88 protein-coding genes and 5 pseudogenes (1 of these 93 running past the window's edge) are annotated in these 115,343 nt (G+C 62.8%); 46 read left to right on the forward strand and 47 right to left on the reverse strand.

Annotated features, from left to right (window positions below; translation table 11 throughout):
• The first annotated feature begins 1,053 nt into the window (after positions 1-1,053).
• Positions 1,054-2,406, forward strand: coding sequence for a glycosyl hydrolase (locus AB3X89_RS16180; protein ID WP_368584188.1), 1,353 nt, complete (start codon positions 1,054-1,056; stop codon positions 2,404-2,406).
• A 338-nt stretch (positions 2,407-2,744) separates the two neighbouring features.
• Here the strand turns inward: AB3X89_RS16180 and AB3X89_RS16185 are convergent, their stop codons facing one another.
• Both AB3X89_RS16185 and AB3X89_RS16190 read right to left on the reverse strand, forming a co-directional pair.
• Positions 2,745-3,530, reverse strand: a complete 786-nt coding sequence (locus tag AB3X89_RS16185; RefSeq protein WP_368584189.1) for a hypothetical protein — start codon at positions 3,528-3,530, stop codon at positions 2,745-2,747.
• Positions 3,531-3,620: 90 nt separating this feature from the next.
• Positions 3,621-4,493, reverse strand: a complete 873-nt coding sequence (locus tag AB3X89_RS16190; RefSeq protein ID WP_368584190.1) for an endonuclease/exonuclease/phosphatase family protein — start codon at positions 4,491-4,493, stop codon at positions 3,621-3,623.
• A 194-nt stretch (positions 4,494-4,687) separates the two neighbouring features.
• Between AB3X89_RS16190 and AB3X89_RS16195 the strand changes: the two genes are divergently transcribed.
• Positions 4,688-5,380 carry a phosphatase PAP2 family protein gene (locus AB3X89_RS16195; protein WP_368584191.1) on the forward strand — a complete coding sequence of 231 codons (693 nt, stop codon included), beginning with the start codon at positions 4,688-4,690 and terminating at the stop codon, positions 5,378-5,380.
• On the opposite strand, the gene AB3X89_RS16200 is transcribed toward AB3X89_RS16195, so the two are convergent.
• A complete protein-coding gene (locus AB3X89_RS16200) occupies positions 5,375-6,268 on the reverse strand; it encodes an SDR family oxidoreductase (protein ID WP_368584192.1) in 894 nt (297 codons plus the stop codon). The two genes, AB3X89_RS16195 and AB3X89_RS16200, sit on opposite strands and share 6 nt — an antisense overlap.
• A gap of 103 nt (positions 6,269-6,371) precedes the next feature.
• Between AB3X89_RS16200 and AB3X89_RS16205 the strand changes: the two genes are divergently transcribed.
• Complete coding sequence (locus tag AB3X89_RS16205) at positions 6,372-7,229, forward strand: helix-turn-helix transcriptional regulator (RefSeq protein WP_368584193.1); 858 nt, start codon at positions 6,372-6,374, stop codon at positions 7,227-7,229.
• 87 nt (positions 7,230-7,316) lie between these two features.
• Entirely contained in the window at positions 7,317-9,233 is a 1,917-nt protein-coding gene (locus AB3X89_RS16210; RefSeq protein WP_368584194.1) for a potassium transporter Kup, read from the forward strand.
• A 20-nt stretch (positions 9,234-9,253) separates the two neighbouring features.
• Here the strand turns inward: AB3X89_RS16210 and AB3X89_RS16215 are convergent, their stop codons facing one another.
• Positions 9,254-10,840, reverse strand: coding sequence for an alpha-amylase family glycosyl hydrolase (locus AB3X89_RS16215; RefSeq protein WP_368584195.1), 1,587 nt, complete (start codon positions 10,838-10,840; stop codon positions 9,254-9,256).
• Between the two features lie 48 nt (positions 10,841-10,888).
• Between AB3X89_RS16215 and AB3X89_RS16220 the strand changes: the two genes are divergently transcribed.
• Together AB3X89_RS16220 and AB3X89_RS16225 are read left to right on the forward strand one after the other, a co-directional pair.
• Complete coding sequence (locus AB3X89_RS16220; protein WP_368584196.1) at positions 10,889-12,553, forward strand: alpha-amylase family protein; 1,665 nt, start codon at positions 10,889-10,891, stop codon at positions 12,551-12,553.
• A gap of 131 nt (positions 12,554-12,684) precedes the next feature.
• Positions 12,685-13,698: a Gfo/Idh/MocA family protein gene (locus tag AB3X89_RS16225; RefSeq protein ID WP_368584197.1), complete on the forward strand. Its 1,014-nt coding sequence runs from the start codon at positions 12,685-12,687 to the stop codon at positions 13,696-13,698.
• A gap of 63 nt (positions 13,699-13,761) precedes the next feature.
• Here the strand turns inward: AB3X89_RS16225 and AB3X89_RS16230 are convergent, their stop codons facing one another.
• The 3 genes from AB3X89_RS16230 to AB3X89_RS16240 form a co-directional block, all read right to left on the reverse strand.
• Positions 13,762-14,151: a hypothetical protein gene (locus tag AB3X89_RS16230; RefSeq protein WP_368584198.1), complete on the reverse strand. Its 390-nt coding sequence runs from the start codon at positions 14,149-14,151 to the stop codon at positions 13,762-13,764.
• Between the two features lie 91 nt (positions 14,152-14,242).
• Entirely contained in the window at positions 14,243-14,500 is a 258-nt protein-coding gene (locus tag AB3X89_RS16235; RefSeq protein WP_176366812.1) for a hypothetical protein, read from the reverse strand.
• Positions 14,501-14,625: 125 nt separating this feature from the next.
• Positions 14,626-15,399, reverse strand: a complete 774-nt coding sequence (locus AB3X89_RS16240; RefSeq protein WP_368584199.1) for a helix-turn-helix transcriptional regulator — start codon at positions 15,397-15,399, stop codon at positions 14,626-14,628.
• Between the two features lie 111 nt (positions 15,400-15,510).
• Here AB3X89_RS16240 and AB3X89_RS16245 point away from each other — a divergent pair, with 111 nt between their 5' ends.
• Entirely contained in the window at positions 15,511-16,590 is a 1,080-nt protein-coding gene (locus AB3X89_RS16245) for an alcohol dehydrogenase catalytic domain-containing protein (protein ID WP_368584200.1), read from the forward strand.
• Between the two features lie 19 nt (positions 16,591-16,609).
• On the opposite strand, the gene AB3X89_RS16250 is transcribed toward AB3X89_RS16245, so the two are convergent.
• Complete coding sequence (locus AB3X89_RS16250; RefSeq protein WP_368584201.1) at positions 16,610-17,314, reverse strand: GntR family transcriptional regulator; 705 nt, start codon at positions 17,312-17,314, stop codon at positions 16,610-16,612.
• Positions 17,315-17,516: 202 nt separating this feature from the next.
• Between AB3X89_RS16250 and AB3X89_RS16255 the strand changes: the two genes are divergently transcribed.
• From AB3X89_RS16255 to AB3X89_RS16265, 3 genes are all read left to right on the forward strand, one after another.
• Positions 17,517-18,791 (forward strand): glucarate dehydratase family protein, encoded by a 1,275-nt coding sequence (locus tag AB3X89_RS16255; RefSeq protein WP_368584202.1) that lies wholly within the window; start codon positions 17,517-17,519, stop codon positions 18,789-18,791.
• A gap of 71 nt (positions 18,792-18,862) precedes the next feature.
• On the forward strand, positions 18,863-20,191 hold the full coding sequence (locus tag AB3X89_RS16260) for an MFS transporter (protein ID WP_368584203.1): 1,329 nt from the start codon (positions 18,863-18,865) through the stop codon (positions 20,189-20,191).
• A 52-nt stretch (positions 20,192-20,243) separates the two neighbouring features.
• A complete protein-coding gene (locus AB3X89_RS16265) occupies positions 20,244-21,533 on the forward strand; it encodes an MFS transporter (RefSeq protein WP_368584204.1) in 1,290 nt (429 codons plus the stop codon).
• Between the two features lie 119 nt (positions 21,534-21,652).
• On the opposite strand, the gene AB3X89_RS16270 is transcribed toward AB3X89_RS16265, so the two are convergent.
• The 10 genes from AB3X89_RS16270 to AB3X89_RS16315 form a co-directional block, all read right to left on the reverse strand.
• Positions 21,653-21,958 (reverse strand): lysozyme inhibitor LprI family protein, encoded by a 306-nt coding sequence (locus AB3X89_RS16270; RefSeq protein ID WP_368584205.1) that lies wholly within the window; start codon positions 21,956-21,958, stop codon positions 21,653-21,655.
• Between the two features lie 296 nt (positions 21,959-22,254).
• Positions 22,255-23,235: a glycosyltransferase family 2 protein gene (locus AB3X89_RS16275; protein ID WP_368584206.1), complete on the reverse strand. Its 981-nt coding sequence runs from the start codon at positions 23,233-23,235 to the stop codon at positions 22,255-22,257.
• 462 nt (positions 23,236-23,697) lie between these two features.
• Complete coding sequence (locus AB3X89_RS16280) at positions 23,698-24,543, reverse strand: hypothetical protein (RefSeq protein WP_368584207.1); 846 nt, start codon at positions 24,541-24,543, stop codon at positions 23,698-23,700.
• Between the two features lie 369 nt (positions 24,544-24,912).
• A complete protein-coding gene (locus AB3X89_RS16285) occupies positions 24,913-25,809 on the reverse strand; it encodes a DUF707 domain-containing protein (protein WP_368584208.1) in 897 nt (298 codons plus the stop codon).
• Between the two features lie 135 nt (positions 25,810-25,944).
• Positions 25,945-27,039: a hypothetical protein gene (locus AB3X89_RS16290; protein WP_368584209.1), complete on the reverse strand. Its 1,095-nt coding sequence runs from the start codon at positions 27,037-27,039 to the stop codon at positions 25,945-25,947.
• Positions 27,040-27,409: 370 nt separating this feature from the next.
• Positions 27,410-28,498 carry a UDP-galactopyranose mutase gene (gene glf / locus AB3X89_RS16295; RefSeq protein WP_368584210.1) on the reverse strand — a complete coding sequence of 363 codons (1,089 nt, stop codon included), beginning with the start codon at positions 28,496-28,498 and terminating at the stop codon, positions 27,410-27,412.
• Complete coding sequence (locus AB3X89_RS16300; protein WP_368584211.1) at positions 28,488-29,753, reverse strand: flippase; 1,266 nt, start codon at positions 29,751-29,753, stop codon at positions 28,488-28,490. Before AB3X89_RS16300 ends, glf begins: the two co-directional genes overlap by 11 nt.
• Positions 29,754-30,662: 909 nt before the next feature.
• Positions 30,663-31,829, reverse strand: a complete 1,167-nt coding sequence (locus AB3X89_RS16305; RefSeq protein WP_368584295.1) for a hypothetical protein — start codon at positions 31,827-31,829, stop codon at positions 30,663-30,665.
• Between the two features lie 710 nt (positions 31,830-32,539).
• Positions 32,540-34,333, reverse strand: coding sequence for a PQQ-binding-like beta-propeller repeat protein (locus AB3X89_RS16310; protein WP_368584212.1), 1,794 nt, complete (start codon positions 34,331-34,333; stop codon positions 32,540-32,542).
• Between the two features lie 215 nt (positions 34,334-34,548).
• Positions 34,549-34,704: a hypothetical protein gene (locus AB3X89_RS16315; RefSeq protein ID WP_368584299.1), complete on the reverse strand. Its 156-nt coding sequence runs from the start codon at positions 34,702-34,704 to the stop codon at positions 34,549-34,551.
• Here AB3X89_RS16315 and AB3X89_RS16320 point away from each other — a divergent pair.
• A pseudogene (locus AB3X89_RS16320) lies at positions 34,674-35,516 on the forward strand (GntR family transcriptional regulator); the annotation flags it as partial. The gene AB3X89_RS16315 and the pseudogene AB3X89_RS16320 overlap by 31 nt on opposite strands.
• Before the next feature lie 41 nt (positions 35,517-35,557).
• A complete protein-coding gene (locus AB3X89_RS16325) occupies positions 35,558-36,292 on the forward strand; it encodes an ABC transporter substrate-binding protein (RefSeq protein ID WP_368584213.1) in 735 nt (244 codons plus the stop codon).
• Positions 36,293-36,366: 74 nt separating this feature from the next.
• Here AB3X89_RS16325 and AB3X89_RS16330 read toward each other — a convergent pair whose 3' ends face one another.
• The 4 genes from AB3X89_RS16330 to AB3X89_RS16345 form a co-directional block, all read right to left on the reverse strand.
• Entirely contained in the window at positions 36,367-36,783 is a 417-nt protein-coding gene (locus AB3X89_RS16330; protein ID WP_368584214.1) for an organic hydroperoxide resistance protein, read from the reverse strand.
• Positions 36,784-36,993: 210 nt separating this feature from the next.
• Positions 36,994-38,298, reverse strand: coding sequence for a cation:proton antiporter (locus AB3X89_RS16335; protein ID WP_368584215.1), 1,305 nt, complete (start codon positions 38,296-38,298; stop codon positions 36,994-36,996).
• A 51-nt stretch (positions 38,299-38,349) separates the two neighbouring features.
• Positions 38,350-38,670, reverse strand: a complete 321-nt coding sequence (locus AB3X89_RS16340) for a hypothetical protein (RefSeq protein WP_368584216.1) — start codon at positions 38,668-38,670, stop codon at positions 38,350-38,352.
• 68 nt (positions 38,671-38,738) lie between these two features.
• A complete protein-coding gene (locus tag AB3X89_RS16345) occupies positions 38,739-40,808 on the reverse strand; it encodes a protein-L-isoaspartate(D-aspartate) O-methyltransferase (protein ID WP_368584217.1) in 2,070 nt (689 codons plus the stop codon).
• Positions 40,809-41,026: 218 nt separating this feature from the next.
• Here AB3X89_RS16345 and AB3X89_RS16350 point away from each other — a divergent pair, with 218 nt between their 5' ends.
• Entirely contained in the window at positions 41,027-41,551 is a 525-nt protein-coding gene (locus AB3X89_RS16350) for a CinA family protein (RefSeq protein WP_368584218.1), read from the forward strand.
• 14 nt (positions 41,552-41,565) lie between these two features.
• A complete protein-coding gene (nadE, locus tag AB3X89_RS16355; protein ID WP_368584219.1) occupies positions 41,566-42,426 on the forward strand; it encodes an ammonia-dependent NAD(+) synthetase in 861 nt (286 codons plus the stop codon).
• 14 nt (positions 42,427-42,440) lie between these two features.
• Here the strand turns inward: nadE and AB3X89_RS16360 are convergent, their stop codons facing one another.
• The 3 genes from AB3X89_RS16360 to AB3X89_RS16370 all read right to left on the reverse strand — a co-directional run bounded on the left by AB3X89_RS16360 (position 42,441) and on the right by AB3X89_RS16370 (position 43,920).
• Entirely contained in the window at positions 42,441-42,707 is a 267-nt protein-coding gene (locus AB3X89_RS16360) for a DUF2934 domain-containing protein (protein WP_368584220.1), read from the reverse strand.
• A gap of 241 nt (positions 42,708-42,948) precedes the next feature.
• The gene (locus AB3X89_RS16365) at positions 42,949-43,221 is read right to left on the reverse strand and encodes a DUF6723 family protein (RefSeq protein ID WP_368584221.1); all 273 of its coding nucleotides are present in this window, start codon (positions 43,219-43,221) and stop codon (positions 42,949-42,951) included.
• Between the two features lie 135 nt (positions 43,222-43,356).
• A complete protein-coding gene (locus tag AB3X89_RS16370) occupies positions 43,357-43,920 on the reverse strand; it encodes a hemerythrin domain-containing protein (protein ID WP_368584222.1) in 564 nt (187 codons plus the stop codon).
• A 142-nt stretch (positions 43,921-44,062) separates the two neighbouring features.
• Here AB3X89_RS16370 and AB3X89_RS16375 point away from each other — a divergent pair, with 142 nt between their 5' ends.
• A complete protein-coding gene (locus tag AB3X89_RS16375; protein WP_368584223.1) occupies positions 44,063-45,142 on the forward strand; it encodes a glycosyltransferase family 4 protein in 1,080 nt (359 codons plus the stop codon).
• Between the two features lie 7 nt (positions 45,143-45,149).
• Here AB3X89_RS16375 and AB3X89_RS16380 read toward each other — a convergent pair whose 3' ends face one another.
• A complete protein-coding gene (locus tag AB3X89_RS16380; protein WP_368584224.1) occupies positions 45,150-48,272 on the reverse strand; it encodes a CheR family methyltransferase in 3,123 nt (1,040 codons plus the stop codon).
• A gap of 269 nt (positions 48,273-48,541) precedes the next feature.
• On the opposite strand from AB3X89_RS16380, the gene AB3X89_RS16385 reads away from it, so the two are divergent.
• Together AB3X89_RS16385 and AB3X89_RS16390 are read left to right on the forward strand one after the other, a co-directional pair.
• Complete coding sequence (locus AB3X89_RS16385) at positions 48,542-49,531, forward strand: chemotaxis protein CheB (RefSeq protein WP_368584225.1); 990 nt, start codon at positions 48,542-48,544, stop codon at positions 49,529-49,531.
• Between the two features lie 106 nt (positions 49,532-49,637).
• The gene (locus tag AB3X89_RS16390) at positions 49,638-53,720 is read left to right on the forward strand and encodes a CheR family methyltransferase (RefSeq protein WP_368584226.1); all 4,083 of its coding nucleotides are present in this window, start codon (positions 49,638-49,640) and stop codon (positions 53,718-53,720) included.
• Positions 53,721-53,749: 29 nt separating this feature from the next.
• Here the strand turns inward: AB3X89_RS16390 and AB3X89_RS16395 are convergent, their stop codons facing one another.
• A complete protein-coding gene (locus AB3X89_RS16395) occupies positions 53,750-55,036 on the reverse strand; it encodes a phosphatidylserine decarboxylase family protein (protein WP_368584227.1) in 1,287 nt (428 codons plus the stop codon).
• Between the two features lie 28 nt (positions 55,037-55,064).
• On the reverse strand, positions 55,065-56,096 hold the full coding sequence (locus AB3X89_RS16400; protein WP_368584296.1) for a flavodoxin family protein: 1,032 nt from the start codon (positions 56,094-56,096) through the stop codon (positions 55,065-55,067).
• Positions 56,097-56,272: 176 nt separating this feature from the next.
• On the opposite strand from AB3X89_RS16400, the gene AB3X89_RS16405 reads away from it, so the two are divergent.
• Complete coding sequence (locus tag AB3X89_RS16405; RefSeq protein ID WP_368584297.1) at positions 56,273-56,980, forward strand: PIG-L deacetylase family protein; 708 nt, start codon at positions 56,273-56,275, stop codon at positions 56,978-56,980.
• A 58-nt stretch (positions 56,981-57,038) separates the two neighbouring features.
• Positions 57,039-57,977, forward strand: coding sequence for a glycosyltransferase family 2 protein (locus AB3X89_RS16410; RefSeq protein WP_368584228.1), 939 nt, complete (start codon positions 57,039-57,041; stop codon positions 57,975-57,977).
• Between the two features lie 14 nt (positions 57,978-57,991).
• Here the strand turns inward: AB3X89_RS16410 and AB3X89_RS16415 are convergent, their stop codons facing one another.
• Positions 57,992-60,691: an ATP-binding cassette domain-containing protein gene (locus tag AB3X89_RS16415; protein ID WP_368584229.1), complete on the reverse strand. Its 2,700-nt coding sequence runs from the start codon at positions 60,689-60,691 to the stop codon at positions 57,992-57,994.
• A gap of 390 nt (positions 60,692-61,081) precedes the next feature.
• Here AB3X89_RS16415 and AB3X89_RS16420 point away from each other — a divergent pair, with 390 nt between their 5' ends.
• From AB3X89_RS16420 to AB3X89_RS16455, 8 genes are all read left to right on the forward strand, one after another.
• The gene (locus AB3X89_RS16420; protein WP_368584230.1) at positions 61,082-62,389 is read left to right on the forward strand and encodes a glycosyltransferase family 4 protein; all 1,308 of its coding nucleotides are present in this window, start codon (positions 61,082-61,084) and stop codon (positions 62,387-62,389) included.
• A 123-nt stretch (positions 62,390-62,512) separates the two neighbouring features.
• Positions 62,513-63,115 (forward strand): D-glycero-alpha-D-manno-heptose-1,7-bisphosphate 7-phosphatase, encoded by a 603-nt coding sequence (locus tag AB3X89_RS16425; RefSeq protein WP_368584231.1) that lies wholly within the window; start codon positions 62,513-62,515, stop codon positions 63,113-63,115.
• Positions 63,112-64,353 carry a lipopolysaccharide heptosyltransferase II gene (waaF, locus tag AB3X89_RS16430; protein ID WP_368584232.1) on the forward strand — a complete coding sequence of 414 codons (1,242 nt, stop codon included), beginning with the start codon at positions 63,112-63,114 and terminating at the stop codon, positions 64,351-64,353. The genes AB3X89_RS16425 and waaF overlap by 4 nt, the downstream gene beginning before the upstream one ends.
• A gap of 22 nt (positions 64,354-64,375) precedes the next feature.
• On the forward strand, positions 64,376-66,121 hold the full coding sequence (locus AB3X89_RS16435) for a carbamoyltransferase (RefSeq protein WP_368584233.1): 1,746 nt from the start codon (positions 64,376-64,378) through the stop codon (positions 66,119-66,121).
• The gene (locus AB3X89_RS16440; protein ID WP_368584234.1) at positions 66,118-67,206 is read left to right on the forward strand and encodes a glycosyltransferase family 2 protein; all 1,089 of its coding nucleotides are present in this window, start codon (positions 66,118-66,120) and stop codon (positions 67,204-67,206) included. The genes AB3X89_RS16435 and AB3X89_RS16440 overlap by 4 nt, the downstream gene beginning before the upstream one ends.
• On the forward strand, positions 67,203-68,342 hold the full coding sequence (locus AB3X89_RS16445) for a glycosyltransferase family 9 protein (protein WP_368584235.1): 1,140 nt from the start codon (positions 67,203-67,205) through the stop codon (positions 68,340-68,342). The genes AB3X89_RS16440 and AB3X89_RS16445 overlap by 4 nt, the downstream gene beginning before the upstream one ends.
• The gene (locus tag AB3X89_RS16450; RefSeq protein ID WP_368584236.1) at positions 68,332-69,288 is read left to right on the forward strand and encodes a glycosyltransferase family 4 protein; all 957 of its coding nucleotides are present in this window, start codon (positions 68,332-68,334) and stop codon (positions 69,286-69,288) included. Before AB3X89_RS16445 ends, AB3X89_RS16450 begins: the two co-directional genes overlap by 11 nt.
• 51 nt (positions 69,289-69,339) lie before the next feature.
• The gene (locus AB3X89_RS16455; protein WP_368584237.1) at positions 69,340-70,335 is read left to right on the forward strand and encodes a UDP-glucuronic acid decarboxylase family protein; all 996 of its coding nucleotides are present in this window, start codon (positions 69,340-69,342) and stop codon (positions 70,333-70,335) included.
• 103 nt (positions 70,336-70,438) lie between these two features.
• On the opposite strand, the gene AB3X89_RS16460 is transcribed toward AB3X89_RS16455, so the two are convergent.
• From AB3X89_RS16460 to AB3X89_RS16485, 6 genes are all read right to left on the reverse strand, one after another.
• Positions 70,439-70,705 (reverse strand): hypothetical protein, encoded by a 267-nt coding sequence (locus AB3X89_RS16460; protein WP_368584238.1) that lies wholly within the window; start codon positions 70,703-70,705, stop codon positions 70,439-70,441.
• 252 nt (positions 70,706-70,957) lie between these two features.
• Complete coding sequence (locus AB3X89_RS16465; protein ID WP_368584239.1) at positions 70,958-71,542, reverse strand: recombinase family protein; 585 nt, start codon at positions 71,540-71,542, stop codon at positions 70,958-70,960.
• Positions 71,543-72,150: 608 nt separating this feature from the next.
• The gene (gene metE, locus AB3X89_RS16470) at positions 72,151-74,445 is read right to left on the reverse strand and encodes a 5-methyltetrahydropteroyltriglutamate--homocysteine S-methyltransferase (protein ID WP_368584240.1); all 2,295 of its coding nucleotides are present in this window, start codon (positions 74,443-74,445) and stop codon (positions 72,151-72,153) included.
• Positions 74,446-74,621: 176 nt separating this feature from the next.
• Positions 74,622-74,975, reverse strand: a complete 354-nt coding sequence (locus AB3X89_RS16475; RefSeq protein WP_008920469.1) for a DUF1428 domain-containing protein — start codon at positions 74,973-74,975, stop codon at positions 74,622-74,624.
• 298 nt (positions 74,976-75,273) lie between these two features.
• Positions 75,274-77,688: a filamentous hemagglutinin N-terminal domain-containing protein gene (locus AB3X89_RS16480; RefSeq protein WP_368584241.1), complete on the reverse strand. Its 2,415-nt coding sequence runs from the start codon at positions 77,686-77,688 to the stop codon at positions 75,274-75,276.
• A 213-nt stretch (positions 77,689-77,901) separates the two neighbouring features.
• Positions 77,902-78,519 (reverse strand): LysE family translocator, encoded by a 618-nt coding sequence (locus AB3X89_RS16485; protein ID WP_368584298.1) that lies wholly within the window; start codon positions 78,517-78,519, stop codon positions 77,902-77,904.
• A 442-nt stretch (positions 78,520-78,961) separates the two neighbouring features.
• On the opposite strand from AB3X89_RS16485, the gene AB3X89_RS16490 reads away from it, so the two are divergent.
• Positions 78,962-80,017 carry a hypothetical protein gene (locus AB3X89_RS16490; protein ID WP_368584242.1) on the forward strand — a complete coding sequence of 352 codons (1,056 nt, stop codon included), beginning with the start codon at positions 78,962-78,964 and terminating at the stop codon, positions 80,015-80,017.
• A gap of 38 nt (positions 80,018-80,055) precedes the next feature.
• Here AB3X89_RS16490 and AB3X89_RS16495 read toward each other — a convergent pair.
• The 3 genes and pseudogenes from AB3X89_RS16495 to AB3X89_RS16505 form a co-directional block, all read right to left on the reverse strand.
• A pseudogene (locus AB3X89_RS16495) lies at positions 80,056-80,273 on the reverse strand (IS66 family transposase); the annotation flags it as partial.
• A 29-nt stretch (positions 80,274-80,302) separates the two neighbouring features.
• Positions 80,303-80,554: an IS66 family insertion sequence element accessory protein TnpB gene (gene tnpB, locus AB3X89_RS16500; protein ID WP_368584243.1), complete on the reverse strand. Its 252-nt coding sequence runs from the start codon at positions 80,552-80,554 to the stop codon at positions 80,303-80,305.
• 583 nt (positions 80,555-81,137) lie between these two features.
• Positions 81,138-81,635 carry a hypothetical protein gene (locus tag AB3X89_RS16505; protein ID WP_368584244.1) on the reverse strand — a complete coding sequence of 166 codons (498 nt, stop codon included), beginning with the start codon at positions 81,633-81,635 and terminating at the stop codon, positions 81,138-81,140.
• A gap of 1,043 nt (positions 81,636-82,678) precedes the next feature.
• Here AB3X89_RS16505 and AB3X89_RS16510 point away from each other — a divergent pair.
• The 18 genes and pseudogenes from AB3X89_RS16510 to AB3X89_RS16595 all read left to right on the forward strand — a co-directional run bounded on the left by AB3X89_RS16510 (position 82,679) and on the right by AB3X89_RS16595 (position 103,085).
• Positions 82,679-83,851 carry a tetratricopeptide repeat protein gene (locus tag AB3X89_RS16510; RefSeq protein WP_368584245.1) on the forward strand — a complete coding sequence of 391 codons (1,173 nt, stop codon included), beginning with the start codon at positions 82,679-82,681 and terminating at the stop codon, positions 83,849-83,851.
• Positions 83,788-84,987 carry a HupE/UreJ family protein gene (locus AB3X89_RS16515; RefSeq protein WP_368584246.1) on the forward strand — a complete coding sequence of 400 codons (1,200 nt, stop codon included), beginning with the start codon at positions 83,788-83,790 and terminating at the stop codon, positions 84,985-84,987. The genes AB3X89_RS16510 and AB3X89_RS16515 overlap by 64 nt, the downstream gene beginning before the upstream one ends.
• A 17-nt stretch (positions 84,988-85,004) precedes the next feature.
• Positions 85,005-86,471, forward strand: coding sequence for a DUF4331 domain-containing protein (locus AB3X89_RS16520; RefSeq protein ID WP_368584247.1), 1,467 nt, complete (start codon positions 85,005-85,007; stop codon positions 86,469-86,471).
• A gap of 539 nt (positions 86,472-87,010) precedes the next feature.
• Complete coding sequence (locus AB3X89_RS16525; protein ID WP_368584248.1) at positions 87,011-88,282, forward strand: sugar ABC transporter substrate-binding protein; 1,272 nt, start codon at positions 87,011-87,013, stop codon at positions 88,280-88,282.
• Positions 88,283-88,377: 95 nt separating this feature from the next.
• Positions 88,378-89,255 (forward strand): annotated as a pseudogene (locus AB3X89_RS16530) (carbohydrate ABC transporter permease).
• On the forward strand, positions 89,243-90,055 hold the full coding sequence (locus tag AB3X89_RS16535; RefSeq protein WP_368584249.1) for a carbohydrate ABC transporter permease: 813 nt from the start codon (positions 89,243-89,245) through the stop codon (positions 90,053-90,055). Before AB3X89_RS16530 ends, AB3X89_RS16535 begins: the two are co-directional and overlap by 13 nt.
• Before the next feature lie 10 nt (positions 90,056-90,065).
• Positions 90,066-91,100 (forward strand): NAD(P)-dependent alcohol dehydrogenase, encoded by a 1,035-nt coding sequence (locus AB3X89_RS16540; protein WP_368584250.1) that lies wholly within the window; start codon positions 90,066-90,068, stop codon positions 91,098-91,100.
• 3 nt (positions 91,101-91,103) lie between these two features.
• Positions 91,104-92,273 carry an ABC transporter ATP-binding protein gene (locus AB3X89_RS16545; protein WP_368584251.1) on the forward strand — a complete coding sequence of 390 codons (1,170 nt, stop codon included), beginning with the start codon at positions 91,104-91,106 and terminating at the stop codon, positions 92,271-92,273.
• 54 nt (positions 92,274-92,327) lie between these two features.
• Positions 92,328-93,221 carry an AraC family transcriptional regulator gene (locus tag AB3X89_RS16550; protein WP_018432674.1) on the forward strand — a complete coding sequence of 298 codons (894 nt, stop codon included), beginning with the start codon at positions 92,328-92,330 and terminating at the stop codon, positions 93,219-93,221.
• 47 nt (positions 93,222-93,268) lie between these two features.
• A complete protein-coding gene (xylB, locus tag AB3X89_RS16555) occupies positions 93,269-94,729 on the forward strand; it encodes a xylulokinase (protein WP_368584252.1) in 1,461 nt (486 codons plus the stop codon).
• Between the two features lie 459 nt (positions 94,730-95,188).
• On the forward strand, positions 95,189-96,223 hold the full coding sequence (locus AB3X89_RS16560) for an ABC transporter substrate-binding protein (protein WP_368584253.1): 1,035 nt from the start codon (positions 95,189-95,191) through the stop codon (positions 96,221-96,223).
• Positions 96,224-96,293: 70 nt separating this feature from the next.
• Positions 96,294-97,775 carry a sugar ABC transporter ATP-binding protein gene (locus AB3X89_RS16565; protein ID WP_368584254.1) on the forward strand — a complete coding sequence of 494 codons (1,482 nt, stop codon included), beginning with the start codon at positions 96,294-96,296 and terminating at the stop codon, positions 97,773-97,775.
• Positions 97,772-98,737: an ABC transporter permease gene (locus tag AB3X89_RS16570; RefSeq protein ID WP_152853071.1), complete on the forward strand. Its 966-nt coding sequence runs from the start codon at positions 97,772-97,774 to the stop codon at positions 98,735-98,737. The genes AB3X89_RS16565 and AB3X89_RS16570 overlap by 4 nt, the downstream gene beginning before the upstream one ends.
• Entirely contained in the window at positions 98,734-99,720 is a 987-nt protein-coding gene (locus AB3X89_RS16575; protein ID WP_368584255.1) for an ABC transporter permease, read from the forward strand. The genes AB3X89_RS16570 and AB3X89_RS16575 overlap by 4 nt, the downstream gene beginning before the upstream one ends.
• Positions 99,721-99,777: 57 nt before the next feature.
• Positions 99,778-100,686, forward strand: coding sequence for an SMP-30/gluconolactonase/LRE family protein (locus tag AB3X89_RS16580; RefSeq protein ID WP_368584256.1), 909 nt, complete (start codon positions 99,778-99,780; stop codon positions 100,684-100,686).
• A 34-nt stretch (positions 100,687-100,720) separates the two neighbouring features.
• Entirely contained in the window at positions 100,721-101,740 is a 1,020-nt protein-coding gene (locus AB3X89_RS16585; RefSeq protein WP_013093293.1) for an ABC transporter substrate-binding protein, read from the forward strand.
• Positions 101,741-101,889: 149 nt separating this feature from the next.
• Positions 101,890-101,976 (forward strand): annotated as a pseudogene (locus AB3X89_RS16590) (IS5/IS1182 family transposase); the annotation flags it as partial.
• A gap of 116 nt (positions 101,977-102,092) precedes the next feature.
• Positions 102,093-103,085, forward strand: a complete 993-nt coding sequence (locus AB3X89_RS16595; RefSeq protein ID WP_368584257.1) for a TRAP transporter substrate-binding protein — start codon at positions 102,093-102,095, stop codon at positions 103,083-103,085.
• A gap of 605 nt (positions 103,086-103,690) precedes the next feature.
• Here AB3X89_RS16595 and AB3X89_RS16600 read toward each other — a convergent pair.
• From AB3X89_RS16600 to AB3X89_RS16640, 9 genes and pseudogenes are all read right to left on the reverse strand, one after another.
• Positions 103,691-104,260, reverse strand: a complete 570-nt coding sequence (locus tag AB3X89_RS16600; RefSeq protein WP_368584258.1) for a hypothetical protein — start codon at positions 104,258-104,260, stop codon at positions 103,691-103,693.
• 91 nt (positions 104,261-104,351) lie between these two features.
• Positions 104,352-105,248 carry a hypothetical protein gene (locus AB3X89_RS16605; protein ID WP_368584259.1) on the reverse strand — a complete coding sequence of 299 codons (897 nt, stop codon included), beginning with the start codon at positions 105,246-105,248 and terminating at the stop codon, positions 104,352-104,354.
• Positions 105,249-105,314: 66 nt separating this feature from the next.
• Complete coding sequence (gene tssA / locus AB3X89_RS16610) at positions 105,315-106,457, reverse strand: type VI secretion system protein TssA (RefSeq protein ID WP_368584260.1); 1,143 nt, start codon at positions 106,455-106,457, stop codon at positions 105,315-105,317.
• A pseudogene (locus tag AB3X89_RS16615) lies at positions 106,454-110,639 on the reverse strand (type VI secretion protein IcmF/TssM N-terminal domain-containing protein). Before AB3X89_RS16615 ends, tssA begins: the two are co-directional and overlap by 4 nt.
• A 67-nt stretch (positions 110,640-110,706) precedes the next feature.
• Positions 110,707-111,459 (reverse strand): DotU family type IV/VI secretion system protein, encoded by a 753-nt coding sequence (locus tag AB3X89_RS16620; protein ID WP_368584261.1) that lies wholly within the window; start codon positions 111,457-111,459, stop codon positions 110,707-110,709.
• 52 nt (positions 111,460-111,511) lie between these two features.
• Positions 111,512-112,846: a type VI secretion system baseplate subunit TssK gene (gene tssK / locus AB3X89_RS16625; protein ID WP_368584262.1), complete on the reverse strand. Its 1,335-nt coding sequence runs from the start codon at positions 112,844-112,846 to the stop codon at positions 111,512-111,514.
• Positions 112,843-113,343 (reverse strand): hypothetical protein, encoded by a 501-nt coding sequence (locus tag AB3X89_RS16630; protein WP_368584263.1) that lies wholly within the window; start codon positions 113,341-113,343, stop codon positions 112,843-112,845. The genes tssK and AB3X89_RS16630 overlap by 4 nt, the downstream gene beginning before the upstream one ends.
• Entirely contained in the window at positions 113,340-114,764 is a 1,425-nt protein-coding gene (locus tag AB3X89_RS16635; RefSeq protein ID WP_368584264.1) for a dicarboxylate/amino acid:cation symporter, read from the reverse strand. The genes AB3X89_RS16630 and AB3X89_RS16635 overlap by 4 nt, the downstream gene beginning before the upstream one ends.
• Positions 114,761-115,343: the 3' portion of an aspartate/glutamate racemase family protein gene (locus AB3X89_RS16640; protein WP_368584265.1), read on the reverse strand. Its footprint extends 119 nt past the window's final position; only the last 583 of its 702 coding nucleotides appear in the window; the start codon falls outside the window, past its right edge — the gene reads right to left on this strand; it ends in the stop codon at positions 114,761-114,763. The genes AB3X89_RS16635 and AB3X89_RS16640 overlap by 4 nt, the downstream gene beginning before the upstream one ends.

Here is a 115,343-nt window from a genome sequence, read left to right on the forward strand (position 1 = left end):
AAAACAGACTCTCGGTGAATGTGTCGGCGCCGCGCATAATCTCCATCGGGTTGTTGGGCTCCTTCTATCAACGCTTCACGAACGCAGCGCGATGACGCGTTTCAGCGGTACTTCCGCAGGCTGCTAGATAAGCATGGGAGGGGACGCGGGGCGCTTAGCGATCCGCTTCCATATCACACATCGCGTTGTTACGTTTGGTTACGACCGTCAGGGCAATTTCCGTTCCATTTCTGTATCATTCGTTTCGTCGGATCAGTCAGGGAAAACCTAGGTCGATTCTATCAGTAGAACTTCGCAATTTGCGACGAATCGCCAAATCGTCGATTTAAATGATGAAAGTGGTTTTCGGCGCATCGTATTAAATCCGAGGATTAAATTCGATTAATGCACCACGCGAGTCCGGCAACGGGCGCCCTTGACAAAAGCGGATCATTAATTAGTTGTACTCGTGTTGTTGCGTAATTATTCGTGGCGACGTCCTTATCACGCGAACGCTGTTCGTTTTAGCGGCCAAGGTTTATCGGCCTTGATAGACAGATGTCATCTTTCAGCAGACTCTCTCCAAGACTAAAACCATCATTTCGTCAAGTTCCTGAGATCGCAAAAACTGTTTCAGTGCTTGCACTTACCGCAGGAATCCTGAGCCTTGCAGGTTGCGGCGGTGAAACAAGCGATGATGGCAGCACCCAGTCCGTGACTGCCAACTCCTCCCTCTCTGCTAACGCAGTCGCGAACGCGACTACGAATGCGTACAGCAACGGCGTAGTGCCCACCGACAACGGTTCACCGCCGGTTCAGGCGAACGGTCAGCCTTATAACCGCGCCCAGGTGCAACGGGCGGGACAAGGCGATTGAGCCGTTTCGCGACGATCCATACGAAAGCCTCATATCCCGCGCAAGACCATTTGCAATCGTGACGTCAGCGACAGCTGACTCACGTATCGACGTGTTTGCGTTACGTGTGCCATCGCTTCAGGAGCTGATGGTCATCGGCAAACGTAACGCCAATGTTCTCGGTCCATTCTCCGTCAGTAGCAATCTATAGCCAATCCAATGAAATTAAGACTCTGTTCCTTATTCACCGTTTTAGCCCTGTTGTGCGGGCAATCGATGCCGGCATTCTCGAAGTCATTCTCCAGGGCACATTGGGGCAACACCAACACCACAGCGACAACCTCAACAGCCACCACATCCACGGCAGCCACCACGTCCACCACATCCACGGCAGCCACCACCGCAGCCACCACCGCAGCCACCACCGCAAACGCCACTGCCACGCTGCAACCGCCGCCCACCGGCAGCGGAAACGACCGCTTTGCAATGGACGTGAATTGCAATCTCTGGAGCGGAGATCAGACCGCGCTCAACGAATGCTCAAAAGACCTGGATCTGATTGCCGGATTGGGCGTCGGTACGGTTCGCCTCGGTGTTTCGTGGGACTTCATGACGCTGGCCGACGGCAGCACGCTGGACCCCAATAAGGTGGCCTTTCTGAAGGGGCTTCTGAACGCCGCACGGACGCGCGGCATGAAGATTCTTTTCGAGGTGGGCATGTACGCGCCGTCTAGCGCATACCAGTGCTCGGCCACCCAGAATCCGCCGAGCGGATCGTCGCCGCGACTCGACTTCTGCGACGCAGCGTTCACGAAGTATCTCGGCTCGCTGATGGACGTCGTTCTGCCCTTCACGGCTGACATCGAACTGTTCAATGAGACCAACTGGTCGTTCTCCGCTTCGGACCCGTCTTACGGCGATGCGAATGGTATTTCCGGCTACATTCTGAATCGCAGCAAGACGCTCTATTCGGAAGCCAAGCAGGTCCTGAACACGAAGAGCCAGTCGGGCTACAAAACGGTTCTGCACACTCAGGGCATCTCGTACTTCTACAACTCGGCGTATCCGAATAACGGCTGGCAACCGCCCGCAGGTAGCCAGCTGATCCAGGCGACCGACTACATCAATGCCATGGGCAACAACACCAAGAGTGCTTCCAGCCCGTTGAACACCACGATCGACGTCGTCGACGTTCACCCGTACTTCGGCAGCGCCGAGTACAACATGCTGGTGCAGGCATTCATGACCACCGTGTCGAACCTCGTCAGCAGCGGCGCGAAGCCGATCTGGCTGACCGAGACCAACAATGGCACCAACGGTACGGATGCTGGACAAACGGCCGCGTTTAATCAGTTGAAGACTCTGATGAACAACGGTTCGGTGGCGAAGGCGTTCTGGTATGTCGTGCGTAACGGCGATCCAAGCAATGGCGAAGGTGACGGCTATTCGATCTACGACTACAACCGCAACCTGATTCGCCCGCAGCTTGCAGCCGCGATTCAGGCCTACACGGCGACGATTCCGAGTTCGGAACGCTTCCTGTCGGGTTCTTATCTGACGCCGATCCAGTAAGCCTGCATGCTGTAACCCATGAATGAAGGGAGCGCCGACTATGGCGCTCCCTTCTTTTTTGCCGGTTGGGTACACCCTGTGTGCGATCCCTCACGCCAGGCAGCAAACTCGTCCGACCGCGGACGAGTCAACTCAGCGCCGTGCCTTTCTTCTTTTCTTCGGCTTCGGTGGCGTGAGTGCGGCGCTCCAAAACGCGGAGGCCGCGCGTTTGGCCGCCGCCGTCGTTCTTACCCGCGCCGAGTTCGCGACGGTATTGGCGCCGCTTAGCCACATGCTCAGGAACGGGTTCTTCCTGGTCCAGGGATTTTTCATGTCGGCCTCAATTGAAAGGATGCCTACTACCGCGTCGCTCGCCCAGCAGGACGCTGCGGTAACAAAACCACACACAGGGCCATGAACGAAACCAGAATCACCGAAGCATAGAGTCGGCTGATCTCGAGCCCACCTTGAGAAACGGGTTTGTCGAGCAGATCCCCCAAGGTCGCGCCGAGCGGACGCGTCAGGATGAACGCTGCCCAGAAGATGGCGGTCCGCGACAGCCGCGACCAGTAATACAGCGCGCCGACGATCAGCAGACCCGCACCGAAGATCAAAGCGCCGTTCTCATAGCCGAGCCCCAATCCGCCTTCGTCCGATCCCGCCACCCAATCGCCCAACGCCGTACCCAATGTCTGCGAAAAGAGGATCGTCACCCAATAGAACCACTCGGCTCTGGACGTGGTTACGCTCTGCACTGACACCGTACCTTCCGATTTGTACCAGACGCCCAGGCTCGCAAGCAGAAGCGCGAAGACGATCATGACACCGCCAGGATAGCCGACTCCCACGGATCGATCGAAGAAGTCGGCCAGCGTGGTACCGAGCGTGGTCGTTGCGACGATAGTCGCCCAATAAAGCGTGGCATTGAACCGCTCTGCCCTGATCTGCCCTGCGACCAGCGCAATAAAAATAACTGCAAAAATTGCGGTGCCGATCAGATAACCCAATTTGAGTGACATAGTCACCCAATCGCCGCCCGTTTCACCAAGTGTCGTGGCGGCGATTTTGATGATCCAGAAGCCCAGCGTGACCTGAGGGACTTTGCTGACTGCATGCGCGCGAATTTCCGATTGGCTGCTATTCATGTGAGGTGCTCACTATTTTCGTGGCTTGAACATAGGCTCAACCTTCGCAGAACAACGCTTAACAGACCCTTAAGCATTCCCGCAGAACTTTCAACGCAGTTCCAGCCACATCGGCTGATGATCGGACGAGCGGCTGTGCGGATCGACATCGCACGACGCAATGCGTGTGCCCAGGTCTTGCGTGACGAAAACGAAATCGCACGCGAAAGGTCCGTCGGGCCATTGCTCGCGATCGTACAGGCCGACCGTCGCGGCACGCGGCTCGCCAGGGTGCGCGCGGGCCCACGCATCGACGAAGCTCGGCGCGTCGGCGATCAGTTCGAGCATCCGGCAAAAGGCGCTGTCTTCGAATGCGCTGTTGAAGTCACCGCAGACAACCGCGCTGACCGGGCGCGCCGTATCGGCAAATGGGCTGTCCGGCTTTTCACCCCGCGCGGGAAAGTGCGCGTGATTGCACGCTTCCTGATGCAACTCGCGCAGTCTTGCGACTTGCGCGAGCCGCTGTTTCTCCGAATAGAACTCGAGGTGCGTGCTGATGACACGAAGCGGACCGACGTCGGCTTCGAGCACCGCTTCGAGCGCGACGCGCAGCATCGACGGCTTGGCGGGATCGGCAGGCCACGGCAGCGAATGGCGCAGCACTTGACGAACCGGTAAGCGGGTCACGATGGCATTACCGAACTGCCGCCGATGACGGCTCGCGCCCAGCGACGGAAGATCGGAGCCGATCGCATCGAGCACGGTCATCTCCGGCAGAAGAGCGGCAAGTTCGGCAAACTGATCGGACGATGGCGCGCCTTTCAGTCCACCTGCCGCCGGTGCTTCGTTGAAGCCGCGCGTGACTTCCTGCAGACACAGCACGTCGAAGTCGCATAATGCGCGTGCTTCCCGCACGATCCGGCCGAGGTCGACGCGGCCGTCGACGCCGCAACCCCACTGAATGTTCCAGTCGACCAGCTTCATGATGGCCTCCTTGAAAGCTCCGACTATAGGTCATCGCTGCGCTTGGCGCTGGCACGGGTCGCCGGGTCACTGAAAGTTAGCGATGAAATCGTGCAGTAAAAATTGTCAGTGAAAGTAAGCGCCAAAAAATGCCGTGCGCGCGATGAATTATGCTGACCTTCATCCCGCGACCGGCTCAATTTCCTTAGAAAATAATGAATAGCTTCGATTTATCCATCGAAACATATCTATCCAACATACATTTCAGTCATTTCGCGACGCTATCCATCCAAGCCATCGACAACCTGTACACCTTCAAAGGTCTCGTACTCGTTCCCGTACTGTGGTGGATGTGGTTTCAGCAAGACGAATGCCGCGAATGGCGGCGAGAAATGGTTCTCGCGACGGTTGTCAGCGGCCTCGCGGCGCTCTTCGTCGGAAGAGTGCTGACTCACTGGTTGCCGTTCAGGGTGCGCCCCGTCTATAACCCCGAACTGCATCTGAGCTTTGCCAGCGGCGATATCAAGGACGCCGTGCTGACCAACTGGAGTTCCTTCCCGAGCGATCACGCGATGCTATGGATGGCGGTCGCTACCGGCATTTTCCTCGTGTGGCGGGGCATCGGCGTGCTGGCGCTTCTCTATACCGCGCTGTTCATTTGCCTTCCGCGCGCCTATCTCGGCTTTCACTACCCCACCGATTTGCTGGTGGGCGCCGCGGTGGGGATCACGATCACCTTGATCATGACGCGCGATGCGATACGCCCGCGCTACGCGACGCCGGTGCTGCGATGGATCGACCTCCACCCGGGGCCCGCGGCAGCGCTGGCCTTTGTGCTCTGCCTCCAACTCGTCACGCAGTTCGACGAACTGCGCAGGCTCGCAAGCGGCATATTGAAGCACCTATGATGGAACGTAGCGCGCTTCGTTCAGATCCGACAGTAGCGTGGGACCGGTCGGTCGCCAGCCGAAACGCGCCTGCGTCTGCGCGCTCGATGCCGGCATATCGAGCGCGGCGAACATCGCCATCCATCCGAAGTAAGCCTGCGCTTCGCCGCGTGCGATCGAGACGACCGGCAACTTCAGGCCGCGCCCCAGCGCCTCGGCGATCTCTCGTGCACTAACACCCTCTTCGCCGACCGCGTGATAGCGCGCACCGCGTTCGCCCTTCTCGATCGCAAGCCGGTACAGCCGCACGACATCCGACAGATGCCCCGCCGGCCAGCGATTACGTCCTTCCTCCACATATGCGCACACGCCTTTGTCCCGAGCGATCTGGATGAGCGGCGTGATGAGGCCCTGCCTGTATGGGTTGTGCACTTGCGGCAAGCGCATCACCGACACGTTGACGCCGTCCTCCAGCAGCGCATTGCCGGCGAGCTCGGAGCCGATGCGCGGGTTCGGGTGGCTGGTGTTGAACACGTCCTCGGCGGCCGGCTGCCCGTTATCCCGGCTGCCGACGCCCGTGCCTGATGTGATCAGAAGCGGCCGATCCGAGCCCGCCAGCGCCGCGCCAAGCGCTGCGATCGCACGCTTGTCCTTCTCGCAGTTCTCCACGAAGTGCGAGAAGTCGTGATCGAAAGCAAGGTGTATGACGGCGTCGGACTTCGCGGCGCCGCTGCGCAGGCTGTCGGTGTCTTCGAGCGTGCCGCGGTGCACCTCCGCGCCCGCTGCGACGAGCGCCTGCGCGCCCTGATCGGAGCGGGTCATGCCGATCACCTGATGCCCGGCTTCGATAAGTTCGGGCACCAAAGCCGAGCCGATAAACCCGGTTGCGCCTGTCAGAAAGATTCGCATGGTCAAGTCTCCAGAATAGCCACGGACGCACTATGCGATCATTCGCTATGCTATTGAAGTAGTGAGCTTATCCCGGTAAAGCGACTAACAGGTTAATCGTCAAGTGAACACCGCCCAATCCCTCGGAGACTTTCTGCGCAGCCGCCGCACGCGGCTCGATCCGGCCAGCTTCGGCTTCTCGGGCCGCCGGCGTACGCCCGGATTACGCCGGGAAGAAGTGGCGCAGCGCGCGAATATCAGTTCGACCTGGTACACCTGGCTCGAGCAGGGCCGCGGCGGCGCGCCGTCCGCCGCGGTGCTGGAGCGCATCTGCGCGGCGCTGATGCTGACCAACACGGAGCGCGAACATCTGTTCATGCTGGGTCTCGGGCGCCCCCCGGAAGTGCGCTACCGCTCCACCGACGCAGTGGATCCGCGCTTGCAGCGCGTGCTCGATTCGCTCGAAGCCAGCCCGTCGATCATCAAGACGGCGACGTGGGACGTGGTCGCGTGGAATCGAGCGGCGGCGGTCGTGCTGACCGACTACAGCGCGCTACCGCCGGGCCAGCGCAACATCCTGCGCTTCCTGTTCGGCGACCCCGACGCCCGCGCAAAACAGCATGACTGGGAGAGCGTCGCCCGCTCCGTCGTGGGGACGTTCCGCGCGGACGTGGCACGCGCGGGGCTCGCCTCCGAGGTCGGCGATCTGGTCGACGATCTGTGTCGCGAGAGCCCCGACTTCGAGCGCATGTGGCGCGAAAACCAGGTATTCGGCCACAGCGAAGGCCAGCACGTTAAGCGCCTGCTGCATCCTGCGTTCGGGACCATCGAAATGGAATATTCACTGTTCGCCGTCGATGGCCGGCCAGATCTGAGCATGCTCGTCTACACCCCGCTCGACGCGCGAATCGCCAGGCGCATCCGTAGCGCCGTTTCATCGATGGACGAGACTGACAGCGCCGCGCCTCTGACCACCGCGTGATCGGCTTCGACGGTCTGGCGCGACCGACGGATCGCACTTCGGCCCACAAATTGCTTGTACGGCATCGCACAACCTTCGCGTAAAAAAATGCCTGAGCAAAACAGGGAGCAAAGCGACGATTCGTCGTCTCGCCGCCAGCGCAGCGGCGGCACGCTCGTGCTTGGCGCATTGGGTGTCGTATTCGGCGACATCGGCACGAGTCCCATCTATGCACTGCGTCAAGCCGCCATCGAAACCGGTTCGATCGACGTGCAGGTCATCATGGGTACGCTTTCGATGATCGTGTGGGCCGTCGTCATCGTCGTCATGCTCAAGTACGCGTGGTACGTGATGCGCGCCGACAATGAAGGCGAGGGCGGCATCATCGCATTGACGGCGCTGGTCCGATCGGGCTATGAGGACGAAGGGCGGCGGGTGCCGCGTGCGCTTCTGCTGGCGGGACTCCTTGGCGCCGCGATGTTCTATGGCGATTCGATGGTAACGCCGGCCGTATCCGTGCTGTCGGCCGTCGAGGGACTGAGCGAGATCAGTCCCTCGTTCGATCCATGGGTCGTGCCGATCGCAGCAGCCATCCTGATCGCGCTCTTTTCGTTTCAGCGACGCGGCAGCTCGGTGGTCGGGCGCGCATTCGGTCCCGTGATGGCCGTGTGGTTTCTGTCTCTTGCCGCTGTGGGGTTGTATCGGATCGCGCAACATCCCGTCGTGTTGCATGCGCTATCGCCGCGATGGGCCATATCGCTGATGATCGGCCATCCCCGCATGGCGTTCGCGATTCTCGCCGCCGTGATTCTCGCGCTGACCGGAGCGGAAGCCTTGTATGCCGACATCGGTCACTTCGGACGCCGCGCGATCCGCATTGCGCTCTTCGCCATCGTGTTTCCGTCGATCATCATCGGCTACTTCGGGCAGGCAGCGACCTTGCTGTTCGTGCCCGGCTCTTTTCAGCAGCCGTTCTTCCACGCCGCGCCGTCGTGGGCGCTCGTGCCAAGCGTCATCATCGCGATGCTCGCGACGATCATCGCTTCGCAAGCGGTGATTTCAGGCGCATTTTCAATGACGAGTCAGGCGATCGAATTGGGCTTTCTGCCGCGCCTGCGGGTCGTCGAAACATCGACAGAGCAGCGCGGACAGGTCTATGCGCCCGCCGTCAACCTGATCCTGTTCGTGGCGGTGCTGTTTCTCGTGCTGGCGTTTCGAAGCTCGTCGAACCTGACTTCGGCGTACGGCATCGCGGTCGCACTGACGATGCTGATCACCACGATCCAGATGATCAGCGTGTCGCGCAACGTCTGGCATTGGCCCGTCTACGGCGTGGCGCTCGTGAGCGCGCCGTTGCTCGTCGTCGACGTGACGCTGGTGTCCGCGAACGTGCCGAAAATCGCTTCCGGCGGCTGGTTTCCTGTCGCCGTCGGGCTGATTCTTTTCGTGCTGATGTCGACATGGAATCGCGGACGCGAGATTGCCGCAACCCATGCGAACGAAGCCGATGCGCTCGACGCATTCCTGCGCGACGCGCTAGCCGGTCCCGAACCTCCGGCGCGCGTGCCAGGCACGGCGGTTTATCCGGGCAACGCATCGGGCAAGACACCGGCGACATTCAGGAGCAACATCCGCCACAATCGCGTGCTGCACGAGACGACGATTTTCTTCGCCAACATATCGGAGTCAGCGCCGCGTATCGATGACGAAACGCGCGTCGACGTGCGAGACCTCGGCCACGGATGCTTCGAGATCATTGCGCATCATGGATTCGTCGAGCGCCCTAACCTGCCGCGGCTGCTCGAATCGCTGGCGGGCCGGTTCGATGGCTGGCACTACGATCCCAGGCACACCACGTTTTTCCTGCCGCGCGATGAAGTCATCAAGGGACGTTCGCACGGCAGCATGACGCGCTGGCGCGAGGCGCTGTTCGGACAGATGGCGTTTCATTCCACGCCCAGCGCGGAATACTATGGGCTTCGAGCGGAAGACGTCGTTGAACTGGGCATTCAGGTGGCGCTTTGAACCGGTGAGTCAGCTACCGTTCACGATGGAGAGTCGACGATCACGATGACCGCCTCGCTGGCGGCAAGCAAATTGGCGCCCTGGACGAAGGCATCACCGATGCGCGTGGTCACCGTCGATAGCAGCACCATGCCCGCGCGCGATTGCACGGTGGAAGCTTCGGCGCCCATGTTCAGCGCGATGAACAGACATTGATTGCCGTAGCGCCGCTCGTAGGTCAGCACGTCGCCGTCGGCAACGACATTCTCTATCGCGCCCCGCACGAGCGCGGCGCTGCTGCGGCGCAGGCTCAGCAAACGCCGATACAGCGACAACATGCTCGACATGTCGCCGTCCTGTTCGCGCACGCTCGTCGCGGTCGCAATCGGCAACCACGGTCTGCCGTCCGTGAAGCCCGCATTCGGCAGCGAGCCATCCCATTGCATAGGCGTGCGCTCGGGATCGCGTCCCTGGCAAATGCCCGGTTGCCGCAACTCCGCCGGGTCCTGAATCTCATCGGACGCGATATAGCCGTCCATCATGCCGATTTCATCGCCGTAGTAGAGCGTCGGCGTGCCTCGTAGCGTCAACAACAGCACAGCTGCTACCCGTGCCTGTGCCGCGCCGACGCGCGACGCAATGCGCGGATTGTCGTGGTTTCCCAGCACCCAGTTCGGCCACGCGTATTCGGGCAACGCAACGTCGTAATCGCGGATCATGCGGGCGATGTTTTCCGCATTCCATCTCGCGCTGAGCAACTGAAAATTGAACGGCATATGCGCTCCTTCGCCGTTCACGCCGTAATACTTCACCAGTTGCGGGACAGTCAGATAGATTTCGCCGATCAGCACGCGCTCGCCGTACTCGTCCAGCGTGGCTCGCATAGAGCGCACGAGTTCATGTACTTCCGGCTGATCCTCGGTGTAAGTTTGCAACAGTCGATGATGGTCCGGCTCGCCGGGCAGATAGCCTGGATTGGGGGGATTGTCGCGAAACTGCGCGTCCTTGATCAACAGCCACAGCACGTCCACGCGGAAGCCGTCCACGCCGAGATCGAGCCAGAAACGCAGCACCTGATCCATCGCGCGGCGCACTTCGGGGTTGCGCCAGTTCAGGTCAGGCTGCTCGCGCAGAAACGCGTGATAGTAGTACTGCCCCGTCAGCTCGTCCCACTCCCATGCCGAGCCGCCCATGCGGCTCAACCAGTTGTTCGGCGGCCCGCCATCGGGCGACGGATCGCGCCACAGATACCAGTCCCGTTTCGGATTGTCTCGCGACGAGCGGCTTTCCTCGAACCACGGGTGCCGGTTCGACGAATGATTCGGCACGAAATCGAGCAGCACCTTGAGCCCGAGCCGATGCGCGTGGCCCATCAATTGCTTGAACCCGTCCAGAGTGCCGAACATCGGATCGATGTTGCAGTAGTCCGCGACGTCATAGCCAAAGTCGGCCATCGGCGACGGGTAGATCGGGGAGATCCACACCGCATCGACGCCTAGCGCCGCGACATATTCAAGGCGCGCGCTGAGGCCGGACAGATCGCCGATGCCATCGCCGTTGCTGTCCTGAAACGAGCGCGGATAGATCTGATAGATGACACCGCGTTGCCACCACGCCAGCTCCGACATTGCAATTCCTCTCCACGATCGATCGTTTAGGCGCCACGCGCGGAACGTATGCTAAATGACCTCTGGTACAAGAACACGATCATTTATTGCCTCTCGGTAGGCACCTTCATGGACGCGAATGGCGACGGCGTCGGCGACTTCCAGGGCCTGATGCGCAGACTCGATTACCTGCAAGGGCTCGGCATGACGACGATCTGGCTGATGCCCTTCCACCCATCGCCAGGACGCGATAACGGTTACGACATTTGCGACTATTACAACGTCGATCCGAAGTACGGCACGCTCGGCGATTTCGCCGAGTTCACGCATGCGTGCGCCCAGCGGGGCTTGCGGGTGATCATCGATCTCGTCGTCAATCACACGTCCGACCAGCATCCATGGTTCCTGGAAGCACGCAGCGATCCTGCCTCGAAATATCGCGACTGGTATGTCTGGTCGGACGACAAACCGCCCGATGCGCAACGCGGCGTGGCGTTTCCGGGCGTGCAGAAGTCGACCTGGAGTTTCGACAAGCGGGCAAGACGCTGGTACTTCCATCGCTTTTACGATTTTCAGCCGGACCTGAATACCTCGAATCCGCATGTGCAGGCGGAGTTGCTGAAGATCATGGGCTTCTGGATTCAGCTTGGCGTGTCCGGATTCCGCATGGACGCGGTACCCTTCGTGATCGCGACGAAGGGTCCGAAGGTGCGCCGCCCTGCAGAGCAATACGATATGTTGCGGACGTTTCGCGAGTTTCTGCAGTGGCGCGAAGGCGACGCGATCATTCTGGCCGAAGCCAACGTGCTGCCCAAATCGGATCTCCAGTACTTCGGCGACGAGGGCGAGCGCTTGCCGATGATGTTCAACTTCCGCGTCAATCAAAACACCTTCTACACGCTCGCGACGGGCAACACGAAGCCGTTGAAGGACGCGCTGCTTGCGACGAAGCCACGGCCGCCGACTGCGCAATGGGGGGTGTTTCTGCGCAATCACGACGAACTCGATCTGGGCCGGCTCACGCCCGCTCAGCGCGAGGCAGTGTTCGCCGCGTTCGCCCCGGACCCCGACATGCAGCTGTATGGGCGCGGCATCCGCCGCAGACTTGCGCCGATGCTGTCGGGCGACAGACGCCGCCTTGAACTCGCCTACAGCCTGATGCTGAGTTTGCCGGGCACGCCCGTGTTCCGGTACGGCGATGAAATCGGCATGGGCGACGATCTGCGCCGGCCCGAACGCCAATGCGCGCGCACGCCGATGCAATGGTCGGGCGAGCCGCAAGGCGGCTTCACCAACCATTCGAACCCGCCTGTGCCGGCGATCTCCGGCGGGGCTTATGGCTTCGAGCGGGTCAACGTGGCGCAGCAGCGGCGCGATCCCGATTCGTTTCTCAACTGGACCGAGCGGATGATCCGCATGCGCCGCGAAGTGCCGGAAGTCAGCTGGGGGGACTTCGAAGTGCTGCCCACCTCGCGAAACGACGTGCTCGCGCTCGGTTATCAGTGGCGCAACAACTCCGTGCTGTTTCTGCATAACTTCCGCGCCGAAGCGTGTACCGTCGAATTCCGCCTGAGCTCCAACGAACCTGGCCGCGATTCGCTGATCAATCTTCTGTCCGACGACCACAGCCGCGCTGACGATGACGGCTGTCACACGGTGCTGCTCGAGCCGTTCGGATATCGATGGTATCGGGTGGGCGGCCTCGACTATCTGCTCAAGCGAAGCGAGGTCTAACAACGACGAGCCACGGCTAAACTGATAGGATCGCATGCTCCTGGTCGTTCGCGGACTCACGCGACTTGCCGACTCACGCGAATGCTCAGCCTGCTCGACTCATCGGATACGCAATCGGAAAAAGGGATGTCATGGCAAAGGATCAAATAGTCTGGGGAATTTTGGGCGCCGCAAAGATCAACGACAAGGTGGTCGTGCCCATGCACAACGCGCCGAAGTGCCGGGTGAAAGGCATCGCGTCGCGCTCTCTGGAGAAGGCGCGGGAAGCCGCGGCCAAATATGGTCTGGCTGTCGCATACGACGGTTACGAGGCGCTGCTCGCGGACCCGGAAATCGACGCGGTCTATATTCCATTGCCCAATCATCTCCACGTGGAATGGACGATCAAAGCGGTCGAGGCGGGCAAGCACGTGCTGTGTGAGAAGCCGATCAGCCTGGACGCGCAACAGGTCGAACGACTGATCGCAGCGCGCGACAAGAGCGGCCGATACATCCAGGAAGCCTTCATGGTTCGCACGCATCCGCAATGGTTGAAGGTGCGGACCTTGATTAACGACGGCGCGATCGGCGGATTGCGGGCAGTGACCGGCGGCTTCACCTATTACAACACCAACGAAGAGAATATCCGCAACAAGAGCGAGCTAGGCGGCGGCGGGCTGCTCGATATTGGTTGCTATCCGATCACGACGTCGCGCTTCACGATCGGGCGTGAGCCACGGCGCGTAGTAGCGCTGGTCGAGCAGGATCCTGCCTTCAAGATAGACCGGCTCGGCTCCGTGCTGATGGACTTCGATGGCGTGCAGGCGAGTTTCTTTTACTCGACTCAAACCTATCCGTACCAGCGGATGCAATTTCACGGTACCAAGGGGCGAATCGAAGTCGAAATTCCATTCAATGCACCAAACGATCGACCGACGCGGCTGCTAATCAGTGAGCACAATAGCGACGGTGTCGCGACTGATCGCTGGCTGGAACTTCCGGTGTGCGATCAGTACGGCGTAGCCGCCACCACGTTCGCGGAAGCGATCCTGAGCGGAGGCCCGCAAGCTATTGCGCTGGAAGATGCGCGCGCGAATATGCGGGTGATCGATGCCGTGTTCCGCTCGGCTCAGTCAGGCGCGTGGGAAAAAATCGCACAAGGTTGAAGTGCAATGCTCGGGGGCACTTGCGCGGGTCAACGCGCGGGAAGTGCCCCTGCTGTCTGATCTCTACTTGGCTGGCGCAGTCACATCGCAATCGCCGCCATGGGTGCCGCTGCCAGTGTTTTTCAGCGTCAGCACGAGTCTGCTGCCCCGGTTTGCCGTCATGATCTGACCGTAGCTAACGGTCGGAATGAACTGGATATCCGGCGCGACCGCCACTGGCGGATTTCTCGCCCCGTCGACGGTCAGGTCGAGCTCCACGGTGATCGAGTCGATTGCGGCGCCCAGGTCCTGCTTGCGGCCGGCCTGATCTTTGCGGAAATTGCACAGGCCCTGGAGAACCTGCTCGAGGGCAGTCGGGATATCGACCGGCTTGCCCGGTGCGATCGGAGGCGTGTTGCAGCCAACGATCATGAACGGCAAAGTGGAAAGCGCTACATATCGCCAGGCTCGCATCGGCTCCCCCGCTCGATCTGGTGGACGTGGTGTCTGCCTTCCCATGCTGTTGCCGGTTCAGTGCCCAGCCGGCGCACGCGAACGCAAACGCTCAATACTTGATATTCCTGGCCGCCTGACGGCCGCCCTGCTTGGTCTGCCGCTTGTCCTGCCGGCACTGCGAATTGCTCTTCTGATCCGCGGCTCTGCACTCCTGCTTCGTATGACGGGCACCCTGGCGTGTCTCCTGGCGCACGTCGCGTCCAGCACGACGTTGCTGAGCCTGTTCGGTTGCCCAGGCGCTTCCCGCGCAAGCCATCGCGGACACGGCCATGACCGCGAGCGCGAACTGCCGGCTCCATGAAAACATGGCAGCCTCCCTGTCAGGTTGACGATGATTATTCCGGCTTTGTACAAGGGTGCCACGCGTGGATGCCGCGTCAATCGGACCAAGGTCCTAGGGCCGTCGCGATGGCTTTGCCAGCTGGGCGGAGCTCAAACGGGGGTGTAGATCGAGAGTTTCAGCGACGGGTCATCGTTCGCCTGAAACGTAGCGTATTGGTAACGTTGGTTTCCACGCTGAGGATGCGCGAGTACCTTCTCGCCAGATGCGCCGCCACGGACGTCATGCGCGATCCACCAGCTGGCGAACTCCGCACTCGACGAACGCAGGCGCTCCACTAGCTGGACGAACGATGGATCGGTGGCAAACAGATCGTGCGTTGCGCGAAAGAGCGCGATCATGCGGCGCGCTTCGTCTTCCCACGCGGGTCCGAATAGCCGCCGAGCTTCCGGTTCGATGAACATGAAAACGAGGATATTGCGGTCCGCCTCGTTCAGGCGATCGAAGCCGAGTAGATCGGCGGCCGCCCGGTTCCACGCCAGGATGTCCCACCGCCTGCCGGTCACGTATGCCGGCAGACCCAGGTCTGAAACGATGCGCGCGATTGCCGGCGGCACTTTCTCGGCAGGAAGCGTCCGCCGATCGTTGCTGCGCGCGAGCGCCCGCAGATGCGCGGCTTCCGCTTTGCCAAGCCGCAGCGCGCGAGCAAGCGCGTCGAGAGTGGCATCGGACGGGCTGACCGTTCGCCCCTGCTCCAGCCGCACATACCAGTCCACACCGATGCCCGCCAGTTCGGCAACTTCTTCGCGCCGCAACCCCGGCGTACGACGGCGCCGGCCGCTGCCGAGCCGCGCCGATGCCGGGCTCAGCTTCTCGCGGCGCGAACGCAGAAAATCGCCAAATTCACTCCGTCTCGATGCCGGCATGTTCGTCCTTGCAAGGAGGTATCGATGAATCCTGGGATAGTACCAAGCCTTGTTGCCTATTCTAGGTTCGCCAGAATGGGCTCGTCAGACCATCCTTGACGGAGAACGACGATGAAAGCTGCAATCCTGAATTCACTTGACCGGCCCCTCGCGATTACGCAGATGCCAGATCCGGAAATCGGCACGGGCGAGGTGATCGTGGATGTCGCCGCCGCGCCGGTGTTGTCGTACGCGAATGAAGTGTTCAATGGTCAGCGCCGCTATCCGCTCGAGTTGCCCATCGTGCCCGGCTGCGGCGCGATCGGTCGTGTAAGAGCGAGCGGTCCCGATGCGACTCATCTGAAGGTGGGCGACTGGGTGTTCTGCGATCCCACCGTGCGCTCGCGCGACGACGCGTTGATGCCCGATATAACGCTGCAGGGCTGGAGTTCTCGCGGAGACGGCGGCTTGCAACTGCAGCGGTACTTTCACGACGGCCCGTTCGCCGAACAGGTGCGCGTGCCGACCGAGAACGCGGTTCGTATCGGCGACATCGAGCGCGGCGAGGCGGCGCGATGGTGTGCGCTCAACGTGATGCTCGTGCCTTATGGCGGCCTGCTTGCGGCCGCGCTGCGGGCTGGCGAAACACTGCTCGTGAGCGGTGCTACGGGCAACTTCGGCAGCGCATGTGTAGCTGTCGCCCTTGCGATGGGAGCGCGCTGTGTGGTCGCGCCGGGACGCAATGCGCAAGCACTCGACGATCTGACACAGCGCTTCGGCGAGCGCGTGCGCCCAGTCAGACTTTCAGGCGATGAACAGGCGGATCGCGAACGGATGCAGCAGGCGGCTTCTTGTCCGATCGATTGTGTCATCGATCTGCTGCCGCCCTCGGCGCCGGTCACGGCCGTGCGCGCCGCGATGATGGCCGTGCGGCCGTACGGCCGCGTCATCTTGATGGGTGGCGTGGGCATGCTGGGCGGCGCCGGTCTCGAGCTGCCGTATCCGTGGCTCATGCGCAACGACATCACCGTGCGCGGCAAATGGATGTATCCGACGGAAGCGGTGACGCTGATGACCGGCCTGATTCGCTCGGGATTGCTCGATCTCCGTCATTTCGACGTCAAGACATTCCCGCTCGATCATGCCAACGAAGCGGTGTCCCACGCGGCCGCGAACGGCGGTCCATTCAGAATGACCGTGATCCAGCCATAGCCAGCGATTCAGCCAGCCCTCACTCGTCCGCCAAAAAATTCGGATGACTCGTGCGAATCTGATCGATCTGGCTCAGCGTCCCCGACAGATGTTTGCGCAGCGCCGCCTGCGCGGCCTCGACATCGCCCTTGTCGATCGCATCGACGATCTCTGTATGATCGCGCACGACCGCCATCGTCTTGCCCTCCACCGGCAGATTCAGGCGCCGCAGCCGGTCGATATGGCCGCTCAGCCTGCGCACCAGATCCCATAGCTGCGGCACGCCCGCCGCCTCGTACATCTGCCGATGAAACGCCTGATCGAGCAGCGAGAACTGCTCGTAGTTCTTCAGGTCGAGCAATTCCGTTTGCCGCGCGATCGTGACGCGCAGTTCCGCGATCAGCGTGGCGTTGCGCTGCTCCCCGAGCGTACGCACCACTTCGAGTTCGATCGAGCGGCGCAGGAAATGCGCCTGCAGCGCGGACGTCACCTTGATCTGGCTCACGACCGTCGCGTGCTGCGGATAGATATCGACGAGACCTTCCTCGCCGAGCTTCATCAGCGCGTCGCGCACCGGCGTCTGGCTGAGCCCGTAGCGGTTCGCGAGCTCGGTGCGCGACAGTACCGTGCCCGGCGTCAATTCGAGCGAAAGGATCATTTCGCGCAGTCGTTCGAAGACTTGCGGCGCGGCGTGGCGGGAGCGGTCGAGCCGGGTGACCGTCGCCGAGTGAGCGTGGTTTTTCATGGCAGAAAATGAAGCTTGGAAGCAGGCGGACCGACGGGGGATCCGCTGAGGCACTAGTACTATAGCCGACGCCTGCCGCTTCCAGCGGCCTTGCGAGCGGAATTAGCGACGAAGTCGGCATGAGAGTTTACCCCACTAACGCACTAATATATTAGTGCTTTACGATTCGGCCCATCAAACTCCACTTATGCCGATTGCCATCATGACTCGCGACATCACCATCACGCAGGTGCGCATCACCCCGATCGCCTTCCGCGACGGCCCCCTGCTCAACGCCGCCGGAATCCACGAACCCTGGGCGCTGCGCGCAATCGTCGAACTGGAGACGAGCGACGGCCGCGTCGGCATCTCCGAGACCTATGGCGACGAACCGATGCTGCGTGTGCTCGAACAGGCGAAGTCGCTGGTGATCGGCCTGTCGCCGTTCGACCTCAACCGCATGGAAGAACGCGTGCGGGGCACGATCAAGGCGACCCCGGGCGCGGTCGAATTCGAACTCGCGCCCGGCTCGCACGCGGCGAAGAACGCGCCCAAAGTCATCAGCACGCTCGAAGTCGCGATGCTCGACCTGCAAGGGCAAATCGTCGGCGCGCCGATCGTCGATCTGCTTGGCGGCAAGGTGCGCGACGCCGTGCCGTACAGCGCCTATCTGTTCTTCAAGTACGCCGAGCACATCGACAAGCCCTATGCGCCCGATGCCTGGGGCGAAGGCCTGAGCCCGGAGCAGATCGTCGCGCAGGCGCGCCGGATGATCGAGCTGTATGGCTTCCAGAGCATCAAGCTGAAGGGCGGCGTGTTCGAGCCGGCACACGAAATCGCGTGCATGCGCGCGCTGCATCAGGCGTTCCCCGGCGTGCCGCTGCGCCTCGACCCGAACGCGAACTGGACGCTCGAAACGAGCATCGCCGCCGCCCCTGAACTCGACGAACTGCTCGAGTACTACGAAGACCCGTGCCCGAGCCTCGAAGGCATGGCCGAACTGGCGAAGCACACGCGCCTGCCGCTCGCGACCAACATGGTCATCACGACGATGGAAGATTTCCGCCGCGGCGCCGAGATGGGTTCGGTCAAGGTCCTGCTGTCGGATCACCACTACTGGGGCGGCCTGCGCGCGACGCAGACGCTTGCACGCATGTGCAAGCTATGGGATCTGGGCATGTCGATGCACTCGAACTCGCACCTCGGTATCAGCCTGATGGCGATGACGCACGTCGCGGCCAGCATCCCCAACCTGACCTATGCGTGCGACACCCACTACCCGTGGCAGGAGGAAGAAGTCATCAAGGGCGGCCGTGTGACGTTCGACAACGGCTCGGTGCGCGTACCCACCACGCCGGGCCTCGGCGTCGAGCTCGACCGCGAGCGGCTCGCCGAACTGCATGCGCAGTATCGGTCGTGCGGCGTGCGCAATCGCGATGACCTCTCGCAGATGCGCAAGTACGAACCGGGCTTCACCGGCAAGAATCCGCGCTTTTAATCCTCGCTTCCAATCCGCGCCTACGAGGCTCGCGACGCGCAATGCGCGTCGCCATCGAAGGAGACAACCCCATGAGTAGCCCGATTGCCGACACGGCGCGGCCCGCGCTCGCCGGCGCGCTGGCGAGCGCGGTGCACAAGATCAAATGGCGCGTGCTGCCGCTGTTCGTCGTGATGTTCATCGTCAATTACATCGACCGCGTGAACATCGGCTTCGTGCGCCAGCATCTGAGCGCCGATCTGGGCATCGGCGCGGCGGCCTATGGGCTCGGTGCGGGGCTCTTCTTCATCAGCTACGCGATTTTCGAAGTGCCGTCGAACATCCTGCTGCAGCGCTACGGCGCGAAGCTGTGGCTCGCGCGTATCATGCTGACCTGGGGACTGGCCGCGGCCGGCATGGCATTCGTGCGCGGCGAGACGTCGTTCTACGCGATGCGGCTGCTGCTCGGCGCGGCCGAAGCGGGCTTCTTTCCCGGCGTCATCTACTACTTCACGCAATGGCTGCCGAGCAACGAGCGCGGCAAGGCAATGGCGATCTTCCTGAGCGGCTCGGCGCTCGCGTCGGTACTGTCCGGGCCGATCTCCGGCGGGCTGATGCTGATCGAAGGCGCGGGGTTGCGCGGCTGGCAGTGGATGTTCATCATCGAAGGCATGTTCTCGGTCGTGCTCGCGGGCTTCATCCTGCTGTGGCTCGACTCGAAGCCGCGCGACGCCGCGTGGCTCACCCGCGCCGAGCAGGACGCAGTGCTGGATGCGATCGACGAAGAGCAACGCCAGCGCGCCGCCGCGCACCCGGTCAAGCCGTCGCTCGGAACCCTGCTGCGCGATCCGCAAATACTGATCTTCTGCCTGATCTACTTCGCGGTGTCGCTGACCATTTACGGCGCGACTTTCTGGCTGCCCAGCATCATCCACAAGATGGGCCATTTCAACGACTTCCAGGTCGGCCTGTTCAACTCGATCCCGTGGCTGATCTCGATCGCGGCGATGTATCTGTTCGCGATGCTCGCGGCGCGCTTCAAGTTCCAGCAGGCGTGGGTGGCGTGCGTGCTGCTGATCGCCGCGCTCGGCATGTATGCGGCCGGCCAGGGCGGCCCGGTGTTCTCATTCGTCGCGATCTGCTTTGCCGCGATCGGCTTCAAGGCGGCCTCGTCGCTGTTCTGGGTGATCCCGCAGGGCTATCTCGACGCGCGGATTTCCGCCGCGGTGCTGGCGCTGATCAACTCGATCGGCAACCTCGGCGGCTTCGTCGCGCCGGCCGCCTTCGGCTTCCTCGAACAGAAAACCGGCTCGATCGAGGGCGGCCTCACTGGACTCGCGGTGATGTCGGTGATTGCCGCCGGGGTCGTGTTCTTCTCGCGCATGAGCCCGCGCGAAGGATTGCCCGCCTCAGCGCATTGACCGTATCGAACAACCGCATAGACACCATTTTCAGGAACCTTCAGGAGACACGATGAAAACACTAGAAGCAACGACGGCTGCCGCACGGACGGCCGTCGGACGATACCGATGGACCATCTGCGCGATGATCTTCGCGGCGACGACGATCAACTACATGGATCGTCAGATGCTTGGGCTGCTCGCGCCGCTGCTGCAAAAAGATATCGGTTGGAACCAGGTGCAGTATGCGCAGACCGTGATGGTGTTTACGGTCGCCTATGCGGTGGGTCTCGCGATCTTCGGCCGCATCGCCGATCGCGTCAGCACGAAGAAGGTCTACGGCAGCGCGATGGCGCTGTGGAGTCTCGCGGCGATGCTGCACGCGGTAGCATCGACCGTGCCGGGTTTCGCGGCCGTACGCGGTCTGCTCGGCTTCGGCGAAGCGGCCAATTTCCCGGTCGCGATCCGCACTACCGCCACGTGGTTTCCGAAGAAGGAACGCGCGCTTGCGACGGGCTTCTGGAACATGGGCGCGACGATCGGCGGCATCGTGGCGCCGGCCTTCGTGCCCATCGCCGCGGTGATGTGGGGCTGGCGCGCGACGTTCATCGCGGGCGGCGCGACCGGTTTCGTCTGGCTGGCGGTGTGGTGGCTGGTTTATCGGCAGCCTTCGGAGCATCCGTCGGTGTCGAAGAAAGAACTCGCCTACATCAATGCGGATCGCGAGGAAGTCGTCGAGCAGAAAGTCAGCTGGTTGTCGGTGCTCAAGTACCGCGAAACGTGGGCGTTCGTCTTCGGCAAGCTGCTGACCGATCCGGTGTGGTGGTTCTATCTGTTCTGGCTGCCCAAGTGGCTCAATGAGTCGCGCCATATCGATATCGCCCACATGGGCCTGCCGCTGATCGCAATCTATACGATGTCGTCGGTCGGCAGCGTGGCGGGTGGCTGGCTGTCGTCGCATCTGATGGCGCGCACCAACCGGCCGAATTTCGCACGCAAGCTCACGATGCTCATCTGTGCATTGTGCGTGGTGCCGATCGCAACGTTGTCGGCATTCCAGAGCCTGTGGTGGGCGGTGCTCGCCGTTGGTCTCGCGGCAGCGGCGCACCAGGGCTGGTCAGCGAATCTGGTCACGACGGTCGGCGACGTGTTTCCGAAGCGGGTGGTCGGTACGGTGGTCGGTATCGGCGGCGTGGCGGGGATGGTCGGTTCGTTCTTCTTCTCCGGCGTGATCGGCGAGACCTTGCAGCGCACCGGGAATTATTGGGCCCTCTTTGCGGTCGGCGCATCGGCGTATCTGATTGCGCTGGGCATCATTCACCTGTTGATGCCGCGGATGACGGCGGTGAAGTTGCGCGATTGATGTAACGGTTGTCGGTGACACAACCGAAGGGCGGGGGACGCATCAGTGGCGTCCCCCGCCCTTTTTTGTCTGGACGGGGATGCAGCCGAGTTGATCCAGTGAGTGATTGGCACTCGCGCTTACTGATTGATTGGCTTTGTCAGTTCATCGAGCCGATGCGTGGTAATTCTCGTCATGCAGTCCCAAAACTCGACGAATCGCAACGATGCCTGTCCAGCCTCATACACTTCCGCATAACACTCGTTGTCGCGATAGAGGTTCCAGCTCTCCTGTGCTCTCCGGAAATATGGAAGTGCCTCGGGTTCGCCATTCGCTCGTAGCTCCTGGTCGCCGTCAACCATGATCCGCTCTATTGCAGATATCTTCTTCTCGAGCGTCTCCGAGATGCGTTCGAAATCGTGCTGAGCGCAAGCCGAAACGTCCATTGTCGCTAAGGCGTCATTCTTGCAAAATCTGTCAATTTGCTCCTGAGTTTTCCGGTGAAATATTGGCTAGCCGGCGCAGCTTTCGTGTAGTCGAACGCAGAGCCATAGATAGAGCTTGACGAATATGTATGTAGTCGGCGATGCGTAAGCGCCAAGCGACACAATTAACTACAAGTTCCAGTACTCTCGGCGTACCTGTTGGGGAAACAAGAGTGCGTTCGATTCGGTCACGCGATCTCGTGTACCTCCAACGCGCTCGGCGCTAAATGATGTGCCGGATGACGCATTCTGCTGTGTCAGCGGCGGTTGAAGCGTCTTACGACGCAATAAAAGATCCACGGATGGATCTTGAGCATGGTCATAGTGATGGAAAGCTTCAGATGCCGATCGGCAAACAGGCCAAGCAGGTGCTTCACGCGCAGCTTCTCCGATACGCTTTGCAGAATAGGGCTCGCGAGGCGGTAAGTCGGCGCGGTGATTGCGGTCTGAAACGCGATCGCGCGGAATGCCCAGCTGTATTTGAGCCGGAAGAAGAGGCGCTTGTAGTCGGTAATCGGGAGGGACGCGGTATTTTTTTCCACGCGGTCCATGATGGCAAAAAGGTCGACGACCTGCGGGTTGAAGCGTCTCGAAATTCCTGATTCACGGATCATGTACGAATAGAGGTTGTCCGGAATGAGGCGCACCACTTTCGAGTTGGCGAGCGTTTGCACCGACACGCAAACGTCTTCGAAGATGAGACCGCACGGATGCTCGGCTGCAACGAAAATGGAGCGGCGCACAAGCTTGTTCCAGCAAAAGGCTTGCAGCTTGAGTTCGAGAATTTTCTGGACGGCTTCCACGCCAGTGATAATGCCGTCGCCGGAATCGATCCGAGCGTTGACGGCGCCATCGGGACTGATGCGCTCGGCGGCGAAAATGACGACATCGGCGTCGTGCTGGTCGGCTTCGCGCAGCACGGTGCAAATGAGATCGCGATGGACGTGGTCGTCGCTGTCAACGCAAAGCACATAGTCGCCCCGCGCTTCCGATGCTGCGATTTTTCGCGTTTCAGCGAGCCCTTTGTTGTCGATGTTTCTGATCAACTTCCACGAAATGCGATCCTGTTGCGCGAGAACCCGGGCGGCGATTTCACCGGAGCGATCGGGGCTGCAGTCGTCGACGGCGATGATTTCGAAATCGGTGCAGGATTGTGACAGCAGTGAGTCGAGACAGTCCTCGATATAGTCCTCGACCTTGTAGATAGGCAGCAGAACGCTGATTCTCGGTGCGGACATAGACAATGCTCCTGGAGGTAAACGAGGCGTGAACTACCCGTTCTATATCGCAAAATCCCGGCTTCGCGAAGAAATCAACCAATCACGAATCATGTTGTGGGAGCAAATCGGGCCGACCTGAAGCGCCGGCAGTCTGGGTCTACCAAGATCGCCAGCAACTGAAATAAGCAGACAATAAATTGGGTAAAACGGGACTATGGTCGCGGCGCAATCACAGGACAAAGTCGACCAGCATGCGACCGGGAACGAAGTACACTACAGACTAGCTGTAAACGCATCGCTGCACCAATATCTTATAGGAATCGGCACAAATTGGTGAGGTATTGGCGTATTCCACCACTTCGGCAGTGGATCAGGCAAGTATGTCAGATAGGAACTTTTAATGAAATCGTTTTTGCGATAATGAGACGAATATGCCAATAGTTATCAATTAAATCCGGTGTGTGAATACGTGTCGTCAAATTAGCTGGATAATCCGCGCCCCAATGCTATGCGCATGAGTTTGCGAACGCCTTCATCGCGGCCGACTCTCTCTTCGGCGTTACTGATCAACCTCTGCATCACATCCGCGGGATAGATCTCGTCGAAAAGCTGATCGGATCCAGTACTGGCAAACACGTGATGCAGGAATGACCCCTTCGGTGGACAGACCCGTTTGAACACGCCAAGCTTAACCACACGATTATTCCAAAATTTAAGCGTATATGCATTGGTGCAAAGCGCAGCGCACTCTTCGAAATAGTGGGGCAAAAAGACCTTATAATAGGAATCGGCATGCACCGGATAAAACACTTTTTCAGCCAAGCCGGCCTTTGCACCATAGACCTCCGTCAAAATATGGGAGCCAGTAGCACGCCATTTTATATCCGTGTTCTCCATCGCTTCTACCCGCTGAATTACATCATGCAGCCGTGGATTCCCCGGGTCGAGGCGCAGGAGTGCGTTGCAAAGCAGATCCGGCTCTCCCCGGCCGACCAAGTCGCCCGCAATGTTCAGGTCAAATCGTCTCAGGAGAAGAATATCTGTGTCCGCCCAGATTTCATCCGTTTTGGTAAACATTATTAACCGGAAATAATCTGTGAAATGCGCCAATGAAGGAACGCCATTAACGGGAAAAGCGCTCAGCGAGTCGGCCGAAAGGATCGACTGGGCGTCCTTTTCGATCACGCCTTTTGGCAAATTGCTGATGGGTTTATAACTATACACAGCGATTTCGCTGCCATTAGCAATGAACGTATTCAAACAAGCGATTTCATAAGGAGACAATTCCGGACCATTCCAGAACGTTGCAAATTTTGCATCGCTCATAATTTAGCCTCCTCGATTTGCTTCGTTGAGAGCATCGCCGCGTTGCTGCATACCATTGGAGACTCGGCAGTGCCGTACGCGAGAAGGTGGTTGCAACGGACTACACGATACGAGAGTTTATACAGAACTAAATGCGATCCATGGAGCATGTCTCTTTTCGCCCGACTAATGTCGCCAATGGTTGAGTGTGACTAATTAATCATTTATCGAAAATCTCCGCCGTCGACAAGTGGATCCTGACCTTCCTGCCGCTTTTACGACGAGTCTCGATAAGTTGACAATGCCCCCGCGACAGGTTTGCTGCTTCGAAAACGGTCTATGCCCACGGCAGCGAAACGGTATTCGCATCAATCACGCGCATTATCATTCTCAACGGCTTGAGCGCCTTTCCGGAGCCCGATGTATTGGCCACGTTGTGCGCTTGATATGATGAAGCCACGGCAGATACTCTTTCAGCAGCCTCATAAAACTGACGATATCTTTCCGTCGCACCGGATTGCTGCCCTTTACCGCATGAATGAACAACATTGGATTGCCCAGTCGTCCGCTCGCATATGATTTGCCTACATCGCTTCTTTTGCCACGAATGACCTTTATCGGAGTGCCCAGCATCCCGTATTGCGCGAGCGTCTGATTCAATTCAAAATTTGGGCTCGTAGTTGAATCGTCTCCCATGCCGCTCCCAGCCGAGCCGACCGGGCGTGTATGGAACACGGAAAAACGATCAATAATGCCAACCTTTCCAAAAGAAGCGACCCACTTGGGCCACAAGAAATCGAGGCCCCATCCTGATTTGTTCATCCCGAAGCTGTGTTTTATCGCTTGCAAAGCATTCGAAGATAAACATGGCATCATCAACTCCACGAAATTTGTTTCGCGAAATTCAAACTCGCTGTTTTGCAACGTCGTTTGGTGACCGAAATAGCTTCTCTCGTCGAGAGACGGTTGCGCGAGTGCGAAATTCTCTCGTTCTACATACTCGAAGAAGTCGTTCAGGGTTTGAACATCCGTCAGGATGTCGTCGTCCGGGAGCCAGATGTAACGATATTGCAGAATCAATTGGGCATTTTGCAACATGAAGTCGTTAAGACCTTCCCATTTTGATCCTTTGAATCGATGTATGGCTTTGGCATAGATGTCTGCATAATCTTCGTTCTTCCCGTAGTAACTCAGGATCAAATCAAAGTTTGGGGCCTGTCCGCCGCTGAACCATTGCGGATGCAAGGAACTGTCTCCACACCTCAGAACGACCACGTACTTGTTCATCTTTCAATTTCCCTATGCATAGAAGTAGATTGCGCGGCACGTAAAGACAGTCACTGGCGAAGAATCGCATTTGACTGACACCAACCGCGCGAAATCATGAAACGACACACTCCGCTCGGCGACGCGCGCCCTTGCTCATTTCCATAGCGTGCGCACTCGCCGATAGATCGCGCGACTGACACGCTTCGACGTTTCAAGCGTCCCCTTGGTGGCCTGCGGCGGGTGTTCTTCGAGCCAGCGCAACCGCGCTTCGATATCGCGTTCACGGTCCGCGTAGAGTGAGATCGGAAAGGGATGGCCGAGCCTCGCGTCGTATAGCGCGCGAGCGGCATCGACGATGTCGCGGTTCTCCTCACGCTGGGTAAAGTACGCGATGTGAACGAACGGCACGCTACGCGTACAAACGATTCGCAGCTGCTGTCGCGCGCAGTACATATGCATCATGTGCTCGTCGTCCTGCCCACCGTCGTCGATCATGTCCCATAACCGCTTGCGAAAAAGAATGCAGCCGATCGAATAGCGCGATTCTGAGGGCACTTCGCAAGGTTCGAGCGCCCGAGTGGCAGCGATGAAAGCATCAGGTTGCAGCGTGGTCCGTTCATGTAGCCAGCGCGCGATATGCGGATAGCCCCATATCGTGCCATTGGTGCCGATCTCGATCTGCTCCGCAGGGATGATTCGCATCGGACAGCGACCGTCCCCGGCGGCACCAACGAAATGCGGATGCGCCTGGTTCGTGAAGTACTCGCGTTCCAGACTCATCGCACGCATCACTTCAGGGAAGCCCCAGTTGTTGTTGTTGATGAGCGGGGTGACGTAGGCAAGCCCGTCCCCGCTTTCCTTTTCCACCTCGTCGTACGTGGCGAGCATCTTGTCGAACCACCCGCCGGTGATCGGGAACGCGTCGTCGTCCACCTTGCAGATCAGGTCGATTTCGGCGAACGCCGGCTGCGAGAGTAGTTTTTTGATCGTGCGATAAGGTGGACCAGGCGGAATATCGTCGACGACCCGAACGACGCCCGGAAAAAGCCTTGCATAGCGCCGCGCGACGGCAAGCGTGCGTTCCGCGTCATAGCCGCCCCTGCAGTTCTGAAGCAGGATGAACTCGACGCCTGTCGGCCGGTACGCCATGTGACTGGCAAGGGTCAGTTCAAGCGCTGCGTAGTCGCGACAGAGCAGGACCAGAATAGCGACTCGCCTCGACGCCGAGTTAGAACGGGATGCAGTCATGCTACTCCTTCGTAGGACGAGTACATTAGTACAAGCAAAGATCAAGTGTGCAGTCGTATTCCGCAGTGCGTCGCTGGTCTGATTTGCAGTGAGAAGCAGCAGCGATCACCATTGAACAATCGCCGGGGGCATCAATTGGAGCACGACAGACCATGGGTCGATAGTTGCCCCGTCTCCAATGCTGCGCCCAGCCGAACCACCAGCTCAGAACGACCAGGTACTTTTTCATCTCTCAATTTCTCTATGCGTAGAAAGCATGTTTCGGGACACGGAAAGACAGAGTTAGCGGCGAAGTACACGCTCCAAATCTTTCAGGCAATCCAGGCAAGCTCTCGGTCGCCACCAGTCAGAGCTTTCTTACTACTGCTCCTTAGACGAGTCCCTCTACTGCTTTGAGCGCCGCACCAACGACCTGGTCCATGTTGTAATAGCGATACTGCGCCAGCCTGCCCACAAAAGTCACATCGGTAACTGTCTCCGCGAGCGCGCTGTAACGCATGAACAATGCCTCGTTTTCCTTGCGCGGAATCGGGTAGTACGGCTCGCCTTCGGCTCGCGGGTACTCCTTTACAATCGAAGTCCCCTGATGCTGTTGCCCGGTGAGGTGCTTGAACTCAGTAATCCTCGTATATTCGTGATCGTTCGGATAGTTGATGGTACCCGTCGTCTGAAAACGCTCCACGTCGTTCAGATGCTGGTGTTGAAAGTGGAGGCTGCGGTACGGAAGCTTGCCAAACCGATACCCGAAATACGCGTCGATCGGTCCAGTGTACACAAGGTGTCCACATTCGATATTCGCTTTCACCACGTCATAGTCGGTCGACAGACGCACGTCGATATTTGGACTGTCAAGCATCTTTTCGAACATCGCGGTGTAGCCGTGCGCCGGCATAAATTGAAAAGTATCGGTGAAGTACCGGTCGTCGTCGTTCGAACGCGTTGGTATTCGCGCAGCGACACCCGCAGACAATTCAGACAGATCGAGTCCCCATTGCTTGCGCGTATAGCCACGGAAAAACTTGTCGCACAGATCCGGGCCAACGCTGCTCAGCACCACGTCCTCGCTGGTCGTATTGACCTCCCGCGCTTCACGTACCGACTCAAGGAACGCTATCGTGTCCTGTTCGCTCAGATCGAGGCCATATAGCTTGTTGATCGTCGTGCGATTGATCGGTATCGGATACAGATCCCCGTCTACATAAGCCTTTACGCGATGCTCGTAGAAGCGCCAATCGGTAAAACCCGACAGGTACTCGAATATCCGCTTACTGTTCGTATGAAAGATGTGCGGACCATACGGATGGATCAGCACACCGTTCTCATCCTCGCGGTCATATGCATTGCCGCCAATATGATTTCTCTTGTCTACGACAAGCACACGCTTGCCGCTTGCCGCCAGACGTTCGGCACAGACCGCGCCCGCAAAGCCGGCGCCTACGATAAGGAAGTCATAATTCATCTCTGCGCATCCTCGTATAAAAAGCTGGAATCTTGCATTTGATCAGGTGGAGAGCCATTAAGGCCGTAACCAGAAATTCGGTGGCAAGCACTGACATTGCCGCGCCCTGAGCGCCATAAGCCGATGCAAGAGGCACGAGCAGGGCAAGGTTGATCAAGCCGCAGACGACCAGTATCTCGCTGACTCTCTTCTTCATGCCGAGCGGCAGCATCACCTGAACGCCCAGTACATTGTTTAGACAGATGAGCAGCGGCAGGAGGGCCATCCACTTAAGAACGATGACCGCTGGTTCGTACCCAGGGCCCACGGCGATGCGAATGATCAAATCGGCGCCGGCCCAGAGCGCGACCGAAGCCAGCAACATGGCCGATCCCCCCAGGTAGAGCATCTTGCGCACCAGCCCAAACGCCTTTTCGGAGTCTTCGGAAAAGAGCGCCGTCACGCGCGGGTAAATTGCGTTGGCGAACGGTACGAGCGGCGCCTGGGCGACATTCCGAATCTTGTCGGCTACGCCAAAGTAGCCAACAGCGACGTCTCCCGCAATAAATCCAAGCAACACGCTATTGGTGGTGGTGTACAGACTGATCGCTGCCGTGGAAATGAACATGTGCCAGCCTTCACGAAGCGCTTCGATGACGTCCGCCATGCTCGGCATCAAGGGGATGATCAGTCGGTTTTTTGCGATCAGGATCGATGCGACGACTCCGGCAGCAATCACGCTCATCGAACTGATGAGCGACGCGATCCACGTGTCGGCCGGCGAGTGCACCAGGAAGAATGTTAGCGGAAGCAGCAACACCCGCGCGCTCAACGTGGAGACCGTAGTAAACGTCATCTGCTCCAGGCCCTGGAAAAGCCACTGTGGAAACAGGACCGTTCCGATAACGACCGGATAGGTAGCCAGCAGAACAGGCAGCAGTTCGCGCAATCTTGCTACGAAGAAAGCCGCTACCAGCAGGATGGCGAGGCAGACCACAGCGATAAGCGCCTTTGCGCCTTGCGTCGCCCAAAAGATCTTCGATACCGCGTGCCGATCTTTTTGGACCCGTGCGACGTGAGCAGTCGCTGACCAGTTAAAACCGTAGTCCGTCAGCAGCACGAGATAACCAACTAAGGCTTGCGCGAAGACGTACGCACCAAAGTGTTCCGGGCGCAGAACACGCAACAGGTAGGGAAATGTTGCAAGCGGCAGCAGCATGTTGGCTGCTTGCAGAACTGACAGCGCAACGATGTTGTGTCGGAGGGGACTCGTCATGAGTTAGCCGTTGTCAATACATCGATGAAGGATCGCTTGGAGACATATCTTTATATCCCCCGGGCGGAGTGCGAGTAAGGTCTCCGCGGAAGCGAATACCTGATCAGGCCGACGCCGGTTGGGCCTTGCTACCGGCTCCCAAACTCTTCGTCCGAGGAAGCCACCGCTACCGGCAGTAAGCCGCACGACTCGTTGACGGTGCGCCACGAATTTCATCAGAGTCGTACAACAGTGACGCATCCGCGCCGGACCAGTGCTGACTTTGGCGCACCTCGAGTACCCAAAATAGATTTCAAATTCCTGGCGAGCTCCGGTATGAAGCAACCAGTTCGCCAGCCTGCTCTTGCGATCGCGCGGCTCATCAGTAAACGCCACCTTTGCTGTCGATGTTTCTGACGAGCTTCCAGGGAATGCGATTCCGTTTGCGCGAGAACCTCCGGCGGCGATTTCACCGGAGCGATCGGGGCTGCTGTCGTCGCCCTTGTTTCGCGAAAAACCTTGTGGGAGCAAACCGGGCCCACCTGAAATGCCGGTCGTCTGGGTCCACCAGAATCGGCAGGAACTGAAATAAGCAGACAATTGATTAAGGTAGAACGGGTTTGCGCCGTTGCGGCGCAATCACAGGAAAGGCCGACCGGTGCGGCCAGGAAACGAAGTACTCTATGAATTTGTATATGCTTCGCTGCACCAATGTCAGGAACCGGCACAAATTGGTGAGGTATTGGCGCATTCCCCACTTCGGTAGTGGACAGGCCAAGTATGCCAATAGATATCTACAAACCGGTGTGAGAGCGTCGCCGCGGCGATCCTGACGTTCTCACAACAGCCGACGAGTCTGCTTTTCACGCCGCAAACGGTCTGCTCGCCGGTGTCCTGGGCGACGGCTTGGTACGGTCGCAATAGAAGACGTCATGGTGACGGAGAGCTCCGGCCGCTCGTCGCATTGCGCTTGCCAGTCACGACAGACCATGCTCGGCGACCGTTTTTCCACAGCGTGCGCACTCGCCGATAGATCGCGCGACTGACACGCTTCGACGCTTTAAGCGTCCCCTTGGTGGCCTGCGGCGGGTGGTCTTCGAGCCAGCGCAACCGCGCTTCGATATCGCGTTCACGGTCCGCGTAGAGTGAAATCGGGAAGGGATGGCCAAGCCTCCCGTCGTAAAGCGCGCGAGCGGCATCGACGATGTCGCGGTTCTCCTCACGCTGGGTAAAGTACGCGATGTGAACGAACGGCACGCTGCGCGCACAGACGATTCTCAGCCGGTGCCGCTCACAGTAGACATGCATCATGTGCTCGTCATCTTGCCCACCGTCGTCGATCATGTCCCATAACCGCTTGCGAAAAAGAATGCAGCCGATCGAATAGCGCAATGCTGCCGGCACGTCGCAAGGTTCGAGGTCCCGAGTCGCAGCGATGAAAGCATCAGGCTGAAGCGTGGTCCGTTCATGTAGCCAGCGCGCGATGTGCGGATAGCCCCATATCGTGCCATTGGTGCCGATCTCGATCTGCTCCGCAGGGATGATTCGCAGCGGAAAGCGCTTGTCCCCGTCGGCCCCGACGAAATGCGGATGCGCCTGGTTCGTGAAGTACTCGCGCTCCAGGTTCATCACGCGCATCACCTCAGGGAAGCCCCAGTTGTTGTTGTTGATGAGGGGAGTGACGTAGGCAAGCTCGTTGCCGCTTTCCTTTTCCGCCGCGTCGTACGTGGCCAGCATCTTGTCGAGCCACCCGCCGGCGATAGGGAACGCGTCGTCGTCCACCTTGCAGATCAGGTCGATTTCGGCGAATGCCGGCTGCGAGAGTAGTTTCTTGATCGTGCGATAAGGTGGACCAGGCGGTATGTCGTCGACGACCCGAACGACGCCCGGAAAAAGCCTTGCGTAGCGCCGCGCGACGGCAAGCGTGCGTTCCGCGTCATAGCCGCCCCGACAGTTCTGAAGCAGGATGAACTCGACGCCTGTTGGCCGGTACGCCATGTGACTGGCGAGGGTTAGTTCGAGCGCTGCGTAGTCGCGACAGAGCAGGACCAGAATAGCGACTCGCCTCGATGCCGAGTTAGAACGGGATGCAGTCATGCTACTCCTTCGTAGGTGCCGACGAGCACATTGTCTAAGGAACATACATGCGAGTATCGGGACACACTGAATTTGGCGTCGTCTACATCACGAATTTACGAACACCAACAGTGCCGATGCTAATAACCGCGCCTCAGGTCGCAGAACCGATCGCGGCTACTAAAGAGACAAGACGGGGACACGCCGGTTCATCATAGTACAAGCAACGATGAAGTGAAGTCGCATTCCATAGCGCGTCGCGCCACCTGTCGGCGGCGAACGGTTACTTTAAGTATTGAGGCAAACAACTGCCGGGAGGAAGTTCTAGGAGTAATCGGACATTTCAGTGCGCTGAAATCCGCCAAACCATCATGGCGGAGGGCAGCAGATGCCGGCTGACGCCGGAAAGCGTCGCTACGTGCCACTTCCACCGTTCACGACCGCCGCCTACCCATGACGCTACCCACGCTTCGGGCCGACGACCGGCCACGATCTTGCGCAAACAGCGCGCGAAGCGTTCCGTTCGAGCGCGAACGCCTGTAGCGCATCGGGCTCGAACGGCAATTCCGCGACAGTGATGGCGGTGGGCGGCATGAGTATCATGATGCCCAACTCGCGCTACGTTTAGAAGCTCGGGAAGCCTTGTATTTGCGCGGGCGAATCACTGCGCGCAATAAGGGCAGCGTGGCTATTCTCGCGAAAAAGTTAGGTTTCGCTAACGGGTTTAGCAGTCAGAGGCCATAGGCATGAACCACGTGGTCGCCACCAGCGACGAAGACTTGCCCGTTCACGACCATCGGCGACGCGAAGTTGCCCTCGCCGTTTTGAGCTGGCGTGTATTTGTCGTGGAAGAGTATGGTCCCGTCCGCGGCATCCAATGCATAAAAGTCGTTGCCCAAACCGTCTGCGTAATACACCACACCATTTGCGGCGACGGGCGGGATAGCCGGGTTGAACGCGACTTGGTTCAAGCCGACTTGCGCCGTCCACACGGGTTTGGGGTTCACAGTACAGTTGCTGTCGATCGACAGTGCAATCACCCCGTGTTGGTATAAGTTGTTGCTCCCCGAACCGCCAGGGGACACGACGTAAAGCCGATTCAGCACCGGGTCGAATGCAGGAAGGCCTATGTTGCTGCCGTCGGCTGAAGTTTGGGAAATCGTCAACTTTTCAATGGGGCCCTGCTGCTGAATAGTGGCTCGGTTATAAATGAACAGGTTGCCGGACTTGTTGTAGGCCGCGAGCATCGTCGGGCAGGTGGGACGCTGAAAGAGCAATGCTGTAGCGCCGAAGTCGACGTCCGAGAGGGGCGGAGAAAGCGGCGAGTTCGCCGCGGCTACCGCCAGGGTCGGCGTGAGCTTCACGACGTGCTCCGCGAACGCGGCATTTTCCGGATTGGCGAATGCGTTGCCCGTGAGTGCATAGACGACCGTCCCATCAGGCGGAATCGATACGCCTCCCATACCCCATATACCGCCCCCATCTGGCCCGCTTGCGCCGGTTGGATACCAGCGTTGCAGAATCGCAGCTGGGTTGGTGGTGGACGCGCGGACGACCTGTCCATGGTACGGCTCCGTATCGCAGGGGTCACCGGCTGTCGCCACGTATATCGACGAACCATCGGGACTGAGCGTCAAGCCGCCATAGACCATCGTTATTGGAGTAGCGTTGTTTGGGTCGAGAAGTAGCAGGTTGAAGCCCGGGAGATCCACGCCGGTCTGCAGGTTGTACGCATGCAGGTAGCCTCGCCCGCTCACAACGAAAATCCGGTTGTTGGCATGGTCGATGACGGGCGTGCCCTGCACCCCGATCTTGCCTTGGAACAGCCCCTGGCAGGCCGACGTCAAGATAGCTTGAGGGATTTGGGCGCTTTTCCAAATGATATTCCCTGTCGCGGCATTCAGTGCATATGTACTGTTCCCCTCTGTCGCAACATAGACGATATCGGTTGGCACCCCGTTGATCATCACCCCGGCAGCCAGTACCGGCTGAGTCAGGATGGCACCGTCCAGGACTTTTGAGTCCCAGTGCTTTACCATCGTCCTCACGTTGGTCTGGGTGAGCACCGTCTCGACTGAGTTATACCCAGTCCGCTGCCTGTTCATACCATACGTCGGCCAGTCGGTCGTCGTAAAGGTTGGCGCGGCGACGGCCCCTGGTGTCCGGCTCAATGTAGCGGCAGTCGCTGCTTCGGGAGCCTGGTACGGCGTATCCACCGCCGGCCCGCGATCGTCGCGGAAATTATTCGGATTGATCTTGTCTCCGCCGTTCTGTTTGTCTACGTCCGATCCGTCGAGGGCGGCGGCTGGCGGCACTTTCGGTCCGACGCCATGCGGGTGCGGGCCATGAGGGAATGGGTTCAGTGCGTTTGACGACGCCTGAGCGGCTACTGCAAGACCCGGGGCAGATGCCGCAGCCGGTGCCGCGTTCGAACTTTGCGCTTGTGCGCCCGAGCCCGCCGCGCAGGCGAGGATCAAAGCTGCAACGAGCCGAGAAGCGTCGATAACGTTGTGTGCGCTTTTCATGTAGCCACCTCTTGCAAATATTGCTGTTAGCAATGGGTAGACGGCGCACCGCGACTTCTCGCCTCGACCTACTAATTGATACGCGCTTTGCTAACGTGAGGTCAATCGTACGCCATCTAAAACCAACCGCAAGAGATGGCCGCGATGGACTACCGTCTGGCGGACGGGGAATTGTCCCTATTGAGTGATTCAAGACTCACACACCGTTCGGCTGCTCATCCGAATGGCCGCGCGCGCAGTTCGGCGAGCGTACTGTCCGGAAAGCGCGACTCGGCGGACATCTTGCCGAGCTGCATCGCGCGCGGATAGAACGAGCCGGGGAAGTGCGCGGTCTGGAACGGGACTCGACGCCGGCGCGCACCTGCCCGCACAGATGCTCGCCGACCGTCTACGCGTCTCACGTTCCCCCGTGAACGAAGCGCTCGCGTAGCTACACGACAAAGGCATCTTGACGCGGGAAAAGAATCGCGGCTTCTTCGTCGCGAAGCCGCTCTCCGAATCTCTTGCGGACGTAGTCGACGAACTGCATCTTGCCGAGGCCGGCGTCGCCACGCGTGCCTATTTCCAGATCGCTGACGACCGCCTGAAAAGCGAACTGCCCGATGAATTCTCCGAGCAGCTGATCTGCACCCGCTACGGACTGACGAGCGCGCAACTGACCGCTGTGCTCGGCCGCATCGCGCGGGAAGGATGGGCTGAACGCAAACCGGGTTATGGCTGGCAGTTCTCGCCAAGGTTGACCACGCGCGACGGCCTGCTAAAGTCGTACCGGCTGCGGCTCGCGCTCGAACCGGCGGCATCGCTGGAGCCCGGCTGCCGGCTCGAGCGCAAGGTGCTGGAGCGGTGTCGTGAGGTCGAGATGCATCTGCTCGCGGGCGGCATCGAAACGGATACCGCCGACCAGTTGCACGATCGCGGCGTGCGCTTTCACGAGTCGCTCGCCGAGGCTTCGGGCAACAGCTTTTTCATCAACACGATCCGGCGGGTGAACCGCCTGCGCCGCTTGCTGTCGTATCGCTCGATGCAGCATCGCGAGCGCTACGTCGAACACGCGAAGCACCATTTGCATCTGCTCGAACTGTCGGAGCGGGAGCGCAACGAAGAAGCGTCGGAAGCGATGCGCGAGCATCTGCTGCAGACGCTCGACGCGCTGTCGCGCATCAGCGAAATCCTTGAACCCTGAGACCGCCCTTCGCCCTGAACGCGGTCGCCACGAGAACCTCTATGACTATAGATCCCTCTCTCGTCGCCGCCTTCTCGCCCACGGGCAAGCTGCGCGCGTCGATCAATCTCGGCAATCCGATCCTCGCCAATCGCGATACCCAGTCCGGCGAGCCGTTCGGCGTTTCAATCGATCTCGCGCGCGCGTTCGCCGCGAAACTTGGCGTCGAACTGGAACTGGTGGTGTTCGATACGGCCGCCAAATCGGTGCAGGCCGTCAGCGAGGAACGCGCGGATTTCGGCTTCTTCGCGATCGATCCATCGCGCGGCGCAACGATTGAATTCACGGCGCCGTATGTACTGATCGAAGGCTTCTATCTGGTGCGCGACGACTCGCCGGTGCGGTCGAATCAGGATGTGGATCAGGCGCACAACCGGGTCGTCGTCGGCAAAGGCAGTGCGTACGATCTGTTCCTCACGCGCGAGTTGAAAGCCGCGCAGATTGTGCGCGCGCCGAGCTCGCCGAGTGTCGTGCCGACATTTATCGAGCAGCAACTGGAAGTGGCGGCAGGCGTGAAGCAGCAACTCGAAGCCGATGCGAAGCAAACGGCCGGGCTGCGGCTGCTCGACGAGCGCTTCATGGTGATCCGGCAGGCAATGGGTGTTCCGAAGAGCCGCGGCGAAGCGGCGGCTCAGGCGCTGCGGTCGTTTGTCGAGGAGGTGAAGGCGTCGGGCTTCGTGGCGGAATCGCTCGCGCGGCATGGAATCGCCGGGGCGTCCGTGGCGCCTGCCGCGTAGCGGTCGGCTCCGGGCCGACATCGCGTGGGGAGCGGGACGGGCACCGCCCCGCCACGAACCACCCCGACTAACTCTCAAACGAGCGTAGTCTGCACATCCACGTTACCGCGCAACGCCTTCGAATACGGGCAGGTCTGATGCGCGCGCTCGATCAACGCGCGCGCCACGTCACGCTCGACACCGGGAATACTGACGAACAGACGCGCCTGAAGGAAATAGGCGCCATCGGTGGTGCCGAGATCGATTTCCGCATCGACGCTCGTATCGGCAGGCAACGAAAGGTGCAGCGCGCGCGCCGCCAAACCGAGCGCGCCGATGTAACACGCCGACCAGCCGGCGGCCAGCAACTGCTCGGGGTTCGTTCCAACGCCCGCGGTGCCGGGCGACGACAGCTTGATGTCGAGACGGCCGTCCGAGCTGCGCGCGGCGCCTTCGCGGCCGCCGGTCGTGTGGGTTTTACCGGTGTACAGCACGTTTTCGATGCGGGTCATGGTGGCTTACTCCTGTTGATCCAGTATTGTTGAGATCTGCAAATCCGGGCTCGAACTTGCGTTGGACGTATTTGAACGCGCCGACGTATCGCGCGTGTGTCTGGATCAGCGGGTTTGGTATGCGCACGTATCCGTGGTCCGCGCAGATACATTGCGATACAAGGAGCGGCGCGCGGCAACTAGCGCACGCGATCGCGCCCGTCGCTTCGTTCAGCGACGCCGGTCGAAATACCGCCGCAGCAGATAGTTGGCGGTCGAGCCATGCAACAGCACCGACAACACGATCGCATCGAGCACCGCGGGCAGCAGCGGCGTCATCGCGCCGCGCGCGTATTCGAGGCCGAACATCAGGTAGTAAAACGCGCCGACTCCGCGGATGCCCATCCATGCCATCAGATACCGCTGGCTGCTGTCGATGCGCGCACCGATCATCGCGACGACGACTGACAGCGGCCGCGCGACCAAAAACAGAAACACCGCGGGCAACACGGCGCGCACGTCGAGCATCTCGCGCCAATGCGCGGACACGACGCAGCCGATGATCAGCATCAGCGACAACTCCGCGAGCCGCTCCATTTCGCGCGTGAAGCCCATCATCGATTCGGCGAGGATCGCATGCGCCTTTTCCGGATCTTTCGCGACATCGGCCTGTTCGCCGTGCTGCACCTCGTCGAGCACTTCGGACGGATTCTTGTCGCCGGTCGAGCGCAATTCCTCGTGACGCACGGCGACGCCCGCCACGAATACCGCGACGAACGCATACGCGTGCACCAGCAGCGCCGCGCCGTATGACGTCGCCATCAGCCCTAGCGCGAGAAAGCCGTCGAGACCGATCGCTTCGCCGTAGCGGGTGCGCAGAAAGAAGATCGCGCGCGCGAACACGATCGCGAATACGCAGCCGACCACGAGCGCGCTGACGATCCCCCACAGCACCGAGCCGGCGAAATGCACGCCGCTGCCGGAGCCGAACAGGCTCGCGCCGGCAAGCGTCAGACCCAGCACCGCAAACGGATAGGCGGCGCCGTCGTTGAGGCCGCCCTCACCCGACAAAGCGAAGCGCACGGGTTCGTCGTCGCCGGCCTGCGTCACGCGCAGTTCGTTGGCGAGCACCGGGTCGGTCGGTGCGAGCGCTGCCGCGAGGAACAACGCCGCGCCGTCCGCGCGTCCGGTCAGCAAAGCGGTAAAGCCGAACATCAAGGCAACGGTGACGATCATCGCGGGCCCGCCGAGCCGCAGCGGCAACCACCACAACGGATTGCGCAGCCGCACGCGCAGATGCATGCCGATCGAGAACAGCGACACGACGAGCCCGACTTCGGCGAGCGTCGCGAGCAGCACGGTATTGCGGAGTAAATCGACACCGACGAGCCCGAACACGGCCGGCCCGACCGCCGCGCCGACCAGCAGATAGATCATCGCGCCGGTCAGCGGCAAGCGGCGGATCGGCCCGCGCGCAACCGCCATGAACGTGAGCAGTGCGCCGATCAGCAGGAACCAGACCGGTTCGTCTCTCATGGCGGAATCGCGAGCACGGGCGGCGACGGCGGCAGCCGGGCCGCGTCGCCGCTAGCGCGCGCTGCTGGCACCGTGGGGCGCGCTCGCGCCCTGCTGACTGCGCTGGCCGTGCTGAGCCGCCGCCTGGTTCGCGCGCCCCGCCTGCTCGCGGTTCGTCTGGTCGCGGCTCAACTCGCCGGGTGGCGTGCCCGACTGGGCTGCCGCGCCCGCCCCGCCTTCGGTGCCCGCGTCTTTGCCGGCCTGCGCGAATAGCAACGCTCGCGCGGCGACGGCCGGCTGAGTCCCGGCCCACTCGACCGCTTGCGCGCAGACGAAGTCACTCGCAACACTGAACATCGCGGCGACGGCAAAGCGCTGTATGACCTTCTTCATGAGCGGCTCCCCCGGTTCGGACAGGCTGGATATGCACTGTCCGTTGCGTTGCAAGCCGCGTTCCTCGCTCACACACCGAATGGAAACGTCTCCGACGCGTGGCATTTTTCATCGGCGAAAACGGGCAGCGCGGTCACCGCGCTGGTGCGATCGAGCCACACGAACGCATCGAACTGCTCGGCCAGCGACGCTTCCGCGTAGTGGCTATACCGCTCGGTCTCCGGACGATAAATGACGCCGATGAAGCGCTCCAGCAGCGGCGCGCGCAGCCGTTCGCACAGCGCGTCGTGCACGCCGGGCCGCAGGTCGAGCAGAAAGCGCGCGAGGCCCGTGGCGTGCATGCTGTATTCGACGCTGCCATCGAGCGATGGCCGCACGCTCTTCACTTCCATCGGTCCTCCCCAGTCGCTGGCCGCGGCGACCGTGCCGCTGTGCGTGCCGAAGCCGATCAGCGCCGCCGCGTCGCCGAACTGCGCGCGGCACAGCTGGCCCAGATTGATCTCGTCCTGCACGCGGCCCATCTGCGTGGCGCTCGCGTCGCCGATATGCGAGTTGTGCGCCCACACGACCACACGCGCCTGCGGGCCGCGACTGTCGAGCGCATGCCGCAGCGTGTCGAACATATGCGTGTCGCGCAGATTCCAGCTTTGCGGTCCGCCGTAATACATCGCGCGATAGTAGTGTTCGGCGACCGCCACGAGCCGCGCGTTCTGCGCCGCGTCGAGGAAGCGTTCGCCGTCTTCCCGTGCATAGTCGAGCCGGCTTTTCAGCAGATCGCCGAGCTGGGCGATCACGTGCTCTTCGCACTGCGCGTAGCCGCCGCTCAGCGCGGCGCGCCCATAGACGGCGGGATCTTTCTGCCACGGACTGAGGCACCCATAACGCTCGCGCGCGATGCGCGCCGCGGCCGGGTCGACGCTGTCCAGATAGCGCAGCACCGCGTCGATCGATTCCGACAGGCTGTAAATATCCAGCCCGTAAAAGCGCGTCTCGCTGTCGCGATGCAGGGCATTGTGCGAGCGCAGCCACGCGACGAAGCTCATGAAATCGGTGTTGCGCCACATCCAGGTCGGAAAGCGGCGAAACGGTCGAGACCGTTCGCCGGGCATCGGCCTGTCGCGCACATGCCGGTCGATGATCGCGGCATCGGGCCAGTCGGCCTCGACCGCGATCATCGAAAAGCCGTGCCGCTCGACGAGGTGTCGCGTGATCGCCGCCCGCGCGCGATAGAACTCCGACGTGCCGTGACTGGCCTCGCCGAGCAGCACGACGCGTCGCCCGGCGAAGCGGTCGAAAAACGCCGCGAATTCCGCGGAATCGATGTCGGGTAACGGTTCGGCCGCGTCGCGAAGCGCGAGTTCGAGCGCGGCCGGCTTAGGCGCGGCCGGCTGAGGTGCGGCCGGCTTAGGCGTGGCCCGCTCAGGCGCGACCGGCTCAGGTTCGAGCGGCGTAGGCGTGGGCCGCGAATCCGCATGCGCCACGCCGCCTGGCGCCGGCCAGCCGTCGTCGCCGACGAGCGGCACGAAGCGCACGTCCGCGAACGCATGTTCGTCGTAATCGTGTTCGTCACGCCGCACGATCTTCACGAGCCGCTGACGGCTCGGACTGCTACCGACCGGCATCACGAGCCGTCCGCCGACCGCGAGCTGCACGCGCAGCGCCTGCGGCACACGCGGCCCGCCTGCCGCCGCGATGATCGCGTTATACGGCGCATGCGCGGCAAGACCCGCGGTGCCGTCGCCGACATGCACTTCGACGTTCTCGTAGCCGAGCCGCTGCAAGCGCTCGCGCGCGCGCTCGGCGAGGCTCGCGTCGCGCTCGATGGAATCCACCCGGCCCGCGATCTCCGCGGCGATCGCGGCCGCATAGCCGGAGCCCGTACCGATGTCGAGCACACGGTCGCCGGGCTGCAATTCGGCGGCCGCAAGCATCTTCGCGACGATGTACGGCTGCGAGATCGACTGTTCGCCGCCGATCGGCAGCGGCGTATCGTCATACGCGAATTCGCGCAGATCGGACGGCACGAACGCTTCGCGTGGCACGCGCCGCATCGCCTCGATCACGAAGTCGTCGCGCACGCCGCGTTGCACGATTTGCCGCTCGACCATCCATGCGCGCGCTTCGTCGAAATCGCCCATCGCCGCCTCCTCGCGAATGCGCAGCGCTGCGCGCCCCCCCGCATCGCGGCGGGGCCACGCGCGGGTCCGCTGCTCTTCCACGCTTCAGCAATGAGCATACCGCCGGCTTGAACCGATGGCGATGCGCGAAACGTGAAGCGCGCGCGGACCGATCCTTGCTGAGCTTTTGCACCAACGAAACGCCGGTCCGAATCCGTCGCACAACAAAGGCTCAAATTATGAACATTCCCATGCAAGTCGTGTCTTTCCTCAGCTCGCGAGGTCTGAAGCTCGCCACCGCCGAATCCTGCACCGGCGGCCAGATCGCGTCTTATCTAGCCAGCGTGCCGGGTAGCGGCGCGTGTCTCGACGTCGGCTTCGTCAGCTACTCGCCATCAGGCAAAGCAGGCTTTCTCGGCGTGCGGGAAAGCACGATGAAGCAATACGGGCTCACCAGCGAAGCGGTCGCGCGCGAAATGGCCGAAGGTGCGCTAAGTCAGGAAGGCTGCTGCGCCGACATCGCGGTATCGAACACGGGGCTTGCCGATGGCGGCGCACATGGCAGCTCCGCTGACGGCCCGCCACCAGGCACGCAATGCTTCGCATGGTCGTTCCGACGGCCCGGCGATCGGTTCGTAACGTTCGCCGAGACGCGGCGCTTTTCGGGCGACCGCAACGACGTGCGTTCGTCCGCCGCGCTGTATGCGTTGTCGCGCGTCGAGCATTACTTCGATCAACTTCCGCGCATCGAGCGGGACCACTGAAGAGAGACCGAACGATGAATCTGCACCCTTCCTTCGACACCGGCGCGTGGCAGCAGGCAGTGATCGACGAACTCGGCGTCGAGCGCGATTTCGACGTGGCCCGCGAGCGCGAGCGGCGTGTTGCGTTCCTGAGTGACTACCTGGCGTCGCAAGGCTTGCACACCTATGTGCTTGGCATCAGCGGCGGCGTCGATTCGTCGACTGCCGGACGCCTCGCGCAGCTTGCCGTCGAACGTCTGCGTGCCACCGGCTATGAAGCGCATTTCGTCGCGGTGCGTCTACCGTACGGCAGCCAACGCGACGAAGAAGACGCCGCGGCCGCCCTCGCGTTCATCCGTCCCGACGAAACGCTGACGGTCAACATTAAGGAGGCCGCCGACGCGATGCTGTCTTCGCTCAAGCGAGGCAACGTGCAGTACGTCGACGACTTTCATGAAGACTTCGTGCTCGGCAACATCAAGGCGCGGCAACGTATGGTCGCGCAATACGCGATTGCGGGCGCGCGGGTCGGCGTGGTGATCGGCACCGACCACGCGGCCGAATCGCTGATGGGCTTCTTCACGAAGTTCGGCGACGGCGGCGCCGATATCCTGCCGCTGGCGGGTCTGACGAAGCGCCGCGTGCGCGCACTCGCGCATGCGCTCGGCGCATCGGAGCGGCTCGTCGACAAGGTGCCGACCGCGGACCTCGAATCGCTGACGCCGCAGAAACCGGACGAGGACAGCTACGGCATCAGCTACCAGGACATCGACGACTTCCTCGAAGGCAAGCCGGTCAGCGACGAAGTATTGACGACGATTCGCCGCTTTTACATGGCGACGCGCCACAAACGCGCGCTGCCGGTGGCGCCGGCGCGATCGTCGGCGTCGGCGTAGAGCGCGGCGCCCGCTTATCCGGCGCGCGGGCGTTTGGCGCGCTTCGGCGCTTCGATGTCCTCGCCCGGCGTTTCCTGCAGTTGCTCTTCGGGCGCGATGCGCGAGCCCCGATCGCGATCGGCGGACTGATCGGTCGGCTCCTGCGGCGCGCCAGCGCCTTCCGCCTCGATCTGCCGGCGCGCTTCCTCCCAATGGTCGTCGGCGCGCCCTTCCGGCGACGGATCGTTTTCCCAGATCTGGTACGCCCGCGTGCGGATGCGGGCTTCAAGTTCCTTGTCCATATGTGTCTCTCCGTGAACGTGAGCGATGCCGCGGCACGGCGCCACGCGCGCCGGGTCCGAATGACGGCGAGCGACAAGCGAGCAAGGGTTGTTCCGCGCGGCGCGTTGGATCGATGGCACCAGCGCAGGAGAGCGGCGGGCGCACAACTCCACCGTGTGCCGGTCGTAAACCGGGACAAGCGTTTGATGGGGATGCCGTCGTCAGCGCGGCGGGGCGCCGCGCGCTACCCGGGCCGCGCGCTCACGCCTCGGGACAGGCAAGGTCGGCCGCGACGATGCGCGCGCCGTACTCCTCGGCGGCGAGCCGCGCTTCCTCGATGCTGTTGAACGGACCGACTTCGGGGGCGCCATCGAACGGGAAAAGACGGCGGCCATCCACTTTACGGCTCACCAGCAGATCGGCATAGAATCGTCCATCGGCGCTGCGTCGAGCGGTGACGTAGATCGAAAAGTCGTCGCGCGAGGCGACTCCTGCCGCCGGATACTGCGTGAGTTTCAGCTTTCTCCTTGACATGGCTCTCCCTGCCTGCATCAGGCGATCCAGTTATGCCCTCCTGAAATCGATGTTAATGGACATGCAAACGGGTGCGTTCGTCCGTAAGCGTCGACTTGTGAACACGACTGTCGCAGCGACGCTTAAAGGCTCCAATCAGGTCTTGTCGCCAACTGCACGACTGCCCGCCTGATCCAGCCTCGCTTGCAGCGCTTCCTTGCGCGCCGCGATCTTCTTACCGAGCGCCGCGAGATCACAGCCGGTGCGACGCAAGGCCGGAAAGAGCTCGCCCTCCTCTTCCTCGACGTGATGCCGCACCAGTTCGGCCATGACCTTGAACGTCGCGTCGAAGCCTTTGTCGCCGGGCTTCAGCGTCGTGAACTTCGCGATTAGCGTCTTCACCAGAAAATGCTCGACATAGGCTTCATCGACATCGAGCTTGTCGTCGTCGGGCAGTGCTTGCTGCGCGGCCGGATACAACAGCTCTTCCTCGATGATCGTATGCATCGTCAGCTCTTCGCATGCACGCTGCGCCAGCGCGGCTTTGGCTTCGAGCGCGTCGCGCTCGTCACCGCGCGATTTGCCGAACGCATCGAACAGCTTTTCGACGGCGCGGTGATCGGCTTCGAGCAGCGCGAGCGCGTCGGGGGTGCTGGCGGTTTCGCGTGCAGCGGTGGGTTTCGTGTCCTTGGAAGCGGATTGCGTTGCGCGGTCGTTCATGGCGGCTCCTTTGATCGGTCAAGTGCCCGCATCGAGCAAACGCCATACCGCATCACCAGTCGCGCGGCGGTACGGCGATTGCTGCTGGTGGTCCGGCGCGGCGTGTTGCGCGCGAACTTCCCTCTCCTCTTTTCAACGCCCGATGAGAATCGCCCAGATCGCTCCGCTTTACGAAAGCGTGCCCCCGTTCGGATACGGCGCGACCGAACGCGTCGTGTCGTATCTGACCGAAGAACTGGTCGCCCGCGGCCACGACGTGACGCTCTATGCGAGCGCCGATTCGACGAGCGCCGCGCGGCTCGTGCCGATCTGTCCGCGCGGTCTTTGGCGCGACGCGAACGTGTGGGACACGCAAACGCATCACGTCAGGCAATTCGCGCGCGTGATCCGCGACGCGGATCAATTTGACGTCGTTCATTTTCACGGCGAGCCATTGCATTTCGCGTGGGCCGAGCGCTTGCCGTGCCGGACGCTGACGACGCTGCATGGCCGTCTGCTGCTGCACGATCATGGGCCGCTGTTCCGCGAATTCGGCGGCGTGCCGGTGGTGTCGATTTCCGCGAGTCAGCGCCGGCCGGTGCCGTGGGCGAACTGGCAGGGCACGGTACATCACGGCTTGCCGCTCGACGAGTTCTCGTTTCAACCGATAGCCGGTTCATATCTGCTATTTCTCGGCCGCATGATGCCGGAGAAACGTCCCGATCTCGCGATCGAAATTGCCCGGCGCAGCGGCCTCTCGTTGAAGATCGCCGCGAAGATCCATCCTGGCGAGCGCGACTATTTCCGCGAGCGCATCGATCCGCTGTTGCGGCGCTCGACAGCGTTCACCGAATACCTCGGCGAAGTCGGCGGCCTCGCGCGCCGGCGGTTGATCGAGAACGCACGCGCGTTGCTGCTGCCGATCGAATGGGACGAGCCGTTCGGCATGGTGATGATCGAGGCGATGGCGTGCGGTACGCCGGTGATCGCGTTTCGCCGCGGCGCGGTGCCGGAGTTGATCGAAGACGGCGTGAGCGGCCTGATCGTCGATAACGTGGACGCGGCGGTGCAAGCGGTTGCGCGCATCGACAGCATCGAGCGCGACGCGTGCCGCCGCTCGTTCGAGCGCCGCTTCACGGCCGCGCGCATGACCGACGACTACCTGACGATCTACGACGCGCTGCTCGCACGCGACACCCGAGACCACCCGCGCGCGACGGGCAGTCAGCCCGCGCCGGTGTAATCGCGATTCAGGTGCGTTCGGGCGCCTCGGTGCGATCGTCATGATCGTCGGACTCCGTCGCATAGCGACGCGATTGGCCGAGTTGCCGGCGCAATTCGTTAACCTCGTTCTTCAGATCGATCATGCGCAGTTCGCGGCCGATCGCCACCTTGTTGAACCGCTCGAGTTCCTCGTTGCGCGCGCGCAGGTCTTCCTCTGCGCGCGCACGTCCGACCACCGCCCAAGTACGCTCGGCCATCAGTTCGAGAAACATCAGTTCCTCGGGCGCCCACGTGTGCGCGGTGTCGAAGTGCATCGTCAGCGCGCCGAGCACGCGGCCCGACTGCACGAACGACATGTTGGCCCACGCGCCGATGCCGAGCGCGTGGCACGCGCGCCGCTCGGCCGCGCTTGCGGCGGGATCGGCCATCACGTCGTTGCTCCAGCCGCTGCGGCCGGTGAACAGCGCGGCGGTGAGCGCAGGCCCGGCGTCGTTGATCGCGCAGCGGCGGCCCAGCATATCGGCCGTGCCCGCGAGCGCGTCGGTCGCGACGATTTCGAGTTCGTCGGGGCCACGCGCTTCCGAGTAGTTGACGCGCGCGGCGCCGAACTGCTGACGCAGCATCCGGATCGCCGTCGAGCGGGTATTGCGGTATCCGGACAGCCCGCGCAGCGCGTTGGCGAAGCGCACCATGAAATCGTGCATCGCGCTTTCGCGCAGCACCCTTTCCGCGTGCTTCAGGTCCGAGATGTCGGTTACCGTGACGGCCACGCCGCTCGTGCCGGTCTGCGACAGAAACGGGCGAATGCGCCGCAGGAACCATCCGCCGCAGGCATTGCGCACCTCGGCTTCGCGCGGTGTCCCGCTCTGCATCACCGCGAGCACGTCGCGCAGGAAATTCACGTCGTCGACCTTCGGCGAAATATCGGCGATGCCGCGACCGACGTCGCCCGTTTTCAGCGGAAATATCTCGCAGATCGAAGGCGTGAACCAGCGCACGCGCAGCGTCTCGTCGAGAAACATCGCCATCACCGCGCCGGCGCTCAGCACGCCGCTCTGCATCTCCAGTTCCGCAATCTTGCCGGTGAGCCGCGCATTGGCCTGGTTCAGGTCGTCGTTGACGAGATTGAGCTGCTCGTTCGCGGCTTTCAGTTCCTCGTTGAGCACCTGCAACTCTTCGCGCGACGCCTCCAGTTCCTCGCGCGAGATGCGGATCGCTTCGCTCCACTCGCTGGAAGCCGCGACATCCGCAGCGTGGCTCGGCAGCGCAACGGGTTCGGTGGCACCGGGCCGAATCTCGCGCGCGCGGGAAATGAACGCTGCGAGCAGCCGCGGCGCGGCGCCGTTTTGCGCGCCTCGAATCGGTGTCAGCCGGATCTGGAACGCGTGCGTGATGTTCCCTTCGTCACGCAGGCCGTTGACGATCGTCGGCTGACCGTCTTCGAGCGCCATCTTCGCGGCCGCCTTCAGGCTCGACGCCAGTTCGCGCTGCGTCAGTTCGAGCAGATTGTCGGTTGGCTGGCCGGCTGGGACGCGCAGGAATTTTTCCGTATCGCCATACACACGCAGCACGCGGAATTCGTCGTCGATCAGCACCGAAGGGAAATCCCGCTGCGAATGCGCGCTCGAATGACCGATGAATGGCACGGCGCTCGCGCGCAAGCTTGTCGCGACACGCAACGGGAAGCGGACCTCGACGTCGCTCGCCGGGCCTGTCTTGCGGTAAATATGCCAGCGGCTCGACACGACGTTGAAACCACCTTGCCGCGACAACAGCGGCTCGCCCTTGCCGAGAAACAGATAGCCGCCCACCTTCAGCGAACTGTGCAGCAGGAACACGACGCGCTTGACCGCTTCGGGATCGAGATAAATCAGCAGGTTGCGACAAGTGACCAGATCGAGGTTCTTGAACGGCGGATCGAGCAGCAGGTCCTGTGGCGCGAATACCATCTTTTCGCGCAGGTGGCGTTTGACGCGCCAGTTGCCGTCGGTGGAATAGAAGAACTTCTGTTGACGTGCCGCGGAGACGTTCTTCAGCGCGTCGCCCGAAAACGCGCCGCGGCTCGCGCGCGCGACGATCTCCGGCGACGCATCGGTCGCGAACACCTGGAAATCGAACGGACGGCCGGTGTTTTCAGCATGCTCTTGCAGAAGCATCGCGACCGAATACGCTTCTTCGCCGGTCGCGCAGGCTGGTGTCCAGGCCCGCACGACATCGCCCGCGCGGCGCTCGCTCAGCATCGGCTCGATGACCTCATGCCGCAGCACGTCCCAGGCGGGCGCATCGCGGAAGAACTCGGTCACGTGAATCGGGATGCCGCGGATCAGCGCTTCGAGTTCCGCGGGGTCGTCGCGCAACAGCGACTCGTAGTCGCCGAACGATTCGGCGCGCCGTAGATCCATGCGCTGCTGGATGCGCCATAGCAGCGGGGTCGCCTTGTAACCACCCAGATCGAAGCCCGCCTGCTTGCGGATCATCCCGACGATCTCATCGAGCGTTCGCGTAATCTCGCCGGTCCACGCGACTTCATTGGCCGGCCGCACATAGGCGGGTGACGCGCAGCGCAGCAGCTGTTTCGCGATCTCGCCAACCGGCAGGATATAGTCGGCGGCGCCGCGCGAAATCACCGCTCTCGGCATGCTGTCGTTCATCGTGGTGACCGGGTCCTGCACGAGCACCACGCCGCCGGCACGCTTCACGCAGATCGCGCCGGCCGCGCCATCGGTGCCGGTGCCGCACAGGATCGCGGCGAGCGCATGGGAGCCGCGATCTTGCGCGAGGCTTTCAAGGAATGCGTCGATGGTGTCGATGCCGGGGCGGCGGCTGCCGCCGTCGACCGGCCGCGTGCGAAAGAGGCCGCCTTCGAGAGTCAGCACGTCGTCGGAACCCGCGACGTACACGTGGTTCGGCTCGGGACGCTCGCCGTTGTTCGCGGCACGGACCGGCAGCAACGTCCACTTGCTGACCAGATTCACGAGCTCGTTCGATCCACCCGGCAGCTGGTGTTGCACGACGACGAGCGCAAGCGCAGGTTCGGCGGGCAAAGCCTGAAGCAGGCAATGCATCGCCTCGATGCCGCCGGCGGATGCGCCAATGCCAACGACGTGGCAGCTTTCCGCTGGCGCGGAAGCTTGAATCGGAGTCGCCATGAGTGTGAGCTTGCGCAGGAACGTCGTATCGTGCCGGCCATGTCCGGCACGCCTGTCCTAGATGTTCATCATATGCCTGTGCGTGGTTCGCGGCGCTTTCGTCCCGCGTGGCTGATTTGTGGCGGAGGCTGAAGACCGGGGTCGGCGCAAAGGACGTTTTCACCGGCGACGGCGCAATAAAAATGCCCGGACGGCATATCGCTTGCTCATAAAGTTGACTGACACGAAAGGCCCGCTTTCGAGTCCTGCTTCCACGTCCCGGAGTCCACTTGACCCACCGCGATTTCATCGTAATCGGCACGTCCTCGGGAGGGGTCGACGCGCTGCGTGCGCTTGCGTCGCAGCTTCCCGTCGATATGCCCGCCAGCATCGCCGTCGTGCTGCACATCGGCGCGCACGGCAGCATGCTGCCCACGCTTCTGAACCAGGCCGGCCCGCTACCCGCCAAGCACGCGCAGGATGGCGAACATTACGCGCCCGGCAGAATTTACGTGGCGCCGCCCGATCGGCACCTAGTGGTAGAGGACGGCCAGCTGCGGCTGCTGCATGGCGCGAAAGAAAACTTCGCGCGCCCCGCGATCGACCCGCTATTTCGCAGCGCGGCCGCGCAGATGGGACCACGCGCGATCGGCGTGATCCTGACCGGCCTGCTCGACGATGGCGCGGCGGGCCTCGAAGCGATCCAGGCGTGCGGCGGCACGACGGTCGTGCAGGACCCCGATGACGCGTTCGCGAGCGAGATGCCACGGCACGCAACGCCCTTCGCCGACCACGTGCTGCCGCTTCAGCAACTGGGCCCATGCTTGGTAAAACTGACCGGCGGCATTGCCAATCCGCCGGTAAATCTCGGCCCGGCGCAACGCGAGGCCTCCGACCGCGTCGTCCTCGAACAGCGCGCGTGGCTGTCCGGCACCGCGCCGTTCGACGCGATCGAGGGACTGGCGGCGCCGTCGACTTTTACATGCCCCGAATGCAACGGCACGCTGTGGCGCATCACCGCTTCGCGCGTGCTGCGTTACCGCTGCCATACCGGCCATGCATACTCGGCCGCATCACTCGACGACGGCCGCATGACCGATGCTGAGATGTCGCTGCGCAATGCGCTGCGGGCGCTGCGCGAGCGCGAAATGTTCAGCCGTGAGCTCGGCGCACACTTCGCGGCGATAGGAGACACCGCCGCACAACAACGCGAGGAGGACAACGCCCGGCGCGCGGGCCACGCGGCCGAACTCTTGCAGTCGATGCTGCTGGAAAAATGAGTGCAATGCGGGATAATAGCGATCCGGGCCGAGCAAGAAATGGGCTCGTTGCCCTATAAAAATCCACCGCTGAACACTATCCTTTTCCAAGAAGGGACACGCAGCCATGTCAAAGAAGCGAGGGCAAACTCTGCCTAGCCAGGCACTCTATCCGATCGTCGGTATCGGCGCATCGGCGGGGGGGCTTAACGCGCTGACGGAATTCTTCGAGGCGCTGCCCGCGCATACGTCGATGGCCTTCGTCGTGGTCGTTCACCTGTCGCCGGACCACGAAAGCAATCTGGCCTCGCTGCTGCAGAAGGTCACCAGCATGCCGGTGCAGCAGGTCACGGGCCCCACGCAAATCGAATCGGACCACGTTTATCTGGTCGCGCCCTCGTTCGAAATGATCATGGTGGACGGCTACCTGCGCGTCACGCAGAAGCAGTCCGAAGAAGGACGCCGCGCGAGCATCGATCTGTTCTTCCGCACGCTCGCCGAGGCGCACCGCGAACGCGCGATCGGCATCGTGATGTCGGGCGCGGGCTCGGACGGCTCGGTCGGCCTGTCGCGCATCAAGGAAATGGGCGGCATCACGCTCGTGCAGGACCCTTCCGAAGCCGAATACGACAGCATGCCGCGCAGCGCGATCGCGACCGGCATGGCCGACTTCGTGATGACCGCGGCGGAGATGCCGCAGCGCCTGCTCGATCTGTGGTCCACCGCGCGGGAAATCCACCTGCCGGCCGTGCAGCCGGACGAGCCCGAGGAAGATACGGTCAACGAGTCGGCCGAGCGCGCGCTGCGCGAGATCATGGTGATCCTGCGCACCCGCACCGCGCACGACTTCCGGCATTACAAACGGGCTACGGTTCTGCGCCGTATCGAACGCCGGCTGCAGGTCAACGGCATTACGGATTTGCAGGCGTATCGCGATTATCTGCATCTGCACCCTGAAGAAACGCAGGCGCTGCTGCAGGACATGCTGATTAGCGTCACCAATTTCTTCCGCGACAAGGAAGCGTTCGACGTGCTCGAGCGCGAGGTGTTGCCGCCGCTCTTCGAAAACCGCGGCGAACAGGACCGCATCCGCGTCTGGTCGGTGGGCTGCGCGACCGGCGAGGAAGCCTATTCGCTGGCAATGCTGCTGCAGGAGCGCTCGCTTAAGTCGCCCGAGGGCGTGTCGTTCCAGGTATTCGCAACCGACATCGACGAGCGCGCCATTTCTTTCGCGCGCACCGGTCTGTATCCGGACTCGATCTCGGCCGACCTGACGCCGGCGCGCATCCGCCAGTTTTTCACGAAAGACGCCGCGCACTTCCGGATCAAGAAGGAACTGCGCGAACACATGCTGTTCGCGCACCATAACGTGCTCAGCGACCCGCCGTTCTCGCGGCTCGACATGATCTGCTGCCGCAATCTGCTGATCTATCTGGACCGCGAAGCGCAGATCGAAATTCTGAAGATGTTCCACTTCGCGCTGCGGCCGGGCGGCGTGCTGTTCCTCGGCAGCTCGGAGTCGGCCGACAGCGTGAGCTCGATGTTCACCGTGGTCGACAAGCGCAACCGCATCTATCGCGCGAACATGGCCGTGCGCGGCGACACGCCAGTGCCGATCGCGATTTCGGGCACGATGAGTTCGCGCCCCCTCGTCACCACGGTGCAGCCGCCGGGGCGCCGGCGCTTTTCGTTCGGCGATCTGCATCAGCGGCTCGTCGAGCAATATGCGCCGCCCAGCGTGCTGGTGAGCCGCGAATCCGAAATCGTTCATCTGTCCGACCGCGCCGGGCGTTTTCTGCAATATTCGGGCGGCGAGCCGTCGCATAACATCGTGGCCGTCGTGCGTCCGGAACTGCGGCTCGAACTGCGCACCGCGATCTATCAGGCCTTGCATACGAACCGCAGCGTCGAAGCGCGCCGCGTGCGCATCGAGCGCGATGGCCGTTCGTACTTCGTCAACATGACCGCGCGGCCGGTGCACGACCCGGAAGCGAACGCGGACTTCGTGCTGGTGCTGTTCGACGAGGTCGAAGACAGCATGGCCAACGCCGAAACGGCGTCGGTCGACGTGCAGAAAGACCCGATCATCAGCCAGCTCGAACGCGAGCTGCAACGCACGAAGGAGCAGCTGCAGTCCACCATCGAGCAGTCGGAGACCTCGACCGAGGAGCTGAAGGCGTCGAACGAGGAATTGCAGGCGATCAACGAGGAACTGCGCTCGGCGACCGAGGAGCTCGAGACCAGCAAGGAAGAGCTGCAATCGATCAACGAAGAGCTGACCACGGTCAACGCGGAGCTGAAGTCGAAGGTCGAGGAAACCGGCAAGATCAACGACGACCTGCACAACCTGATCGCCGCGAACGACATCGGCACGATCTTCGTCGATCGCAACATTTGCATCAAGCGCTATACGCCGCGGGCCACCGACGTGTTCAGCATCATTCCGTCGGACATCGGGCGCTCGCTGCTCGACATCACGCACCGCCTCGAATACGACAAGCTGGCCGACGACGCGGCCGAAGCATTCGACTCGCTGCGCCTGATCGAACGCGAGCTGAAGAGCAACGACGGGCGCTGGTATCTCGCGCGCTTCGTGCCCTACCGCACCACCGAGGACCGCATCGACGGCGCGGTGCTGTCGTTCATCGACATCACCGGCCGGCGTCAGGCGGAAGACCGGTTGCGCGAAGGCGAGCGGCGCATGCGCATTGTCGCCGAGGGCACCAAGGACTACGCGATCATCACGTTCGACGAAAACGGCGTGATCAATAGCTGGAACGCCGGCGCGGAACGGATTTTCGGCTATTCGGAAGCCGAGATGATCGGCCAGTCCGCCGACATCCTGTACACCGACGAAGACCGCGCCGCGAACGTCGCGCAACGCGAGTTCGCCGAAGCGCGTTTGAACGGCCGCGCCGAAGAGGAGCGCTGGCATCTGCGCAAGGACGGCACGCGCTTTTTCGCGAGCGGTGTGCTGTCCCGTCTCGACGAGCCGGGCATCAGCGGTTTTGCCAAGATCACGCGCGATCTCGGCGAGTTCGCCAGCGACCCGACCTCGGGACGCGGCACCCCCGTCGAAACGCTGCGCGCGGCGAGCGAGCGCGAAGCGCAGCGGCGCCGCGACGAATTCCTGGCGGTCGTCTCGCACGAGCTCAAGCATCCGCTGAACCTGATATCAGCGAGCGCCGAACTGATCGCGCGCGCGCCGGAAACGCGCCAGAACCTGAACGTGTCGCGCGCGACCGATACGATCCGCCGCACCGTGATCGGCCAGGCGCAAATCATCGACGATCTGCTCGATATTTCGCGCGTGCGCACCGGCAAGCTTTCGGTCGTGCGCACCGTGGTCGACATGCGCGAGATCGTGCAGCGCGTGTGCAGCGCGGTGCAGGACGATGCCGCGCAGCGCGGCATCGCGTTGAGCGTCGAAGTGACCGATGCGCCCGTGATCATTCATGCGGATCTGACGCGTATCGAGCAGATCGTGTGGAATCTGATCAGTAACGCGCTGAAGTTCACGCAGCGCGGGTCGATCCAGGTGTCGTTGCAGGTCAATGAGCACGCCGAGGCCGTGCTGCGCGTCAGCGATACCGGCACCGGCATCGAGGCCTCGCTGCTGCCGCATATCTTCGAGATGTTCCAGCAGAGCCGCGATCCGGCCTCGCGCCGCGGGGGCCTCGGCATCGGCCTTGCGTTGGTGCGCGATCTGGTCAACCTGCACGGCGGCGCGGTGCGCGCGGAGTCGGACGGCGTCGGCCGCGGTGCAACGTTCACGGTGACGCTGCCTACCCACCGGCTCGCCACCCGCACGAGCGCGGGGATCGAAATCACCGGCGAGCCGCTGAAAGGCACGCGCATCCTGATGGTCGACGACGACGCCGCGACCGTCGAAACCTTCAAGCTGCTGCTGGAAAGCGAGGGCGCCGAAGTGCGCACCGCGACGAGCGGCGAGGAAGCGCTGACGATCATCAACGGTAACGCGCCCGATATCATCCTGTCCGACATCGGCATGCCGGGCATGGACGGTATGGAGTTCATCGGCAAGCTGCGCGGCATGCCGGCGATGAAGTCCGTGATCTGTATCGCGGTCAGCGGCTTCGGCCAGCAGGCGGACGTCAGCGCGGCCGAAGATGCGGGCTTCGACGCGCACCTGAAAAAGCCGGTGGTTCTCGAAGACCTGCTGAGCATTTTCGCGCGGCTGCGCAGTTGAATCCGCCGCCCCGGCGGTGCGCAGCGCGTCTAGCCGTTGCTTTGCGACGGCGATGCGTTGCGCGACCCGGCCCTTGCAACGGCCGCGTTTACCTTGATCGGCGGCTGCTTGTCGCCGAACGGCGGCTCGACGACGAAGCGCTCTATCACGCCCGGCTCGAACACCAGGCAGCAAGTCGATCCGCCGTACTGGAAAAACCCCAACTCATCGCCCTTTCGGACGCGTTGCCCCGGCAACGCCTCGATGATGCACGACGACACGTCCGCCATGCCGACGAACACGCACGCCACCTGCCCCACCGCCGGATCGTCGCATTCGATCACGATCACCGCGCGCGCCGCGAGCGCCGTGATGTAGCCCTGCGAATCGTTGAGCCCGCTCGGGTCTTCGCCTTCGCTATCGGCGGTCGAATAGTAGCTGCCGTCCGCCGCATACGCGCGCGAGATCACGCCACTGACCGGCGCATGCCAGCGGTGATAGTTGAACGCGCTCAAAAACGCCTGATACACCGAGCCGCCCTCGAAGCGCCGCGCCAGTTCGCGTTCGCGCGAGCTCAGCATGTCTTCGAGCGAATACGGCTGCGACTTGATCCAGAACGTGTCGCGCAGCTTCACGCCGTGCTGCACGTTGTACGGCGTCGCCTCGCACGCGCTGACGATCAGCCTGTCGTTGTCCGGCTCCTCGACCGGCCGCATGCCGGGACGAAAGCGCCGGGTGAAGAAATCGTTCCACGACGTAAAGCCCCAATACGGTTGCTCGGGATCGCAAACGAATTGGGCGAGGCCGATCCGTTGGTCGGCCTCGGAACTGAACCAGCCGTCGGGCGAGGACGGATTCAAATGTTCGCGTGAATGCGGACCGCTCAGAAAACCGCACCAGCAGTTCAGCACGTGTTTGAGTTGCGCGTTGAGCGCCGGGTCGCGAAACAGCGCATAGCCGGACGGCATGCACATCGGCCAGTCGAGCACCGCGTTCAGCGGACAATGAATCAGATTGGATTCGCTGAACGGCGGCGCGTACGTCATCAGGTAATCGACGACCGTCATCAGCTCGTCGATCGTTGCATAGCCGAGCACGTAGCCCGCTTGCTGTGCCTGCATGATGGCCCGCGTCATATCCATGCGCAGCACCGGGTCGCCTTCGATCAACGCCGCGAGTTCCGCGACGGCGCGGGTGCGTGGCGCGGTGCGCGCACGTTCGCGCGCTTTCGCAGCCAGCGCGGTCCGGTAGCGCGCGAGATGCGCTTCCTCGCTCGGCAGCCATCCTCCGAGCCGGCGCCGTTGCGTGCGCGGGCTCGCCACTTCGTCGTTCGTCATGCTTGGCCTTTCTGGTCTGAGTTGGGGGTCATTTGGCGCGCGGCGTGCCGAGGCTGTCGTCCGGTTCCTTGCGCCCGCCACGGATCTGCTCCACGCAGGTCGCGACCGCCTCGGCCACGTTGGCCACTTCCTGCTGCATGTCCTCGTCGCGATCGAGCGCTTCATGGCTGGTCGCGTAAGGCTCGTAATAGCCGATAAAGCGATCGAGCCGCGACTTCGCGCCCGCTTCGACGAAGCCCATCCAGTCGAGCCAGTCGGCGAGCGCCCTGCGCGAGTCCTCGATGCCGGCGACGTCGCCATGCACGACGACGCCATAGGCCCGGCCCGCCAGATGTTTCGGATAGTCCCAGCCGGCCAGTTCGAGACGCTTCGCTTCGTCGGGTTTCTTGCCGTGCGTCGAGGTGGGATCGGGATTGCCGCCGTCGGCGCAAACAAGGCGATCCATCATCAGCTTCAGCGGCGCGGACACCTGATACCAGTAGACCGGCGTCACGATCAGCACGCCATGGCAGGCGGCAAAGCGCTCGTAGATCTCGTTCATCCAGTCGTTGACGAGCCCGAGCGAATGGTTCGGATAACAGCTGCATGGCCAGTGACACAGCGGCATCGCGGTCGACACACAGCCTTTGCACGGGTGAATATGCAAGTCGCGATCGGAGTTCAGCTGCGACAGGTCGAGGAAATCGACGTCGAAGGTCCGGCGTTCGAGCGCCTGTTGCGCGATCTTCGCGAGCCGGAAGCTCTTCGACATCTCGCCGGGGCACGTGTAGTCGTTGCGCGAGGACGCGTTGATCACGAGCACGCGCGAGCGCGTCGCCGGATCGCGCTGTAGCGCCTGCGCCGCCTTCACGCGCTCGCTCGCCGCGCGCCATTCGACCGACAGGTCGTAGTCCGGGTCGGCGAATTCCGGGCCGGCTTTTTCGGTGACCGGCGCCTTGCGGCCGTGTGAGTAAGCATCCCACGCGATCGCTTCGAGCCGCGCGAGCGATGCGTCTTCCGCACGGAACGCCGGGTCGTAGAAGCGGGCCATGAAACGCTCGCGAAACGCTTCGCGAGACATTGCTTCGGTTACCTGACCTTTGCGGACTTCGACGGTATGGATGTGATCGGGCGGTTTTGCAGGCGGGCTCATGGCTGAATTTGTAAGCAGTAGTAGAAACGCAGGTCAGCAAGGGCTATTCCAGCGCCGCCCCGTCGCGCGCCGCGACGGCGGAACGGAGCTTGCTATCCGCCGGTATGGAATCGAACCAGCGCCTGCTCGTCATCTCACCGCATCTGGACGATGCGGTCCTCAGTTGCGGACTTCTGCTCGCCGCGCATCCCGGCACGGTCGTTTGCACGGTTTTCACCGCGCCGCCCGCCGAGAAGATCACGACCGACTGGGACCGCGCGGCCGGTTTCGCCGACGCATTCGAAGCGATGCGCACGCGTCAGGCGGAAGACCGGGAGGCGCTGGGATTGCTGTCGGCGATACCCGTGCATTTGCTGTTCCGCGACGCGCAATACCATGCGTCGCCCGGCGCGGACGAGCTGATTACGGCGTTGAGCCAGACCGTTGCTCATGCGAAACCCACGCGTGTCCTGATGCCGTTGGGCCTGTTCCACTCGGATCACGTCATGGTGGCCGATGCCTGTCTGGCACTGATGCGGCGCCAGCCTGCGATGCGCTTCATCGCCTATGAGGACGTGCCCTATCGGCGCATACCCGGCGTCGTGCAAGCGCGCCTATGCGACCTCGCGACCCGCGGCTATGCCGCTGACGCGCCGCACGCGCTGGACGTGCCCGGCACGACGCAACACGAGCGTATGAAGCGCGCGGCACTCGACGCCTATCGCAGCCAATTGCGCGCGTTCGGTCCCGAAGGACAGGCGAGCCTCTTTTCGGCCGAACGCTATTGGCAGCTCGGCCACGGTGAATCCAGTCGACACCCGCAAAACGCGTGACGCACGGCACGGGGTTTGCTTCGCCGTCGCTGTCCAACCGTCGAAGCGATTGCACAGCATGCGAACAAAAACCGCCCACCCGCGCATTTCGATTGTCGTTCTCACGTATAACCGTGCGGGCGAATTGCTCACCACCCTGGAACGTCTGCTCGCATTACCCGAAAGCCCGCCGATCATCGTCGCCGACAACGGCTCCACCGACAACACGGTCGCACTCGTCGAAGCGCGCTATCCGAGCGTTCGCATCGTCGAATGCAACGGCAATCTCGGCGCGGCGGGCCGCAACCATGCGGTCGCGTGCGTCGAGACCGACTATGTCGCGTTCTGCGATGACGACACCTGGTGGGAGCCCGGCTCGCTCGAACGCGCGGTGCAATTGCTCGACGCCTGGCCCCGCGTCGGCGTGCTCAATGCGCGCGTGGCCGTCGGCGCTGACCACGCGACCGATCCGACCTGTGCGTTGATGCGCGCGAGCCCGCTGGGACGTGTCGGCCTGCCCGGGCCTGCTTTGATCGGCTATATGGCGGGCGCGTGCGTGTTTCGTACCGCGCTGTTTCGGGAGGTCGGCGGCTATGAGCCGCGCCTTTTCATCGGCGGCGAGGAAACGCTCGTTTCACTCGACGTGCTCGCGTCGGGACATGCGATCGCCTACTGCGAGCAGTTGACGCTCCAGCATCGTCCGTCGGCGGTGCGCGACAGCGCGTTGCGGCGACGCATGCTCGCGCGCAATGCCGCGTGGGTGGCATGGCTGCGTCTGCCGTTGGGCGAAGCGTTGAGCGCGACGTTGCGCGCCCTCGACGTATTCGCGCGAGAAGGCACGCTCGTGCGCGACGGCATCGAATTGCTGGCTGGGCTTGCGTGGACCGTGCGAGAACGCCGGGTGGTCCCGCAGTCGATCCTCGCGATGCGCGACCGCGTGCGCGCGGCCGAGCGCAATCTCGACGCGTCCGCAACGACGTCCGTGGTAGGAAGCCCGACGCGCCGACCTGAGACCTGAATCACGCGCTATCCTTATCCTGGCAACGTCGAGTCAGCGCTCGACGGCACAGGCGCGAGCCGACGGATCGCGGCGATCAGTTCTTCAGGCGGCACGGGCTTGTTCAAATGTGCGTCGAAGCCCACGCCGCGCGCGTGCTGTTCGTCGAGTGCGTCCGTGTAGCCGGTCAACGCAATCGCGGGCAGTGGCAGTGGCCTGCCCGGCAAGGACGGCCGCTCGCCTTCCAGTTCGCGCAAGCGGCGCAGCACGTCGTAGCCATCTTCGCCGGCCAGCACCAGATCGCAGAGCAGCACCTGCGGCCATTGCGTCGGGTCCGTCGCGCGCAGCCAATCCAGCGCTTCGCGGCCGGATGCGAACAGCCGCACACGTGCGCCGCTCGTGCTCAGCACCGCTTCGAGCGCGTCACGCGCTTCTTCCTGATCGTCGATCGCGAGCACGAAGAGGCCGTCGAGCGAAGCTGGCTCGGCCGAATCCGCGCCGGTGGACTCCGAAGCCAATGGCGGCTGCGCATCCGCGACCGGCCGCAGCGGCAGCATCGCCACATACGCGAGCCGCCCATTCAGCGGGGTCAGCGTGAAGCTGCCGCCCGCAGCCGCCAGCGCGCTTTCCAAATGCCGCGCCGTCGCCTGCGATAGCTCGGCCGGTTTGTCGCCCATGCCAAGCACGCTAAACCATACGTGATTGCCGTGACGCTCCGCGCGCAATGCGATGCGCTGTCCCGGCTGCGCCTGCGCGATCTCGTTGCGGCACAACTCGGCGATCAGCGGCTGCAGCACGCTCGGATCGCCGGTCACGCGCAGTTCGTTGTCGGTCGGCTCTGCGTAGACGACCACGCGCTGCGCGGCGATCTCGTCGTGCAACGCATCGATCACACCCGCCGTCAATGCGCTGACGCTGACCGACCGAGCAGTCAGCCGGCGCTGCGCGTGTTCGAGTTCGCCCTGCTGCCATTGCAGCGACCACATCTTCGCGTACACAGCCTCGCGCGCGAGCAGCTCCCGATGCGTGCCCTGCTCTACCACCTGGCCATGCTCCATCACCAGAATCCAGTCCGCGTCGACGACAGTAGAGAGCCGATGCGCGATCACGATCGACGTACGGCCTTGCGCGAGACGCGTCAGCTCGGTCTGGATCGCGCGCTCGGAGCGCGTGTCGAGCGCCGAGGTCGCTTCGTCGAACACGATGATGCGCGGGTCCTTCAGGATCGCGCGCGCAATCGCGATACGCTGCCGCTCGCCGCCCGACAGCCGCACGCCGCGCTCGCCAACGCGCGTGTCGTAGTGATCGGGCAAGCGCTCGATGAATTCGTCGAGCTGCGCGGCACGCGCGGCGCGAACCACGTCCGCACGTGTCGCCGACGGACGTCCATACGCAATGTTGTAGGCGATCGTTTCATTAAACAGCACGGTGTCCTGCGGCACGATGCCGATCGCCTCGCGCAGACTGCGCTGCGTGACCTGGCTGATGTCTTGCCCGTCGATGCGGATCATGCCGCGCTCGGGCCGATAGAGCCGGAACAACAGCTTCACGAGCGTCGATTTGCCCGAGCCGCTGCCGCCGACCACCGCGAGCGTCTTGCCCGGATACGCATGGAAGTCGACATCGCGCAGCACCTGACGCGCGGTGTCGTAACCAAAATCGACGTGCTCGAACTCGATCAGCCCCGCGCCGACCTTCAGCGGCTGCGCGTCGCGGGCATCGATATCCTCGCCGACGCGGCCGCGCGCGGCCAGAATCACGAACATGCGCTCGACGTTGACGAGCGCGTCGTTGGTCTCACGAAACACGAAGCCGAGCGTGTTCAACGGCATGCAGACCTGAATCAGGTAGGCGTTGACCAGAATCAGATCGCCGACGCTCATGCTGCCGGCCACCACGTGCTGCGCGGCGAGCAGCATGACCCCCGCCACCCCGAGCGCGATCACCGCGCTCTGTCCCACGTGCAACGCGGTCAACGCGTTCTGGTTCGCGATCCGCGCGTGGACCCACTTTTCCAGCACGTCGCCGAGCCGCCGAGTTTCGCTGTCTTCGGTCGCGAAGTACTTGACCGTGTCGTAGTTCAGCAGACTATCGACGAGCCGGCCGTCCGATTGCGCTTCGAGCAGATTGACCGCGCGCTGGAACGCGACGCGTCGCCGCGTGAACACGAACGTATAACCCGCATACAGCACGAAGGTCGCGACGATCACGAGCATGAATTCGCGCGCGTAGGCGTGCACCATGATCGCGACGATCACCGCGATCTCGAAGAAGGTCGGCACGATCGTAAACAGCGCGGTGCCGAGCAAAAATCCGATACCGTCGGCGCCTTTCTGCACGTCGCGCACGATCGCGCCCGTCTCGCGCCGCGCATGAAAGCGCGCGCTCAACCGATGCAGATGCGCGAAGGTCCGCTCGGTCAGCGCCGCGACCGTGCGCTGCACGACGATGCTGAACACGACGTCGCGCGCCTCGTTCAACGCGTCGCCGAGAAAGCGCAGCAGCGCATAGGCGAGCACGAGGAACACCGGAAACGCCGCATGCGCGAGCGGATGGCCGAGCTCATCGACGATGTGCTTCAGCGTGAGCGGCATCAGCACGGTCGCGAGCCGGGCCGTGATCATCAGCGCGAGCGCCCCGCTGGTCTGCCAGCGATAACGCCATACCGCATGCGCGAGATCGCCGACGATTCGGCGCGTCAGTTCGGAGCGAGGCGGCGGGACGGAATTCGGCATGGGATCCTGGTCGGGGGGCGCGCTCGGATAAAAACGTCGCACAAATGGGGCGTCCAGCAAGTCATGCGCCCGGCGGCGAGCGAAAAATGACCGGTGTACGGCAACTCTCGCCGCGCAACTCTTACCTGTTCATTGCGCGCAATCCTCCGCCCATCCTAGTACCGCCGCGCCATCAGCGGTGCGAAGTTACATGATCGTATGTAGAAAAAGGGAACGCCACAGCGCTTCCCTGTCTGCACGAAAAAGGGCACGCCACAGCGCTTCGTCCGTCCGCACCAACGTCTACCGTCGTTTCCCGGCACCGCAGGATCCGAATGGCACAGCGAATGCTCGGGGCCGGTGAAACGATTCCTCAATATCGAAGAACGCGCATCTCAGGAAGGAGTGCAAATGAAGATCGCCCTGATCAGTGAACATGCGTCGCCACTTGCTGTCGCCGGTGGCGTCGATAGCGGCGGCCAGAATATCTACGTCGCGAACGTCGCGCGTCAGCTGGTGGAAATGGGCCATCAGGTCGACGTGTTCACGCGTCGCGATCGCGCACTCGTGCCCGAGCGCGTCGACATGGACGGCGTACGCGTGATTCATGTGCCTGCCGGACCGCCGCGACAATTGCCGAAGGAACAATTACTGCCGTTCATGGACGAGTTCGCCGCGTTTCTGATCGGGTTCTTTCGGCGTGAACCTCAGCCGTACGACGTGATGCACGCGAACTTCTTCATGTCCGGTCTCGCCGCGCTGAAGGTCAAGGCTGCGCTCGGCGTGCCGCTGATCACGACCTTTCATGCGCTCGGCCGCGTGCGGCGCATCCATCAAGGCGCGAATGACGGCTTCCCCGACGAGCGCTTCGCGATCGAAGACGAACTGGTCGCACGCTCGGACGTCGTCGTCGCCGAATGTCCGCAGGACCAGGCCGATCTGCTCGAACACTATCGCGCCGATCCCGCGCGCATCCAGATCGTGCCGTGCGGTTTCGACGATGAGGAGTTCCGGCCCGTCGAGCGCGAAGCCGCCCGCCATGCGCTCGGCTGGAGCCCGCACGACTTCATCGTGCTGCAGCTAGGCCGGCTCGTGCAGCGCAAAGGCATCGACAACGTGGTACGCGGCGTGGGCGTGCTGAAGCACACCTTCAACGCGGCAGCGCGGCTGTACGTGGTCGGAGGCAATTCGGACGCGCCCAACGAAATCGCGACACCGGAGATCGCGCGCCTGCGCGAGATCGCACGCGAATGCGGTGTCGCGGACGAGACGTGCTTCGTCGGCCGGCGTGGTCGCGCGCGGCTGCGCTACTTCTATAGCGCCGCCGACGTGTTCGTGACGACGCCGTGGTACGAGCCGTTCGGCATCACGCCGGTCGAGGCGATGGCCTGCGCGACGCCGGTGATCGGCGCAGATGTCGGCGGCATCCGCTATTCGGTGGTCGATGGCGTGACCGGCTTTCTGGTGCCGCCGCGCGATCCGCACGCGCTCGCGGCGCGTCTCGACCACTTGCGGCGCGACCCCGCGCTCGCGCGCCGGATGGGCGAAGCGGGCCTCGAACGGGCGCGGACCGGCTTTACCTGGCGCGGCGTCAGCGAAGCGCTCGCGCAAATCTATGCACGCGCGGCAAGGCTCGCGCCGAGCAAAACATCGCTCGACGTCGGCTCCGAGCCGGCGCAGCTACCGCTGCGAGCAGCAGCCGGAGCGTCGTTCCGTTGACGACGGCGCACGCCGCGCGAACGCGCACGGCGTGCGCATTTGGAACGCGCCGCGGCCGGTCCAGCGGCTACGGCGCGCCTTTTTCCGACTTTCGGCCCACGCTCGCAAATACCACCAACCATCATGACGGTACCCGCTGTATTCATCGACAAGGACGGCACGCTGCTCGAAGACGTGCCCTACAACGCCGATCCCGCGCTGATGCGTTTCGCGCCCGGCGCGCGCGAGGCGCTCGCGCTGCTCGCCGCCTACCCTTATGCGTTGTTCATGATCAGCAATCAGTCCGGCATCGCGCTCGGCAAGTTCGAAGACAAAGCGCTGTTCGCGGTTGAACACCGGCTGCGGCAGATGTTCGCCGAGTGCGGCGCCACGCTCGCCGGCGCGTACTGGTGTCCGCATCATCCCGAGGGCAGCGTCGAGCGTTACGCGATCGTCTGCGACTGCCGCAAGCCCGCGCCCGGCATGCTGCTGCGCGCGGCCAAAGAGCATGAACTCGATCTCGCCCAAAGCTGGTTCGTCGGCGACATTCTCGACGACGTCGAAGCAGGCAATCGCGCCGGCTGTCGCACGATCCTGCTCGACAACGGCCACGAGACCGAATGGCGGGCCGGCCCGCAGCGCACACCGAATGCGCGCGCGGCCGATCTGCACGAGGCCGCGCAACGCGTCGTGTTGAGCGGCTTGCCGCCGGGCAGCGCGGCACGCCGCAAGGAGGCGCCGCGGTGAACGCACCTCTGCCACTTGCGCCGCCCACGCTCGCTCATGCGCGCGTGCCCGATACGTCGCAGCCGGTGTGCTGGGGCGACGAGGTCAAACGGATTCTGTGCGTGCGCCTCGACAATCTCGGCGACGTGCTGATGACGACGCCCGCGCTGCACGCGCTGCGCGAGTCCGCCCAAGATCGCCATCTCACGCTACTCGCGTCGCGCAGCGGCGTCGCGCTCGCGCCGTTTCTCGACGACGTGGACGACGTGATCGAATACGACGCGCCGTGGGTCGCGCCCGCGTCGAACGTGACGCGCGATCTGCTCGACGATCATCGGATGCAGCAGCGGCTGAAGCGCGGCTGCTTCGACGCGGCGGTGATTTTCACCGTGTATAGCCAGAGCCCGTTGCCGGCCGCGATGCTGTGCTATCTCGCGGGGATTCCGCGCCGCCTCGCGCATTGCCGCGAGAATCCGTACTCGCTGTTGACCGACTGGCTGCACGAACCGGAGCCGCAGCAGCGCACGCGGCACGAGGTGCAACGCCAGCTCGATCTGGTGCGTCACGTCGGCGCGCAGTCGAACGACACCGCGATGCGTTTTCGCGTGCCGCCCGCCGCGCGCCGGTCGCTCGACGCGAAACTGACGACCCTCGGCATCTCCCGTGACGACGAGTGCATCGTGCTGCATCCAGGGGCGACCGCCGCATCGCGCCGCTATCCGCCCGAGCGCTTCGGTGAAGTCGCCACACGGCTCGCGCGCGAAACCGGCGCCCCCGTGCTGTTGACCGGCGGCGCGAGCGAGCGAGCGCTCGTCGAGGCCGTGATGCGCGCCGCTGCTCCAGGCGTGTGCCCGCAGCTACACGACCTGAGCGGAGCACTGACGCTCGCCGAGCTCGCCGCGCTGCTCGAACGCGCAAGCGTGCTCGTCTCCAACAACAGCGGCCCCGTGCATGTCGCGTCCGCGCTCGGCACGCCGGTCGTCGATCTTTACGCGCTGACCAACCCGCAGCACACGCCGTGGCAAACGCCGCAACGCGTGCTGTACCGCGACGTCGAATGCCGCTGGTGCTATCGCAGCGTGTGTCCGCACGGGCATCACGCTTGCCTGCTCGGTGTGCCGATCGAAGAAGTCGTGCACGCGGCACTCGAATTGCGGCACGCGCATGCGAACGCGCCGCGTCGAGGCGCAGCCGGGCGCACCGGCCGCGCCGATGACACGAGCACGCCGTCGCTGACGGATCAGCCAACCATTCCCTGAACTCACTCCCACTGCTAACGCCATGTACACACTCGGAATCAATGCGGTCTATCACGACAGCGCGGCCGCGCTGCTGCGTGACGGCGTGGTGCTCGCCGCCGCCGAAGACGAACGTTTCACGCACGTCAAGCACGCGAAACGTCCGGTGCCGTTCTCGACCTGGCAGCTGCCGTTCGACGCGATCGACTACTGCCTGAAAGCCGCCGGCATCACGCTCGCCGACATCGACCACGTCGCTTACTCGTACGACCCCGCGCTGTTCGGCGGCATGCCGAACAAGCCGGGCGCGACGATCGAGCTGCCGTTCGATCCGGCCGGCACGCGTCCGGACAATCCGTCCGCGTCGTCGTGGGATCCGCTCTTTCTCAGCTATATCGCGAACGCGAAGGGGCAGTTGCTCGACGGCGCGCCGCATCATCTGCGCAAGCGCTTCCAGGGTGTGGATCGCGAGCACGGCTTTGCGTGGCACTTCGTCGAGCACCATCTCGCGCACGAAGCGAGCGCGTTTCTCGCGGCGCCGTTCGACGACACCGCCGTGCTGACGATGGACGGCCGCGGCGAAGGCGTGACGACCAGCATGGGGCAATTCGTCGGCGGTGAGTACACGCGTCTGAAACAGGTCGAGTTGCCGCACTCGCTCGGCTTGCTGTACGAAGCGGTGACCGACTGGCTCGGCTTCCTCCACTCGTCGGACGAGTACAAGGTGATGGCGCTCGCGTCGTACGGCAAGCCGGCCTATGTCGACGTGTTTCGAGAGATCGTCAAGTACCGCCAGGACGGCAGCTATACCGTCGATGCGCCGCGTCTGACCGAGCGCTTCGGTCCCGCGCGCGAACGTGGCGGTCCTCTTGAGCAACGCCACTTCGATATCGCCAATTCGTTGCAGCGCGTGCTCGAGGAGACCGTGCTGGAACTCGCGCACTGGCTGCATCGGCAGACCGGTTTGAGCCGGCTCTCGATGGCGGGCGGCGTCGCATTGAACTGCGTGATGAACTCGAAGGTGCGCGATGCCGGGCCGTTCAGCGAAGTGTGGGTGCAGCCGGCGGCCGGCGACGCCGGCACCGCGCTCGGCGCGGCGCTGTGGACCGACTATCGCGAGCGTGCCGCGCGCGGCGAGCGCGAGCGTCGCTGGAAAATGGATCACGCGTATCTCGGGCCGGAATTCAGCGAAGCGGAAATCGAGCAGTTCCTGCGCTGGTCGAAAGTGCCGTACCGCCGCCTCGACGATATCGCCGGCGAGACCGCCGATCTGCTCGCGCAAGGCAAGGTGATCGGCTGGTATCAGGGCCGCACCGAATTCGGGCCGCGCGCGCTCGGGGCGCGCTCGATCCTCGCGTCGCCGATCGATCCGCACATGCAGGCGAAGCTCAACGAGATCAAGGATCGCGAAGACTTCCGCCCGGTCGCGCCGGTCGTGATCGAAGAGGAAGCAAACGACTGGTTCGTGAACGGTCAAACCGCGCCGTTCATGCTGTTCATCTTCGACGTGCGCGCCGACAAGGCCGAGCGTATTCCCGCGGTGCGGCATGTAGACGGCACCGCGCGCGTGCAGACCATCAACCGCGCGCAGCACCCGCTGTACTACGACCTGCTGGCCGCGTTCAAGCAGCGCACGGGCGTGCCGATCCTCGTCAATACGTCGTTCAACACGCGCGGCGAGCCGATGGTGAATTCGCCGCGCGACGCGGTCGAGTCGTTCTGGACTTCGCCGCTCGACGCGCTCGTGATCGGCCCGTTCCTCGTCGATAAGGCGGGGGGCCGCGTATGAACGCGTCGGTCATGTGTCCGGCGCCACTGCATGGCGGCGTGGCCGCGCGCTACAGCAGTGAGGATGCCGAGGAAACCGGCCGCACGCTGCGCACGCCGTCGTGCCCCGACGTGTCGGTGGTGGTGCCCACCTATCGCCGTCCACAGATGCTCGCGAACTGCCTCGACGCGCTGTGCGCGCAGCAGTTCGCGCCGCATCGCTACGAGATCGTGGTCTGCGACGACGGTCCCGACGACGCCACGCGCGCCTGCGTCGAACGGTTCGCGCGCGAACAGGCGCCGCGTGGATTGGAGGTGCACTACCTGCCGGTCACGCGCACCCAGGGTCCGGCCGGCGCGCGCAACGCGGGCTGGCAGTATGCGCGCGCGTCGCTGATCGCCTTCACCGACGACGACACGCTGCCCGATCCGCACTGGCTGACGGCCGGCGTCGCGGCGCTCGCGTCCGGCGCCACGGCGGCCGCCGGCAGGATCGTCGTGCCGCTGCCCGAGCTACCCGAGCTGCCGACCGCGTACGAAGCGGCCGCGAGCGGCCTCGCGCGCGCCGAGTTCGCGACCGCGAACGTGTGCGTCACGCGCGCGGCGCTCGTCGCGACGGGCGGCTTCGACGAACGGTTCACGTCGGCATGGCGCGAGGATTCGGATCTTCAATTCACGCTGCTTACCGCCGGCGGCCAGATCGTGCGCGCCCGCGACGCGGTGGTCGTGCATCCGGTGCGGCCCGCGCGTTGGGGCGTCAGCATCGCGCAGCAGAAAAAGAGCCAATTCGATGCGCTGCTTTACCGCAAGCATCCCGAACTGTTCCGAACGCGCATCGGCTCGCGGCCGCCGCTGCTGTATTACGCGATTCTCGCCGCCGCGTTGCTTGCGATCGGCGCTGGGTTCGCGGATCTGCCGATTCTCGCGGGCGCGGGTGTGATCGCGTGGTGCTGGTTGACCGGCTATTTCTGCGCGCGTCGGCTGCGCGGGCGCGATCACGGCTGGCGCCATGTCGCCGAAATGATCTGGACGTCCATTCTGATTCCGTTCCTGTCGATCTACTGGCGACTCTATGGCGCCATCCGTTTCAAGGTGTTCTTTCCATGACCGCACCCTCGCTGCTGGCGGCGCTCGCGCCGCGCCGTATCGTCGTGTTTCGCGCGCTGCAGCTCGGCGACATGCTGTGCGCGGTGCCCGCGCTGCGCGCGCTGCGCGCCGCCGCCCCCGATGCGCAGATCGCACTGATCGGACTGCCGTGGGCGCGCGCGTTCGTCGAGCGCTATGCGGCGCTCGTCGACGAGCTGATCGTGTTTCCGGGCGCCGTCGGTTTTCCCGAGCAGCCCGAAACGGACGATGGCTTGCCCGCGTTCTTCGCGCGAATGCGCGACCGGCATTTCGATCTGGCGATCCAATTGCACGGCAGCGGCGGCGTCGCCAACGACCTGCTGCATCGACTCGGCGCGCGTGCCGATGCCGGCTTCGTGCAGCCCGATGAGGCCACGCGCGAAGGCTGCTTCATCGATTGGCCGGATGCGCAGCCGGAGCCGGAGCGCTATCTCGCGCTGATGAGCGCACTCGGCGCGCCGGTACACGACCGGCGCCTGGCGTTCCCGCTCACCGCGCCCGACCTCGATGAGTTTGCCGCGCTGCGCGCGTATCACGGCATCGAAGACGAGCGGCTCGTGCTGATCCACCCCGGCTCGCAATTGCCGTCGCGGCGCTGGCCCGCCGAGCGCTTCGCGGCCGTCGCCGACCACCTCGCCGCCGACGGCTGGCAGATCGCGATCACCGGCACGGCCGCCGAAGCGCCGCTGACCTGCGCGGTGCTCGGCGCGATGAGCGCGCCCGCGCTGCATCTGGCCGGTGCGACGTCGCTCGGCGGGCTCGCGGCACTGACGGCGCATGCGCGGCTCGTGGTCTGTAACGACACCGGCATCTCGCACATCGCCGCGGCGATGGCGACTGCGTCGGTCGTGATCGCGTGCGGCAGCGACACGCGCCGGTGGGCGCCGCTCGATCATGCGCGGCATCGCGTGCTGGCCGACTATCCGGCGTGCCGGCCATGCATGTTCCGCGAGTGCCCGTACGGCCATCCATGCGCGCTGAACATCGGCGTCGATGAGGTGGTCGAGACCGCCCGCGAGCAGCTTGCGCGCGCGCCCGGCGCGCAGCCGGGCGCGCCCGGCAGTCTGCATGAGGGACCCGTTTCATTGTTTTACGAGGAACTGCACCATGCTGCGTAATTGCCGCCGACTGCGCGTGCTGACCTGGCACGTGCACGGCAACTACATGTACTACTTGAGCCAGACGCCGCACGATTTCTATCTGGTGACGAAACCGGGTCATCCGCCCGGTTACGCCGGCAAGGTCGGCGTCTTGCCGTGGGGCGACAACGTGCACGAGATCGCGATCGACGACGTCGCCAATCACGAGTTCGACGTGGTGCTGTACCAGCATCGCACGCACTGGGAATACGACCGCGAGCACGTGCTGAGCGCCGCGCAGCGGGTCCTGCCGCGCGTCTACGTCGAGCACGATCCGCCGCAGGAAAACGCGTTCGCGCAATGGCATTGGGTGGACGATCCCGGCACGCTGCTCGTTCACGTCACGCACTTCAACCGGCTGATGTGGGATAGCGGCGTCACGCCGACGCGCGTGATCGAACACGGCGTCGTGGTGCCCGACGGCGTGCGTTACAGCGGCGAGCTGCAGCGCGGCATCGTGGTCGTCAATCATCTCGCGCAGCGCGGCCGGCGGCTCGGCGCGGACGTCTTCAGCGAAACGCGCACGCGCGTGCCGCTCGATCTCGTCGGCATGGACGCGCAGCGGCTCGACGGCATCGGCGAAATCGGCAATCTCGATCTGGCCGCGTTCAGCGCGCGCTACCGCTTCTTTTTCAATCCGATCCGCTGGACCAGTCTCGGCCTCGCGATCGTCGAGGCGATGACGATCGGCATGCCGATCGTCGGTCTCGCGACCACCGAGCTCGCCACCGTGATCCGCAACGGCGAAAACGGCTTCGTGCATACCGACGTCGACGCGCTCGTCGACGCGATGCTCGGGTTGCTGCGCGATCCTGGCGAAGCGCGGCGGCTCGGCGAGGGCGCACGGCGCACCGCGCTGGAGCGTTTCCATATCGACCGTTTCGCGCAGGACTGGCACGACGCGCTGCTGCACGTCACCGCGTGACGCCACGCCGCTTTTCAACGCCAATGCGCTCCAACCACAGGATCACGCACCATGAAAGAACTCACCCGCAAGCGCATTCTGGTTACCGGCGGCGCCGGCTTTCTCGGCTCGCATCTGTGCGAACGGCTCGTCGCGCAAGGGCACGACGTGCTGTGCGTCGACAACTTCTACACCGGCACGAAGGACAACATCGCGCATCTGCTCGATTGTGCGAACTTCGAGCTGATGCGTCACGACGTAACGTTCCCGCTGTATGTGGAAGTCGACGAAATCTATAACCTCGCGTGCCCCGCCTCGCCGATTCACTACCAGTACGATCCGGTGCAGACCACGAAGACTAGCGTGCACGGCGCGATCAATATGCTCGGGCTTGCCAAGCGCGTGAAGGCGCGGATTTTCCAGGCCTCGACCAGCGAAGTGTATGGCGACGCGCTCGTGCATCCGCAGAAGGAAAACTACTGGGGCCACGTGAATCCGATCGGCCCGCGCTCGTGCTACGACGAAGGCAAGCGCTGCGCGGAAACGCTGTTCATGGACTATCGCCGCCAGCATGGTCTGTCGATCCGCATCGCGCGCATCTTCAACACCTACGGCCCGCGCATGCACCCGTCCGACGGCCGCGTGGTGTCGAACTTCATGATGCAGGCGCTGCGAGGCGAACCGCTGACCGTCTATGGCGACGGTACGCAGACGCGTTCGTTCTGCTACGTCGACGACATGATCGATGCCTTCATCCTGCTGATGAATAGCACCGACGATCCGGGCGGCCCGGTCAACCTCGGCAACCCGCACGAAGTGTCGATGCGCGAGATCGCGCAACGCATCGTCGCGGTGACCGGCTCCGCTTCGCCGCTCGAAACGCAGCCGCTGCCGGCCGACGATCCGTGGCATCGGCAGCCGGACATCTCGCTGGCCACCAAACTGCTCGGCTGGCAGCCGGGCATGTCGCTCGATGAAGGGCTGCTGCGCACCGCGCATTATTTCCGCGCGCGCATCGAGGCGAGTCGGCCGACCCCGCCGCAGCAGGTGGGCGAACGAATCTCGTGACGCGCAACAAAAAGAAGCGACCGCGAAGGTCGCTCGGGGAGCAGTGCCACGGAGGCCGCTCAAAAGCCATGCCGCGAAGGGCGTGCGGGCTATGGCATTGGGTTCATGAGGAACGGATGGTCGACTCGGCGTCGCTCGTCAGCACCGTCATCGGTCCCGCGCTCAACGCGGCCGAGATGATCGCGAGGCGATCGGCCGGGCAATCGACCAGATCGACGCTCAGCGACTCGCGTCCGCCCGCGGTGCTCACGTGCGCGGACCAGCCGCACACTTGCGCATGATGTTCGATCAGGCTCTTCCAGACTGCGACGACTCGCAGTGATCCCGGGCTTGCATAAACAGTCAGACGTTTCACGTTCATGGCTTTCATACGGCATCGCGCCGCGCCTCGGGTCCGGATCTCAACGTTTGATAATGGTATGTAGGTTGAGGTTAGACGTGTGAACTTTCAAAGCAAAGCACATGCCCCTGTCCGTAACCGGTCTGTTACGGACAGGGGCATGTGCGCGCACGTCAGGGCTATCTGGCGCTTTCCACACAATCGGCCGTGCGAAACGCGCCGTGCGGAATGCCCGAACGGCGATGCGGTAAGAACGGTACGAAACAGATCGGCAGGTATTTTCTACATCGCGGGCGTGTCCGCGCGAATGCGCATCACGGTCTGGCGCGAAGTGCCGAAGCGTCGCGCGACTTCGCTGACCGACTGTCCTCTGCCGAGGGATTGCAGCACGCGTTGGCGCTGTTGTTCGGACAGCGACGGCGGCCTGCCTGTGTGTTTGCCGCTAGCGCGAACGGCCGCGAGACTATCGCGGCTGCGCAGGCTGCGGCACGCGGCATCGAGCCGTACCAGCGCGCGCAGCGCCTTCACCGCGGACGGCTCGGGACGTCCGGCCAGATCGGTATGGCCGACTTCGACGCAACGCAGCGCCGCGCCGGCCTTCCGGCACTGCATCACGGTGGCGAGAATGTCGCGCGCATTGCAGCCGAGCGCAGCCAGCTCGAGCACGACGAGCGTGTCGCGCGGCGCGATGCGCCGGATCAGACTCTGCAGTTCGGGGCGTTCGCGTCCCTGTGTGTAGGTCGGCAAATCCTCGACCACGAGCCGCGCGAGCGTGACCATATAGCCCGCCTTGTCGAGCCGGATCAGCGCCTGCTCATGGCGAAGCGCATCGTGCGCGCCGAACAGATAGATGTGTAGTTTTTCCACGTCGCCTTCGTAGTCACGATCCGCCATTCGCGGCGCTGTTTCACTTGGAATTCCGTTAGTGCGAGCGACGACGCTTGCACACGCCGTCACTCATCGCGCTCAAGGTTGCCGCTGGCCGCCCTGATGCGTCGGAGGAGTCTGGTTCTGTTGCTGCTGTCCGCTGTCTCGGCCGGGTTGCGCCGGGTTCGACGGCTGTCGATTGGAATTCTTGTCCGAGGTCATGAGGTTCTCCTGTGTGAGATTGCGGGTGACCGTGGCTAACCACGGCCATCGTGACTAACTCGCAATCAGCGTTCCCGGTCGCTGCGCCGCCGCGTGAGACCGTTCGGCGCGGGCATGCAGGTGCCTCGCAATGAGGCTTCTGCTGTCGACGCAAGCGACCCGGAGAAGGAATTTTGGAAGTGTATCAATCGCGTTGAGCGTCCAATACGGTTGGCGTGGGTATTGGCGCGATTGAACTGTGATTGTGTGTGAGCAATGGACGCGCGGCATGTAGTGGCCGCGGAATCCGGCTGGCGGAAAGGAATGTAGCGCCTTGCTCAATGCCCGGCGCAAAGAGGCGGTCCGGAGACGAGCCGCCGCGAAGAAAGCGACGGCTCGCTCGCCCTTTACTGAACCTGGCTGCGCAGCGTCTTCGCGGCGGCAACCATGTTCGTCAGCGCGGGAATCACTTCAGCCCACTGGCGTGTCTTCAGGCCACAGTCCGGGTTCACCCATAGACGCTGTGCTGGAATGCGCTCGGCCGCCTTTTGCATCAATTGCACGATGTGCTGCTGCGTGGGGATGTTCGGCGAGTGAATGTCATAGACGCCAGGGCCGATCTCGTTCGGGTAGTTGAAGTCGTCGAACGCGGCGAGCAGCTCCATGTCCGAGCGCGAGGTCTCGATCGTGATGACGTCCGCATCCATACCGGCGATCGACGCGATAATGTCGTTGAACTCCGAATAGCACATATGCGTGTGGATCTGCGTTTCGTCACGCACGCCGTTCGCGGTGATCCGGAACGACTCGACCGCCCAGCGCAGATACTCACCCCATTGCGCGCGACGCAGCGGCAGGCCCTCGCGCAGCGCGGCTTCGTCGATCTGCACGACGCGTACGCCGGCCTTTTCCAGGTCGAGCACTTCTTCGCGGATCGCCAGTGCGAGCTGGTAGCACGACACCGAACGCGGCTGGTCGTCGCGCACGAACGACCAGTTGAGAATCGTCACCGGGCCGGTCAGCATGCCCTTCATCGGCTTGTTCGTCAGCGACTGCGCGTAGCTGATCCATTCGACCGTCATCGCCCGCGGCCGGCTGATGTCGCCGAACAGGATAGGCGGCTTCACGCAGCGCGAACCATACGACTGCACCCAGCCGAACTGGCTGAACGCGTAGCCGTCGAGTTGCTCGCCGAAGTATTCGACCATGTCGTTGCGTTCGGCTTCGCCATGCACGAGCACATCGAGGCCCAGCGCTTCCTGTTCGCGCACGCTGCGCTCGATTTCCCGCCGCATCGCGTTCCGATAGCCTTCCCGATCGAGCGCGCCGCTCCTGAATTGGCTGCGAGCGTGGCGGATTTGCGCCGTTTGCGGAAACGAGCCGATCGTCGTGGTCGGGTATGCGGGTAGTTCGAGCAGCGCGGCCTGCTTCGCCGCGCGCTCGGCATAGGCATGCTGGCGATTGCCGAGATTCGCATCGATGCGCGCGAGCGCGGCCTTCACCGCCGGCTTGTTCACGCGCGGCGACTCGCGACGCGCGGCAATCGCGGCCGCATTGGCGGCGAGCTCATTGGCGACCATGTCGCGGCCGCCGTTCAGCGCGGTGGCGAGCACCTTCAGCTCGTCGAGTTTTTGCAGCGCGAACGCGAGCCAGGAGCGGATTTCCGCATCGAGCTTCTCTTCGCTCGCGAGATCGACCGGCACGTGCAGCAGCGAGCACGACGGCGCGAGCCACAAGCGATCGCCGAGTTGGCGCGCGAGCGGCGTGAGCCAATCGAGCGCGGCGTTCAGGTCGGTCTTCCAGATGTTGCGGCCATTGATCGCGCCGACCGACAGCACACTGTCCGGGGGCAGCTTGCGCGCGGCGAGCGCGACTTCGTCGCGTGCGTTGATTGCGTCGATGTGCAAACCGTCGACGGGCAAGCCGCACGCGAGTTCGAGGTTCTCTTTCAGCTGGCCGAAATAGGTAGCGAGCAGCAGCTTGACGCCCCGTTCCTCGAAGCCTTGATACGCGGTCACGAACGCGTCGCGCCATGCCGGATCGAGTTCGGTGACGAGCACCGGCTCGTCGATCTGCACCCACTCGACATCCATCACCTTGAAATAGTCGAGCAACGCGCGATAGACGGGCATGATGCGAGCCAACAGCGCGAGTTTGTCGGAGTCGTCCTTCGCCTTGCCCAGCCATAGATAGGTGATCGGGCCAATGATCACCGGCTTCGCCTTGACGCCCTGCTCACGCGCTTCACGCAGCTGTTCGAGGAAGCCGGACGTGTCGAGGTTGAACGTCGTATCGGCGGTGAATTCGGGGACGATGTAGTGGTAGTTGGTATCGAACCACTTCGTCATTTCGCCGGCCGCGACGCCGCCGCAGCAGGCGGCGTGCTCTTCGGCACCCTGCGCCGAACGGCCGCGCGCGACGCGGAAGTAGTTGTCGAGCTTGTCGCCATGAAAGCCCTGCACGCGTGCCGGCAGATTGCCGAGCGTGAAGCTCATGTCCAGCACCTGGTCGTAGAACGCGAAATCGCCGACCGGTGCGAGATCGAGTTCTTTCTGGTCGTTCCAGTGACGCGCGCGCAGTTGGGCGCCTAGTGCCTTCAGTTCGTCGCGCGACGACTCGCCCTTCCAGTAGCGTTCGAGGCCGAACTTCAGTTCGCGTTTTGCGCCGATGCGCGGGAAGCCGAGATTATGTGTCGTGACCATGGAGGCTGCCTTCCGATGAAAAAATGCAAGGAACGATGTAAGGACTGGCAGCCATGATAGGGGCATCGTTCCATGAAGAAAAATGGCATTATTTCATTTATTCATTAGTTTTGTTCATTCGAGGTGACGAGTCGCGCGTTGCATCGCGGATGTGCAATGCCATGTTTTTTCGGCCATCACGCGTCGACAATCACTTCGAAACCGCCATAGATTAGCCGCTGGCCATCAAAAGGCATCGGGTCTTTATCTGGTTGCAGCCGCGGATCGGCCATTACCGCTTTCATTCCTTCGTCTCGCGACTGATGCGACGGCCAGACGACCCAGGAGAACACCACCGTCTCATCATCCTTGCGCTTGATCGCCATTGGAAACGACGTCACCTTGCCCTCCGGCACGTCATCTCCCCAGCATTCGACCACCTTCAACGCGCCGTGCTCCTTGAAGACGGCCGCCGCTCTTTCGGCGAACTGTCTGTAAACTTCGCGGTTGGCTGTAGGCACGGGGACAACAAATCCATCGACGTAAGTCATTCGCAAACTCCTTTTTCCCATACGGACTATAGGTGCCGGTCGGCAACGCATAGCGACGCGACCGCCCATACGCACGACGAGCGGGGAGTCAAGAAATCGACAATAGATACCGATTGCCGGCAATACTGCCTACCGTGTCGAATGTCTCAAGGTGGCCGTTCCCGGCTTCCTTCCGGGTTTTTGCCCTCCTTTAACGAGATGCCGGGGTGCTGGGCGAAAAACAGACCAGGTGAATGGAGGCAATCGCTGGCTGTCCCGCCACTGGGCGGGCGGTAACTAGCAGCTAGCAGTCAATGGGTTAATGGCTCACCTGCCAGCGTAGGACCGGGTGACTCGTGCCGGCCGGAATGACCCACGCGCCGGTCGGTCCAAAGTCCCAGCCGACGAAGCTGGCCGGATCGCTCATCTGCGCGGTAGTGAGACCGTTGGATGCCGGCAGTTGCGGACCGGTGCCCGCGCTGACGCTGCGGGTCGTGGTCTGTTTGTCCCAGTAGACGTTGGACGCGAGCGGCACTCCAGCCGGTGAGCCCTGGACGGCGACGATGCCGCCATAAGTGCCATAATCCGGGCCCTGGAAGCTTGGTCCTAAGACTGCGCCCGACGCAAACGACTGCTCGATGAGGCCGTTATTTGAAAGAGCCAGTCCCCCAGCGCTGAATGGGCCGTACACTTGCCCCGTTGCATACGACTGCGAAATCGTTCCGTCGTTAGCGCCGACCAGACCGCCACCGGAGCCATGATTGCCGCCGCTCACCGGCCCTGTCGCATAAGATTGCACGATCGTACCGCCGTTGCCGCCGACGAGGCCGCCGAGGAGGCCGGCAGAACCGACGAACGCGCTGCTCCACGAGCGCACGATCAGGCCGTCGTTGCGTCCCACCAGGCCGCCGAGCAACGCACCTTCGAACGCGCCGGAGCCGCGGCGGCCGGTAGTATAGGCGTAGGTAATCAAGCCCTGATTCTCGCCGGCCAAAATGCCAAGCGGGATCCCGCCCGGGAAATAGATATTGGTCGCGACCGTGGCGTTGGTCATCCCGACATTCCGCACGACACCGGTCGGCCCGATCGCGCCGAACAGTCCCATCGCCGGCTGCTCGGTGGAGCTCTGATCGAGCTGCATGAACCTGTCGATCACGTGGCCCATCCCGTCGAACTGGCCGGAAAACGGCGTGGTCGCATTGCCGAGCGAAGAGAAAGCGAAAGACGTATCGGTCGCACTGGCGTCGAGGTCTTTGCCGAGCGCATATGCGCCCCCGAGATCGAGCGCGATGTTCTGTAAATCGCCAACCGAATTGACCAGTTTGTAGCCGGTCACCTGGGTGATGAGACCGCTATACGGAGCTGCTGTCCATGCGCTGTTCGCCACGATCGTGCCGGGGCTGTAACTCCCGTTCATGTCATAGAGCGCGCTGACGATGCCGGTACTTTTCGACCAGTCGATGGTCCCATCGCTGGTCATGCTGCCGCCGTTGTCGATGCCTGACGCGTCGGCCCGTAAGGTCAGGTTGCCCGTACCGTTGTTCGCGATGGTCGTACCCGACGTCACCGAGACGTGGCGGTACGCCGCGAGCGCGAGCGAAGCCGGACCTGACCAGCGCAGGCTCGACGCGACGCCCAGGTCGCCCGTCGCGCCGTTGGCGCCCGTCGTGGTGATATTGACCGAGGTGCCGTCGTTCAGGCTGCGGCGCAACGCGTGCGCGGCGGCATCATCGATCGTGAAGGCGGGGATCGAGACATTCCATTGGCCTGCATCGACCACTGTGTGCTTGCCGAACGTCAGTTGTGCCGCCTGTGTATCGACCGTTCCGCCGCTGCCGTCCGCGTTGCTTGCGGCGATCCTGCCGAGTTGGTCCACGCGGCCGCTGTCGGCCACCAGCCACACATGGCCATCGCGGCTGGCCGTGCCCGTCGCGCGGATGCGCGTGCCGCTGCCTGCGAGCGCATAGACGTTGCCGTCGGCGGCCTGCAGGCTGACCTGCGCGGCGGTTATCCGCCCGTTGTTGACGACCGTGCCCTGACTGCCCGTCTGAACGAACACCTGCCGGCTGCCCGCGGAGTCCTGCAACAGCAACTGGCCCCCTGTTGCCAGCTCCGCCGTGCCGTTGGGCGCTGCCACGGTGCCGGCGTTGATGACTGCGTGTCGCGCAATCAGGAACACATCGCCGCCGCTCGAACTGATCCTCCCAAGGTTGATCACGCCTGCATCGGAGTCGCCCGCAAGTGTGAGCGTGCTGCTGGCGCTCATGAATGCACTGTTGCAGACATCGAGGGTGGACGCGACGAAGCGGCCACCCGTGCTGATCACACCCGACGGACCCACGACGATGCCTTGCGGATTGATCAGATACAGGCTGCCTGTTGCACTGAGCATGCCGAGAATGGCCGAGGGCGAGCCACCCGTCACGCGGTTCAGGGTTGCGCCCGTGCCGTTGTCGAACGTCACGCTGTTGTGCCTGCCGATCGAGAAACTGTTCCAGTCGATCACGCCGCGCGTCGAACCCGGCTGCGTGATCAAAAGACCGTTGCCCTGGCTAGCTATCGTGCCCGTACCGGCGGTATATGTGCCGCCTTGCGGAAGGCGACCCGCGCCGAACGCAACAGGTGTCAGGGACAGTCCAGTCAGCGCAATGCCGACGGCAAGCCAGATGTGTCCGCGCGAGTGCTGTCGACACAGCGCGCGTCGCGGGGGCCAAGGTAGTTTCGAATGTGACATACAGCCCCCTTTCCGCTGCGTGCGGAATGGCTGCCGACGACCCGCAGAGCCGACCGGAAACGCATGAGTCGCCGTGTCTGAAGAATAGCAATCGGCGTCGCGAATGCATGCCGATATCTCAACGTTTTGCGCCGTCCAGTGCGGACTTTTGCCATCTCCTGGTGCCGCCCACACGCAAAGCGGCCGTTCAGCCAGGCTCCGCCGGGCGCTTTGTTATCGAAATGCCTGCCGGATCCCCAGCGCAATCATGAGCCCTCCACATGTGAGGTCGATCCATGCCTTCGCGCGACGATACGCCGTCGCAATCACCGTGTGCGATAGAACGAGCGCGACTGCTCCGTACCAGCATGTCGCTGATGCACCGACAGTAGCAAGCATCGCGAAGAACGTCGGCATGGAAACGTGGGTGGGCACCGCTGAGGAAAACACCGCCGCATAAAAGGCGATGGACTTCGGGTTCGCGATATTTGTCGCGATACCTTGCAGGAACGCGGCACGAAACAGAGGCGCCTTCGTTGGGTGGCGCGCTCCTGATGGGGTTGCCCGTGCCGACACAACGAGCCGCAGCCCGAACCAGATCAGATAGGCCGCGCCAGCAAGCCTAACGCCGACGGCGAGCCACGGGAAAATAGCGAACACCATTCCGATGCCAAGGATGGCGCAAGTCGCCCAGAACAGATTCACCGTCACGATTCCGGCGACAAGCGCGAGCGCATCGGAGCGTCTGCCGGCGACCGCCTTGTGAGTGACTGCGACGAAGTTCGGCCCGGGTATGACGACACCCGCCGCATACACAGAAAAGACTATCGCGATAGCAGACCAATCAACCATTGGCAGCCTCAGTGAAAAGTGGCTGTACACAACGTGGGGTTGCTTCATCGGCTAGTATTCTGAAGCAATTCACGACTGCCCGCTGCTGGCCGACTCCGGAAGCAGCAGACCAAACGCTCAATCGCTGGACGTGCGATTCGTACGCTCGCAAACATGGCGTCACTGAACTCCAACCTTGTTCGCACCCAACCCCACGCGATGCAAGGCTCCGCCCAGATCCAACATCTCAAGGCAAACACAGCCGCGGATGCAAAGTTGAGCGCTTTCTAGTCCTGGTGAGGGTGGAAGGAACCGAAGGCCGGTGAGGCCGCAATCTCTTGCTTGCGATATGCGCTTCCGAGTCCCGAGTGCAAAGTGCCGGAGTTCCTTAAACCAGCTCGCCCCCCGTTGCCAAGGGGCACAGGCTCTGCGATATTGAGCACCATTTCAATCCGAGGGAAGCATGGTCACTGTCAAGACAAAAGACTGGGGATTGCAGTTCAAGCACCTGGAGGCGCACATTGGTAACGTCGCCGCAGCCGTGAAGCAGCATGAGGCTGACCTCAAGGATGAATTGTCCAAAGTGGCGGCAGGAGGCGGGCAGCATGCCTATGCACGGCACGGCTGGCAGACGGGCTGGCAGGCGCAGATGGTGCGCGCGGTTGCGGGAAAAACACCAGATCAAGCCTTTGATCCCTATGGCTGCAATCCCGAGATTCGTACCTGGGGTCGAGTCATGATCGCAGACCCCGCTGGTCTGGTGATCGGACACTACGGACTCGGTGCCGATGGTCGTCGCGTAGTGGCACCGGTTCAACCCACCTTCACGCCCCTGCCTGATACGGCAGCTCCCCCGAAGGGGGCATCCGCAGGCCACTTCATTTCGCCCATGGCCCAGCACCTGGCGATGACCTCCAGCAAGACCAAACTGAAGGCCTGGGGAGTTTGGACACGTGCGCAGCGGAAAAAGGGTACTTCGACAGCATTCCACGGCGTTCGGCGTGTTGCCTTGACAGTGAAAGGCCCCGGTCCCCTGCTTGGCTTGGGCTTCAATCTCCCGAAAACGGCAACGCCCCGATCCGAAGAAGAGGCCCGCTGGCTGCTGGAGGCATTCGAGCGACGCGCAACCTTCAAACAGGTGATGGATGGTTGTCCATTCAGCTCGGCGCAAGCGCGCAAATCTCTCCAGATTGCCCTGGAAACGCTGCACCACGGCTCTACGCTAGCGCTGCGATCGTTGAACCCTATCGCATTTCCCCAGCTATCCAGCTTTTTCGACGCTCTGGAACTCGAAGTCCAAGGCAGCTACGGTGTGCTCAGCGTCTGGGATCGCGTGGCATCTCCCACTGGCTGGAGCCTCGTGACAGCCTACGCCACGGGCGGCCCAACGCTTACGGAACAGATTGAACTCAGCGTGGACGGGAGCAGCAAGCCTGACGGGACCCTCACCGGCATGGTTTCCGACGGAGTGAAGACGAAAACCGGCACCGTTAAAGACGGCAAAGTTATCTTGACCTGACTGCCCCCCCGATGGTTTGAAGAGTGCCTTACCTACATGTCGGCGGATTCAGGCAAGTGCGTCCGGATCTCGCGTGACAGATGTTCAGGCAGTGGCTTGCGCGGTGCCTGTTCCGCGGCTGTGCGCGGCGTTGTGAATCGACCGTTTCCTGCGGTGTGAGTACTTGCGCGTCACGCTCACGCAGCGCCCTCTCCTGGCTGAGCAGCATGGCCTTCAGCGTTTCGACATCGGCGGGAAGTGGGTTCGCGCGCGTCATGCGGGCAGTTTACGCGCCGGCAACGGCGTTTACAACGCTGAGGTCGGTCGAGCCGTTCTCGTCGGTTGCCGCCAGTCGATGCCTTCCAGCAGCATTGATAGTTGCGCCGGGCTCAGGCTAATGACGCCGCCATCGGCTTGAGACCATACGAAGCACCCCTTCTCGAGTCGCTTCATCAGCAGGCACATGCCATCGCCGCTCCACCACAGCACTTTCAATAGATCGCCGCGTTTGCCACGAAACACGAAGACCTGCCCGCAGAACGGATCCGGTTCAAGCACCGTCTGCACCTTGGTGGCGAGACTGTTGAATCATGCCCGCATGCCTTCACGCCCGCAGCAAGCCACACACGCGTGCCGACAGGAAGACCGATCACGCATCAGTCTCCGCCGCGGCGCCCAACGTACGCAACACAACACGCAGCGTGGCTGCGTCGGGTGTGCCCTCGATACGCACGCGTGTAATACAGGCCGCAGGCACGCTACTTCGAACAATGTAGTCATTGCTCGCAGGTGAAATCGCCGAACCGAAAACCGAAACATGAGGGTCTGCTCTCGGGTCTGTTGCGGGTCTGAGCCGATCGCGTCAGGCAGTGTCGGTCAGGTAGGGTCATTCGCTCGTACCGCCGGTCGGACATTCGGACAGCGGCTCAGAATCTGCAAACGGTCACTCGTCGCACTCGGAGGCGACTGTCCGAACGACATGGAACCCGGCGCCCTAATGGGAGGCCCCCCGCTGACGCCACTACAACAGCAACGATGCTGGGGCACTTGGCCGGGAACGCCGGCACGAAGTTTTGGTGATCAATATTGAGGCAGAGGGTCTGGGCAAGAAACTACCCTACAGAATTGCCGTGCGGGTCGGCTAGCGCCGTCGCATGCCGCCGAAGCCGCGCATGCCACTGGACGCTCGAACGCCGCCGAAGCCACGAATGCCGCCGCTCGGGAAAGGTCCGCGGTGAAAGCCCGCGCCCACCGGGTTGCCGAAGTGGTTGTGATCCAGTTGATGGAAATGACGGAAGTGGTGGAAGTGATGGAAACGATCGACGAAGATGAAGCTCACACCCGCGCCGATGAAAATCGGCGGCCCCCACCACCACGGGTCAGGATATGGGTAGGCGGCAACCGAATACCACAACACCCCGCCATCGGGACTCTGCTCGAACTGCCATGTCCCGTCACTTTGCAGGCACGCGCGCCCGATGATCTGTTGCATCGAACCGTCGATGTTCGCCTGACCGGCGACCGCGCGGCAATTGGTGCTGTTGGCCTGTATGGGTAAGCCGTCATATGCTTGCGCGAACGCGGGGGCAGAAAAGCTGACGTAGACGAGTAACGCCCCAAAGCCAAGTATCTTGTCCATGATGGACTCTTGCATGTATCGCCGACGTTTCGACGCGCGAAGTCGTCGGCGTCGCCCGGCACATCGGCGTGCTTCACCAATTCAAACCGCCACGAAAAAACGCGCGGCCGATGACGTGTTGCCTCACGATTAAACGATGCAGCAAGCTGGGTTATTCCGGAACGAAAATCTGTCCGGCAGGGTCAGTTTATCCAGGTGATTCAATAGTTGAAGCCATCAAGCGAACTTCCGCACCGACCCGCTCGGAACATTCGACCCGGAAGGTTGACTACCGCCGATGGCACAAATCAGGCGGGACATCGATCGGGCCTGCGGTCTGTGAACGTCCTTTTTTCTCGTTGGGCTAAGAGCTAAGGCCCCCCGCCGTACGCGGGTCGCCGAGCACCGACAGGGCATCGTCGGTCGGAGTGCCGCGAACTCCGGTCGTCGCTGCAAATATGATGGCGACGGTGCGAGTTAACACAGAGATGAGTCTGTACGTACTTGCCTCCAGCATGAAGCGCGTTATTAAGCTCCTTGTTCACAACGGCTGATTGAGACGTAGCAAGGTAACGCCGCCAATTTGACGGCGCTGCCCCCACGCTGTGGCTTAGGACATCGTTGTATTGACGGTTCATGACAGATCTTAAGCGTTGAATGTGATTGAGAAGTCGCCTACAAATCGAACCGGAAAGCCAAAAATGCAACTCGAACCCCGAAAAGGCTCATTCGCGCGTGCGCTATGTGCAGAGCGTTACAGACGAATCTAATTGAAGGTAGAGCGGCTGTATAGCGCAGACATCCTCACGCGATCGACATTAATTATTTCGCTCTTCACTCTCCCGCGCAGGCGGCGTAGCAGGCTGTGATTGACCCGGTGCGACCAACATCGACGTCAAGCGAAACCGGCTTTACTTCTGGCTAACCCGTCATGCTGAACCACGCTGACGTGGCGGACGCCCAAATTGCGCAGCCAAAAGCAAGACGCTGGAAGAAACAGTGACCGCAGACTGCATCCGGATCGGGACCTTTCGCGTATATCCCAATGCAGAAGGGGAAGGTCGATGTCGGGTTGGCGATTCGTACCGTTGGTAGCCGCGCTTGTCCTGCTCTCAGGCGAGAGTTGGGCGAAACCGTATGTACCCGAAAGCGACGGCGTGGTGCTCGAACACCTTCCAGAGAAAAACGATCCGGCGCTTGCGCAACTGAAGCGCATGCGCGCGACGCTGATGATGAACCCGCGCGATCTCAACCTCGCAGTGTCCGTCGTGCGTCGCGCTCTCGAAGCGGGGCGCAGGCTGGGCGATCCGCGCTTCTTCGGCCAGGCGCAGGCCGCGCTGGCGCCGTGGTGGGACGCGGAGGATGTGCCGCCGACCGCGTTATTGCTGCGCGCGACGCTCAAGCAAAGCCAGCATGATTTCGAAGGCTCGCTTGCCGATCTGGATAGGTTGCTGGCCGCGCATCCAGCGCTCGCGCAGGCGCGACTGACGCGCGCCACAGTGCTCAGCGTGCGCGGGCGCTACGCGGACGCGCGGCACGATTGCGAGCAACTGAGGGGACTCGTTGCACCCATCGTCGTCATGGGGTGCGATGCGACACCGGCGAGCCTGACCGGCAACGCAGCGAGCGCCTACGGCGCGCTCGTGCAGGTGCTTGCGCAAGGTGCCGGCAGTCTCGATCTGCGCGAGTGGGCGTTGACGCTCGCCGCGGAAATTGCCGCTCGCCGCGGCGACTTCGATGCAGCCGAGCGACATTTCCGCGACGCACTTGCGCTCGACCCGCATGACGCTTATCTGCAGGGGGCATACGCCGATTTTCTGCTAGATCGCGGTCGTCCGCGAGAGTTGTTGCCACTTTTGCGTGATGCTGCAAAAAACGACATGCTGCTGCTTCGTTTAGTGCTGGCCGAGCAACAGCTGCCGGAATTGCGCGAGTCATTCGCTGCGCACCGTGAGGATCTTTCGGCGCGCTTTGACGCTGCGCGTCGCCGCGGGGATAGCGTGCATCGCAGGGAGGAGGCGCGCTTTCGTCTCACAGTGGAACATGACGCCAAAGCGGCACTCATTCTCGCGCGCGAAAACTGGTTGGTCCAACGCGAGCCGTCCGACCTGCGGATTCTGATCGAAGCCGCGCGCGCGGCCGGCGATGCTGATGCCCTAAAGAACGCATCCGATTGGGTCGCCGCAATGCATCTCGAAGATGTGGCGATCGCCACGCTGCTGCAGGTACGGCAATGAAACGGGTCCTCCTCGCCTTAATGCTCGCATTGCTGATAGCGCCCGCGTTTGCGCATAAGGCAAGCGACGCCTACCTCACGCTTGAGCGCAGCGGGCAAGCGCTGCGCGGTCAGTGGGATATCGCGCTACGCGATCTCGACAACGCGCTTGGGCTCGATGAGAACGGCGACGGGGACATCACGTGGGGAGAAGTACGTGCGCGAAAGCGCGATATCGCGGCATATGCGCTTGCACACCTCAAGGTGTCCTCTGCTGGCAAACTTTGTGCGCTCGAACCGGCTGGGCAACTGATCGACTCGCACACTGATGGCACCTACGCAGTGCTGACGTTCACAGGACAATGTCCGCGGGCGAGCCCAACACTTTCTATTGATTACCGGCTGTTCGAAGGCCTTGATCCCCAGCATCGGGGACTTCTCAACTTCGTCGAGAATGGCCAGAGCCGAAGCGTCATATTTAGCGCTGACGCGCCGCACCGCATTGTCGGTACCGATACCGGCGGGCCGTTGACGCAGTTCGCGATATATCTGAACGAAGGCGTATGGCACATCTGGACCGGATACGACCACATCCTGTTCCTGCTCTCGCTGCTGCTGCCTGCGGTGCTGATTCGTGAGGGGCGTGCATGGCAGCCGGGCGCATCGTTTCGCCAGGCACTCGTCGATGTCACCAAGGTTGTGACCGCATTTACGGTGGCGCACTCGATCACACTCACGCTGGCGGCGCTATCGATCGTCGTGCTGCCTTCGCGGCTCGTTGAATCGGGCATCGCCTTGTCGGTAGTGCTGGCGGCGCTAAATAACCTGTTTCCGCACGTGACGAACGGACGCTGGATGGCGGCGTTCGGTTTCGGCCTGCTGCACGGATTGGGTTTTGCAGGCGCGTTGCACGACCTCGGCTTGCCGGCAGGTTCGCTTGCGTTGTCGCTCGCGGGATTCAATCTTGGCGTCGAAGCAGGACAACTCGCCATCGTATTCGCTTATCTGCCACTGGCGTTCTCGTTGCGGGCAACCTGGACATACCGGCGCGTGGTACTTGCCGGCGGCTCAGCGGTGACCGCGACCATCGCCATGATCTGGCTAGTCGAGCGCGCACTTAACGTTGCCATATTTGGCTCGTTGGCCGCCACGTTATAACCTTGAAGGAGAACACCATGAGATCTGTTGCCCGCATCATGGCAGCCGTCGCGCTTTGCGCCGCGGCGCTTTGGAGCAGTGGAACACTCGCTGCCAGTCACCGCGAGGCCCCCCTGATTGCGAACGACCCGACCGCCGACAACACCGACTTTTACATGTTCCGGAGTTGGACGAACCCTAACAACGTCGTTTTCATTTTGAACGTGATTCCCATGCAGGACCCTGACGCCGGGCCGAACTATTTCAATTTCGGCGATGACGTGATTTATCGCATCAACGTCGACACCAATGGCAACGGCAGGGCCGACGACCTCGTCTATGAAATCCGCTTCAAGACCGAATTGCGCGGGGATCTGGCGAACCAACAGCTGCCGCTGTCATATGCCGCGCTACCGCCGATCACTGCGCTCGACGGCCCGGGCTCGGACGGTCTGATCCTGCGCCAGAGCTACACGGTGACGCAAGTGCGTCACGGCGAGCGCACCAATCTGGGTACCCAGACGATGTTCGCGGTCCCGTCCAACGTGGGACCGCTAACGATGCCCAATTACGAAGCCCTGGCCGCACAGGGTATCTACTTGCTGGCGAACGGCGGCAAGGTCTTTGCCGGCCAGCGCGGCGAGACGTTCTACATCGACCTGGGGGCAGTGTTCGACACTGTCAATCTGCGCCGCACGCCACCCGTGTTGACACCGGCGGAGGATGCCAACGATCACGTGAATCCTTTTGGCAATGACACGTTCTCCGGCTTCAACATCAGCTCCATTGCGATCGAAGTGCCAATCAGCACGGTGACGTCCAAACCCAATGCCGTAATCGGCGCGTACGTGTCCACATTGCGTCGGGAAGGCCGCGGAATGGACCGCGATGACGACAGAGCCGGACGTTGGGTGCAGGTGTCCCGCATGGGCAATCCACTCGTCAACGAATTGATCATTGGGACCGACACGAAAGACAAATGGAACGCGACCGATCCGGACGACGAAGCGCACTTCCTGGGTTTCTATCTCAACTCAAGGCTGGCGACTGCACTCAACCTGCGGTTCGGCTTGACGATTCCCACGACTAACCGGACCGATTTGGTCAACGTGCTTCTCAAGTATCCGTCCCAACCGCAGACTGGGACGTGCGGCGCACGCGATTGCTCGGAACTTCTGCGGCTCAATCTGGGTGTTTCTCCGACACCACCTGCGCAGCAGCGTCGCCTCTCAGTTCTTGCTGGGGACAACGCCGGCTGGCCCAATGGGCGGCGCCCGAATGACGACGTGACCGATATCGCACTGAGGGTCGTTGCGGGCCGCCTGACAGGCGCGCCGACGGGCAATCTGTTGCTGGGTGATGGCGTGAACTTCAACATCGGTGCCGAAGGCAGCAACTTGACCGCGAACGGCATCTACACGATCTTCCCCTACCTGCCGACACCGCACGCAGGGAGAAATCGCCGCCACATCGACTGCGGTGAAGCGGGTGCCAATCCCTGCTGAATGGTGATTGAGGTCCGCCGCGATCCGGCATAAGGTGTTCGCGGCGGTCGACAATTGCACAAAACATCACCAATGCTTAAGCAGAGAGACCTGGCAGGCACTGTGATCTGGAAGATCATGCGCGCGGCGAGTTCGCGCTGGCCCACAATTGACCGCGGCCGGGCAAGGCCACACCGGCCGTTCCAACGAGCGCCGTGACGGTCGGCGAAAAGTTCCTCCAGGCTCTTCGACTTACTCATCGCCGACTCTTCTATTCGTTCAGTTCAAGACGCTAACCGATTCGCTGGCGCGATTTGCAGCAGACGCGTCAGATCGGCCTCTCGGCAGTTCAGGACGCATACAAGCGGGTTTTCCGCTGAACGGACCGACACAAAATTTTGCGCTGCACATAAAAACTGAGCAAAAAGTACAGACAAACTGCCCCGTTTTGGTGTGGATGGCACTCCGGCCAGGTGCTAACTTGTGCTCGCTATCTGCCGGCAGGCAAAACTCGCCGCCCGATAACGCGGATTCGAACGAAAACCTACAAGGAGACAGCGGTGAAAAGGTTCCCCTATTGCACACTGTGTGCGCTGCTGAGCGCGAGCGTGCCGATCGTGTCGGTCGCGCAAACGTGCGACGTCCCAGTCCTCAAAGTGCTTGCGCAGAAGAGTCTCGGCCTGACCGTGATGGAAAAGTCCTTGCCGGACTACCAGAAGAAGACCGGCACGAAGATCGAAATCAGCTATTTCGGAGAGAACGACCGCCGCGCGAAATCGCGGCTCGACGCATCGACCGGCGCTGGGTCCTACCAGGTCTATTACGTGGATGAAGCAAACGTCTCCGAGTTCGCGACAGCGGGCTGGATCGTGCCCCTGCTGAAGTACTACCCCAAGGATGCCGATTACAACGATTTCCTCCCCGGACGCCGCGCCGTAGCGAGCTACAAGGGCGTCGCGTATTTCGCGCCCCTGATTGGCGGTTCCGATTTCCTCTTTTATCGCCGGGATATCCTCGACAAGGCACACATGCCCGTGCCGCGCACGCTCGACGAACTGGTTGCCGACATCAAGAAGCTGAACGCGCCGCCGAACCTCTACGGCTGGGTTGCGCGAGGCCAGCGCGGCTCTGGCATGAACGTCTGGCGCTGGGCGCCGTTCATGCTGGCTGAAGGCGGAACATGGACCGACAAGGAGCAGCAACCCGCGTTCAATTCGCCGTCCGCCGTCAAGGCCACGCAGCTTTACACGGACCTCTTCAAGTACGCACCGCCCGGCTCGACCACCTACGACTGGAGCAACGCACTCGAGGCATTCCGCTCCGGCAAGGTGGCGTTCATGATCGAGTCAACTCCGTTCGCCGACTGGATGGAAGACCCCACCAAGTCGAGTGTCGCTGACAAGGTCGGCTACGTCCGGCCGCCGGCACCGCTGCCCTCCGCTGCTTACGGGCATGGCCTGGCCATTTCCGCGGTTGGCGCGAAGGACGAATGCAGCCGGCAGGCCGCAGGCAAGTTCATCGCGTGGGCGACGAGCAAGGAACAGGAGCAGGCGCGTTTGCGCGAGAACGTGTTCAGCGACTACAACCGCACCAGCACGATCGAAAGCGACTACTTCCAGAAGCACGTCAAGCCGCAGATCCTCGCCGGATTGAAGGATACGACGCCGGTGTCGAAGGTCACGTTCTGGCCAAGCCCGCAATGGCCGGATATCGGCGACAACCTCGGCGTGGCGCTCGAGGAGATCTTTACGGGCACCCAAAAGGACATTCAGGGTGCGCTGAACGATTCGACCCAGTACGCGCAGGATGCCATGGAGCATGCGCGCAAGTGAGCAGCAGCACGGGGATGAACGCGAGGCGCGCGAATCCCCTCTGCGAACGGGAGCGGCAGCAGACGCTCCTGAGTGGTTCGATGCTGGAGATCTGAATGTTCAATCGCGGAAAGACTAGCCTTCCGTTCGTGTTTCTTGTACCGCCTCTCGTTGCGATGGCGGTGCTGGGATTCGTCCCGACCGTCGCGGCAATCAACCTCGCGCTCAGGAATCGCGTGCTGCGCTACCCGGATAGCGAACTGGTGTGGTTTCGCAATTTCGTGCGCCTTGCCGCCGACCGGCGCTTTATCAACTCCATTGAAGTTTCGTGATCTGGGAGATCGTCACGGTGCTCGGTGCGGTCGCGCTCGGCATCGTCGTTGCAATTTATCTGTTCGAGCACGTGCACGGCCAGTTGCGCAATGCCATCAGTGTTTTGTTGATCATTCCCGTGCTGTTGCCACGCGTTTCCGCGGCGTTTATCTGGAAGTTCATGTACTCGCCGCTGAATGGCATCCTCAGTTGGCTGGTCGGGCTGTTCGGTTTTACGAACACGGCCTTTCTCTCCGATCCGGGGCTCGCGCTCTATGCGGTCGCGCTGGTCGATGTCTGGCAATGGGGGCTGTTCTTCTCGGTGGTCGTGCTAAAGCTGCTCGAAACGCTGCCGCCCGAGCCGCTCGAGGCGGCACGGCTCGACTATGCGAGCACCTGGCAGGTCTACGCGTACATCGCGCTGCCGATGCTCAAGGCGCCGATCATGAGTCTCGTGTTCATCAAGATGGTGGAATCGCTGCGCTCGTTCGACCTGATCTACGTGATGACCAAAGGCGGCCCGGGCGTCTCCACCGAAACGCTGGACCTGTATGCATACTCCCAGGGGATCGGTCTCGCGGGAAAGGTGTCGTACGCATCGAGCATGGCGGTGTTGATGATGGCCGCAACAACCTTGATTTTCACGCTGATCTGGAAGCGGGTGAACAAATGGGAAGACTGATCTCCCGCAGTACGATCCTGTTGTTTGGCGTGGCGCTCGCCGTGGTCGCCGTGTTTCCCGTCGTTTGGGCGGTCCTCAATTCGCTGAAAAACCTGCTCGATATCGTCACACCCACGCCGCGTTTCATCTTTACGCCGACTCTGGACAATTACCGGCAGGTCATTTCAAGCCCGGAGGTGCTGATCGCGCTGGAGAACAGTTCCGTGATCGTGGGCACCGCGGTCGTGCTGGGCACGCTGCTCGGCGTGCCGGCGGCCTATGTGATCGCGCGTTTTCACGTTCCCGCAAAACGCGACATCCAGTTCTTTCTGTTGTCGCTGCGTTTCCTGCCGCCCGTGGCAATCGCGATTCCACTCATTGCGATCTGGGTAGACCTGGGTCTGTATGACACGCGTTTCTCGATGATCGTCACCTATCTGCTGACGACGTTGTCCACCATCACATGGCTGTCGATACCCGTATTCCATCGTATGCCGCGCGAGATCGAAGAGGCCGCCACGCTCGACGGCTATGGACCTTACGCGGTGTTCTGGCGCATTGCGTTGCCGACCTGTGGCAACACGCTGCTGGGCGGCATCATATTCAGTTTCGTGCTGGTCTGGAACGAACTGATGATAGGCCTCGCATTGACGTCCTCGCGCAGCGCCACCCTGCCCGTCGTGGCGTCTGCCTTTACGTCGCTCGGACAGGAGGTGCCGTGGGGCGTGATCAATGCGTCGACGGTCCTGCTCGCGCTGCCACCGATCATCTTCGTGGGCGTGCTGATCCGCTTGCTGAACTCAATGCTCAAAGGAAAATGAGGAGAATGTCGTGAAGGCACTTGTACTGGAAGAAGCTCGACGCCTGAGCCTGCGGGACATCGATTTGCCGCTCGCCGTCGGGCCGCGCGACGTCAAGGTCCGCATTCATACCGTTGGCGTGTGCGGGAGTGACGTGCACTACTTCACGCACGGACGCATTGGGCCGTTCAAGGTCGAGCAACCTATGGTGCTCGGTCATGAAGCATCGGGCACGATCGTCGAGGTGGGTAGCGAGGTGGGCCACCTGAAGGTAGGCGACCGGGTTTGCATGGAACCCGGCGTGCCGCAGTTCGACTCGCGTGCGACCATGCGCGGACTCTATAACCTGGACCCTGCTGTGCGATTCTGGGCCACTCCGCCGGTGCATGGCTGCCTGACACCCTACGTGGTTCACCCAGCCGCGTTCACCTACCGCCTGCCCGACAATGTTTCGTTCGCTCAAGGGGCGATCGTCGAGCCGCTGTCGATCGGACTGCAAGCGGCCACGAAGGCCGCTATGAAGCCCGGCGACGTGGCGGTCGTGATCGGCGCGGGCACCATCGGCGCAATGACGGCACTGGCGGCGCTCGCGGGCGGCGCGTCGCGCGTGATCCTGGCAGACGTCGTGAAAGAGAAATTGCGCCATTTCGCCGGCAATCCTGCGGTGACCACCGTGAATGCCGCCGAGCAATCGCTCGTCGACGTGGTGCGTCGGGTGACCGAAGACTGGGGCGCCGATGTCGTGTTCGAAGCGTCGGGCAACGCGAAGGTCTTCGAAACACTGCTGGATCTGGTGTGTCCGGGCGGTTGCGCGGTGCTGGTGGGCATGCCGCCAGGCCCGGTCGCGCTGGACGTGGTAGCCATGCAAGCGAAGGAAATCCGGCTCGAATCCGTGTTCCGCTACGCGAATATTTTCCCGCGGGCGCTGGCCCTGATCAGTTCGGGAATGATCGACGTCGATCCATTCATCTCCCGCAAATTCGCCTTTTCAGAAGGCATCAAGGCGTTCGAGGAAGCCGCAGCCGGTCGGCCCGAGGACGTGAAGATCCAGATCGAAATGGACTGAATCATGGCTAATATTGTCTGCGAAGGACTGACGAAGCAGTACGACGGCGGGCAGCCGGTGTTGCATCCTCTCGACCTGCACATCGACGAAGGCGAGTTCGTCGTGCTGCTGGGGCCGTCGGGATGCGGCAAATCGACGATGCTGCGCATGATCGCGGGGCTGGAGGAAATCTCCGGAGGCAGCCTGTCGATTGGCGGCCGGGTAGTGAACGATGTGCCTGCACGCGAGCGCAATGTTGCAATGGTGTTTCAGAACTATGCTCTGTATCCGCACATGAGCGTGTACGAGAACATTGCCTTCGGCCTGCGGCGCCTCAAAACGCCCAAGGCGGAGATCGACCGCCGCGTGCGCGAAGTGGCGGCCCTGCTGAATCTGGACGCCCTGCTCGAACGCAAGCCGCGCGCCATGTCGGGTGGCCAGCAGCAGCGCGCCGCCATCGCCCGGGCGATGATCAAGACGCCCTCTGTCTTCCTGTTCGACGAGCCGTTGTCGAACCTCGACGCCAAGCTGCGGGCCCAGTTGCGCACTGACATCAAGCGCTTGCATCAGCGCCTCAAAACGACCACCGTCTACGTGACGCACGACCAACTCGAGGCGATGACGCTAGCCGACCGCGTCATTCTGATGCGAGGCGGTCACATCGAGCAGGAAGGCACGCCGACCGAGCTTTACCGGTATCCGCGCACGATGTTTGGCGCGGGTTTTATCGGCACGCCCGCGATGAACTTTCTCGATGGCTCCGTGCAATGCACCGGCGAGCGGGTGACTGTCTCGTCTGCCGCCGGTCACTGGCAGCTACGCGCGAACCGTTTTCGGCGCTTGCAGGACGGGCAGACGATCAAACTGGCAGTCCGGCCTAATTTCGTACGGATTCCAGAATCCGGGACAACGGACGGAGATCTCGTGCTCAACGGTGCGGCGGAGCTCGTTGAAGTGTTGGGCGCGGAAGCGCTCATTACCGTTGACTGCTCGGGTGAACGTGTAACCGCACTGGTTCCGGCGAGTGCCGCGCCTCATACCGGAGATCACGTCAAGCTCGCGTTCCACGAACGGGATCTGCATGTTTTCGACGTCGCGACCGGAGAAAATGTTTCGCTCGAGCCGGCAGATGAGGCGGCGGCGCCCCTACCCGCCGCGCGCCTGCACGCGGCGTCCGGCCTCGGAGTACATTAGCGTGCAAGCGCGCGCATGTCACGCGAAGTGAGAGTTGCTGTGGAGGCGAGAACAATGAATCCGGATCTCGAGTTGGTCCATACCCGTCAGGACGAGTCCTTTCGGGCTTGGGTGCACGACTATCCGCATACGGTCGCGAAATGGCACTTCCACCCGGAATACGAAGTGCACGTGATCCGTGCCTCCTCGGGGAAGTTCTTTGTGGGGGACCACATAGGGGACTTCCAACCCGGCAATATCGTGTTGACTGGCCCGAATCTGCCGCATAACTGGGTGACGGACAGCGACGGCGGTGCCAGCGTGCCGTCCCGCGACCTCGTGCTGCAGTTCTCACGCGATGCTGTCGACAGGATGGTCGCGGCGTTTGCCGAACTCAGTCCTGTGATGGCGCTGATTGACCAGGCGTCGCAAGGCATGCAGTTTCCGGACGCACTCGGCCTCGCCATCGCCCCTGTCATGCAGGAACTCTCCGGTGCGCACGGTGCGCGACGCGTCATGCTGCTGATGTCGATCTTCGATCAGTTAATCGCCTGCAGCAGCAGGAAGCTGCTCGCCGGACCGGCGTACAACGTCAGTGCGCAGCGCTATATGTCGTCGACCATCAACCAGGTACTGTCTTATATCCAGCAGAATCTCGCCGGAAACCTGCGCGAAGTCGACGTCGCAGAAATGGCGGGCATGAGCGTCAGCAGTTTTACGCGTTTCTTCAAACGTCATACCGGCTGCACGTTCATCCAGTATCAGAATCGGCTGCGCCTGAATGAAGCCTGTGAGCTGCTCATGTGTTCGGATCTCGGTGTGACCGATATCTGCTACCGCGTTGGGTTCAATAACGTATCAAACTTCAACCGGCAGTTTCTCACGCAAAAAGGGATTCCGCCTTCGAGGTTTCGCGCGTTGCACCGACTCAACGACGCTCCGTCACGCGAACACAAGGCTGCGGCCTGAGACCATGCCAGGCGGCGCGGCCGCCTACTCACCGTTGGGAATACACCTTGAGTTATCTGGGAATCGACCTCGGTACGTCCGAGGTGAAGGTAGTGCTCACCGATGCCGACTCGAACGTCATCGCCAGCAGCCGGGCTGGACTGCGTGTCGACAATCCTCACCCCCTCTGGTCGGAGCAAAGCCCTCAGGACTGGTGGAACGCCACGCTCGACGCCATAGCGGCAATCCGCGCCGAGCACCCTCGCGTGTTCGGGGCACTGCGCGGTATCGGCCTCTCCGGCCAGATGCACGGTGCAACGCTAGTCGATCGCAGTGGCAATGTTCTGCGTCCGGCCATCCTCTGGAATGACACACGCGCATACGCCGAGTGCGTGGAGCTCGAGGCGCTCGTGCCCGATTCCCGCAGTATCACCGGGAATCAGGCCATGCCGGGCTTCACGGCGCCCAAGCTGCTTTGGCTCTCGAAGTACGAGCCCGCTGTCTTTCGTGCCGTGCACAAGGTGCTGCTTCCGAAGGACTACATTGCATGGCGCCTGACTGGCGAGTTTACCTCCGACATGTCCGACGCCTCGGGAACCCTCTGGCTCGACGTCGCGAAACGGGACTGGTCGGACCGCATGCTCTCCGCGATCGGTATGTCGAGAGAGAACATGCCTCGGCTGGTTGAAGGCAGCGAGCCTGCAGCCCAACTGCGGGGAGAACTTCAGCGCGAGTGGGGCCTCGACGGCAGCGTGACGGTTTGTGGCGGCGCAGGTGACAACGCCGCGAGCGCAATTGGCATTGGTGTTGCCCGGCCGGGCGATGCGTTTCTGTCGCTGGGGACATCAGGCGTGCTTTTCGCCGCGACCGACGGCTATGCACCGAACCCGGGGCAGGCGGTCCATGCGTTTTGCCATTGCGTGCCGCAGCAATGGCATCAGATGAGCGTGATCCTCAGCGCAGCGGCGAGCCTGCACTGGCTGTCCGGTTTGCTTAAGAGCAGCGTTGCCGAGCTGATCGAGATCGCACCTTCGGGACAAAGCGCCACAGCGCCTATTTTTCTGCCCTATTTGAACGGAGAACGCACGCCGCACAACGATGCCACTGCAAAGGGCATCTTCTATGGCATGACGTCAACGCACGGTGCCCAGCATCTCGCCTACAGCGTGATGGAAGGTGTCGCGTTCGCGATGGCGGATGGATACGCCGCGTTGCAGGCTGCGGGAACGACGCTGAGCGCCGCCTCGTTTGTGGGCGGTGGCTCGCGCAGCGCCTTCTGGGGGAAACTCTGTGCTTCCGCACTGGGCTTCGAACTCAATCGGAATGAAGGCAGCGAACTCGGCGCGGCACTTGGAGCAGGTCGCCTCGCTCGTCTTGCATGTGAACGGGAAACACTTGCTGCCGTGGTCAAAGCGCCGGCCGTCGTTGAAAGATATGAACCCGACCCGGCGCTTCGGAGCGTGCTGGGAGACCGGTTCGCACGGTATCGGCGGCTTTATCAGGCATTGAAATCCGAGTTTCGTACCTGACCGGCTCGAGGACATCAGGCGCGAAGCATGCGCCTGGCCATCCGCTGCCGCTTCACGAAACGCTTGCTGACAACCTCGTTGACAGCCGACTCGACGCAGCTCGAGAGGATCGGCTGGCCATGGACCGGTGTCTTGTCCTTCCAAGCCCAGCAGCGCGGGACTCCGACAGCAATTCGGCTATGTCGACGACGTTCGCGGTTTGCCTTTCATGGTGCAATTTCTCTTTTCCGCTTCAAAGCGATGGCTTTTTGTCGTCTCCGCGCTGATTCGGTCCTAAATTCGTTACCGGTAACCAACCGCATTGCACGCGCCAAAACCAGTCGCTATACTGGCTCCGCGATCAATTGGCCTGACCAGAATAATTGGCCTGACCGCTGCAGCGATCAATACAGACCGATAGCGGCGCACTGCCAGTGAAGCCGCGTCATGTCGCGAAGAAAAACCATAGGAGACGACAGAATGTTCCGTAGAGGAATCGATGTCAGGGCCGCGCTCGTGCTCGCAGCGTGCATGGTCGGCAGCGCGGCGCACGCACAGGTCGCCCCCGGCGATACGTCGCAAAAGAAAATCGCGCTATCCAACAGCTTCGCGGGCAACGCGTGGCGCCAGTCGATGCTCAAGAGCTGGAACACGGTCGCGCAACAGGCGGTGAGCGACAAGAAGATCGCCGCCGCGCCCGCGTTCACGACCGCTGAAAACCAGGTGACCGAGCAGGCGCAGCAGGTGCAAAACCTGGTCCTGCAAGGCTACAACGCGATCGTGATCGACGCCGTGTCGCCCACCGCCCTCAACGGTACGATCAAGAAGGCATGCGCGGCGGGCATCGTCGTCGTGTCGTTCGACGGTGTGGTCGACGAGCCGTGCGCGTATCGCGTCAATTTTGATTTCAAGGGCTGGGCCGAACAGGGCGTCGACTACCTGGCGACCCGCTTGAACGGCAAAGGCAACGTCCTGGAAGTGCGGGGCGTGGCCGGCATCTCCGTCGACAACCTGATGCATGAAGGCGTGCTCGAAGGGCTGAAGAAGCATCCGGGCCTGAAGCTCGTCGGCTCGGTGAACGGCGACTGGACGCAGTCGGTCGCGCAGAAGGCCGTCGCGGGCATTCTTCCGACGCTGCCGCAAGTCGATGGTGTTGCGACCGAAGGCGAGATGTCGTTCGGCATCGCGCAGGCGTTCAAGGCGGCCAATCGACCCACGCCGCCGATGATCATCGGCAGCACCTACCCGGAACTCCAGTGGTGGAACGAGCAGGCGAAGACCGGTTACCAGTCGCGCTCGCTGTCGAACCCGCCGGGCGCTGTGTCGTTCGCGTTCTGGGTCGCGCAGCAGGTGCTCGCGGGCAAGCACATTCCGAAGGACGTAACGATCAACGTGCCGCTGCTCGCAATCTCCGAACAGGAATTGCCGGCGAAGCTCGCAGCGACGCCGCCCGGCGGGCTCGCCGACGTGACCTACACGTTACCGCAGACCGTGGCCTTGCTCGACAAGAAGTAAGCGCGTCCGGTCACATCCCAGCAAGCAATTCGAGCAGGCAGTTCGCGTCGCCAGGCATGGAGGCATGTGAATGGGAGCAACATCAAGCAGCGAGCAGCAGCGCGCGCTGATTCGCTTCGAAGGCATCGGCAAGGTCTTCGGCCGGGTACGCGCGCTCGCCGACATCGACTTCGCGTTCCAGCGCGGAGAATGCGTCGGCATCGCGGGACACAACGGCGCCGGCAAGTCCACGCTGATGGCGGTGCTGGCCGGCGTCTATCCGCCGACGCAGGGGCGCATCGTCGTCGACGGCCAGCCCGCGCCGCATTACGACGCGAACGCCGCGCGCGATGCGGGCGTGCGCTGCGTGTTCCAGGAGTTGTCGCTGTGCGCGAACCTGACGGTCGCCGAGAACATGACGATCGTGCATCCGCAATTGCGCGGGCGCGGCTGGCGCCGCGAGGCGACCGCGCTGATGCGCGAGAAACTCGATGAAATCTTCCCCGGCAATGGGCTCAAGGGCAACGAGCTGGTTTCCGACCTGACGCTCACGCAACAGCAGATGGTGGAGATCGCGCGCGGCTTCACGGTGACAGACACACCGGTGCGGCTCGTGATTCTCGACGAGCCGACCTCATCGCTCGACGCGCATACCGCCGATCAATTGCTCGCGTTCGTGCGACGCGCCGCGCAACGCGGTATCACGTGCGTACTGATCACGCACATGCTCGGCGAGATCGAGCGTGTCGCGGATCGCGTGGCCGTGATGCGCGACGGCGGCATCGTCGGCGTGTTGCCGCGCGAGGCGTCGAGCCGCGCGGCGATCATTCAGGCGATGGGCCAGCAGCTCGAAGCGGACAAGACGCCCACGGCCGCGCGCTCGAGCAACGCGCGCGGCGGCGAACGCGCGTTCCGCTGGAACGTCGGCGCACATAGGCGCACGTCGATAGAGGCATCGCGCGGCGAGATCGTCGGCTTTGCGGGACTCGCCGGACAAGGGCAGACGGAGGCGCTGCTCGCGATCTACGAGGCCGCGACGCGTCACGGCGCCGCCCGCGTGAAGGCCGCGTTCGTCGCGGGCGACCGCGGCCGCGACGGCGTGTTTCCGGTCTGGTCGATTGCGCAGAATCTGGATCTGCGGTGGCTACTCGGCGGCGCGAAAGCGCGGCGAGGTCTGGTTGATCGCACCGCGGCGCGCGCGCTCGTCGAAGCGTGGCGCACGAAGATCGGCATACGCGGCGCGCCGATGAACGCGGGCATTCTGTCGCTGTCCGGCGGCAATCAGCAGAAGGTGCTGTTCGCGCGCGCGCTCGCGTCGGACGCGGAGTTGATCCTGATGGACGATCCCACGCGCGGCGTCGACGTCGGCACGAAGCGCGATATCTATCAGCTCGTGCACGACGAAGCGCACAAGGGCCGCACCTTCATCTGGTACACGACCGAAAACGAAGAGCTGTCGCATTGCGACCGCACGTATGTCTTCCGCTCCGCCGCGGTCACGCGTGTGCTCTCTGCCGACCAATGCACGGAAGAAGCGCTGCTTGCGGCGAGCTTCGAGGAGCAGGCCGCATGACGCCCGCGCGCTTTACAGTCGAACGCTTCACTGTCCAAAACACTCAGGCGCGCCTGCGCGCACTGCTTCCGGCGATCTCGCTGATCGCGGTGCTGGTGCCGATCGTGATCATGCAGCCTGCGGTGATGAGCTACTTCGGCAGCAGCCTGCTGCTCAATCTCGCGGTGCCGATCGTGCTCGCGACGCTCGCGCAGCTCGCGATCATCACCGTCAACGATCTCGACCTGTCGATCGGTTCGTTCGTGAGCCTGGTCGCGTGCATCGGTGCGACGCTCCTCGCGAAAGAGCCATGGCTCGGCGTGCTCGCGCTGGTCGGCTGCGTGCTGGCGTATGCGGCCGTCGGCGCGCTGATCGAGCTGCGGCAGATCCCGTCGATCGTCGTGACGCTCGGGCTTTCGTTCGTGTGGAGCGGCCTCGCGATCGTGCTGCTGCCTTCGCCTGGCGGCACGAGCCCCGGCTGGCTCGGCACCGCGATGAACTACCAGACGCCGTTGATCGCGGCGCCGATCGTGTGGTCGGTGGTGATCGCGATCATCGGCCATGTGCTGCTTATGCGCACCTCGGCCGGCGTGCGGATTCGCGGCGCCGGCGGCAATCCCCGCGCGATGCGTCGCTTCGGCTGGTCGCTCGTGCGCAGCAAGGCGACGCTGTACGGGATCGCGGGCATCTTCGGCGTGCTGTCAGGGCTGTCGTTGCTCGGCCTCACGACCTCCGCCGACGCGAATCTCGCGCTGCGCTACACGCTGCTGTCGATTGCGGCGGTGATCCTGGGCGGCGGCGAATTCATCGGCGGACGCGTGTCGGTGATCGGTGCCGTGCTCGGCGCGATAACGCTGACGCTTGCGGCATCGTTCCTCGCCTTCCTCAACATTTCGGCTGACTGGCAGGTCGGCATGCAAGGAGCGATTCTGATCATCGTGCTGTCGCTGCGCGTGCTGCTTCAACGCGGGGAGCGTCAATGAAATCGCAGACTTCGGACAGCGCGATCGGTGCCGGCGACGGCGTCTTCACGCGCTTGAGGGAACTTCAGGCGCCGTGGGCGTGGTCGTTCGTCGGCGCGGTGCTGGTGTGGTTCGGCATCGTCGCCGTGTTCGGCTTCGGCATCGCCAGCAACGTCGCGCAAACGGCGCTCACGTACGGCGTGTTCATGGTGTTGGTCGGTCTCGGACAGATGCTCGTGATCACGTCGGGTGTCGGCAACATCGACCTCTCGGTGCCGTCGACGATCGCCCTCGCCGGCGTGATCGGCATGCACGTGATGGGCGGATCGGACGCGCGCGTCGCGCTCGGCGTCGCAGCCGCGCTCGGCGTCGGCGTCGCGGTGGGCCTCGCGAATTATTTGCTGATCCGGTTGCTGCGCATTCCGCCGATCATCGCGACGCTGTCGTCGAGCTTCATCATCCAGTCGATCGCGATCACGCAAGGCCGGCAGCTGCCGCCGCCGCCGCCCGCGCTCGGCGCGTTCGCGACCGGCCGGTTCGTCGGCGTGCCGTACATCGCGCTTTTTGCGCTCGCGTTGTCGGCGGCGCTCGCGGTGCTGTTGCATCGCGCGGTGTATGGCCGCAGGCTTTCGGCGATCGGGCAGAACGCGCGGGCCGCGTGGCTCGCCGGTGTCGACGTGCACCGCACGCGCTGCGTCGCGTACGTGTTGTGCTCGATGATCGCCGCGCTCACCGCGCTGCTGCTCGCGGCGACTTCGGGCGGCGCGTCGCTCGACATGGGTGTCGAGTACATGCTGATCTCGATCGCCGTGGTCGTGATCGGCGGCACGCTGGTCGCCGGAGGCAAGGCGACGATCGTCGGCGTGTGGGGCGCGTCGATGTTCCTGTACCTCACCAACGCCGCGCTCAATGCGCTCGGCGCCGACGCGGGCGTGCGCGCGATCGTCTACGGCGTGCTGATCGTCGCGGTGACGGTCGCGGCCGGCGGAAAGACCGTGCGGTGAAGCCGCGCGAACCCGCATGAACTGCTTTTCGAATCTCCACAAAAAACGAGAGGGGACATGAAATCCAGCGACTACGAAGTGCATGACCCGCGTTTCAGGCGGCTGCTTCAGCCCAACGCGTTCCTGACGCGCGTCACCGATCAGAGCCTGTGGGCCGAAGGACCGGTGTATTTCCCGGCGACCGACCTGCTCGTCTGGAGCGACATACCGAACAACCGGATGCTGCGCTGGGCGCCGGGCATGGGCGTCGGCGTGTTTCGCGCGCCGTCGAACTACAGCAATGGCAACACGCGCGACCGCGAAGGCCGGCTCGTCACCTGCGAGCACGGCACGCGGCGCGTGACGCGCACCGAACACGACGGCAGCGTGACCGTGCTCGCGTCGCACTATGAAGGCAAGCGGCTCAATTCACCGAACGATGTCGTCGTCGATTCGAGCGGCAACATCTGGTTCACAGACCCGGACTACGGAATCCTGAGCGACTACGAAGGGTATCGCGCTGAGAGCGAGATCGGCCGGTGCAACGTTTATCGTGTGTCGGCGGACAGCGCACGAGTGGAACTCGTCAGCGACGAGTTCGTGAAGCCGAACGGTCTCGCATTCTCGCCGGACGAATCGCGGCTCTATATCGCGGATTCAGCCGCGTCGCACGACGACGACGCGCCGCGTCATATCCGTGTGTTCGACGTGGCGGGCGACGGACGTTTGCGCAATGGACGGGTGCTGGTCGGGATGAAAAGCGGCGTCCCGGACGGCATGCGCGTCGACGAGCACGGCAACGTGTGGACCAGCGCGGAAGACGGCGTGCACTGCTATGCGCCGGACGGCACGCTGCTGGGTAAGATCCTCATTCCCGAGGTAGTCGCAAACCTCACGTTCGGCGGGATCAACCGCAATTGCTTGTTCATCGCGGCGACCTCGTCGATTTATTCGCTTTACGTCGGGGTGCGCGGCGCGGAGCGTTGAAGCGTTACACCATCAAAACAACCGGAGACAAAAAATGAAGATGACAACAATCGCCGTGGCGCTGTGCATCGCCGCCGCATCGGCGGGTGCCTCGGCTCAGGTCGCGACGGGCGACACCTCGTCGCAGAAGCTCGCGCTGTCGAACAACTACGCGGGCAACAGCTGGCGCCAGCAGATGCTCAAGAGCTGGGCTAACGTCGCGGACCCCGCGGTCAAGCAAAAGATCGTCGCGGCCGCGCCGAGCTTCACGACTGCCGAAAGCCAGGCGACCGAGCAGGTCCAGCAGATCCAGAACCTTGTTCTACAGGGCTACAAGGCGATCGTCGTCGACGCCGTTTCGCCGACCGCGCTCAATGGCGTGATCAAGCAGGCTTGCGGCGCGGGCGTGACGGTCGTGTCGTTCGACGGAATCGCGACCGAGCCCTGCGCGTACCGAATCGCGGTCGACTTCCAGGGCATGGGCCGCATGCAGGTCGATTACCTTGCGAAGCGTTTGAACGGCAAGGGCAATCTGCTGGAGATCCGCGGACTCGCGGGCGTGTCGGTGGACGACGAGATCCACCAGGGCGTCGTCGAGCAGTTGAAGAAGTATCCCGGGCTGAAGATCGTCGGCTCGGTCCACGGCGACTGGACGCAGACGGTCGCGCAAAAGCAGGTCGCGGGCATTCTGCCGACCTTGCCGCAGATCGACGGCGTCGTGACCCAAGGCGGCGACGGCTTCGGCGCCGCGCAGGCGATCAAGACGGCGGGACGGCCGACGCCGATCATCATCCTCGGCAACCGTCAGGAAGAACTCGCGTGGTGGGCCGATCAGAAGAAGAGCGGCTACGAGACGATGTCGGTGACGATTCCGCCCGGCGCGTCGACGTTCGCGTTCTGGGTGACGCAGCAGATTCTGGCCGGCAAGAAGGTGCCGCACGATATCCGGATGCCGGTGCTCGAAGTGAAGCCGGAAGAACTCGATGCGGTGCTCGCGAAGACGCCGGCCGGTGCGCTGGCGAACAAGGAATACACGCGCGGCGAGGTGGTCGCCGTGATTGATGGGAAGAAGTGAGCTGGCGGCGCCTCGAGCACCCACACGGCCATCGCTCTGAGCCACAGACGACGCCCGGATCGTAGGAGCCGCACCGGTGTCTTTGACGGCTAGCGGCTATGCGAGCATCGTTTTGGGCAACGCTTCAGCCGCGCGACGGCGCGGCTGGGCGTCGTGCTGACATTCACGAAGCTTTCCTCAAATTCGGCTGTTGCCTGATCTGCTGGAACACTCTGCAGCGCGTGCAGCAGTCTTGATGAAACTGTCTCTTAGGCCGGAGAGACTCTGCTTCGCGGCGTGGCGGGTTACCCAGAGTTGACGAATGGAAAATACCCGATAAATTACAAACCCCCAACCGGAGAAGTTTCGCACGATGAACAATAAGTTTGCCTTTCCCCGTGTTTCGATGATCGTCGCAGCTGCGGCGCTGGCCTTCAGCGCGATGTCGGCTGAAGCGCGCGTGTTCCGCGTTGCCGAGGTGCACGGCGACACCTTCCCCACCAATGTGGCGGTGAAGCATATGGGCGAAGAAATCAGCAAGGCGACCAACGGCAAGGACACCGTGAAGGTGTTCGGCAACAGCGCACTCGGCTCGGAGAAAGACACGATCGACCAGGTCCGCATTGGCGCACTCGACATGACGCGAGCCAACGGTGCTTCATTCACCGAGATCGTGCCGGAAATCATGATCCCGTCGCTGCCGTTCCTGTTCCGTGACATCGATCATTTCCGCAAGGTCATGTACGGCCCGGAAGGCCAGAAGATCCTCGACGCGTTCACGGCGAAGGGCATGATCGCTTTGACGTTCTACGAGAGCGGCGCGCGCTCGATGTACGCGAAGAAGGCGATCAAGTCGCCGGCGGACATGAAGGGCCTGAAGGTCCGCGTCCAGCCGTCCGAGCTGGTTGTCGACGAAATCAAGGCGATGGGTGGCATCCCGACGCCGATGCCGACCGCGGAGGTGTACACGGGCCTGAAAACCGGCATCGTGGACAGCGCAGAAAACAACTTCCCGACTTATGAAGAAGGCAAGCACTTCGAAGTCGCCACGGTCTACTCGGAAACCCAGCATACGATGACGCCGGAAGTTCTGGTGTTCTCGAAGAAGGTATGGGACACGCTGTCGCCGCAGGAGCAGCAGATCATCAAGAAGGCCGCGGCCGACTCGGTGCCGGTGTATCAGCAGTTGTGGACCGCACGTGAAGCCGAAGCGCAGAAGACCGTCACCGCAGGTGGCGCAACGATCATCCCGGCAGCTCAGATCGACCGTGCAGCGTTCGTTAAGGCGACCCAGCCGGTGTGGGCGAAGTACGAAAAGACCCCCGAAATGAAGCAGATCGTCGACGAGATCCAGGCGATCAAGTAAGTCTCGCTCCCTGGCGGCAATGGTCCCGCGAGATTCTTCGCGGGACCTGTAGCGCAACAATAGAAACGGGTGCCAATCGTAACGACTTCCAGCTGCCGCATAACAGCTTTTCTCGGAAACATCTCATTGAGGATAGAACCACCGACCAGTGATTAAATTAATGAGAGTGTATGGGCATGGGATGTGTTCAGCGAGATCCAATTCAGACGCCATTCGCAGACTGCATCGTCCAGCGATGGCTCCCAGCGCTGCCAGACCTGCAACATGAGATCGATGCTCCATTTGCAAACTTTCTGGAATCGTGAGATCTGCCAGGAATATTCCCCTCTTCCGGTTTTTTCCGACGCACTGCCCCTTCCTACGCAAGCCTCCGTCAAATCCGATTTGCCAGGTGAGCGCAATTCCAGAGCGAGCACAACCCACTGCTGCCCTCGCCCCCCGACCGGCCTTTTAGGGCAGCAACCAGCGGGCTGAGATGGGCCATCTCGACTGCACATAAGACGACCATTCAATGTGGGCAACGCACCGGGCATGCACCACTGCACGCGTCACTCACACTTGCGAATGCCGGGGGGCAAGCTGTGACGGCCAGGTGTAAAACGACTTCAGCGCTGGTTCGCCTGGCTGACCTTGACGAAATGAGTGCTTACCTGAATGGCGACTTCGCATCCCATGTCACATTTTGTTCCATCAAGCGCGGGCGCGCCGCTAGCTATATGCTGAGCGCTCGTGACACCAAAGATCTCATTGCCGTTGTCGACAACGACCATTTTTTGCGTAAGCGTGCTCCCATTGTGAAAGTCGAGTCGCAGGTCGCCAGTACAATCCGCATTCACGGTGTATGTGAGCGTTTCGTTGTCCTGGAATGAATCGGGCGGCGAGCCCGGCCTGACTGTGCCGTTGAGCATGGCATAGTCAATCTGTGTGCCGGCTCCGGCACCATCAAATTTCGCAAGGGCAACGCCGTCGATAACAGTGGGAGTGGCGTACCGGTGGAGCATCTGACTCGGTGCGGTCCCCGTGAGGATGCCGAGCGCCTCTCCGTGGACTTTGACGCCGTATGCGCCCCTCAGGCTCGCGGTTGTGCATGCGTGACTCTGCGCCTGGACCACACCGCTCAGTGACGCCAAGATAATCGAGGCGGTTGCGGCTTCTTTCAATAACCTGCCAGTCATCTTCGCCTCCTGTCTTTTGCCGATTCAGTCACAAAATAAGTATCTAGTGACCACTGTCGGCGTTGCATTTCGGTAGATGACCGCAGGTACCCTATTTCATACTCGAGTTACTCGAGTCGTTTCGATAGTCGCCAGCCTTAACCGTGACCGCCGAAAAAGCCACCGGCGCCGCCGCAAGTGAGACTGCGCCTAGCCTGCTTTTGAGCTTTGGCCAGCTGGTGGGATCGTACTTCGCCGTTTCCTTGACGCAGCACCATTTTTCACAGGTGGCATGCGCCGCCAATATCTTCGTGGCCTCGGCCTCGTTTGAACCCTTGTGCCCTCCGTATTCCTTTACGGTATCGCTGGTGCCTTTCTTAAGGCTTTCCTTCAATTTATGCATATCGACGGACTGCTTTTTTTCCAGATCTCCGATCCATTCTTCCACGTGATCCAGAGCTGTTTTGAATTTCCCCAATTCGTCCCGAAGTCTTTGATTTCGACGTTCGACCTGTTGAATCAGAAGCGCCATCGCATAAATGTCGTCGCAGGTCCGGTCCGCAGGCTGCTTTTTATTGAACTCCGCGATGCCGCCGTTCAGCGACTCGAACGCATGTGCGACCTTCCATCGATACCGGTCGAGGTTCTCTACGGTCAGATCCTTGATTTCAAATTTCGCCAGGTTGGCCTTATCCCCGGCAGCTTTAGCAGCATCGAGGTTACTTTCGAGCCTTTTGCCGCGAGCGAAGTCACTGACGCCCTCGATGATCGCTCCCGCGACCGAGCCGACAACGGGCACAGGGATCAGGGACAGAAACAACTTTCCGATGCCAATGGCAGCCCCAATACCCTTGCTGGCGGCAGACCCCCTATCTGACGAAAAGAGGCTGGTAAAAGCACTGCGGGTGCTGTGAAAGAGCCTTGAATGAAGAATCTGCTCATCCCAGCTTTTGTTATTGACTTCCGCTTCAGCCTGCACAAACGGATCTGCGTTAAACCGCTCAGCCATGTCACCCCCCGATCAAGCTTGATATGAACGTACTGTTGTGTGTTCGGAAAATTCAAAATGAATCCATTATTCGAGTCCGAGCATCGCAAAGAATCGCGAGGTATCTCCTTCGGTGCGCAAGACCTCGCGCATCAGATCCGGCAAAGACATCGCACCCCACGAGACCGCACGCCGCAGCAAATACGGGGTCGGGCTATGCGGCTCGTGCTCGGCCAGGTAACTGGCCACGAGTTCGATCAGGTCATAGGCCTGCGCGCGGCTCTCCACTCTCGCGGGCGAAGACCTGACAGCAGCGTTCGGCGACGGTAATTCCAGCGTGGCATTGCTCATGGCGTTTTCCATCGATGCGAGGTGTGAAGCCGCGCTCGACGCACGCGCGGGGTTGTTGCCGGCGTCGTCCGCCGCGATTGTCTGCGGCGCGGCGGATAGCGCCTGAGAACCGCACAGGCTGCTCACGGCGCGTGTCAGACGCATCAGAACGTCATCGACCCGGCCAAGATGGGGCGAGTCGTCCTGCAAAAATTCATCGAGCAGGTTCCCGAAATTCCCCCACGCCGCTCGCGCCAGTTCCAGTTGTTGATGAAGCGATACGAGCGCGGGAAGGTTGCGCCCCCGCTTCACGTGCTTGTCGAGGAGTTCGCGTGTGAGGCTTGCCGCCCCGGCATCGCCGCCGTCCAGCACGACACGCTGCCACTCGTCGAGATTGACCTGCGCCGGCTCGCGCTCGTCGATGACAAGTAGCGGCACGTGCAGCGTCAGCACGAGAGCGAGCGTGTCATTGAGCCAGACGAATGGCGCGACGCGTGCATCGGCATCGCCCGCTTCGAGCATCGGCCATGCACTTGCCCAGTAACGCTCGGCGAGTGCCGTCAGCAAGCGTGTGCCAGTCATCAGGCCTTCGACACCATGCAAATTCGTCCATGCCTCGCACAGCCACGCCGCGAGCTGAAAGTCCTTGCTGCGCATCGCGAGGGCGTCGCTGCTCAGCGCCGCGACGCGCTTCCAGTCGGCCTTGACGAGCGGGCGCTCCCATTCGCCCATTGGCACGCTCGCGTCATCCTGGTGTCGCGCTTCGCGGATCTGCTGGTACACCGGGTCATAGCGCAGGGAAACGCCTGCGCCGTCTTCACTACCGGGAACGGGCGCCAACAGCGCGTCGAAATCCACGTTGAGGCCCGGCTCGACTTCCATAGGAAATGCCTGTTTCATAGTGCGCTCCATTCCGGCGCGCGCACCGGGAAACTGCCCGGCCACGGCAGCGGTGTTTTCTTGCCGGCGGGCATCAGCGCGATGCGCAAATACACGCGCCCATGGGCCTGCTTTGGCAATAACGAAAGGTCGACGGGGTTCGCCGTGCCCAGCGGGAACTCGATTTTCAACAGTTGCGAAGCGCGTTCGCCGCGACCGCTGGCGTCCGCCGCGCGCTGGCGGTTGATGAACGTGATGAGCGCCCACGGATCGGAGAACTGCCAGGTGAGCGTGCGCCCATCGGTCGAGTAGGCGCGCTGCTGCGCGTCCTCTGCCGCCGCCAGCGGCGAGTCCTTCGCGAAGCGCAGCACGAGCGAGACCGGCGTGCCGAAGTCCCAGTGCAGCGCGTGCGGGGCGTCATTCATCGACAGGCTTTGCGAGCCGATGGTGAGCGTCCAGTCGATGATCTGGTTCGCCGCGACTTCGCCGTTCCGGTTCGCGCGAAACTCGACGTTCACGTCGTAACCGGTGGCCGCTCCATCGTCGGACGGATAAAGCGGCGCGAGCAGCGTCTTCACTTGATCGAAGTTCTCGATGAACTGGCGCACCTTGTAGTTCGTCATCGCCGACGACGCTCCCGCACCCGACGCATGGAACGTCTCCGAGACCGGCTCGTAGCGCTTGAGCACCTGCCCCAGTTCGCCGAAGTCGGCCACCCCCGGCATGCCGGTATTGCGCGTGGCCACGCGCAGCATGTCGCCGTTGTCGAACGGCATGCGCCCTGCCACGCTCTCGTTGAACGCCGTGGCGAAATTGCCCCACTGCCGACGCATGTCGAACACATAACCCTGGTTGCAACGCGCGAGCAGGCGATCGTACAGCCGTGCGTGCAGCGTGGCGAAGTAGTCATCACCGCCGTTCGTGGTCGGCCGGCCGGTGAACTTCGACATGCAGCCCGCCGGCCCGGGATCGGCCGCCACCGAGAGCGCGAATTGTTCGAGACGCAACAGGCTGCTGTTCGGGTTCTTCAGGCGGTAGCGCTCCAGGTCGCGGTTGATTGCCTGCCAGCGCTGCGCGAGCGGCGATGCGGCGTCGCTCGCATTGAGCGCGGCGAGATACACCGAAGCCTGCTTGCCGAGCATCAGCGCGCGCGACGACTGCTGGTCGAGATACGGCGCGAGGGCGGCCGCGTCGGCCACGCCGAACGCCGCGAGAATCGGCGAGCGCGCGCTGTGCGAACTGTCGGCACTCGCCTCCTGGCGCGTCGCGTACAGCTCGGATTGCGTGAGCGCGTCGTCCACGCGGCGCAGGTGCGCCATCGCGTCGTTCGAGGCGAGCGTGTCGATATCCTCCAGTTGCGCGTTCGCGTGAAGCTCGGTAAGCAGCGCCTCGATCCGCGCGAGTCGCATGCGCGCCGCCTCGAACGCCGCGCTGTCGACATCGGCCGGCGCGGTGGTCACGTTTGCGGCCGCTGCGGTCTGGTCGAGAATCAAACGCGCGAACTGGAGATCGAGTGCGGTCTCGATGCCGGGACGCGCCGCCGCCGGCAGATTCGCAAGACCCTCGGCGAGGAAACGCTTGCGCACGTCGGAGCGCCTGGTCGAGCTGCGCGCGGTCCCACACGATCGTCGAGCCGTCGGCAAGGGTGGGCAATTCACGGTTGCGCGGCGCGACCATGAACGGCTGACTCAACAGCCCCGACAGGCCGTCGCGCAATGCGGCCCGGCCCGGCGAGATGTTATAGCGCGCGTCCTTGTCGATCCAGACGATGCCGCTATCCGCACTGCCAAAGCGCAGCGAAAACTCGCTGCGAAAGGCCTGGAAAGCGCTCTCGTCGCGATGGCGAATCTGCGTCGCGAGGTCAGTGCCGAGCAGGCGGCTCTGCGCCACGTGCGCGAGCGTGCGGTCGTACGTCGGCCCCGGGGTGAACTGCGTCTGGTGAATCCATCCGCCCTTGCCCGAAGCGAGCAAGTCGCGCTGCGTGTCGATCCCTGCCACCACCGCGCGATAGCCGTCCGTGAGCTTCGTGAAGTCGCCTGCGCCCGAGTCGGCTACGGTCAGGCCGCCCAGTCGATCGGAGATGGCGCGCTCGGCGACCAGCAGCGGATTGCCCGTGAACAAGGCGGCGTCGAGTTGCTGCGCGCCCTTGTCGAGCGTGCAGCGCAGCGCCTGCTGCACGGCCGCGAGATTGACGCCGGCCGTACCGTTGCCGGTCACGCTGCGGCGGTCCTGATCGCGGTAGAAGTAAGGCACGCTGCCTGCCACGTTGCCCTGAAGGTCCGCGCCGAGCGCGTAGCGCACCACGAGCCGCAACGAGTCCGCGTTGTCGGCCGCCGGTTGCTGCAATCGCTGCAGCGCCTGCAGCGCGGCGTCGAGTTGATCGACGTTGTGCACATAGAGCTGGAGGGCGTGCATCTGCGGCAGATCGTCGAGCGCAAGGCCGAGCGGCGCGCCGACGCGGCCGGCATCGGGCGCCGTGCAGTCGTCGCCGATGATGAGCTGGCCCGAACTTGGATCCCGCCCCACGCCCGTGAGCTGGCTGACGTGCGCGTACATTTCGCGCTCCAGTGCGGCAACGGCGATCTCGCCGAACTCGCGCTCGAAGCGATCCTTCACGCGTGCGTTCAGGTCATCGACGAAGCCCCACGAGCCCGGCATGAAGATCGTCCAGCCGCTGCTCGTCCTGAGGTTCTGGTTCATCGCGATCAGCGCGAGCGCCTTGCGGCGATACCAGTCGGCGGGCAGGTCCTGGCCTTGCTGTGCGGCGTTCGCCCGCTCAGCCGAGTCGCGCCGCAGCGCGCCAAGGGCCGCGACCAGCTCGCCGTTGCGATGACTTAGCTGCACGGTCGCGATGACGAGCCCGAGCGCCCAGCCTCCCAGCAGAGCGATGCCGCCCCAGCGTAGTGCTCGATTGAGCACGGGACGCGTGAGGTGCTGCGAACGGGACGGCCGCGTGAGGCCGTATTCGAGGAAGATCTTTTTCTCGAACAGATCGCGCAGAAATGCCGGCTGCAGCATCAGATCGTTGAACTGGCCGCCAGGCTCGCGCCGGCCGTCGCCCATCTGCGTGCTATCAGCGTTTTCCGCTGCATGGAGAGGCGCGCTCCCCACATACGCCGGCAGCGCGTCGTGCGACTCGCCGGACGGCGCTTCGAGCGCGGGCAGTTCGTCGCCCTCCACCATCGGCTTGGTGGCCTGCGCCACGCTCCACTGCGCGAATTCGCTCGCGTCTCCGGTCAGGTAAATGCCGCGGAAGAAGAACGGCTCGTGGTACGCGCTCGCACGCAGCAGCTCGTCGACGTAGAGCTGGAGCTGAGCGCGCATCGCGTCGATGCGCGAGGGCAGTTGCAGGAACTGGCGCGCGTCGAGGTGCGACGAATCGAGCGCGAACAACTCGGCGCTCGCGTCCGAGACCGAGCGCATGATGCTGTTCATCGCCGTGTCGACCCAGCCTGGCTGATAGGTGGTCGAGAGATCGAAAGGCGAAGACCAGCCGAGCATGCTCGCGCGCAGCGGCTCGGGCAGCGCGCGAGCGAACGTTGCGAAACCTGGTAACGACTCGCAGCCGGTCACGACCACGTACACGGCAAAGCGCATCGCAAAGCGGTTCTGCGCGAGCCACAGGCGGCGATGCGCGAGCTTCGCATGGCGTACGAGCTCGAGGCGTGCATCGGTGTCGTCAGCCAGCAGAGTGGCGGCCGGCACCGTGATCACCACCGAGTCGAACGGACGCTGCTGGCGATAATTGCGGCACAGGCTCAGAAATTCGTCCCATGGCTTGCCGTCGCCATCATCGTCTGGCGAGCCCAGATAGGCCGCCTTGATGTCCACCACGATGCCGCGATCGAAGAAGTGCCACGAGATGCCCTGCGTGGCCGCGGGGCTCGCCGCGTCGGCGCCGAGGACGCTCGCCACGCCCGCCTGGGCGATTGGCAGCGGACGCGGATCGTCGCCCTCGTTGAGGATCATGATCCACGGAATGTTGTAGCGCTCGGCGCGCGTGGCGATGTTGCCTTCGATCAGTTCAACGGCCTGGCGGAAGGCGCTACGCAGTGAATCCGAGCGCAGGCGCACGATCTTGCGCTCCGCGGTGGGCTTCGTGTGCGAGCCATGCAACGCGAAGTAAATCACCGCGCCGAGCACCGCGCACGCAACGAGCGTCAGCACCGCGATGGAAAGCAGGAACAGGTTGCTCGTCAGCATGAACGCGCCCCCACGAAAAACAGGTTCGACGACGTCATTGCACGCGCTGGCATCGCATGATTCGGCTTCATCGGTTCACCCCCGTCACCGGGTCGGCATGCAGGGCTTCGCGCACGGGCCACGACTGCCACAGCCAGAGCACCTCGGAAATCGCCAGCAGCGACACGGCCACCAGCATAAAAATCATGGCCCAGCGGCTCACGGTCGGCAGCTTGCGCGGCGCGACGTGTGAGAGCGTGTTCGCATAGGCGATCTCGGAAAGCACGCGGTCGCGGCCGCCCAGATCGGCGCGGCGTTGATAGACGAACTCGTAGAGTTCCTCGCGGTAGCTGCGCAGGCGCTCGGCGGCATCGGCACCGCGAAAGCGGCCCTGGAAGCCCATCGCGAGCGAGAACAGATAAAGGCGCGCGATGCTGCGGCGCGATGTTTCGCGCTCGGACAGAAGTTGTTCGATGCGGCGGAACACGAGGTCGCCCGCCACGTTGGTGCGAAACAACGTCGATTCGAGCAGATACGCGGTCCAGCGCTCCCGTCCAGCCCACGGCGTATTCAGCAGGATTTCGTCGGCGAGCACGGCCTTCAGATAGCGCGCGTCCGCGACGATCTCCATTTCGAAGCGCGTACTGTCACGCCGCGATTGCAGCGTCTGGATCTCCAGCAGGTTCAGCAGGTGACGGCTCAACCCCTGCGCGGCGAGATCCGGGTCTGCGTCGGGCAGCTCGGAGAAGCGCGCCTGAGCCATCATTAGCTCATCGAGGAAGGTGCGGAACTGCTCCGTCACGAGATCGTCTTCTTCTGCTTCTGGTCGGATGCGTGCCATGCTCAGCGTGCCTTCGCGTTTAACGTCTTCATTGCAGTCATCGTTGCTTGCATCATCCCTTCACGAACAGCAGCATTTCCTGCGGCCGCTGCGCGCTCGTGCCTTCGTTGGGATTTCCGATCACAAGTGTTTCGCTCGCGAGCACGAGCGCGGCCTCCGCCGCGACCTCGAACAGCAGGTAGCCCGAGCCTGAGCGCAAACCGAGATCTTCCGCATAGTCAATGCCGCGCCGGGCCGCGCCCAGCACCCGGCGGCTGCGCAGCGAGGCATAGACCGACTGCGAGCCGATCACCGCGCCGTCCATCCACGCGAGCAGGTCGCGATCGGACTGGCCACGCAGGCCCACGACGAGCCGTTCGCCGATCCAGTCCGGATGCAGCGTGATTTCGAACGCGCCATGGCGGAATTCGAACTTGTGCTCGCGATGCTCCTCGTTCACCTCCGACATCGACTCGCGCAGCGAGCGCAGCAAAGGCGTGAACACCGAGAGCGGATCGCCGTGATCGTAGTCGGGCGGCACGGGCGGTAGACCACCGGGCTTGAGCATGGCGAGCGAACCGTTGAGTGCGGCCAGCGCGTGATACAGCGCAAGCGGATGCAGATGCGGCGTGCGCAGCACCGCTTCGGCAAGCGGCAGCGCGCTCAGCAGACTGCGCAAGCGGTCCTTCAGCTCCAGTTGCGTGAGACGATCGTCGACCCGCGACGAAGGATTCGCGGTCTGTCGCGCGACGAATGCTGCCTTGCCTCGCAACTGACCCAGCAGCGAGGCCACGCTCGTCCACAGTGGATTGTCACGGGCGACTTCGAGGAGCGGCGGCTGGTGTTCGCCTAGCCGCACCACTTCATTGTCCTTGTAGAGCGAGCCAAGCCGCAGCCACACGTGCATCGCGGACGGCAACTCGCCCGCCGCCAGCGCAAGGTTTGGGACGAGGCGCGCAATGTCGGCGGGCGGCGCGTCGGATACCAGGTCCTCAACGGGCGCCACCGACGTCGAGCGAAAGCGCCGGACCTGCGCCGCTCGCCGCATCGTCGACGCGCCGGGCAGCACGAGATAGAAGTCGAGCGGCCCGTTCGACAGCGCGTCGGCGAACGGCTCCAGCGACAATTCCAGCCGCTCCGCGCCCGCGGCCTGCGCATGGTAGGTGACGGCCGTGCCGTCGGGCAGAATCGCGTCGAGCTCCAGCACGCGCAGCAGGCCCGCAGGCAGCAGCCCGTTGTCGAACACGAGGCGTCGCACGCCCCAGCTGAACGGCGCCGCCGCGAGCGTCTGCCACGCCACGAGCGCATCGGTGCGCGACGCCATCTGCTGAAAATGCTGGGGCGAGAGCAACATGCCCTCGAACCACTCGATCCGCTCGGGTACTGCCATGTTGCGGTCATGCATCATTTCGAATCCACGACGGTAAGGTTGTTGCTGCCCAGCTGCACCACCATGTGGCCGCTGAAATGCTCGATCCGCGCGCGATGGGCGCCCGGGTCCTGATAGTTGGCGAACACGAACGCGCCCGCCACACGCGAGCCCTCGAATGCGTCGCCGCTCACGTCCAGATGCAGGCCCGGCACGATCTCCCAGCTTCGATAGCGCAGGTTCTTCGGATACGTTTTCACGAGGTCGTCGCGCGCCGTGAACCATTTCGACGCCGGCATCTCGGCGAGCCGCGCGAGCATCGCGGGGTCGCTGACGAGCACGACATCGACGGCGACGGGGCTGTTGTTGTTGACGTCGTCACTGGCGGTGAAGGTCACTTGCGACCATTTCGCCTTCTCGCCGCTCAAGCCGAGCATGCTGCAGCCGCCGACCGCGAGGGCGACCCCCGAGGCCGCCAGCAACACGGCCGCACCGCGCGCGAGCCGTGCGCGCAAACGCAATCCCACCTTCTTCATCTCGCTCCTACTCCGATTCCCATCAGCAATATCAGCGAGGCCACCATCACCGCGCAGCCCGCCGCCAGCGCGAGTTGCCCGCGCGTGAACGTGAAACGCAGCACGGGGCTCAACCCCGCGGCGCCGCCTTGCACCTGCACGGCTACCTGACGCTCGGAAGGCAATCCGGCGGACACCAGTGCGATCACCGTGCAAACCGCAAGCAGGCTCAGCACGTTGCGCGGCCCTTCACAGATCAGATCAACGGACACGAACAGCACGGCCGCCGCCTCGGCGGGCAGATGCAGCATCGACAGCACCACGCCCGTGTACCCCACCGCAGCCACACCGCTCTGCCCCGCCGAAACGAAGGCCGCCACGACGGCCGCGGCACACACGAGCGCGATTTCGCCAGCTCCGAGCGGCCGCTCGTAGAGATTGGCGACGAATACCGTCGCCAGCGCGTAATAGAGCGCCGAGCCCGCGCGCACGAACACCGAGCCGAACGGCACCACGAGTTCCGCCACTCCACGGCTGAAACCAAGGCGCTCACTCATCGCCTCGATCGTGTGCGGAATCGGCGCGGTCGCACTGCCCGAGGTCAGGCCGATCAGCAGCGGCGCCTTCAGTCCGCTCAGCACTTGCAGCAGCGGCTGCCTGGCGCGCGCCGCGATGGTCGCGAGCGCGAGCATCGCGAGCACGAGAGCCGAGAGTGCGAAGCACAGCAGGAAGCTGCTCATCGCTTCGAGCGTCACCGCCTGCGTGTGCGACGTGAGATGCGCGGCAACGCCGAACACCAGCACCGGAATCAGCAGGTTCGCCTGCGCAATGATGGTTTCCAGCGCACGGTAGACGCCTTCGAACACGCTGCTCAGCATGCGCGTCTGCTCGCGCGAGAGCGCCGCGAACGCGAGGCCGAACAGGATCGTGCCGGTCAGAATGCCGAGCGAATGGCCCTGCGCCAGCACGCGATAGAAGTTGTCGGGAAAGATATCGTCAACGCCGATGAGGCGCGACCCGGCGCTGGCGCTGCTCGCGCCGCGGTCGAACAGCGCGACCCGCACTTCGTCCGCGCTCGCGCTCTTGCGCACGAGTTCGCCGAGATGCGCATGCGCGTCGGCTGACAGATGCTGACCGGGCATGGCGAGCACGCCGATCAGCGTGCCGCCGATCCCGCTCAACACCACGAGGGCGAGCGCGAGCAGCATGATGGTGCCCACCCGTGTGCGCGGACGCGGCAGCGCAATCACCTGGCGCAGCCCAAAAAACGTCGCGACGACCAGCAGCGGAATCGCCGCCATGTTGACGACAGAGAGATACAGTTGCCCGACAAAGTACGCGGCCGCGCCCGCCGGTTCGGCGAACACGCCGCACAGGCCGCCCGCCGCGAGGCAGACGATCAGTCCGAGCGTACTCTGCGAGAGCATATGCAGTGCTTTCATGCGGGACGGTTCCAGCCGCGCTCGCACCCGTATTTTACGGTGGCGCGCGCGAGTTCGAGCGAGCTGTCGATGAGGACGAGAGGAGGCGACGCGATGTGCTGAGCCGCCAGCGGAATCTCGGTGCAGGCCATGAGCGCCGTGTCCACACCCCGACTGGCGAGCGCCATCAGCACGTCTTCGAGGTGGGCGCGGGCCGCATCGAGCTTGCCCGCCTTCACCTCGCGGATGCAGGCCGCGACGCGCAACTGCATCGATGCATCTGGCAGCACGGGCTCGATGTCGAGATCGGTCAGCGCCTGCTGGTAGAAGCCCGAAACGAGCGCGCCGCCGGTGGCGAGTAATGCCACGCGGCGCGCCGCGCGCGGCACGGCCGCCACGCACGTCTGCGCGATGTGCAGAACCGGCGCCTTGCTGCGCGCGCGCATCGGTTCATACCAGTGATGTGCCGAGTTGCACGGAATCGCAATCAGCCCCACGCCGTTCTGGTTCAGCAGATCGATGCCGTCGAGCAGCGCCGGCAGCGGATCGGCGCCGCCGTCGATGATCGCGCTCGAGCGGTCCTCGATGTGCGGCAGGTTC

It is taken from the genome of Paraburkholderia sp. BR14320, assembly GCF_040948665.1.
In the GTDB taxonomy this organism is placed as follows: Bacteria; Pseudomonadota; Gammaproteobacteria; order Burkholderiales; family Burkholderiaceae; genus Paraburkholderia; species Paraburkholderia youngii.

What these genes read in the sequence shown, in the direction of transcription:
- AB3X89_RS16435 (WP_368584233.1), top strand. Translation starts at nt 64,376, where the DNA reads ATGTACACACTCGGAATCAATGCGGTCTATCACGACAGCGCGGCCGCG.
- AB3X89_RS16335 (WP_368584215.1), bottom strand. Translation starts at nt 38,298, where the DNA reads ATGAGAGACGAACCGGTCTGGTTCCTGCTGATCGGCGCACTGCTCACG.
- AB3X89_RS16445 (WP_368584235.1), top strand. Translation starts at nt 67,203, where the DNA reads ATGACCGCACCCTCGCTGCTGGCGGCGCTCGCGCCGCGCCGTATCGTC.
- AB3X89_RS16390 (WP_368584226.1), top strand. Translation starts at nt 49,638, where the DNA reads ATGTCAAAGAAGCGAGGGCAAACTCTGCCTAGCCAGGCACTCTATCCG.
- AB3X89_RS16285 (WP_368584208.1), bottom strand. Translation starts at nt 25,809, where the DNA reads ATGAACAAGTACGTGGTCGTTCTGAGGTGTGGAGACAGTTCCTTGCAT.
- AB3X89_RS16405 (WP_368584297.1), top strand. Translation starts at nt 56,273, where the DNA reads ATGGAATCGAACCAGCGCCTGCTCGTCATCTCACCGCATCTGGACGAT.
- AB3X89_RS16300 (WP_368584211.1), bottom strand. Translation starts at nt 29,753, where the DNA reads ATGACGAGTCCCCTCCGACACAACATCGTTGCGCTGTCAGTTCTGCAA.
- AB3X89_RS16380 (WP_368584224.1), bottom strand. Translation starts at nt 48,272, where the DNA reads ATGGCGACTCCGATTCAAGCTTCCGCGCCAGCGGAAAGCTGCCACGTC.
- AB3X89_RS16370 (WP_368584222.1), bottom strand. Translation starts at nt 43,920, where the DNA reads ATGAACGACCGCGCAACGCAATCCGCTTCCAAGGACACGAAACCCACC.
- AB3X89_RS16600 (WP_368584258.1), bottom strand. Translation starts at nt 104,260, where the DNA reads ATGACTGGCAGGTTATTGAAAGAAGCCGCAACCGCCTCGATTATCTTG.
- tssA (WP_368584260.1), bottom strand. Translation starts at nt 106,457, where the DNA reads ATGAAACAGGCATTTCCTATGGAAGTCGAGCCGGGCCTCAACGTGGAT.
- AB3X89_RS16375 (WP_368584223.1), top strand. Translation starts at nt 44,063, where the DNA reads ATGAGAATCGCCCAGATCGCTCCGCTTTACGAAAGCGTGCCCCCGTTC.
- AB3X89_RS16215 (WP_368584195.1), bottom strand. Translation starts at nt 10,840, where the DNA reads ATGTCGGAGCTGGCGTGGTGGCAACGCGGTGTCATCTATCAGATCTAT.
- AB3X89_RS16365 (WP_368584221.1), bottom strand. Translation starts at nt 43,221, where the DNA reads ATGTCAAGGAGAAAGCTGAAACTCACGCAGTATCCGGCGGCAGGAGTC.
- AB3X89_RS16180 (WP_368584188.1), top strand. Translation starts at nt 1,054, where the DNA reads ATGAAATTAAGACTCTGTTCCTTATTCACCGTTTTAGCCCTGTTGTGC.
- AB3X89_RS16330 (WP_368584214.1), bottom strand. Translation starts at nt 36,783, where the DNA reads ATGACCCGCATCGAAAACGTGCTGTACACCGGTAAAACCCACACGACC.
- AB3X89_RS16360 (WP_368584220.1), bottom strand. Translation starts at nt 42,707, where the DNA reads ATGGACAAGGAACTTGAAGCCCGCATCCGCACGCGGGCGTACCAGATC.
- AB3X89_RS16340 (WP_368584216.1), bottom strand. Translation starts at nt 38,670, where the DNA reads ATGAAGAAGGTCATACAGCGCTTTGCCGTCGCCGCGATGTTCAGTGTT.
- nadE (WP_368584219.1), top strand. Translation starts at nt 41,566, where the DNA reads ATGAATCTGCACCCTTCCTTCGACACCGGCGCGTGGCAGCAGGCAGTG.
- AB3X89_RS16245 (WP_368584200.1), top strand. Translation starts at nt 15,511, where the DNA reads ATGAAAGCTGCAATCCTGAATTCACTTGACCGGCCCCTCGCGATTACG.
- AB3X89_RS16595 (WP_368584257.1), top strand. Translation starts at nt 102,093, where the DNA reads ATGAACAATAAGTTTGCCTTTCCCCGTGTTTCGATGATCGTCGCAGCT.
- AB3X89_RS16505 (WP_368584244.1), bottom strand. Translation starts at nt 81,635, where the DNA reads ATGGACAAGATACTTGGCTTTGGGGCGTTACTCGTCTACGTCAGCTTT.
- AB3X89_RS16395 (WP_368584227.1), bottom strand. Translation starts at nt 55,036, where the DNA reads ATGACGAACGACGAAGTGGCGAGCCCGCGCACGCAACGGCGCCGGCTC.
- AB3X89_RS16630 (WP_368584263.1), bottom strand. Translation starts at nt 113,343, where the DNA reads ATGAAGAAGGTGGGATTGCGTTTGCGCGCACGGCTCGCGCGCGGTGCG.
- AB3X89_RS16235 (WP_176366812.1), bottom strand. Translation starts at nt 14,500, where the DNA reads ATGTTTTCATGGAGCCGGCAGTTCGCGCTCGCGGTCATGGCCGTGTCC.
- AB3X89_RS16545 (WP_368584251.1), top strand. Translation starts at nt 91,104, where the DNA reads ATGGCTAATATTGTCTGCGAAGGACTGACGAAGCAGTACGACGGCGGG.
- AB3X89_RS16275 (WP_368584206.1), bottom strand. Translation starts at nt 23,235, where the DNA reads ATGTCCGCACCGAGAATCAGCGTTCTGCTGCCTATCTACAAGGTCGAG.
- AB3X89_RS16210 (WP_368584194.1), top strand. Translation starts at nt 7,317, where the DNA reads ATGCCTGAGCAAAACAGGGAGCAAAGCGACGATTCGTCGTCTCGCCGC.
- AB3X89_RS16290 (WP_368584209.1), bottom strand. Translation starts at nt 27,039, where the DNA reads ATGACTGCATCCCGTTCTAACTCGGCGTCGAGGCGAGTCGCTATTCTG.
- AB3X89_RS16420 (WP_368584230.1), top strand. Translation starts at nt 61,082, where the DNA reads ATGAAGATCGCCCTGATCAGTGAACATGCGTCGCCACTTGCTGTCGCC.
- AB3X89_RS16270 (WP_368584205.1), bottom strand. Translation starts at nt 21,958, where the DNA reads ATGGACGTTTCGGCTTGCGCTCAGCACGATTTCGAACGCATCTCGGAG.
- AB3X89_RS16325 (WP_368584213.1), top strand. Translation starts at nt 35,558, where the DNA reads ATGACTATAGATCCCTCTCTCGTCGCCGCCTTCTCGCCCACGGGCAAG.
- AB3X89_RS16305 (WP_368584295.1), bottom strand. Translation starts at nt 31,829, where the DNA reads ATGACTGCATCCCGTTCTAACTCGGCATCGAGGCGAGTCGCTATTCTG.
- AB3X89_RS16250 (WP_368584201.1), bottom strand. Translation starts at nt 17,314, where the DNA reads ATGAAAAACCACGCTCACTCGGCGACGGTCACCCGGCTCGACCGCTCC.
- AB3X89_RS16195 (WP_368584191.1), top strand. Translation starts at nt 4,688, where the DNA reads ATGAATAGCTTCGATTTATCCATCGAAACATATCTATCCAACATACAT.
- AB3X89_RS16460 (WP_368584238.1), bottom strand. Translation starts at nt 70,705, where the DNA reads ATGAAAGCCATGAACGTGAAACGTCTGACTGTTTATGCAAGCCCGGGA.
- AB3X89_RS16490 (WP_368584242.1), top strand. Translation starts at nt 78,962, where the DNA reads ATGGTCACTGTCAAGACAAAAGACTGGGGATTGCAGTTCAAGCACCTG.
- AB3X89_RS16280 (WP_368584207.1), bottom strand. Translation starts at nt 24,543, where the DNA reads ATGAGCGATGCAAAATTTGCAACGTTCTGGAATGGTCCGGAATTGTCT.
- AB3X89_RS16220 (WP_368584196.1), top strand. Translation starts at nt 10,889, where the DNA reads ATGCTAAATGACCTCTGGTACAAGAACACGATCATTTATTGCCTCTCG.
- AB3X89_RS16520 (WP_368584247.1), top strand. Translation starts at nt 85,005, where the DNA reads ATGAGATCTGTTGCCCGCATCATGGCAGCCGTCGCGCTTTGCGCCGCG.
- metE (WP_368584240.1), bottom strand. Translation starts at nt 74,445, where the DNA reads ATGGTCACGACACATAATCTCGGCTTCCCGCGCATCGGCGCAAAACGC.
- AB3X89_RS16635 (WP_368584264.1), bottom strand. Translation starts at nt 114,764, where the DNA reads ATGAAAGCACTGCATATGCTCTCGCAGAGTACGCTCGGACTGATCGTC.
- AB3X89_RS16410 (WP_368584228.1), top strand. Translation starts at nt 57,039, where the DNA reads ATGCGAACAAAAACCGCCCACCCGCGCATTTCGATTGTCGTTCTCACG.
- AB3X89_RS16240 (WP_368584199.1), bottom strand. Translation starts at nt 15,399, where the DNA reads ATGCCGGCATCGAGACGGAGTGAATTTGGCGATTTTCTGCGTTCGCGC.
- AB3X89_RS16605 (WP_368584259.1), bottom strand. Translation starts at nt 105,248, where the DNA reads ATGGCTGAGCGGTTTAACGCAGATCCGTTTGTGCAGGCTGAAGCGGAA.
- AB3X89_RS16575 (WP_368584255.1), top strand. Translation starts at nt 98,734, where the DNA reads ATGAAATCGCAGACTTCGGACAGCGCGATCGGTGCCGGCGACGGCGTC.
- AB3X89_RS16260 (WP_368584203.1), top strand. Translation starts at nt 18,863, where the DNA reads ATGAGTAGCCCGATTGCCGACACGGCGCGGCCCGCGCTCGCCGGCGCG.
- AB3X89_RS16475 (WP_008920469.1), bottom strand. Translation starts at nt 74,975, where the DNA reads ATGACTTACGTCGATGGATTTGTTGTCCCCGTGCCTACAGCCAACCGC.
- AB3X89_RS16345 (WP_368584217.1), bottom strand. Translation starts at nt 40,808, where the DNA reads ATGGGCGATTTCGACGAAGCGCGCGCATGGATGGTCGAGCGGCAAATC.
- AB3X89_RS16230 (WP_368584198.1), bottom strand. Translation starts at nt 14,151, where the DNA reads ATGCGAGCCTGGCGATATGTAGCGCTTTCCACTTTGCCGTTCATGATC.
- AB3X89_RS16310 (WP_368584212.1), bottom strand. Translation starts at nt 34,333, where the DNA reads ATGAAAAGCGCACACAACGTTATCGACGCTTCTCGGCTCGTTGCAGCT.
- AB3X89_RS16560 (WP_368584253.1), top strand. Translation starts at nt 95,189, where the DNA reads ATGTTCCGTAGAGGAATCGATGTCAGGGCCGCGCTCGTGCTCGCAGCG.
- AB3X89_RS16415 (WP_368584229.1), bottom strand. Translation starts at nt 60,691, where the DNA reads ATGCCGAATTCCGTCCCGCCGCCTCGCTCCGAACTGACGCGCCGAATC.
- AB3X89_RS16255 (WP_368584202.1), top strand. Translation starts at nt 17,517, where the DNA reads ATGACTCGCGACATCACCATCACGCAGGTGCGCATCACCCCGATCGCC.
- AB3X89_RS16620 (WP_368584261.1), bottom strand. Translation starts at nt 111,459, where the DNA reads ATGGCACGCATCCGACCAGAAGCAGAAGAAGACGATCTCGTGACGGAG.
- AB3X89_RS16440 (WP_368584234.1), top strand. Translation starts at nt 66,118, where the DNA reads ATGAACGCGTCGGTCATGTGTCCGGCGCCACTGCATGGCGGCGTGGCC.
- AB3X89_RS16425 (WP_368584231.1), top strand. Translation starts at nt 62,513, where the DNA reads ATGACGGTACCCGCTGTATTCATCGACAAGGACGGCACGCTGCTCGAA.
- AB3X89_RS16190 (WP_368584190.1), bottom strand. Translation starts at nt 4,493, where the DNA reads ATGAAGCTGGTCGACTGGAACATTCAGTGGGGTTGCGGCGTCGACGGC.
- AB3X89_RS16580 (WP_368584256.1), top strand. Translation starts at nt 99,778, where the DNA reads ATGAAATCCAGCGACTACGAAGTGCATGACCCGCGTTTCAGGCGGCTG.
- AB3X89_RS16450 (WP_368584236.1), top strand. Translation starts at nt 68,332, where the DNA reads ATGCTGCGTAATTGCCGCCGACTGCGCGTGCTGACCTGGCACGTGCAC.
- AB3X89_RS16535 (WP_368584249.1), top strand. Translation starts at nt 89,243, where the DNA reads ATGGGAAGACTGATCTCCCGCAGTACGATCCTGTTGTTTGGCGTGGCG.
- AB3X89_RS16570 (WP_152853071.1), top strand. Translation starts at nt 97,772, where the DNA reads ATGACGCCCGCGCGCTTTACAGTCGAACGCTTCACTGTCCAAAACACT.
- AB3X89_RS16400 (WP_368584296.1), bottom strand. Translation starts at nt 56,096, where the DNA reads ATGTCTCGCGAAGCGTTTCGCGAGCGTTTCATGGCCCGCTTCTACGAC.
- tssK (WP_368584262.1), bottom strand. Translation starts at nt 112,846, where the DNA reads ATGATGCATGACCGCAACATGGCAGTACCCGAGCGGATCGAGTGGTTC.
- AB3X89_RS16455 (WP_368584237.1), top strand. Translation starts at nt 69,340, where the DNA reads ATGAAAGAACTCACCCGCAAGCGCATTCTGGTTACCGGCGGCGCCGGC.
- AB3X89_RS16185 (WP_368584189.1), bottom strand. Translation starts at nt 3,530, where the DNA reads ATGAATAGCAGCCAATCGGAAATTCGCGCGCATGCAGTCAGCAAAGTC.
- AB3X89_RS16550 (WP_018432674.1), top strand. Translation starts at nt 92,328, where the DNA reads ATGAATCCGGATCTCGAGTTGGTCCATACCCGTCAGGACGAGTCCTTT.
- AB3X89_RS16485 (WP_368584298.1), bottom strand. Translation starts at nt 78,519, where the DNA reads ATGGTTGATTGGTCTGCTATCGCGATAGTCTTTTCTGTGTATGCGGCG.
- glf (WP_368584210.1), bottom strand. Translation starts at nt 28,498, where the DNA reads ATGAATTATGACTTCCTTATCGTAGGCGCCGGCTTTGCGGGCGCGGTC.
- AB3X89_RS16265 (WP_368584204.1), top strand. Translation starts at nt 20,244, where the DNA reads ATGAAAACACTAGAAGCAACGACGGCTGCCGCACGGACGGCCGTCGGA.
- AB3X89_RS16565 (WP_368584254.1), top strand. Translation starts at nt 96,294, where the DNA reads ATGGGAGCAACATCAAGCAGCGAGCAGCAGCGCGCGCTGATTCGCTTC.
- AB3X89_RS16225 (WP_368584197.1), top strand. Translation starts at nt 12,685, where the DNA reads ATGGCAAAGGATCAAATAGTCTGGGGAATTTTGGGCGCCGCAAAGATC.
- AB3X89_RS16480 (WP_368584241.1), bottom strand. Translation starts at nt 77,688, where the DNA reads ATGTCACATTCGAAACTACCTTGGCCCCCGCGACGCGCGCTGTGTCGA.
- AB3X89_RS16350 (WP_368584218.1), top strand. Translation starts at nt 41,027, where the DNA reads ATGAACATTCCCATGCAAGTCGTGTCTTTCCTCAGCTCGCGAGGTCTG.
- AB3X89_RS16200 (WP_368584192.1), bottom strand. Translation starts at nt 6,268, where the DNA reads ATGCGAATCTTTCTGACAGGCGCAACCGGGTTTATCGGCTCGGCTTTG.
- AB3X89_RS16510 (WP_368584245.1), top strand. Translation starts at nt 82,679, where the DNA reads ATGTCGGGTTGGCGATTCGTACCGTTGGTAGCCGCGCTTGTCCTGCTC.
- AB3X89_RS16585 (WP_013093293.1), top strand. Translation starts at nt 100,721, where the DNA reads ATGAAGATGACAACAATCGCCGTGGCGCTGTGCATCGCCGCCGCATCG.